The 112,958-nt window shown below is 61.5% G+C and carries 109 protein-coding genes and 1 tRNA gene (2 of these 110 only partly in view); 55 read left to right on the forward strand and 55 right to left on the reverse strand.

From position 1 onward, the window contains the following. Nucleotides 1–1,432, forward strand: the 3' portion of a protein-coding gene (locus JL2886_RS01305) for a sugar phosphorylase (protein WP_065270365.1). The gene continues 317 nt to the left of window position 1, outside the view; only the last 1,432 of its 1,749 coding nucleotides appear in the window; its start codon lies off the left edge, out of view; it ends in the stop codon at nt 1,430–1,432. A 21-nt stretch (nt 1,433–1,453) separates the two neighbouring features. On the opposite strand, the gene JL2886_RS01310 is transcribed toward JL2886_RS01305, so the two are convergent. Genes JL2886_RS01310 through JL2886_RS01320 form a run of 3 tightly spaced genes read right to left on the reverse strand, consistent with a single transcriptional unit; the run spans nt 1,454 to nt 4,450 of the window. After that, the gene (locus JL2886_RS01310) at nt 1,454–2,674 is read right to left on the reverse strand and encodes a glycosyl transferase (protein WP_065270366.1); all 1,221 of its coding nucleotides are present in this window, start codon (nt 2,672–2,674) and stop codon (nt 1,454–1,456) included. Nucleotides 2,675–2,688: 14 nt separating this feature from the next. After that, nucleotides 2,689–3,462: an HAD-IIB family hydrolase gene (locus JL2886_RS01315; RefSeq protein ID WP_065270367.1), complete on the reverse strand. Its 774-nt coding sequence runs from the start codon at nt 3,460–3,462 to the stop codon at nt 2,689–2,691. Nucleotides 3,463–3,475: 13 nt separating this feature from the next. Beyond that, nucleotides 3,476–4,450, reverse strand: coding sequence for a DUF808 domain-containing protein (locus JL2886_RS01320; RefSeq protein WP_065270368.1), 975 nt, complete (start codon nt 4,448–4,450; stop codon nt 3,476–3,478). 262 nt (nt 4,451–4,712) lie between these two features. On the opposite strand from JL2886_RS01320, the gene gap (JL2886_RS01325) reads away from it, so the two are divergent. Both gap (JL2886_RS01325) and JL2886_RS19540 read left to right on the forward strand, forming a co-directional pair. Continuing rightward, complete coding sequence (gene gap / locus JL2886_RS01325) at nt 4,713–5,714, forward strand: type I glyceraldehyde-3-phosphate dehydrogenase (RefSeq protein ID WP_065270369.1); 1,002 nt, start codon at nt 4,713–4,715, stop codon at nt 5,712–5,714. A gap of 73 nt (nt 5,715–5,787) precedes the next feature. After that, nucleotides 5,788–5,931 (forward strand): hypothetical protein, encoded by a 144-nt coding sequence (locus tag JL2886_RS19540; RefSeq protein ID WP_165832660.1) that lies wholly within the window; start codon nt 5,788–5,790, stop codon nt 5,929–5,931. A 127-nt stretch (nt 5,932–6,058) separates the two neighbouring features. On the opposite strand, the gene coaD is transcribed toward JL2886_RS19540, so the two are convergent. The 3 genes from coaD to JL2886_RS01340 all read right to left on the reverse strand — a co-directional run bounded on the left by coaD (nt 6,059) and on the right by JL2886_RS01340 (nt 8,146). After that, nucleotides 6,059–6,553: a pantetheine-phosphate adenylyltransferase gene (gene coaD, locus JL2886_RS01330; protein ID WP_065270370.1), complete on the reverse strand. Its 495-nt coding sequence runs from the start codon at nt 6,551–6,553 to the stop codon at nt 6,059–6,061. A 127-nt stretch (nt 6,554–6,680) separates the two neighbouring features. Continuing rightward, nucleotides 6,681–7,115, reverse strand: a complete 435-nt coding sequence (locus JL2886_RS01335) for a CBS domain-containing protein (RefSeq protein ID WP_065270371.1) — start codon at nt 7,113–7,115, stop codon at nt 6,681–6,683. Nucleotides 7,116–7,249: 134 nt separating this feature from the next. After that, nucleotides 7,250–8,146, reverse strand: coding sequence for a LysR family transcriptional regulator (locus tag JL2886_RS01340; protein WP_065270372.1), 897 nt, complete (start codon nt 8,144–8,146; stop codon nt 7,250–7,252). Nucleotides 8,147–8,294: 148 nt separating this feature from the next. Here JL2886_RS01340 and JL2886_RS01345 point away from each other — a divergent pair, with 148 nt between their 5' ends. Both JL2886_RS01345 and JL2886_RS01350 read left to right on the forward strand, forming a co-directional pair. Continuing rightward, on the forward strand, nt 8,295–9,794 hold the full coding sequence (locus JL2886_RS01345) for a CoA-acylating methylmalonate-semialdehyde dehydrogenase (RefSeq protein ID WP_065270373.1): 1,500 nt from the start codon (nt 8,295–8,297) through the stop codon (nt 9,792–9,794). Nucleotides 9,795–10,049: 255 nt separating this feature from the next. Beyond that, nucleotides 10,050–10,646: a L,D-transpeptidase gene (locus JL2886_RS01350; RefSeq protein ID WP_065270374.1), complete on the forward strand. Its 597-nt coding sequence runs from the start codon at nt 10,050–10,052 to the stop codon at nt 10,644–10,646. Nucleotides 10,647–10,666: 20 nt separating this feature from the next. Here the strand turns inward: JL2886_RS01350 and JL2886_RS01355 are convergent, their stop codons facing one another. Next, a complete protein-coding gene (locus JL2886_RS01355; RefSeq protein ID WP_065270375.1) occupies nt 10,667–12,460 on the reverse strand; it encodes a hypothetical protein in 1,794 nt (597 codons plus the stop codon). A 236-nt stretch (nt 12,461–12,696) separates the two neighbouring features. Here JL2886_RS01355 and JL2886_RS01360 point away from each other — a divergent pair, with 236 nt between their 5' ends. The 5 genes from JL2886_RS01360 to JL2886_RS01380 all read left to right on the forward strand — a co-directional run bounded on the left by JL2886_RS01360 (nt 12,697) and on the right by JL2886_RS01380 (nt 16,599). Beyond that, nucleotides 12,697–13,842 carry an acyl-CoA dehydrogenase family protein gene (locus JL2886_RS01360; RefSeq protein ID WP_065270376.1) on the forward strand — a complete coding sequence of 382 codons (1,146 nt, stop codon included), beginning with the start codon at nt 12,697–12,699 and terminating at the stop codon, nt 13,840–13,842. Between the two features lie 8 nt (nt 13,843–13,850). Further along, on the forward strand, nt 13,851–14,891 hold the full coding sequence (locus JL2886_RS01365; protein ID WP_065270377.1) for an enoyl-CoA hydratase/isomerase family protein: 1,041 nt from the start codon (nt 13,851–13,853) through the stop codon (nt 14,889–14,891). Between the two features lie 3 nt (nt 14,892–14,894). Further along, nucleotides 14,895–15,767: a 3-hydroxyisobutyrate dehydrogenase gene (gene mmsB / locus JL2886_RS01370; RefSeq protein ID WP_065270378.1), complete on the forward strand. Its 873-nt coding sequence runs from the start codon at nt 14,895–14,897 to the stop codon at nt 15,765–15,767. Nucleotides 15,768–15,901: 134 nt separating this feature from the next. Then, on the forward strand, nt 15,902–16,093 hold the full coding sequence (locus JL2886_RS01375; protein ID WP_065270379.1) for a YgaP family membrane protein: 192 nt from the start codon (nt 15,902–15,904) through the stop codon (nt 16,091–16,093). Between the two features lie 191 nt (nt 16,094–16,284). Then, nucleotides 16,285–16,599 carry a hypothetical protein gene (locus JL2886_RS01380; protein ID WP_065270380.1) on the forward strand — a complete coding sequence of 105 codons (315 nt, stop codon included), beginning with the start codon at nt 16,285–16,287 and terminating at the stop codon, nt 16,597–16,599. A gap of 30 nt (nt 16,600–16,629) precedes the next feature. On the opposite strand, the gene uvrA is transcribed toward JL2886_RS01380, so the two are convergent. The 7 genes from uvrA to JL2886_RS01415 form a co-directional block, all read right to left on the reverse strand. Next, nucleotides 16,630–19,491 carry an excinuclease ABC subunit UvrA gene (gene uvrA / locus JL2886_RS01385; RefSeq protein WP_065270381.1) on the reverse strand — a complete coding sequence of 954 codons (2,862 nt, stop codon included), beginning with the start codon at nt 19,489–19,491 and terminating at the stop codon, nt 16,630–16,632. 94 nt (nt 19,492–19,585) lie between these two features. Continuing rightward, the gene (locus JL2886_RS01390; RefSeq protein ID WP_065270382.1) at nt 19,586–20,761 is read right to left on the reverse strand and encodes an MFS transporter; all 1,176 of its coding nucleotides are present in this window, start codon (nt 20,759–20,761) and stop codon (nt 19,586–19,588) included. Between the two features lie 152 nt (nt 20,762–20,913). After that, a complete protein-coding gene (gene lpdA / locus JL2886_RS01395) occupies nt 20,914–22,308 on the reverse strand; it encodes a dihydrolipoyl dehydrogenase (protein WP_065270383.1) in 1,395 nt (464 codons plus the stop codon). A 374-nt stretch (nt 22,309–22,682) separates the two neighbouring features. Continuing rightward, nucleotides 22,683–23,261 carry a DUF924 family protein gene (locus tag JL2886_RS01400; RefSeq protein ID WP_065270384.1) on the reverse strand — a complete coding sequence of 193 codons (579 nt, stop codon included), beginning with the start codon at nt 23,259–23,261 and terminating at the stop codon, nt 22,683–22,685. Between the two features lie 139 nt (nt 23,262–23,400). Further along, nucleotides 23,401–24,675: an MFS transporter gene (locus JL2886_RS01405; RefSeq protein WP_065270385.1), complete on the reverse strand. Its 1,275-nt coding sequence runs from the start codon at nt 24,673–24,675 to the stop codon at nt 23,401–23,403. A gap of 205 nt (nt 24,676–24,880) precedes the next feature. Then, complete coding sequence (gene queA / locus JL2886_RS01410) at nt 24,881–25,951, reverse strand: tRNA preQ1(34) S-adenosylmethionine ribosyltransferase-isomerase QueA (protein WP_065270386.1); 1,071 nt, start codon at nt 25,949–25,951, stop codon at nt 24,881–24,883. A 65-nt stretch (nt 25,952–26,016) separates the two neighbouring features. Further along, complete coding sequence (locus tag JL2886_RS01415) at nt 26,017–29,532, reverse strand: AsmA-like C-terminal region-containing protein (protein WP_082995960.1); 3,516 nt, start codon at nt 29,530–29,532, stop codon at nt 26,017–26,019. A 47-nt stretch (nt 29,533–29,579) separates the two neighbouring features. Between JL2886_RS01415 and JL2886_RS01420 the strand changes: the two genes are divergently transcribed. The 5 genes from JL2886_RS01420 to JL2886_RS19815 all read left to right on the forward strand — a co-directional run bounded on the left by JL2886_RS01420 (nt 29,580) and on the right by JL2886_RS19815 (nt 34,684). Further along, nucleotides 29,580–30,041, forward strand: coding sequence for a peroxiredoxin (locus JL2886_RS01420; protein WP_065270387.1), 462 nt, complete (start codon nt 29,580–29,582; stop codon nt 30,039–30,041). Nucleotides 30,042–30,231: 190 nt separating this feature from the next. Further along, nucleotides 30,232–31,086, forward strand: a complete 855-nt coding sequence (locus JL2886_RS01425) for a ferritin-like domain-containing protein (RefSeq protein WP_065270388.1) — start codon at nt 30,232–30,234, stop codon at nt 31,084–31,086. A gap of 215 nt (nt 31,087–31,301) precedes the next feature. Further along, nucleotides 31,302–32,636, forward strand: coding sequence for a M23 family metallopeptidase (locus JL2886_RS01430; RefSeq protein WP_065273469.1), 1,335 nt, complete (start codon nt 31,302–31,304; stop codon nt 32,634–32,636). Further along, the gene (locus JL2886_RS01435; protein ID WP_065270389.1) at nt 32,626–33,162 is read left to right on the forward strand and encodes a bactofilin family protein; all 537 of its coding nucleotides are present in this window, start codon (nt 32,626–32,628) and stop codon (nt 33,160–33,162) included. Before JL2886_RS01430 ends, JL2886_RS01435 begins: the two co-directional genes overlap by 11 nt. A gap of 259 nt (nt 33,163–33,421) precedes the next feature. After that, nucleotides 33,422–34,684 (forward strand): calcium-binding protein, encoded by a 1,263-nt coding sequence (locus JL2886_RS19815; RefSeq protein ID WP_065270391.1) that lies wholly within the window; start codon nt 33,422–33,424, stop codon nt 34,682–34,684. A gap of 104 nt (nt 34,685–34,788) precedes the next feature. Here JL2886_RS19815 and JL2886_RS01450 read toward each other — a convergent pair whose 3' ends face one another. Together JL2886_RS01450 and JL2886_RS01455 are read right to left on the reverse strand one after the other, a co-directional pair. Then, nucleotides 34,789–35,337 (reverse strand): peptidylprolyl isomerase, encoded by a 549-nt coding sequence (locus tag JL2886_RS01450; RefSeq protein WP_065270392.1) that lies wholly within the window; start codon nt 35,335–35,337, stop codon nt 34,789–34,791. After that, nucleotides 35,330–35,836 (reverse strand): peptidylprolyl isomerase, encoded by a 507-nt coding sequence (locus JL2886_RS01455; RefSeq protein ID WP_065270393.1) that lies wholly within the window; start codon nt 35,834–35,836, stop codon nt 35,330–35,332. The genes JL2886_RS01450 and JL2886_RS01455 overlap by 8 nt, the downstream gene beginning before the upstream one ends. Nucleotides 35,837–35,972: 136 nt before the next feature. On the opposite strand from JL2886_RS01455, the gene JL2886_RS01460 reads away from it, so the two are divergent. The 6 genes from JL2886_RS01460 (at nt 35,973) to JL2886_RS01485 (ending at nt 43,881) form a co-directional block, all read left to right on the forward strand. After that, nucleotides 35,973–37,166 (forward strand): phosphoglycerate kinase, encoded by a 1,194-nt coding sequence (locus tag JL2886_RS01460; RefSeq protein WP_065270394.1) that lies wholly within the window; start codon nt 35,973–35,975, stop codon nt 37,164–37,166. 223 nt (nt 37,167–37,389) lie between these two features. Further along, complete coding sequence (locus JL2886_RS01465) at nt 37,390–39,228, forward strand: methyl-accepting chemotaxis protein (RefSeq protein WP_082995961.1); 1,839 nt, start codon at nt 37,390–37,392, stop codon at nt 39,226–39,228. Between the two features lie 367 nt (nt 39,229–39,595). Further along, on the forward strand, nt 39,596–39,895 hold the full coding sequence (locus tag JL2886_RS01470) for an FtsB family cell division protein (RefSeq protein WP_065273470.1): 300 nt from the start codon (nt 39,596–39,598) through the stop codon (nt 39,893–39,895). A 232-nt stretch (nt 39,896–40,127) separates the two neighbouring features. Beyond that, on the forward strand, nt 40,128–41,141 hold the full coding sequence (gene pdhA / locus JL2886_RS01475) for a pyruvate dehydrogenase (acetyl-transferring) E1 component subunit alpha (RefSeq protein WP_065270396.1): 1,014 nt from the start codon (nt 40,128–40,130) through the stop codon (nt 41,139–41,141). A 16-nt stretch (nt 41,142–41,157) separates the two neighbouring features. Continuing rightward, nucleotides 41,158–42,537, forward strand: coding sequence for a pyruvate dehydrogenase complex E1 component subunit beta (locus tag JL2886_RS01480; protein WP_065270397.1), 1,380 nt, complete (start codon nt 41,158–41,160; stop codon nt 42,535–42,537). A gap of 12 nt (nt 42,538–42,549) precedes the next feature. Further along, nucleotides 42,550–43,881, forward strand: coding sequence for a pyruvate dehydrogenase complex dihydrolipoamide acetyltransferase (locus tag JL2886_RS01485; protein ID WP_065270398.1), 1,332 nt, complete (start codon nt 42,550–42,552; stop codon nt 43,879–43,881). A gap of 94 nt (nt 43,882–43,975) precedes the next feature. Here the strand turns inward: JL2886_RS01485 and JL2886_RS01490 are convergent, their stop codons facing one another. The 26 genes from JL2886_RS01490 to fabD form a co-directional block, all read right to left on the reverse strand. Then, on the reverse strand, nt 43,976–44,269 hold the full coding sequence (locus JL2886_RS01490) for a DUF1330 domain-containing protein (RefSeq protein ID WP_065270399.1): 294 nt from the start codon (nt 44,267–44,269) through the stop codon (nt 43,976–43,978). 190 nt (nt 44,270–44,459) lie between these two features. Next, nucleotides 44,460–45,269 carry a serine O-acetyltransferase gene (gene cysE / locus JL2886_RS01495; RefSeq protein WP_065270400.1) on the reverse strand — a complete coding sequence of 270 codons (810 nt, stop codon included), beginning with the start codon at nt 45,267–45,269 and terminating at the stop codon, nt 44,460–44,462. Nucleotides 45,270–45,398: 129 nt separating this feature from the next. Next, complete coding sequence (locus JL2886_RS01500) at nt 45,399–45,683, reverse strand: hypothetical protein (RefSeq protein ID WP_065270401.1); 285 nt, start codon at nt 45,681–45,683, stop codon at nt 45,399–45,401. Beyond that, complete coding sequence (locus JL2886_RS01505; RefSeq protein WP_065270402.1) at nt 45,680–49,654, reverse strand: baseplate multidomain protein megatron; 3,975 nt, start codon at nt 49,652–49,654, stop codon at nt 45,680–45,682. The genes JL2886_RS01500 and JL2886_RS01505 overlap by 4 nt, the downstream gene beginning before the upstream one ends. After that, nucleotides 49,654–50,127, reverse strand: coding sequence for an NlpC/P60 family protein (locus JL2886_RS01510; RefSeq protein ID WP_065270403.1), 474 nt, complete (start codon nt 50,125–50,127; stop codon nt 49,654–49,656). The genes JL2886_RS01505 and JL2886_RS01510 overlap by 1 nt, the downstream gene beginning before the upstream one ends. After that, nucleotides 50,124–51,011: a DUF2163 domain-containing protein gene (locus JL2886_RS01515; RefSeq protein ID WP_065270404.1), complete on the reverse strand. Its 888-nt coding sequence runs from the start codon at nt 51,009–51,011 to the stop codon at nt 50,124–50,126. The genes JL2886_RS01510 and JL2886_RS01515 overlap by 4 nt, the downstream gene beginning before the upstream one ends. Then, nucleotides 51,011–51,643, reverse strand: a complete 633-nt coding sequence (locus tag JL2886_RS01520) for a DUF2460 domain-containing protein (RefSeq protein WP_065270405.1) — start codon at nt 51,641–51,643, stop codon at nt 51,011–51,013. Before JL2886_RS01520 ends, JL2886_RS01515 begins: the two co-directional genes overlap by 1 nt. A 52-nt stretch (nt 51,644–51,695) precedes the next feature. Beyond that, nucleotides 51,696–52,352: a phage tail tape measure protein gene (locus JL2886_RS01525; protein WP_065270406.1), complete on the reverse strand. Its 657-nt coding sequence runs from the start codon at nt 52,350–52,352 to the stop codon at nt 51,696–51,698. Further along, the gene (locus JL2886_RS01530; RefSeq protein WP_065270407.1) at nt 52,339–52,554 is read right to left on the reverse strand and encodes a rcc01693 family protein; all 216 of its coding nucleotides are present in this window, start codon (nt 52,552–52,554) and stop codon (nt 52,339–52,341) included. Before JL2886_RS01530 ends, JL2886_RS01525 begins: the two co-directional genes overlap by 14 nt. After that, complete coding sequence (locus JL2886_RS01535; RefSeq protein ID WP_065270408.1) at nt 52,551–52,874, reverse strand: gene transfer agent family protein; 324 nt, start codon at nt 52,872–52,874, stop codon at nt 52,551–52,553. Before JL2886_RS01535 ends, JL2886_RS01530 begins: the two co-directional genes overlap by 4 nt. Before the next feature lie 3 nt (nt 52,875–52,877). After that, entirely contained in the window at nt 52,878–53,291 is a 414-nt protein-coding gene (locus JL2886_RS01540; protein WP_065270409.1) for a phage major tail protein, TP901-1 family, read from the reverse strand. Nucleotides 53,292–53,338: 47 nt separating this feature from the next. Beyond that, entirely contained in the window at nt 53,339–53,746 is a 408-nt protein-coding gene (locus JL2886_RS01545; RefSeq protein WP_065270410.1) for a DUF3168 domain-containing protein, read from the reverse strand. Continuing rightward, nucleotides 53,743–54,093, reverse strand: coding sequence for a head-tail adaptor protein (locus tag JL2886_RS01550; protein ID WP_065270411.1), 351 nt, complete (start codon nt 54,091–54,093; stop codon nt 53,743–53,745). The genes JL2886_RS01545 and JL2886_RS01550 overlap by 4 nt, the downstream gene beginning before the upstream one ends. Beyond that, the gene (locus JL2886_RS01555) at nt 54,090–54,689 is read right to left on the reverse strand and encodes a head-tail connector protein (protein ID WP_065270412.1); all 600 of its coding nucleotides are present in this window, start codon (nt 54,687–54,689) and stop codon (nt 54,090–54,092) included. Before JL2886_RS01555 ends, JL2886_RS01550 begins: the two co-directional genes overlap by 4 nt. Before the next feature lie 170 nt (nt 54,690–54,859). Beyond that, the gene (locus JL2886_RS01560) at nt 54,860–56,041 is read right to left on the reverse strand and encodes a phage major capsid protein (RefSeq protein WP_065270413.1); all 1,182 of its coding nucleotides are present in this window, start codon (nt 56,039–56,041) and stop codon (nt 54,860–54,862) included. Then, the gene (locus JL2886_RS01565) at nt 56,016–56,630 is read right to left on the reverse strand and encodes an HK97 family phage prohead protease (RefSeq protein WP_082995963.1); all 615 of its coding nucleotides are present in this window, start codon (nt 56,628–56,630) and stop codon (nt 56,016–56,018) included. The genes JL2886_RS01560 and JL2886_RS01565 overlap by 26 nt, the downstream gene beginning before the upstream one ends. 32 nt (nt 56,631–56,662) lie before the next feature. Beyond that, complete coding sequence (locus tag JL2886_RS01570; RefSeq protein WP_065270415.1) at nt 56,663–56,881, reverse strand: GTA head formation protein, RCAP_rcc01685 family; 219 nt, start codon at nt 56,879–56,881, stop codon at nt 56,663–56,665. Beyond that, on the reverse strand, nt 56,874–58,067 hold the full coding sequence (locus tag JL2886_RS01575; RefSeq protein ID WP_065273471.1) for a phage portal protein: 1,194 nt from the start codon (nt 58,065–58,067) through the stop codon (nt 56,874–56,876). Before JL2886_RS01575 ends, JL2886_RS01570 begins: the two co-directional genes overlap by 8 nt. Before the next feature lie 121 nt (nt 58,068–58,188). Beyond that, nucleotides 58,189–59,562 carry a DNA-packaging protein gene (locus JL2886_RS01580; RefSeq protein ID WP_116560288.1) on the reverse strand — a complete coding sequence of 458 codons (1,374 nt, stop codon included), beginning with the start codon at nt 59,560–59,562 and terminating at the stop codon, nt 58,189–58,191. Next, nucleotides 59,459–59,806, reverse strand: a complete 348-nt coding sequence (locus tag JL2886_RS01585; RefSeq protein WP_065270416.1) for a hypothetical protein — start codon at nt 59,804–59,806, stop codon at nt 59,459–59,461. The genes JL2886_RS01580 and JL2886_RS01585 overlap by 104 nt, the downstream gene beginning before the upstream one ends. 315 nt (nt 59,807–60,121) lie before the next feature. Next, nucleotides 60,122–61,276, reverse strand: a complete 1,155-nt coding sequence (gene mltG / locus JL2886_RS01590) for an endolytic transglycosylase MltG (protein ID WP_065270417.1) — start codon at nt 61,274–61,276, stop codon at nt 60,122–60,124. Beyond that, nucleotides 61,277–62,542, reverse strand: coding sequence for a beta-ketoacyl-ACP synthase II (gene fabF, locus JL2886_RS01595; protein ID WP_065270418.1), 1,266 nt, complete (start codon nt 62,540–62,542; stop codon nt 61,277–61,279). 274 nt (nt 62,543–62,816) lie between these two features. Then, nucleotides 62,817–63,560 carry a HisA/HisF-related TIM barrel protein gene (locus tag JL2886_RS01600; protein ID WP_065273473.1) on the reverse strand — a complete coding sequence of 248 codons (744 nt, stop codon included), beginning with the start codon at nt 63,558–63,560 and terminating at the stop codon, nt 62,817–62,819. Between the two features lie 170 nt (nt 63,561–63,730). Next, nucleotides 63,731–63,964, reverse strand: coding sequence for an acyl carrier protein (locus tag JL2886_RS01605; RefSeq protein ID WP_065273474.1), 234 nt, complete (start codon nt 63,962–63,964; stop codon nt 63,731–63,733). Between the two features lie 421 nt (nt 63,965–64,385). After that, the gene (gene fabG, locus JL2886_RS01610; protein ID WP_065270419.1) at nt 64,386–65,123 is read right to left on the reverse strand and encodes a 3-oxoacyl-ACP reductase FabG; all 738 of its coding nucleotides are present in this window, start codon (nt 65,121–65,123) and stop codon (nt 64,386–64,388) included. 171 nt (nt 65,124–65,294) lie between these two features. Beyond that, entirely contained in the window at nt 65,295–66,227 is a 933-nt protein-coding gene (fabD, locus tag JL2886_RS01615; RefSeq protein ID WP_065270420.1) for an ACP S-malonyltransferase, read from the reverse strand. 188 nt (nt 66,228–66,415) lie between these two features. Here fabD and JL2886_RS01620 point away from each other — a divergent pair, with 188 nt between their 5' ends. After that, nucleotides 66,416–67,684 (forward strand): cytochrome b/b6 domain-containing protein, encoded by a 1,269-nt coding sequence (locus JL2886_RS01620; protein WP_065270421.1) that lies wholly within the window; start codon nt 66,416–66,418, stop codon nt 67,682–67,684. A 375-nt stretch (nt 67,685–68,059) separates the two neighbouring features. On the opposite strand, the gene JL2886_RS01625 is transcribed toward JL2886_RS01620, so the two are convergent. Together JL2886_RS01625 and JL2886_RS01630 are read right to left on the reverse strand one after the other, a co-directional pair. Then, entirely contained in the window at nt 68,060–68,635 is a 576-nt protein-coding gene (locus tag JL2886_RS01625) for a YceI family protein (RefSeq protein ID WP_065270422.1), read from the reverse strand. Between the two features lie 193 nt (nt 68,636–68,828). After that, a complete protein-coding gene (locus JL2886_RS01630; RefSeq protein WP_237028405.1) occupies nt 68,829–69,356 on the reverse strand; it encodes a hypothetical protein in 528 nt (175 codons plus the stop codon). Nucleotides 69,357–69,677: 321 nt separating this feature from the next. Between JL2886_RS01630 and rpsF the strand changes: the two genes are divergently transcribed. From rpsF to JL2886_RS01655, 5 genes are all read left to right on the forward strand, one after another. Continuing rightward, nucleotides 69,678–70,031: a 30S ribosomal protein S6 gene (rpsF, locus tag JL2886_RS01635; RefSeq protein ID WP_065270423.1), complete on the forward strand. Its 354-nt coding sequence runs from the start codon at nt 69,678–69,680 to the stop codon at nt 70,029–70,031. Between the two features lie 28 nt (nt 70,032–70,059). Next, complete coding sequence (rpsR, locus tag JL2886_RS01640) at nt 70,060–70,287, forward strand: 30S ribosomal protein S18 (protein WP_005982441.1); 228 nt, start codon at nt 70,060–70,062, stop codon at nt 70,285–70,287. An 11-nt stretch (nt 70,288–70,298) separates the two neighbouring features. Continuing rightward, complete coding sequence (gene rplI, locus JL2886_RS01645; protein ID WP_065270424.1) at nt 70,299–70,922, forward strand: 50S ribosomal protein L9; 624 nt, start codon at nt 70,299–70,301, stop codon at nt 70,920–70,922. A 146-nt stretch (nt 70,923–71,068) separates the two neighbouring features. Further along, nucleotides 71,069–71,431, forward strand: coding sequence for a hypothetical protein (locus JL2886_RS01650; protein WP_065270425.1), 363 nt, complete (start codon nt 71,069–71,071; stop codon nt 71,429–71,431). Between the two features lie 678 nt (nt 71,432–72,109). Then, entirely contained in the window at nt 72,110–72,574 is a 465-nt protein-coding gene (locus JL2886_RS01655) for a lytic transglycosylase domain-containing protein (protein ID WP_065270426.1), read from the forward strand. Nucleotides 72,575–72,674: 100 nt separating this feature from the next. Here the strand turns inward: JL2886_RS01655 and tig are convergent, their stop codons facing one another. From tig to JL2886_RS01675, 4 genes are all read right to left on the reverse strand, one after another. After that, a complete protein-coding gene (tig, locus tag JL2886_RS01660; RefSeq protein WP_065270427.1) occupies nt 72,675–74,006 on the reverse strand; it encodes a trigger factor in 1,332 nt (443 codons plus the stop codon). 219 nt (nt 74,007–74,225) lie between these two features. After that, a complete protein-coding gene (locus tag JL2886_RS01665) occupies nt 74,226–75,344 on the reverse strand; it encodes a porin (RefSeq protein ID WP_065273476.1) in 1,119 nt (372 codons plus the stop codon). Nucleotides 75,345–75,856: 512 nt separating this feature from the next. Further along, on the reverse strand, nt 75,857–76,411 hold the full coding sequence (locus JL2886_RS01670; RefSeq protein ID WP_133245341.1) for a hypothetical protein: 555 nt from the start codon (nt 76,409–76,411) through the stop codon (nt 75,857–75,859). A 97-nt stretch (nt 76,412–76,508) separates the two neighbouring features. Further along, nucleotides 76,509–77,429: a LysR family transcriptional regulator gene (locus tag JL2886_RS01675; protein ID WP_065270429.1), complete on the reverse strand. Its 921-nt coding sequence runs from the start codon at nt 77,427–77,429 to the stop codon at nt 76,509–76,511. 123 nt (nt 77,430–77,552) lie between these two features. Between JL2886_RS01675 and JL2886_RS01680 the strand changes: the two genes are divergently transcribed. The 4 genes from JL2886_RS01680 (at nt 77,553) to JL2886_RS01695 (ending at nt 82,536) form a co-directional block, all read left to right on the forward strand. Next, a complete protein-coding gene (locus JL2886_RS01680) occupies nt 77,553–78,986 on the forward strand; it encodes a form I ribulose bisphosphate carboxylase large subunit (RefSeq protein WP_197492333.1) in 1,434 nt (477 codons plus the stop codon). Between the two features lie 39 nt (nt 78,987–79,025). After that, nucleotides 79,026–79,382: a ribulose bisphosphate carboxylase small subunit gene (locus JL2886_RS01685; protein WP_065270430.1), complete on the forward strand. Its 357-nt coding sequence runs from the start codon at nt 79,026–79,028 to the stop codon at nt 79,380–79,382. 69 nt (nt 79,383–79,451) lie between these two features. Beyond that, nucleotides 79,452–80,255 (forward strand): CbbQ/NirQ/NorQ/GpvN family protein, encoded by an 804-nt coding sequence (locus JL2886_RS01690; protein WP_065273478.1) that lies wholly within the window; start codon nt 79,452–79,454, stop codon nt 80,253–80,255. Next, entirely contained in the window at nt 80,221–82,536 is a 2,316-nt protein-coding gene (locus JL2886_RS01695) for a nitric oxide reductase activation protein NorD (RefSeq protein WP_237028406.1), read from the forward strand. Before JL2886_RS01690 ends, JL2886_RS01695 begins: the two co-directional genes overlap by 35 nt. 17 nt (nt 82,537–82,553) lie before the next feature. Here JL2886_RS01695 and JL2886_RS01700 read toward each other — a convergent pair whose 3' ends face one another. Then, entirely contained in the window at nt 82,554–83,489 is a 936-nt protein-coding gene (locus tag JL2886_RS01700) for a LysR substrate-binding domain-containing protein (protein ID WP_065270432.1), read from the reverse strand. A gap of 90 nt (nt 83,490–83,579) precedes the next feature. Between JL2886_RS01700 and JL2886_RS01705 the strand changes: the two genes are divergently transcribed. The 10 genes from JL2886_RS01705 to gph all read left to right on the forward strand — a co-directional run bounded on the left by JL2886_RS01705 (nt 83,580) and on the right by gph (nt 93,454). Next, nucleotides 83,580–84,581: a class 1 fructose-bisphosphatase gene (locus tag JL2886_RS01705; RefSeq protein ID WP_065270433.1), complete on the forward strand. Its 1,002-nt coding sequence runs from the start codon at nt 83,580–83,582 to the stop codon at nt 84,579–84,581. Between the two features lie 24 nt (nt 84,582–84,605). After that, nucleotides 84,606–85,478: a phosphoribulokinase gene (locus tag JL2886_RS01710; protein ID WP_065270434.1), complete on the forward strand. Its 873-nt coding sequence runs from the start codon at nt 84,606–84,608 to the stop codon at nt 85,476–85,478. Nucleotides 85,479–85,489: 11 nt separating this feature from the next. Further along, on the forward strand, nt 85,490–87,490 hold the full coding sequence (gene tkt, locus JL2886_RS01715; RefSeq protein ID WP_065270435.1) for a transketolase: 2,001 nt from the start codon (nt 85,490–85,492) through the stop codon (nt 87,488–87,490). Continuing rightward, the gene (gene gap, locus JL2886_RS01720) at nt 87,487–88,488 is read left to right on the forward strand and encodes a type I glyceraldehyde-3-phosphate dehydrogenase (protein WP_065270436.1); all 1,002 of its coding nucleotides are present in this window, start codon (nt 87,487–87,489) and stop codon (nt 88,486–88,488) included. The genes tkt and gap (JL2886_RS01720) overlap by 4 nt, the downstream gene beginning before the upstream one ends. Continuing rightward, a complete protein-coding gene (locus tag JL2886_RS01725) occupies nt 88,488–89,699 on the forward strand; it encodes a phosphoglycerate kinase (RefSeq protein ID WP_065270437.1) in 1,212 nt (403 codons plus the stop codon). The genes gap (JL2886_RS01720) and JL2886_RS01725 overlap by 1 nt, the downstream gene beginning before the upstream one ends. Before the next feature lie 9 nt (nt 89,700–89,708). After that, the gene (fba, locus tag JL2886_RS01730) at nt 89,709–90,764 is read left to right on the forward strand and encodes a class II fructose-bisphosphate aldolase (protein WP_065270438.1); all 1,056 of its coding nucleotides are present in this window, start codon (nt 89,709–89,711) and stop codon (nt 90,762–90,764) included. Between the two features lie 71 nt (nt 90,765–90,835). Then, nucleotides 90,836–91,519 (forward strand): ribulose-phosphate 3-epimerase, encoded by a 684-nt coding sequence (gene rpe / locus JL2886_RS01735; protein ID WP_065270439.1) that lies wholly within the window; start codon nt 90,836–90,838, stop codon nt 91,517–91,519. Then, entirely contained in the window at nt 91,509–92,213 is a 705-nt protein-coding gene (locus JL2886_RS01740; RefSeq protein ID WP_065270440.1) for an HAD family hydrolase, read from the forward strand. The genes rpe and JL2886_RS01740 overlap by 11 nt, the downstream gene beginning before the upstream one ends. Before the next feature lie 15 nt (nt 92,214–92,228). Beyond that, a complete protein-coding gene (locus JL2886_RS01745) occupies nt 92,229–92,786 on the forward strand; it encodes a thioredoxin family protein (RefSeq protein WP_065270441.1) in 558 nt (185 codons plus the stop codon). Beyond that, nucleotides 92,783–93,454, forward strand: coding sequence for a phosphoglycolate phosphatase (gene gph / locus JL2886_RS01750; protein ID WP_065270442.1), 672 nt, complete (start codon nt 92,783–92,785; stop codon nt 93,452–93,454). The genes JL2886_RS01745 and gph overlap by 4 nt, the downstream gene beginning before the upstream one ends. 30 nt (nt 93,455–93,484) lie before the next feature. Here gph and JL2886_RS01755 read toward each other — a convergent pair whose 3' ends face one another. After that, entirely contained in the window at nt 93,485–94,369 is an 885-nt protein-coding gene (locus tag JL2886_RS01755; protein WP_065270443.1) for a LysR family transcriptional regulator, read from the reverse strand. Between the two features lie 144 nt (nt 94,370–94,513). On the opposite strand from JL2886_RS01755, the gene JL2886_RS01760 reads away from it, so the two are divergent. Then, nucleotides 94,514–95,134, forward strand: coding sequence for a glutathione S-transferase family protein (locus tag JL2886_RS01760; protein WP_065270444.1), 621 nt, complete (start codon nt 94,514–94,516; stop codon nt 95,132–95,134). 241 nt (nt 95,135–95,375) lie between these two features. Then, nucleotides 95,376–95,999, forward strand: coding sequence for a hypothetical protein (locus tag JL2886_RS01765; RefSeq protein WP_065270445.1), 624 nt, complete (start codon nt 95,376–95,378; stop codon nt 95,997–95,999). A gap of 229 nt (nt 96,000–96,228) precedes the next feature. Here JL2886_RS01765 and JL2886_RS19305 read toward each other — a convergent pair whose 3' ends face one another. Both JL2886_RS19305 and JL2886_RS01775 read right to left on the reverse strand, forming a co-directional pair. Next, nucleotides 96,229–96,969, reverse strand: a complete 741-nt coding sequence (locus JL2886_RS19305) for a hypothetical protein (protein WP_156767912.1) — start codon at nt 96,967–96,969, stop codon at nt 96,229–96,231. 12 nt (nt 96,970–96,981) lie between these two features. Continuing rightward, nucleotides 96,982–97,066 (reverse strand) — tRNA-Leu (locus JL2886_RS01775). Nucleotides 97,067–97,292: 226 nt separating this feature from the next. On the opposite strand from JL2886_RS01775, the gene JL2886_RS01780 reads away from it, so the two are divergent. Then, on the forward strand, nt 97,293–97,826 hold the full coding sequence (locus JL2886_RS01780; protein WP_065270446.1) for a Hint domain-containing protein: 534 nt from the start codon (nt 97,293–97,295) through the stop codon (nt 97,824–97,826). Here the strand turns inward: JL2886_RS01780 and JL2886_RS01785 are convergent. Beyond that, entirely contained in the window at nt 97,823–99,550 is a 1,728-nt protein-coding gene (locus JL2886_RS01785) for a bifunctional ADP-dependent NAD(P)H-hydrate dehydratase/NAD(P)H-hydrate epimerase (protein ID WP_065270447.1), read from the reverse strand. The genes JL2886_RS01780 and JL2886_RS01785 overlap by 4 nt on opposite strands. Nucleotides 99,551–99,722: 172 nt before the next feature. On the opposite strand from JL2886_RS01785, the gene JL2886_RS01790 reads away from it, so the two are divergent. The 6 genes from JL2886_RS01790 to JL2886_RS01815 all read left to right on the forward strand — a co-directional run bounded on the left by JL2886_RS01790 (nt 99,723) and on the right by JL2886_RS01815 (nt 106,563). Further along, nucleotides 99,723–100,061 (forward strand): P-II family nitrogen regulator, encoded by a 339-nt coding sequence (locus JL2886_RS01790; protein ID WP_065270448.1) that lies wholly within the window; start codon nt 99,723–99,725, stop codon nt 100,059–100,061. A 93-nt stretch (nt 100,062–100,154) separates the two neighbouring features. Beyond that, the gene (gene glnA / locus JL2886_RS01795) at nt 100,155–101,561 is read left to right on the forward strand and encodes a type I glutamate--ammonia ligase (RefSeq protein WP_065270449.1); all 1,407 of its coding nucleotides are present in this window, start codon (nt 100,155–100,157) and stop codon (nt 101,559–101,561) included. A 193-nt stretch (nt 101,562–101,754) separates the two neighbouring features. Beyond that, complete coding sequence (locus JL2886_RS01800; protein ID WP_065270450.1) at nt 101,755–102,936, forward strand: ATP-binding protein; 1,182 nt, start codon at nt 101,755–101,757, stop codon at nt 102,934–102,936. Between the two features lie 124 nt (nt 102,937–103,060). Continuing rightward, complete coding sequence (locus JL2886_RS01805; protein ID WP_065270451.1) at nt 103,061–104,311, forward strand: Hsp70 family protein; 1,251 nt, start codon at nt 103,061–103,063, stop codon at nt 104,309–104,311. A 99-nt stretch (nt 104,312–104,410) separates the two neighbouring features. After that, nucleotides 104,411–105,208 carry a lytic murein transglycosylase gene (locus JL2886_RS01810; protein ID WP_065270452.1) on the forward strand — a complete coding sequence of 266 codons (798 nt, stop codon included), beginning with the start codon at nt 104,411–104,413 and terminating at the stop codon, nt 105,206–105,208. Between the two features lie 329 nt (nt 105,209–105,537). Then, nucleotides 105,538–106,563, forward strand: a complete 1,026-nt coding sequence (locus JL2886_RS01815; protein WP_065270453.1) for a hypothetical protein — start codon at nt 105,538–105,540, stop codon at nt 106,561–106,563. Nucleotides 106,564–106,606: 43 nt separating this feature from the next. Here JL2886_RS01815 and JL2886_RS01820 read toward each other — a convergent pair whose 3' ends face one another. Continuing rightward, nucleotides 106,607–107,377, reverse strand: a complete 771-nt coding sequence (locus JL2886_RS01820) for a heme-dependent oxidative N-demethylase family protein (protein WP_065270454.1) — start codon at nt 107,375–107,377, stop codon at nt 106,607–106,609. Between the two features lie 117 nt (nt 107,378–107,494). Then, nucleotides 107,495–108,043 carry an NUDIX hydrolase gene (locus JL2886_RS01825; protein WP_065270455.1) on the reverse strand — a complete coding sequence of 183 codons (549 nt, stop codon included), beginning with the start codon at nt 108,041–108,043 and terminating at the stop codon, nt 107,495–107,497. 102 nt (nt 108,044–108,145) lie between these two features. Here JL2886_RS01825 and JL2886_RS01830 point away from each other — a divergent pair, with 102 nt between their 5' ends. The 5 genes from JL2886_RS01830 to JL2886_RS01850 form a co-directional block, all read left to right on the forward strand. Further along, nucleotides 108,146–109,366 carry a bifunctional alpha/beta hydrolase/OsmC family protein gene (locus JL2886_RS01830; RefSeq protein WP_065270456.1) on the forward strand — a complete coding sequence of 407 codons (1,221 nt, stop codon included), beginning with the start codon at nt 108,146–108,148 and terminating at the stop codon, nt 109,364–109,366. A gap of 169 nt (nt 109,367–109,535) precedes the next feature. Next, a complete protein-coding gene (locus JL2886_RS01835; protein ID WP_065270457.1) occupies nt 109,536–109,793 on the forward strand; it encodes a DUF6455 family protein in 258 nt (85 codons plus the stop codon). Between the two features lie 129 nt (nt 109,794–109,922). Beyond that, complete coding sequence (purB, locus tag JL2886_RS01840) at nt 109,923–111,227, forward strand: adenylosuccinate lyase (RefSeq protein ID WP_065270458.1); 1,305 nt, start codon at nt 109,923–109,925, stop codon at nt 111,225–111,227. Between the two features lie 185 nt (nt 111,228–111,412). Continuing rightward, on the forward strand, nt 111,413–111,961 hold the full coding sequence (locus JL2886_RS01845; protein WP_065270459.1) for a tetratricopeptide repeat protein: 549 nt from the start codon (nt 111,413–111,415) through the stop codon (nt 111,959–111,961). A 77-nt stretch (nt 111,962–112,038) separates the two neighbouring features. Then, a protein-coding gene (locus JL2886_RS01850) for a flagellar motor switch protein FliG (RefSeq protein ID WP_065270460.1) crosses the window boundary here: on the forward strand, nt 112,039–112,958 show its 5' portion. It continues 226 nt past the right edge of the window; the window shows 920 of its 1,146 coding nt (coding positions 1–920); its start codon is at nt 112,039–112,041; the stop codon falls past the right edge of the window.

Raw genomic sequence — 112,958 nt, forward strand, 5'->3', positions numbered from 1 at the left:
CGACGGATTTGCGGTGTCGGATTTCTGCAGCGTCAATCCGCAGCTAGGCGATTGGAGCGATATCAACCGGATCGCAGATGAGTTCACTCTGATGTCGGATCTGGTGCTCAACCATGTCTCCAGCCAGGGCGCGTGGTTCAACGCCTACCGGCAAGGACAGGCGCCCTATGACAAATTCTTTTTCGAGGCCAGTCCAGAGGATGATCTGAGCGCCGTAGTCCGCCCACGCACCACGCCGCTGCTGCAGGAGGTCGAAACAAGCAACGGCACGCGCCATGTCTGGTGCACCTTCTCGCACGACCAGATCGATCTGGACTTCCGCAACCCGGAGGTTCTGCTGGAATTCCTGCGTATCATTCGCCTGCATCTGGACAATGGCGTGCGGATGATCCGGCTCGACGCAGTGGCCTTCCTGTGGAAGGAGGTCGGCACCCCCTCGATCCACCTGCCCCAGACCCATGAGATCATCAAACTGATCCGGCTTTTGTGCGACAACACCGCGGAAAAAGTGGTTCTGATCACCGAAACCAACGTGCCCAAGGCAGAGAACCTCAGCTATTTCGGCGCCCGTGATGAGGCGCATATGATCTACAACTTCCCGCTACCGCCGCTGATCCTGCATGCGATGATGGCCGGGGATGCCACCCATCTGGTGCAGTGGCAAAAGGCGATGCCACCAGCGCCGCTGGGCTGTGCCTATTTCAACTTTACCGCTAGCCACGATGGCATCGGCATGCGCCCCGCCGAAGGATTGCTGAGCCACGAGGAACAGGAGCGGATGATCGAAACGGTCCGCCATGCAGGGGGCCTTGTGTCGATGCGGGCGCTGCCTTGCGGTGGTGAGTCCCCTTATGAGCTGAACACCACATTCTACGAGGCGCTTACAGAAACCTTTGACGGGCCGGATGCCTTTCATTTTGAACGGTTTATCTGCTCTCAGACCATCGTGATGTCGCTGGAGGGTATTCCCGCCTTCTATATTCACTCCCTGCTGGCGACGCCAAACGATCACGAGGCGGTGGAGAAACGGGGCATGAACCGGGCGATCAATCGGCACCGCTGGGATTACACCGAGCTGCGCGGCCTTCTGGACGATGAAACCAGCCTGCAGGCCCGCGTGATGCGTGAATTGCGCGCGCGGCTGGAACTGCGCAAGATGCAGTCCGCCTTTCATCCCAATGCCACGCAATTCACGCTCAATTCGGGGGATGACCGGGTCTTTACCCTGTGGCGGCAGAGCCTGGATCGCGGGCAGTCCATGTTTGCCTTGCACAACGTCAGCAAGGATGAAATCGCACTGCCATCCCACCATCTGAACCTGATCGAGGATGACACCTGGGTCGACATTCTGACAGGCGAGCATCTGGCGATGATGGATGGCACCATCACCCTCGCGCCCTATCAGTGCCGCTGGATTACAAACGTCAACTAACGCCCTGCAACCACGGTAATATCACTGAAATTCCGCCGTGTCCTGCGCCGCTGCGGCATGCATGTCCCGCAGGAAGGCCGGGTCTGCGGCGTGCACGCGGCTCCATGTCGGGATAAAGGGCGTCTCATGCGGATTATCGAGAAAGAACTGCCCGGCCCGCATGATGTTCTCGGCAAAGAGCTCGATCGAGCGTTCCTCGCTGTGCCGGTCGATGCTGAGACCGTTCATCTTGGCATCGGCGTAATAAGCCTCCAGCAGGTCCAGCGCGCTGCGATAATAGGTGGCTTTCAGGGTGCGGAAGACATTTGTGGTAAAGACCGTGCCATCCGCCGCCAGTTTGCGGAAGATAGATTTGCAGATATCGACGGACATACGGTTCAGCCCGGCCTCGGCATCCTCAGGGCTCAGTTCCTGATGCTTGTGATCATAGGAATCGGCGATTTCCACCTGACAGACGGCCTTGGGCGCCAGGTTGCGCCAGGCCTCGGAGAGCACTCCAATCTCCAGCCCCCAGTCCGAAGGGATCCGCAGATCCGGCAGAATGCTGGTGCGCATCGCGAATTCACCGGACAAGGGATAGCGGAAGCTGCGCAGGTAATCGATGTAGTCGCGGTCCCCGATCACCCGTTTAAGCGCGATCAGCAGCGGGCTGACCAGAAGGCGTGTCACCCGCCCGTTCAGCCGGTCCTGCCCGACGCGGGCATAAAACCCTTTGGCCACCTGATAGGGAAAGTTGGGGTTCGCCACCGGGTAAACCAGCCGCGCCAAAAGCTCGTTCGTGTAGGTCAGGATATCGCAGTCGTGAATTGCCATGACCGAGCTGTCTTCGCAGCTCATCAGATAGCCAAGCGACGACCAGACGTTCTTGCCCTTACCCTGCTCGGTCGGGGCTAGACCCATCGCCTCCAGCCGCGCGCCAAGCGCCTTCATCCGAGGGCTGTCGTTCCAGATCACCACGTGGTTCTGGTTCAGATCCTTGAAGAACTTCTGGGCATGGCGAAACTGCGCCTCATCGGCCCGGTCCAGCCCCACCACGATGCGGTGTAGGTAACGGACCTTGGACAGCTCGGCCACGATATTGGGCATCGCCTCAGTTTCCAGCTCGGAATAGAGACAGGGCAGGATTAGGGAAATTTTGCGTGATTGGGCAAAGGTTTCCAACTCATAGTTCATTTCCTCCAGCGATCGGGTCCGCAGATTGTGCAGCGTCGTGATATTCCCGTTCTGATGAAAATCTACCATGCGGATGTCCGTTCCTATGCCTTGGTTTCTAGCCGGTCCAACAGGTCCATCATGGCCCTGTTCCAGCCCGAAGGCCCAGCCTCTTTTGTACGAATTATGCGGCCTGTGCGCTCTGTGGCCAAGGGCGGCAATGCCGCACGATGCGGATTGGCGATGATGACGCCGAATTCTGCGGCTTCCAGCATCTCGACGTCGTTTGGCGCATCCCCCAGCGCCACTGTGTGCCGGGCAGGATAGCGTGACAGGACCTCGGCCATCTGGTCCGCCTTGGTGCCGCCAAAGGACAGGGTCAGGAACCGCCCGCCATATCGCGCATAAACACCGAGATCCGCCAATGCTGTTTCAAACTGCGCCCGCTCCGCCTCGGTGCCGCTCCAGATCCCCGGTTCGGAAAACAGCCGCTCGGCAGCACGGGCAGCATCTGCCTGCGGCAGGCCGGTGATCTTTGCAATCTCCGCCACGGACATATCGCCAAACCCCCGGAACTTCTGGCGCAGGTCATCTGGAACCCGATCCAGCGCCGCGCGCAGATCACCATAGGTCGGCAGGTCGTTCTGCCCCAGCAAACCAGCGCCGTTTTCAACGATCGCGGGCCAGTTTGAAAGACCCATTTTCTGTTGTAAAACAGTTATTTCCGATGCGGTCTTACTGCTGGCCAGAACCACAGCCGCGCCCATTTCTGCCAGCCGATCAAGCGCCGACACAGCGGCCTGCCAGGAATAGCTGTCATGATCCAGCAGGGTTCCATCCAGATCGGAAAAGACAACCAAAGGCAGCGGCTCTTGCATCGGCTCCAACGTCTCAGTGCGCAGCGGGCGATTTGCCCGTGACCGCAGCCACAAGCGGGGCAATCACCTTGGTCGCCACAGGGATCAGCACCATGCCCAGAGCCACGCCAAAGACCCCATCCATCGCCGCCTTTGCCGACCATTCCACTGCCCCGCTCCAGCCTGCAGGCACCGCGTGACCAATGGCATAGGCCCAGTCGTGGATCAGATGCCCCAACCCGCCAAAGCCAAGCTCCTCCAGCCCGTGAATAACGATGGAGCCGCCCACCCAGAGCATTGCAGCGGTCCCCACTATGGTCAGCAGCTTCATGAAGCCGGGCATAGCGTGGACCAGACCGCGCCCCAGCGCCTGCGTCAGGCCCAGACGCCCATTCTGCGCCATGAAAAGCCCCACATCGTCGGCCTTCACGATCAGCGCGACCGAGCCATAGACGGCCACGGTAATACCAAGACCCACCAGCGCCAGCGTCGCCGCCTCCATCCAGATCGTTCCCTCCGGAATGGCCGAAAGGGCGATGGTCATGATCTCAGCCGAGAGGATAAAATCGGTCTTGATTGCACCAGCGGCCTTTTCTTCTTCGAGATGCGCCGGATCCCCCGGCTTATCCTCGGGGAAGACATGGGTTTCATCATGGGGCACAAGGGCATGGTAGATCTTCTCGGCGCCTTCAAAACAAAGGTAAGCACCGCCCAGCATCAACAGCGGCGAAATTAGCCAAGGCGCCAGATTGGCCAGCAGCAGGCCGATGGGCAACAGGATCACCAGCTTGTTCTTGACCGAGCCCTTGGCGATCCTCCAGATGATCGGCAATTCGCGTTCGGCGGCAAAGCCATGCACGTATTTCGGAGTCACCGCAGCATCGTCGATCACCGCCCCGGCTGCCTTGGCGCCCGCCTTGGCTGCTTGCGCCGCAACATCGTCGACCGAGGCAGCCGCCACCTTGGCAATGCCTGCCACATCATCCAGCAGCGCCAGCAAACCGCTCATCGAACATCCCCTCGTAAACCTGCCTTTATTTGCACCCTATCCGATCCACCAGCACAGGCAAGCCGAAGCCCGGGCACGACAGCCCGGGGATTCCCGGCGCATGGCGGCCTGCCCAAATCGTTATCGCCACCGGTCGAAAACCGTTAACGCCACCGGTCTAGTTTTGCGCTAACATGCTGTCATTTCGGCCTTTTTGCCTCTTTAGGGATTTACATAACGGGTCTATATCCGGCGCAAGTTTTGCTCGCCAGGAGACACAGGAATGACCATCAAAGTCGGGATCAACGGTTTTGGCCGCATCGGCCGCTGCACCCTGTCACATATCGCAGCCTCGGGCCGTGACGACATCGAAGTGATCAAGGTCAACGCGACCGGTCCACTGGAAACCGCAGCGCATCTGATCAAATACGACTCCGTGCATGGCCGTTTCCCCGGCGAAGTCAGCATCGGCGACGGCACCATGAACCTTGGCCGCGGCGACATGCAGATGTTCTCGACCTACGACATGAATGAACTGGACTGGGACGGCTGCGATGTCGTTCTGGAATGCACCGGTAAATTCAACGACGGTGAAAAAGCCAAGGCGCACCTGGAGCGCGGCGCAGGCAAGGTGCTACTCTCCGCCCCCGGCAAAAACGTTGACAAGACCATTGTCTATGGCGTCAACAGCGACCAGCTGACCGGCGAGGACCGCATGGTGTCGAACGGTTCCTGCACCACCAACTGCCTGGCCCCGATCGCCAAGGTTCTGGACGAAGGTGTCGGCATCGAAAGCGGCATCATGACCACGATCCACGCCTATACAGGCGACCAGCCGACGCTGGACCGCCGCCACAAGGATCTGTACCGCGCCCGCGCGGCAGCCATGTCGATGATCCCTACCTCCACCGGCGCAGCAAAGGCTCTGGGTGAGGTTCTTCCCAACCTCAAAGGCCGCCTGGACGGTTCCGCCATCCGCGTGCCCACGCCGAATGTTTCCGCCGTGGACCTGACCTTCCGCGCTGCCAAGGAAGTGACCGCCGAGGAAATCAACGCGTTGGTCGCCGAAGCCGCCAAGGGTGCGATGGCCGGTGTTCTGGGCTATGAGCCCGCGCCGCTGGTCTCCACCGACTTCAACCACTCCAGTGAAAGCTCAATCTTTGCACCGGATCAGACCCGCGTGGTCGAAGGCCGCATGGTGCGCGTCCTGTGCTGGTACGACAACGAATGGGGCTTCTCGGTACGTATGGCTGACGTGGCAACCGCGATGGGCCGCCTTAGCTAAGCCCCGTCACGGACTTGAGATTTAGCGCCCGGTCAGGCATATCTGACCGGGCGTTTCTTTTTGGCGGACAGCTATGACCAATCAAATTGCTATTGTCATGGGGATTATCCTGACAGCCGCCATCGCCATCGACGTGGCGCTGTTCGGCAGCGAGCATATGGTGTTTCTCGGCAAGAAGCTGTTCGAACTGATCGACTGGGTTGCGTTCTGGCGCTAAGGCGTGCGTCGCCCGCTGCACAGCATTTGACCCATTGACCCAGTAGAAAAAGCCGGGCGAGGCGCCCGGCTTTGTCATTTCGCGGCGAAGCAATGCCCCGTGCCCTATCTGGAAACTTCAGACCGGCCTATTTCGAAAGCCGCTTACGAAGTTCGTCGTTGACCTGGGGCGTGACGAATTTCGACACATCGCCATCCAGCCGCGCGATTTCCTTCACCAGTTTCGAGGCAATCGCCTGATGACGCGCCTCGGCCATCAGAAAGACCGTTTCAATCGAGCTGTCCAGGGCCCGGTTCATGCCAACCATCTGGAATTCATACTCAAAGTCCGCAACCGCCCGCAGTCCCCGCACGATGATCTGCGCGCCAACATCGCGGGCGCAGTGGATCAGCAGGTTCTCGAACGGGTGCGCGACGATCTCGGTGCCGGTTTCCTCTGACAGGGAGGCACATTCGGCCTCGATCATGGCAACACGCTCTTCCAGATCGAAAAGCGGTCCCTTGTCCCGGTTGATCGCCACACCGATCACCAGTTTGTCCACCAATGCGCTGGCGCGGCGGATGATGTCGATATGGCCCAAAGTGATCGGATCAAATGTGCCGGGGTACAAGCCTATACGCATTGGGGGCCCTCCTGCCTCCTCAGAACTCGCGCGCACGCAAACATATTTGCGCCTGTCCTGACAAGAGGGGGAAAATACGGAAACACCTGTTCCGGCACGTCATCTGGCAAGAAAATTTCGCCGAGGCTTAATGCCCCATGATCATGCCTTCCAGCGCGTCCTTTTCCATCGCGACTTCGGCCAGCTTGGCCTTCACCACATCGCCCAGCGAAATCAGCCCGACCATCTTGCCGCTTTCGACCACAGGCATGTGGCGGAACCGGCCCTCGGTCATCTGCTGCAGGATATCTTCGACGTTGGATTCGCTGGTGCAGGTCACCAGCTTGCTGGTCATGTAGTCCTTGACTTTGCAGGTCAGGCAGCCAGACCCACTTTTGCCCAGCTCACGCACGATATCGCGCTCGGACAGGATCCCCTCAGCCGTCTCATTGTCGGAAGACACCACCACGGTCCCGATGCCTTTCTCCGCCAACAGCTTGGCCGCGTCAGAAACCGGAGCCTCAGGAGAAATCGTTACCACCCCGGCGCTTGCCTTGGATTTCAAAATCGATTGAACCAGCATGAACTCTCCTCCACTCGTAATTTTCTTGCGTAAATACAAGCGTTGCCGCAATGCAGATCCAAGTCAAGAACATGTCCAGTCAGTTTTGGAAATAGCTGCGACAATTTGGTAGGAAAGCCGCAGCAGATCCAGCGTCAGGTCAGTGCCTCCAGCCGCGCCACCTCGTCGCGGATCCCCTTGGACAGCGCCTGCGCAAACCGGTTCAGACGCTCGCTGCGCTGATCACCCTGATGGCGCACCAGATAGAAACTGCGCGACAGGCTGATCTTGTCGGTCAGCACCTTGCGCAAGACCCTATGCGCGGGCAGTGAAAAATCATGCGCCACACAAAGCGCAGTGCCCTCGGCCGCCAGTTTGATTTGTACCGAGACCGAGTTGGAGGCCAGCGCCACCCGCTCCACCCCCAGATCGCTGAGGTAGTCCAGTTCCCGGTCAAAGATCATGTCCGGGATATAGCCGATCATCCGGTGCCCCTTCAGATCCTCAAGTTTTTCCAGCGGCGGGTGCTCACGCAGATAGTGGCGCGACCCCACAAGATGAAGTTTGTAATCAGTGATCTTCTGAACCAGCAGCTGCCCGGCGGTGGGCGCGCTGACGGTCACGGCCATATCCGCCTCGCGGCGCGACAGGTTGATGACCCGCGGCAAGGCAACGATCTGGATATCGAGATCGGGGTTTTCGGCGCCAATCGCGGCGCAGACCTGCGGCAGGATATAATTGGCGCTGCCATCCGGCGCCCCGATGCGGATCTGCCCCGACAGCGTGTCGCTGGGACCGCTCAGCGCCTCCTGCCCGGCCCGCATCGCCTGTTCGGCAGTCTCTGCATGGGTCAGTAACCGGTCCCCAGCCGCACTCAGCGCATAACCCTGCGGGGATTTGACGAACAATGGGGTGTCCAATGCAGCCTCGAACCGGGCGATACGCCGCCCGACGGTCGCGGGGTCCATCTTGAGCACCCGCCCGGCACCGGACAGGCTGGCCTCGCGCGCGACCGCGAGAAACACTTTCATATCATCCCATTGTGGGTCCATGCCGGGATCCTCCTCGACGTTCCTGTACCTTATGTTATTGCCCTGCGATCGACACTTGCGTTCTTGCAAAGCCTTTTTGAAATCTTTCCCCTTTTCCGGTGTTTTTTGCAAGTCTATGTTGCCGCCAAAGCGTATAGGGAGGAATCCGATGCAAGAACTCACCCATTATATCAACGGCGAACACGTCAAAGGCACGTCCGGCCGTTTTGCAGATGTCTTCAACCCGGCAACCGGTGAAGTGCAAGCCAAAGTGCCGCTGGCCTCTAAGGACGAGATGGAACAGGCAGTGGCCATCGCAGCCGCCGCACAGCCCGCATGGGCCGCCGTCAACCCGCAGCGCCGCGCTCGCGTCATGATGAAATTCGTCGACCTGCTGAACCGCGACATGGACAAGCTGGCCGAAGCGCTGAGCCGCGAGCACGGTAAGACCCTGCCCGATGCGGCTGGCGACGTGCAGCGTGGTCTGGAAGTGGTCGAATACTGCATCGGCGCGCCGGAACTGCTGAAAGGTGACTACACCGACAGCGCCGGTCCCGGCATCGACATGTATTCCATGCGTCAGGCCCTGGGCGTGACCGCAGGTATCACCCCGTTTAACTTCCCGGCGATGATCCCGATGTGGATGTTTGCCCCGGCCATCGCCTGCGGCAACGCCTTCATCTTGAAACCGTCCGAGCGTGACCCGTCGGTTCCGCTGATGCTGGCAGAACTGATGGAAGAAGCCGGTCTGCCCAAAGGTATCCTGCAGGTCGTCAACGGCGACAAGGAAGCCGTGGACGCGATCCTTTACAACGACACCATCCAGTCGGTTGGCTTCGTGGGTTCCACCCCGATTGCCGAATACATCTACGGCACCGGCTGTGCGCAAGGTAAGCGCGTACAGTGCTTTGGCGGCGCCAAAAACCACATGATCATTATGCCCGATGCAGACATGGATCAGGCCGCAGACGCGCTGATCGGCGCAGGCTACGGTGCTGCTGGTGAACGCTGCATGGCAATCTCGGTTGCGGTTCCTGTCGGTGAAGAAACCGCCGACCGCCTGATCGACAAGCTGGTGCCGCGCATCGAAAAGCTGAAAGTCGGCCCCTACACGGCAGGCAACGATGTGGACTATGGTCCCGTTGTCACCGCCGCCGCCAAGGAAAACATCCTGCGGCTGGTAGAATCCGGTGTCGAGCAAGGCGCAAAGCTGGTGGTCGATGGCCGTGACTTCAACCTGCAGGGTTATGAAGACGGCTTCTTTGTCGGCCCGCACCTGTTCGACAACGTCACCACCGACATGGATATCTACAAGAAAGAGATCTTTGGCCCGGTTCTGTCCACCGTGCGCGCCAAGACCTACGAAGAAGCGCTTGGCTATGCCATGGACCACGAGTACGGCAACGGCACCGCGATCTTTACCCGCGACGGCGACACCGCGCGCGATTTTGCCAACCGGATCAACATCGGCATGGTCGGCATCAACGTGCCGATCCCGGTTCCGCTGGCCTATCACACCTTTGGTGGCTGGAAGAAATCCGCATTCGGCGACCTGAACCAGCACGGCCCGGACGCCTTCAAGTTCTACACCCGGACCAAGACCATCACCTCGCGCTGGCCCTCGGGTATTCGCGAAGGCGGCGAGTTCAACTTCAAGCCGATGGACTGATCTAGGATCTCATACCGACATGCAAAGCCCTGGCCGAAACGCCGGGGCTTTGTTTTTTGCTTTCCTCCACGGGAGTGCCGCGATATCGGGCAGCGGCAGGCAATTGTTGCGCCAGGCCCCGGACCGCATGAACACAAATTCGTGAGGCCACCAAAACCCTCCGGAAACCACTGGCCAAATTCGCTGAAGTGAATATGTTCCCGGACAGACCCCGAACGAAACCGAGCAGTTTCGACACAGAATACAGGAGGCACCATGACACAACGGATCACCCGCCGGAGCACAATCCTTGGGCTAGCAGGGGCTTTGGCGACCCCGACACTCCTACGCGCGCAATCCACTGATGCCTTCCCCGCCGATGAGGCACCGATCCGCGATCAGACGGCGGTAAAAAGGAACATCTCGGCCTTTACGCAGCAAAACTGGCAGGATCATTTCGACGAGCTAGGTGTGGGCTGCCTGCTGGCGGATGTTGCCTCGCGTGCGGTGCATTACTGGGGCGGCGACGGCGAAAGTTACCGTCTTTTCCCCTCTTCCGTGCCGATGAGCGACGAGCTGACCAAGCGCGGCTATACCAAGGTCGTGCGCAAGGCAAAGAATCCCGGCTGGACCCCGACCGCCAATATGCGCGAACGCGACCCCACTCTGCCCCGATATATGGAAGGCGGCCCGGGCAACCCGCTGGGCACCCGCGCCATGTATCTGACCTGGCCGGCCTATCTGGTGCATGGCACCCATGACACCCGCAAGATCGGGCGACAAAGCTCATCCGGCTGTATCGGTCTTTACAACCAGCACGTCGAGGAACTCTACGAACTGGTTGAGATCGGAACGCAGGTGCGGATCCTTTAGGATCCGCACAGTGGCCTCTGTCAGTTCAGGGACAGGTGCTTGGGCTTGTATCCTTCCTCATAGCGCAGGATTGCCTTTTCCATCAGGTTCTCGAAGTCGCGAACATACTGCTCCGAGTCATACAGCGGAGTGGTCCAGAGATTGTCCTTGAGACGCTGTTTAATCTCGTTCAGAGCATCACGATCCGTCGCTAGTTTGTACGCTAGGTCGTAATATTCCTCTTTTGTCTCGGTCACCAGATCCGGGCACCCTATTGCGGTGACGATGCTGGCTGCGACACGTGCAGCGAACTGTTTGCCAGCCTTGGTCACGATTGGCAGCCCGGACCAGACCGCCTCACTTGCGGTGGTATGGGCGTTACAGTTGAACGCATCCAGGAACAGATCTGCCCGCCCCATCCGGCTCACGTGTTCTACCATGGAAACCCTTGCCGCGAACACAAGCCGTTCGGGTCCGATCCCGCGTGCTTTCGCCTCCCGTAGCAGGTTCTCCTGAATGGTGATGGTCGGCGCAAAAAGCCAAAGCACACTGTCCGGCACATTGTGGAGAAGCTTCGTCCAGACATCGAACTCGGCCGGTGTGACCTTGTTCGGGTTGTTAAGGCTGCAAAACACAAACGCATCTTCCGGAAGCCCCAGTTCAGCGCGAGTAGGCATATCCGGCGAATGCTCCCTTGTGTTGTCATTCACCTGATAACAGTTGGGCATATAGAGGATTTTTTCACTGAAGTGCTGACGCAGCGATGGCGGCACCGTAATTTCATCACCAATGAAATAGTCCATCGTCGGCAAGCCGCTCGTTCCCGGATAGCCGAGGAAAGCAACCTGAACCGGCGCCACCCGCTCTGCAAATGCAGCCAGCCTCGCGCCTTTCGTATAGGTTTTCATGTCGATTGCGATGTCGACGCCATCCTTGCGCGCCAATTCAGCCATTTCATGATCACTGATATCGCGCACGTTGTGATAGATATCCGCGCTCTCTTCCACTTGCAGTCGCACGGCACTATTTCCCGAACTGCCATAGTCATAGATGATAACCTCAAAGCGCTCACGATCTATTAGATCAAAGAACCGTCCCATCAGGAGCATTGTGGCGTGATCCCTGAAGTCGTCGGAAAAGAAACCGATCCGGATTTTCCGTCCGTGAACGCTGGTCCGGGAGAAACGCTTGTTTTCCTTAATCCTTTTCATCAAATCTCTACACCGCGCTTTGACGCGCACCTTGTGCAACGCCGGATCGTCCGTCAGACCCAAAAGCGTAAATGGCTGCACATCCAGGGGACACCTATCGCCCAAGCGCAAAATCTGCGGCAGCCGGTCAAAGAAACTCCAGTCGCTGTCCTTCATACTGTTATGAGCCCAGTTATAACCAGAATAGGCATCACTCGGATCGGTATTATGTGCTGCCTGGAAAAAACCTTTGGCATCGTGGGAGTTCCCCATGAGGCCCAGCAGGCTTCCGATCGAGTTCAACACTTGAGTGTCCAGAGGGTTGACACCCATTGCAGTCATGTAGGTTAAAAGCGCGTTATCCTTATCATCCTGCTGCAGGTAAACATCGCCTGAAAGCCGAAGAAGGACGATGTCTTCGGGATAGATCGACAGAGCCTCGTCAAGCATGGCACGTGCGGCGTTGTAGTCGAGCGAGACCACCAGATCCATCGCGTCGTCAATGTACTTCCGCGCAGTTTTTACCGTGCCAGCCTGACTGCCTTGCTGAATTCCAGCCTTCTTTTGCGTTTCGAACATCGCCAACCCTGCTGTTACCGACTGATTCGACGCGTTTTTCTGAAATTGGAAATCGAATTTTGACATGGATCTCTTCCGAAGTTCTGACAGTTCTATGATACCGTTCGCCGGCACATGGGCTTGGCTGCACTCTATGGCCGCGGTTCCTAAGAATTGGTTTCCGAAATCAAAATTCGCCTTAAAGGTGTGCCGCAGCCATTCCTGCAGCACGGCTTTGCAATTGCACAGCTTGCTCTGAGAGGCGCCTGCGGATAAGTAAATAAACAACCGTTCAATTCACACCGCGCCAGGGAGGACACGACGTGGATTTCGCTTTGACAGAAGAACAGACCGCCATTTTTGACATGGCTCATGCCTTTGGTCAGGACAACATCGCCCCCTTTGCCCGCCAGTGGGAAGCCGAAGGCACCATTCCCAAGGATCTGTGGCCCAAGGTCGGTGAGTTGGGCTTTGGTGGGCTTTACGTCAGCGAAGAAGGCGGCGGATCCGCTCTGACGCGTCTTGACGCCACGCTGGTGTTTGAGGCGCTGTCGATGGCCTGCCCCTCGGTCGCGGCCTTCCTGTCGATCCACAACATGTGCGCCAAGATGCTGGACACCTTTGCCAGCGACGAGATGAAGGCCCGCGTGATGCCCGACGTTCTGACCCTCAACACGGTGCTCTCCTACTGCCTGACGGAACCCGGTTCGGGGTCCGACGCGGCGGCGCTGAAAACCCGCGCTGAAAAGACCAACGAAGGCTACACCCTGAATGGCACCAAGGCGTTCATCTCGGGCGGCGGATATTCCGACGCCTATGTCTGCATGGTGCGCACCGGCGAGGATGGTCCCAAGGGGATTTCCACCGTCTATGTCGAAGACGGCACCCCCGGCCTGTCCTTTGGTGGGCTTGAGGACAAGATGGGCTGGAAGAGCCAGCCAACCGCGCAGGTTCAGTTCGACGATTGCAAGATCCCCGCGAACAAGCTTGTAGGCGAAGAAGGCAAGGGCTTCAAATACGCCATGATGGGCCTTGATGGCGGACGCCTGAACATTGCGTCTTGCTCGCTCGGTGCTGCGCAGACCGCGCTCAACATGACCCTGCAATACATGAGCGAGCGCAAAGCCTTTGGCCAGTCGATCGACCAGTTCCAGGGGCTTCAGTTCCGCCTTGCGGATATGGAGATTGAACTGCAGGCCGCGCGTACTTTCCTGCGTCAGGCGGCGTGGAAGCTGGACCAGGGCGCACCGGATGCGACCAAGTTCTGCGCCATGGCCAAGAAATTCGTCACCGAAGCGGGATCTAAGATCGTCGATCAGTGCCTGCAGCTGCACGGTGGTTATGGCTATCTGGCGGATTACGGCATCGAGAAACTGGTGCGCGATCTGCGGGTGCACCAGATCCTTGAGGGCACCAATGAGATCATGCGCGTGATCGTGGCCCGCCACATGCTGTCTGAAAACCGCTGAGGTCTGGGATGAGCGATATCGACATTCGCGTGACCGGCTCAGCGGGCCGGATCACCCTCACCCGCGAAAAGGCCCTGAACGCCCTGTCCTATGACATGTGCATGGCCATTGATGCGGCATTGAAGGACTGGGCAACCAATGATGCGGTCAAAATCGTCGTCATCGATGCAAGCGGCGAAAAGGCCTTTTGCGCTGGTGGTGACATTGCCGAGCTTTATGCCACCGGCACCAAGGGCAATTACGGCTATGGGCGCACCTTCTGGCGCGACGAATACCGCCTGAACGCGCGGATCTTTGAATACCCGAAACCTGTGGTCAGCTTCCTGCAAGGCTTCACCATGGGCGGCGGCGTCGGCATCGGCTGCCACGGCACTCATCGGATCGTCTGCGAGAGCAGCCAGATCTCCATGCCCGAGACTGGCATCGGCCTGATCCCCGACGTGGGCGGCACGCTGATCCTGGCGCTGGCGCCCGGGCGCTTAGGCGAATACCTCGGTCTGACTGCGGGCCGGATGAAGGCCGCCGACGCGATCTACGCCGGTTTTGCCGACCACTATATCCCGCAGGAGAAATGGCCCGGGCTAATCACCGCGCTGGAGCAGGACGGCAACCCTGATATTCTGGCAAACGCCGCCGAGGCCGCGCCCGATGGCACACTGGAGGCCATGCAGGGTGATATCGACCAGCTGTTTGCCGGGGAAACCCTGAATGACATCCTGACCGTCCTCGAACAGGACGGCTCGGAGTTCGCCACCACCGCGCAAAAGCCGCTGATGCGCAATTCGCCGCTGTCCATGGCCGCGACCGTGGAAATCCTGCACCGGCTGCGGGGCGCGACCCTGACCATCCGCAAGGCGCTGGATCTGGAGTATCGCTTTACCTACCGGTCGATGGAAAAAGGCGACTTTCTGGAAGGCATCCGGGCCCAGATCATTGACAAGGACCGCCAGCCCAAGTGGCAATACGCGGACCGCTCCGTGCCAGCCGTTGCCGTCAGCCAGATGCTGATGCCGCTGGGCGCAGACGCACTGACATTTGAGGAGGAGTAACCCATGAAGATCGGATTTATCGGCCTTGGCAATATGGGCGGCCCGATGGCGGCCAACCTTGCCGCTGCAGGCCATGATGTCACCGGCTTTGACATGGCAGAGGTCAAGGTCGAGGGCGTCACCATGGCCCCATCCGGGGCCGAAGCCGCCAAGGACGCCGACGTGGTCATCACCATGCTGCCCAACGGCCAGATCCTGCGCAGCGTTGCGGATGAGATCATCCCGGCGATGAAAGCGGGCGCGGCCTTCGTGGACTGCTCTACCGTAGACGTGGATTCCGCCCGCGCCGTAGCAGAGCAAGCCGCCGTGGCAGGCCTGTTGCCCGTGGATGCGCCGGTTTCGGGCGGCATCGGCGGCGCCGCGGGCGGTACGCTGACCTTCATGGCCGGCGGCTCGGCTGAGGCCTTCGAGAAGGCAAAGCCGCTGTTTGACATCATGGGGCAGAAGGCCGTGCATTGCGGCGATGCGGGCGCCGGTCAGGCAGCCAAGATCTGCAACAACATGATCCTAGGCGTCACCATGATCGCCACCTGCGAAGCCTTTGCACTCGCCGACAAGCTGGGGCTGGACCGGCAGAAAATGTTCGATGTGGTCTCCACCTCCTCGGGCTACAGCTGGACCATGAACGCCTATTGCCCGGCGCCGGGCGTCGGCCCGCAATCGCCCGCCGACAACGATTACAAGCCCGGTTTCGCGGCCGAGCTGATGCTGAAGGACCTGCGCTTGTCACAGCAAGCAGCAGACAGCGCCGATGCGGATACACCGATGGGCCAGCTCGCACAGGCGCTTTATGCGCAATTCGTCGAGAACGAGGACGGCATGGGCATGGATTTCTCGGCCATGCTGCCCCGGTTCGAAAAACGCAGCCGCGACTAAGGCACAGCAACAGATCAGTTGCCGATCAAATACAGGGGCGGACCGGATGGTGCCGCCCCTTTTCATTGACCCACATCATGTTCGACCGTCCTGACGCCGGGTATTCTCTGCCCATAACGAGGAAAGGACATGCCATGTTTGCAAACAACGTTGGGGGTCTGGACAAGATCCTGCGCATTGTCATCGGCGCATTGCTGATCGTAGGCGCGCTGATGGGCTATGGCTGGTGGATGTGGATCGGCGTGGTGCCGCTGGTGACGGGTCTGCTCGGGACCTGCCCTCTGTATTCCATCCTTGGCGTCAATACCTGCCCGATGAAGAAATAGCTACCGCTGGGGATTTGGTCGACTGGTCACCCGGATTTGGCTGCAATCTGCCGCTTTGATCCGGCCAATCGGCAAGATCAGGCTGAACAGCTGCGCCTAGATGGTTTCGCAGGGAAGGCACCGGCTTGGCGCGCTATCCTTTGCGCTGACCGCCAATCAACGATTGGCACAAAGCACAGGAAAGGAGCGTCATGCGTTTCATCATCACTGCTGTCATTCTCGGCCTCAGCCTCCCCGCCGCCAGTTTCGGCGCGCCAAAGGGCTGTCCGCCGGGCCTGGCCAAGAAATCCGTGCCCTGCGTGCCCCCCGGTCAGGTGGGCAAGCACCGCGGTCCTCATGCCGTGGGGGACAGGCTGATGAACTACATCATTCTGCGCGACCCCAAGCGGTACAGGCTGGACCCGAGGTACACCTATTACCGCAGCGACGGCTATCTCTATCGGGTCGATCCTGAAACCCGCAAGGTTCTGAACCTGATCGGTGCGGTTGCAGACATCTTGGAATAGTCTGAGCCGCGCCCACAGGGAGAGGCTGCCTTACTCGGCAGCCACCCTGCCCGCTTGCTCCAGCATCGGTTTCAGATAACGCCCGGTATGGCTGCGCGGTTCTGCGGCCACCTGTTCCGGCGTGCCGGTGGCGACGATTTCCCCGCCACCGTCACCGCCTTCTGGACCGATATCGATGATATGGTCAGCGGTCTTGATGACGTCGAGGTTGTGTTCGATCACCACCACCGAATTCCCCTGATCCACCAACTCATGCAGCACTTCGAGCAGTTTTTTCACGTCTTCGAAATGCAGACCGGTGGTGGGTTCGTCCAAGATATAGAGCGTCCGGCCAGTGGAGCGTTTCGACAGCTCCTTGGACAGTTTCACCCGCTGCGCCTCACCGCCTGACAGTGTGGTCGCTTGCTGGCCTACCTTGATATAACCAAGACCAACCCGCATCAGCGCGTCCATCTTGTCGCGGATCGAGGGCACGGCGGCAAAGAACTGCTGAGCCTCTTCCACGGTCATATCCAGCACATCGGCGATACTTTTGCCCTTGAAGGTGACTTCAAGCGTTTCGCGGTTATAGCGTTTGCCCTTGCAGGTTTCGCATTCCACGTAGACGTCCGGCAGGAAGTGCATCTCGATCTTGATGACCCCATCGCCCTGGCAGGCCTCGCAGCGCCCGCCCTTGACGTTGAAGGAGAACCGCCCCGGTTTATAGCCGCGCGTCTTGGCCTCGGGCAGGCCCGCGAACCAGTCGCGGATCGGGGTAAAGGCACCGGTATAGGTCGCCGGGTTCGAACGCGGTGTGCGCCCGATGGGGCGCTGATCGATGTCGATCACCTTGTCCAGGTGCTCCAGCCCCTTGATGGTCTCACACGGCGCCGGGGTCTGCCGCGCCCCGTTGAGGCGCATCGAGGCGGTCTTGAACAGGGTTTCAATCGTCAGGGTGGATTTACCGCCCCCGGATACGCCGGATACGCAGACAAATTTGCCAAGCGGGAATTCGGCAGTCACCTCTTTCAGGTTGTTGCCGGTCGCCTTGACCACTTTGATTTTCTTCTTGTTGCCCTTGCGCCGTTTGGCGGGGATTTCGATTTCCCGCACGCCTGACAAATACTGCCCGGTGACCGAAGCCGCATCTGCAGCGATCTGCTGCGGCGTCCCGTGGCTCACCACCTGCCCGCCATGCACCCCGGCACCGGGGCCGATATCGAACACATAGTCGGCCTGACGGATCATATCCTCGTCATGCTCCACCACGATCACCGTATTGCCCTGATCACGCAGGTTTTTCAGGGTCGTTATCAGCCGGTCGTTGTCGCGCTGATGCAGGCCAATGGACGGCTCATCCAGAACATAGAGGACTCCGGTCAGGCCTGAACCAATCTGGCTGGCCAGTCGGATCCGCTGGCTCTCGCCGCCCGAGAGCGTGCCGGAATTCCGGCTGAGCGTTAGATATTCAAGGCCGACGTTGTTGAGGAAACCCAGACGTTCGCGGATTTCCTTGACGATGGCGCGGGCGATTTCCTGTTTCTGGGTGCTGAGGTGATTTGGCACCTCCTCAATCCAGGCGAGTGCCTCGCGGATGGATTTCTGCACCACCTGACCGACGTGAATATCGGCAATCCGCACCGCCAGCGCCTCTTCTCGCAGGCGGTAGCCGCCGCAGGCACCACAGGGGCGGTTGTTCTGGTAGCGTTCGAATTCCTCGCGGATCCAATTGCTGTCCGTCTCGCGATAGCGGCGTTCCATATTGGGAATGACGCCTTCGAAAACACGGGTCACGTTGTAAACCCGGCCGCCTTCGTCATAGCGGAACGGGATTTCCTCATCGCCCGAGCCATAAAGGAACACCTGTTTCACATGGGCAGGCAAATCCTTCCACGGCGTGTTCTTGTCGAACTCATAGTGCTTGGCAATCGCCTCAATGGTCTGCAGGAAATAGGGAGATTTTCCCTTGCGCCAGGGCGCCAGCGCGCCGTCATAGACCTTGAGGCTCTGATCCGGCACCACCAGACGTTCGTCAAAGAACAGCTCCATTCCCAGCCCGTCACATTCCGGACAGGCACCGAATGGCGCATTGAACGAGAACAGGCGCGGCTCGATCTCGGGGATGGTAAAGCCACTGACCGGGCAGGCAAAGTTTTCCGAGAAGGTGATGCGCTCGGGATCGCCTTCACGCGGAGCCGTTTCCAGAATGGCGATGCCATCCGCCAGATCCAGCGCGGTGCGCAAGCTGTCCGCCAGCCGAGTTTCCAGCCCTTCGCGCACAACGATCCGATCAACGACAACGTCGATGTCATGTCGGAACTTCTTGTCCAGAGTCGGCGGTTCGTCCAGCTCATAGAATTCGCCGTCCACCTTGACCCGCTGGAAGCCCTGCTTCCGAAGTTCAAGGAATTCCTTTTTGTACTCGCCCTTGCGATCCCGCACGATGGGCGCCAGCAGGTAGCCGCGCGTGCCCTCCTCCAGCGTCATGACACGGTCGACCATATCCTGCACCTGCTGCGCCTCGATCGGCAAGCCGGTCGCGGGGCTATAGGGCGTCCCTGCCCGCGCGAACAACAGGCGCAGGTAGTCGTAGATTTCGGTCACGGTGCCTACGGTAGACCGCGGGTTTTTCGAGGTGGTCTTCTGCTCGATGGAGATCGCCGGAGATAGGCCGCTGATGTGATCCACATCGGGCTTTTCCATCATGTCGAGGAACTGGCGCGCATAGGCCGAGAGCGATTCCACATAGCGGCGCTGCCCTTCGGCATAGATGGTATCAAAGGCGAGCGACGACTTGCCCGAGCCGCTAAGGCCGGTGATCACCACCAATTCGTCGCGCGGAATGTCCACGTCGATGTTTTTCAGGTTGTGTTCGCGCGCGCCGCGCACCTCGATGGACTTCAGCTCAGCCATGGAACCCCCGTTATCCGCGCCCCGGCCTGCACCGGTCGCCCGACCCTACAGATAGGCAAAGCTTTCCGAGTCTCCAACCCAAAATCGAGAACGTTCAGCGAACATTTAATTTTCTGCGCAGTGCCGCCAGCCAGCCATGCACCAAACATCCGCAGATGAACACAATGACGCCGGTCACGATCATGCCATTATAGCCCGCCAGCCCCAGCACCCAGACCATCAGCGGCGTGCCGATGGTATTGCCAAGATTACCGGCCATGGCGAGGGCGCCATTGGAGCTGGCCTGATCAACCGCCCCGGAATTCAGCTGCGCCACCGAGGCAAAACTCGGTCCCTGCACCAGCCCCAGCGCCCCGGCCAGTGCCAGACAGGCCAGCGGCGCACCGGGATCGGCCCACATCCAAACCAGCGCCAGCGCGCTGAGTGCAAAGCCCGCCTGGATCAGTGGCACTGCATGGATCCGCCGCAGCAGGAACACCCCCAGCGTCATCGACACTGCGATGCTGGTCAGCGGCATCGCGCCCATCACAAAACCCCGCACCTCCGGCGCCAGATAGGGCGGCAGGACGGTCAGGATCGCGACGAAACAGATGGTGTAGAACAGCCAGCCAGCCGCAGGTGCCGCCAGCCAGGGAGAGCGGAAAATCTCCAGATGCAGACGCGGTAGATCGGCGAACCGGGGTAGCGGCTGGCGCGGCGGCACCGGCACATCGCGCAGCACCCGCAGCAGCAACAAAGCCAGCGCTGCCATGATCACGGCGTGGGTGGCAAACAGCGCCTGAACCCCAGCCATCCGTGCCAGCGGAACGCCAAACCACGAAAGGAACGCAAAGGCTACCGCGAAAAACGTGCTCCACAGCGTCAGCGCCGCGCCCCGGTGCCGATTGGAACTGATCTGGGCAATCAGGGTCGGTGCCGCCACCACCACGCCCAGATGCGACAGGCCTTCGATCACGCGGGTGGCCAGAAACAGCGAGAAAGGAAGATCTAGGCTTTGCAGGGCGGACATCGCAGCGCCGCTGGCCAGGGCCGCCACAAGCGTGCGGCGGAAGCCGAAAGAGGCCACCACCATGCCCGCAATGACACCCAGCCCGATCCCGAGGAACCCAACCAGCGAGACCGTGAATCCGATGGCGCTGCCCGCATCCGGAAACAGCTCGGCCATCTGATCAAAGACCACGCTCACCTTGCCATATTGCGCTGCAGCGCCAAGGCCAGCGCCCCAGATCAGAAGGATCACACTCCAGCGCGTGTCTTGGCTCGCCGTCATACTATGGTCCCGTCGGAAAAGATCATGAGAAATACAATCGAAGATCCTTCGCCCATACCCGGAAACAACCGCAGCGACCAGACGAACCATAAAAAAAACCGCCCAAGGCCTGGCATGGCTTTGGGCGGTTTCGGTGTCAGCCGTCGCAGCGTCTAAAAATGGATGGTTCGGTCAAAGGCGTTCAGGACGCTTTCATGCATCATCTCGCTCAGCGTCGGATGCGGGAAGACGGTGTTCATCAGGTCTTCCTCGGTGGTTTCCAGCTGGCGGCCCACCACATAGCCCTGAATGAGTTCCGTCACCTCGGCGCCGATCATATGCGCGCCCAGCAGTTCACCCGTCTTGGCGTCAAAGATAGTTTTGACCAGCCCTTCGGGTTCCCCAAGCGCGATGGCCTTGCCGTTGCCGACAAAGGGGAAGCGACCGACCTTGATGTCGTATCCCAGCTCCTTGGCCTTCGCCTCGCTGTAGCCAACGCTGGCCACCTGCGGATGGCAATAGGTGCAGCCTGCAATGTTTTCGGGTTTGACCGGATGGGCGTGTTTGCCTGCGATCAGCTCTGCCACCATAACGCCTTCGTGGCTGGCCTTGTGCGCCAGCCAGGGCGCCCCGGCGATATCCCCGATAGCGTAAAGCCCCTCGACACCGGTGCGGCAGAATTCATCGGTCACCACATGGGTGCGGTCAACGTTGATGCCAAGCGCCTCCAGACCCAGACCTTCGGTATTGCCGACGATGCCAACGGCCGAGATCACCGTGTCGAATTCCATCTTCTGGACCTTGCCGCCAGCCTCAATATGAGCGGTGACCTTGCCTTTTGCCCGATCCAACTGCTTGACCATGGATTTCTCCATGATCTTCATGCCTTGCTTCTCGAAGGCCTTCTTGGCCATGCCGGAAATCTCGGCATCCTCGACCGGCAGCACCCGGTCCATCACCTCGACCACGGTGGTGTCGGCGCCCAGGGTGTTGAAGAAGCTGGCAAATTCGATGCCGATGGCGCCCGATCCGATGACCAGCAGCTTTTTCGGCATCCGCGGTGCGGTCAGCGCGTGGCGGTAGGTCCAGACCAGATCACCGTCTGCCTCCAGCCCCGGCAGCTCCCGCGCGCGGGCGCCGGTCGCGAGGATGATGTTCTTGGCCGCCAGATCCTCGGTGCCCTTGTCGGTCTTGACCGAGACCTTGCCCTTGGCGGGGATCGTCGCCTCGCCCATGATCACGGTGACCTTGTTTTTCTTCAGTAGATGCGCGACGCCCGAGGACAGCTGTTTCGCCACCCCGCGCGAGCGTTTCACCACCGCGTCCAGATCGTAGCCGATGCCATCGGCGCTGAGCCCGAATTCCTTGGCCCGGTGCATCAGGTGGAACACTTCGGAGGAACGCAGCATCGCCTTGGTCGGGATGCAACCCCAGTTGAGGCAGATGCCGCCCAGGTTCTCACGCTCGATGACCGCGGTCTTGAGCCCCAGCTGGGCTGCGCGGATGGCAGCCACATAGCCGCCGGGGCCTGCGCCGATTACGATCACGTCATAGGTTTGTGCGGCCATGATATCCCTCGCCAAACTGGATCTGAAACTAGTTTACCGTTAAACCAATTTTTTGCACGCCGCAATCTCGCAGTGACAAAAGCCTTTGGGAACGTGGTGGGCATTTTCACCGACCGGTATCCACCGCGAGACCTGCGCGCCGGAACAACCATATGCACAGTCACTGCTACAGGCCACAAAAAATCCCGCTCCAGCGCAGTCATCCCGCGACGACCGTTTCAAGAAGATGTGATCACGGCTGGCCGCATAGAGGGATGGTAAAGGGATTGTCTGGCGCCGAAAGCCCGGCACAGAAAAGGCGCTGTCCGACCGGCCAGACAGCGCCTTTAGAATGTCAGCGTCAGGGATACCCCCTGATAGTCGTTCCCCTCGGTTCAGCTGGCTTGCTGAAAGGTCCGGATCGTGGCGCCATACCCCCCGGCTTCGACGTAGTCGCGCTCCGGTTCGGTGCTGTGGCGCAGCAATGCATCGTTGCGGTAGGGAAAGCGACCGAACTTGCGGATCACGTCGCGATGGGCCCGCGCGTGCAGCAGATTGGACGCACCATATTCGGGCATCCGTTCCTTCAGCAGGCGCACGCAGCGCTCCTGATCGCACAGGTTTTCCGAATGCATCAGCGGCAGATAAAAGAACTGCCGCGCAGGTTCATCGATCTTCAGATCCCATTTCTTATTCAGCGCGTTCTTGGCCACTGCCAGCGCAATCTCATCCGAGGCAAAGGCCTGACCTTCACCGCGGAACATGTTGCGCGGGAACTGGTCCATCAGGATGATATAGGCAAGGGTTCCACTGGGATAGGTGAGCCAGAGCGAGAACTTGCCCTCGCAGGCCTCCTCCCAGGCCTTTCCGAACCGTTTGCGGATGGTCGCGTCCAGATCATCATCCTGCACATACCAGCCCTTTTCTCCGACCTCATCCAGCCAGAATTCAAGGATTTCTTCGGGGCCAACCATCCCATTTACTCCACATGTGTTGCCTACCCCCAATTTCAGAGGATTTTACCCCCTCATGGCAAGTCATAGAACCGTCACAAATTGCAACAGGAGCGGCAATTGGTGAAATATTGCTCACGTTTCCTGCAGGTTAGCGCAATCACCCGGCCTCATGCGCGGCTTCCTGCTCTTCCATCTCGGTTTCGATGACGTATTCCTGTGCAAATTCGACCGCCACGGGCGAGCCTGTCGGAGCCATCGGCGCGAAGGTGCCCGAATCTTCGGCTGCGATCGAGGCGCGCTGCGTCGTCCGGTAAAGCGCGTATGCCGCCAGCGCAAAGGTCAGCACCGCCATGATCAGGAAAAATCCCGGCGGGCCAAAGACGCTTTCGCCCATCAGCCAACCGGTGATCAGTGGCCCGGTAATGGCGCCAAGGCCGTTGATGAAGACCAGCCCGCCCGAGGCCGCCGCCATATCGTCGTAATCCAGATAGTCGTTGGTGTGGGCGATCAGCAGCGAGTAAAGCGGGTTGGTCATCCCGCCGATAAAAAAGGCCGCCAGCAGCAGCATCCAGAAATTCGCGCCCATCGCCATACCCAGAACCGCCGCCGCGCCACTGAAGGCCGCCGCGAACAGGATCACCACGCGCCGGTCCATGCGGTCGGAAATCCATCCCAGCGGATATTGCAGCACCAGCGCGCCGACATAGAAGGTCGCGACGAACAGCGAAATCTGCGGCAAGGTCAGCCCGGCCGAAGCCGCGTAGACTGCGCTCATCCCGAACTGGGCCGAGAAGACGCCGCCCAGCAGGAACATACCCACGCAGCCCAGAGGCGATGCATCCATCAGCTGGCGCAGGGTCATCGGTTTCGTGGTGTCAAAGGCAGGCGTCGGCGAAATCGACAGCAAAATTGGCGCAAAGGACACCGAAATCACAACCGAGGCAATGACGAAGGTTTCATAGCCCGACGGGTTACCAAGCAGCATCAGCGCCTGCGCCGAGACGATGCCCAGCATCTGCACCAGCATGTAAAGCGACAGCGCCTTGCCGCGGTTGGCATTGTCTGCCGCATTGTTCAGCCAGCTTTCAGCGGTGACATACACGCCGGAAAAGCAAAACCCGATCAGCACCCGCCCGGCCATCCAGGCAAAGGGATTGGTGATCGCGGGATAGAGAATCATCACGGCAGAAATCAGCGAGGCCAGCGCCGCAAAGACGCGGACATGGCCGACCCGCCGGATCATCTCCGGCGCCATCCGCGAGCCGCCCAGAAAGCCAACAAAATAGGCGGACATGACAAAGGACATCTGCAACGTCGAGAACCCTTCAAGGTCGCCGCGCACCCCAAGAATGGTGCCCTGAAGACCGTTCCCGATCATCAGCATTCCCATCCCCAGAAGCAGCGCCCATGCGCTTGAGAGTACCTGCAGCATTGCCCGTATCCTTTTGCATCCGCCGCCTGCCCCCGGTTTTGGATCCGGCAGGCGGTGTTTCATTTCGCATCTTCCGCCCTTATCTGCGGATGCGGTGTGTGGAAAGAACTATCGCAGATCGCAGAGACGATTTCATCCCGCCGTCACGTTTACAGCGGAATTCTCTGCATTTTCTGAAGGTCTGGTGCTGGCGATCTGGCGGGGCTCAGCTCTGCCGCGATCCCGCCCCAGAGGGGATCAGAAGCGACGCATCGCCATAGGAGAAAAACCGGTAACCGCTGTCGACCGCGTGGGCATAGATCTGCCGCACGGTCTCCTGCCCCATCAGCGCAGAAACCAGCATCATCAGGGTGGAGCGCGGCAGGTGGAAATTCGTCATCAGCGCATCGGCAACATGGAAGGTAAAGCCCGGGTAGATGAAAATATCAGTCTCCCCTTCCCATGGCGCGATCGCGCCGCTGCGCGCGGCGCTTTCGATCAGACGCAGCGCTGTGGTGCCCACCGGGATGATGCGCCCGCCTGCAGCCTTAGTCGCCGCGATCTCGGCGGCAGCTTCGGGGCTGACCCGCCCCCATTCGGCGTGCATCTTGTGTGTGGTCACATCCTCGACCTTGACTGGCAAGAAGGTGCCTGCGCCCACGTGCAGGGTGACATAGCTGAACGTGATCCCGCGATCCTTAAGCGCCTGCAGCAGCGGTGCATCAAAATGCAGCGAGGCGGTCGGCGCCGCTACGGCGCCGGTGTGGCGCGCCCAGACCGTCTGGTAATCGGTCTTGTCCTGCGCATCCGCCGGGCGTTTGGCAGCAATATAGGGTGGCAGCGGCATGGCGCCCGCCTCGGCCAGGGCCGCCTCGAATTCGTCGCCTTCCAGATTGAACCGCAGGGCGCCCTGCCCGTCGGCAACACCCTCCAGCACGGCGCTGAAACCATCGGCAAAACGGATCGTCTCGCCCGGTTTTACCTTTTTCAGAGGTTTCAGCAGGGCATTCCAGGTACCGTCTGCGCCCGGCTCCAGCAAGGTGACTTCGATGCGGGCGGAGGTATCGCCTTGCGCACTGCTGCGATGGCGCTGCCCCGACAGGCGCGCTGGAATGACCTTGGTGTCGTTCAATACCAGACGATCGCCGGGCTGGAACCACTCCGGCAGGTCTGAAACCCGCGCATCGGTAATCCGGTCTCCTTCGGCCACCAGAAGACGGGCCGCGCTGCGCGGAGAGGCAGGGCGGGTTGCAATCAGATCCTCGGGGAGATCAAAGTCAAAATCGCTCAGTTTCATGCGGCGGCATATAGGAGCTTTGTGATGCCTTGGCTATGGCAATCTGCGCCAGATTGCCTGTGTACTCAGCGTTCGCCGGCCTGAGGAGCGGTCGGGGCGGCTGGCACCTCTTCGGGCGCCAATGGCCCGCTGGTGGGCGGCGGCGCGGCGGGGGTCTGCCCCGGCACCTCCGGCGCCCGGCCCCGGAACAGCTCCCGGAAGATACCCGGCGCCAGGCCGGACAAAGGATTGACTTGCACCTTGGGATCATCCGCCGTGCCCCGCAGCCGGTAGGAAAAGCCGATCAGCCCTTCGCCCTTGCGGGTCAGGACGCTGCCGATGGCGTTCAGCACATAGATCGGGGAAATCACCCCCCGCATATCCAGTGCCGTGGTCTCAAGATTGTAATTCCCGTCCATCGACAGACCGATCGACGGACCCACTGCACTGCTTTCGTGAACGATCAGATGGGTGGCGCCAAGGCGGAACTTTGCTTCGACTTCCGAAAACTGAATCCCCTGCCCGGCGAGTTCATTGACCAACCCCACGAGGCTGATCGCGTTGACCAGCGCTGCCATGGAGGGCGCGTCCTTCACCCGCGTGTTGCGCACAGTCATGCGGCCATCGTATTCGCCCGGCGTGGCTGCAGGCACCAGCGTCATGTCAAAACTGCCGCCCTGACCGTGCCGCAGCACCCCGGCCGAGCGGAAGATTCCGCCGGCATCCTCGGACTTGATCCGCGTCGCCGTGCCGCCCTTGTCCGGGACCACAATACCGCTCAGCAGGGTCTGACCATTCAGCCGGGCGGTGAACTTGCCATTGAAGCCGCCCGCCGTGGAAAACCGCCCCTGAAAGCCATTGAGGGCGATACTGTCAGTTACCTGCAGCCGATCAAGGCTCAAGAGGATCGGTCCGGTGCCGCCCGATCCGGAGCCACTGCTGCCGCTGGAACTGGTAAAAGGCACCCGGCGCATATCGATGACGCCGCCGCCGATACGGATTTCCGGTACCGCCGCCCCGCGCCCGACAAATGTCACCGGTCCGCGCAGCCAGCCATCCAGCGACACCGCGCTAAAGGCGGCTCGGTCCAGCCCGCCATCTTCCCGCGTGGTCACGGTGCCCTCGGCCTTCAACCCCGCTGCTTCGACCCGAAGCCGGTCCACCGAAGGCTGCGCCCGCAGCGTTACCACAAGATCCAGAAGACCCGTGTCCGCCTCCGCCTTGCGCCAGCTCAGCACCGGAATACGCAGACCGATCCCTTCGAGCGCCGAGCGCAGGTTCAACTCGGGTGGCACCCCAGGCGCAAGGCGCAGCACGAATTCGCCCTGACCGGTCCCAAAGACGGACCCCGTCGGCAAGCCGATATTGAACCTCTCCACCACCGTGTTCGAAAGCGTCACCTTACCGGTGACATAGCTGGTCGGATCGGAACCGGGGCCAACCGGCTGGCGCCATGTTGCCGTCAGCGGCACATCCGACAGGGTCGCAGCACCAGAGAGCTGCACGTGGCTTTGATCCCCCGACAGCTCCAGCCGCTCTGCGGCGACCGGATGTCCCGGCACCAGAACCCCGCTACTGACGCCGGTCACGCTGCCGGTGTAGTGATAAAGGATCTCTTCTGGCGGCACGCCCGCGCGCAGGGGCAGCGACAAGGTTCCGCTGACCTGCACCTGCCCCTCTGCCAGCTTCACCGGCAGCCCTGCCTTGGACATGATATTGAGCGGCGGACGTTCGAGCAGCGACAGCCCCGCCGTTACCGCACCCGAGGCCTTGACCCGGACGATCCCCGGCGCGCCGCCTTTGATCGAAGTGTCGGGAATGATGAAAGACGTGCCCGTCACATCCACAGCGCCACCGTCATCGGCGGTCACCGTGCCCCGGCTGGCGATCACCACCAGACGCGTGCCGTGGATGCTGAAATGGCCATCAGCGCCCCGCACCGGCGGCAGATGTTTCTGAAAGCGCGCATCGACCCCGGAAAAGGTGGTATCCAGATGCAGAAACGGCTTTTCCAGCCCGGCGCCACGCAACGCCACATAGGCATCGCGGGCAGTACCTTGATAAAGGTTATCCCGCACCCACTCGCGCGGTTTCGGCGGCGCCGCTGCTGGCCACAATTCCTTGATCCGATCCACCGACATCTGATCCACATGACCATTCAGCGCATAGGTCCATCCTGCTTCTTCGGCGGAGACCTTGCCGTCGAGCAGGATGTTGGAATCCCCGTCCTGGATCAAAACCTCGCCCAGGGTCAGGCTAAAGGGTTCCGGCTCCAACCGAAAATCCACCCCAACGCCCGCCAGTTCCAGCGGCTGATCGTACAGGTCGCGCGGGTTGAGGCTGAGGTCGGAAAACTGCAACTGCCCGACCAGTTCTGTGAGCCGCCCGTTCTCGATCCCGCTCAGATGCGCGCGCCCCTCCATCGTACCTGAGACCCAGCCGCTTTCGACTTTCAGCTCATCGAACTGCAGGGCCTGCTGATCAGGGTAGTAGGTGAAATAGCTATGCGCGCTTTGGATCGGCACGGGGCGGGTTTCTTCCGACGGCTGGATCACGCCACGCCCGATTTGCAAGCCAGCGGAAAGGGTCAGCAGCTCGCCTTCGCTGCCCAGGCCACCGCGGAGCGAGCCGGAAATCGGTGCCCGCAGCGCCTGAAGCCAGCCAAGCGCCGGCGCCTGAACCGCGATATCCTCGCTCGCGATCTCTTCGATCAGGAACCCGAATTCGGCTGAGGCATCGCCGATGTCGGATTTGTAGTTGGCCTCAATGGTGCCAACATACTGCCGCCCGCTCAGCACAGAAAAGCCGCCAGACAAGGCCAGCGATCTGTCCTCACGCGCCAGCCGCACGGTGCCGCCGTCCAGTGTCCAGACCCGGTTCAGTCGGCCGTCTTCATAGCGCAGCGTCAAACCTTCGGTCTCAACCTCGGACAGTGCGGCAAGGACCGGGCGTTCAAATTGGGTATCCCAGTGTTCGATCAATTGCGGCAGGTCGGATGCTTCGCGGAACGGCGATCCCGCCTCGGAAAGGCTGAGTTCGAATTTCCCATCCGCGCCGCGCCGCAAAGAGGCAAAAAGCCCGCTGAGCCAGATCTTGCGGGGCTGAAACTTCCCACTCAGCAAGGGTCGCATCGCCAGCGACACCTGCGCATCCGCCAGCCGCGCTACCGGCGTTCCATCCGCCTGCGCCAGAGACACATCGCGCAGCCCGAGCCGTGGGCGCCAGCCCTTGTTCACAACAAGGTGGATTTCCCCAAACTCGATCTGAAGACCACCAAGGCTTTGTTCCAGGCGCGTTTCGACCTTCTGGCGCAGCCATTGCGGCGCATCGATGCGGGTGCCGATCCCGAAATAAACCGCGCCAGCCCCAAGAAAGCATAGGACGGCCACAACGCGCACCACGGTTTTCAGCCGCTGCCAGCGCCGCCGGTCTTTGGGGCGCGCCGCAAGCCCTTCCGCGGCCTCCGCATCAGCGGGACCAGCGACCTGCTCGGCCCGCGCAGCCTCCTGCCCGGACACCGCCTGATCGGCAGCCTCGGGTGCCGCGACTTCCTCCGGCTGATCCGCTGACCTCGCGATCTGTGCTTTTCCTTTGCTCGCCATAGCCTATTTATGGCACCCAATGATGCAAAACCAAGCGGAGACCCCATATGCTCGAACCATCCGATCTCGCCCCGATGTTCACCCTGCCCCGTGACGGCGGCGGTGAAATCTCGCTTGCCGACCTCAAGGGAAGAGCCGTCGTCCTGTTTTTCTATCCGCGAGATGATACCCCGGGCTGCACCAAGGAATCCATTGGATTTTCAGGCGCTTTGCAGGCTTTTGCCGATGCCGGGGTCGAGGTTTATGGGATTTCCAAGGACACCGTCGCCAAACACGACAAATTTGTTGCCAAACATGAGCTGACCACGCCGCTCCTCTCCGATGCCGAAGGCACCACCTGCGAGGATTACGGCGTGTGGAAGGAGAAGAACATGTACGGCAAAAAACACTGGGGCATCGAACGCTCCACCTTCCTGATCGACGCCGAGGGCCGCATCGCGCAGGTTTGGCGCAAGGTCAAGGTGGACGGACATGTTGAGGAGGTTCTGGAGGCCGCCAAAGCCCTGTAACCCGAAACGGATTGCCGCCACACCACCCGGCGCTGCGCAACGCGCAGCGCCGGGCCCAACGGGAGGCGGTCACGTCACAAGTGATCGACGACGGGCGGGAGCGCCCCAGCCATCCCCCAGACAAATCCGTTGCCATGGCGCGCGCCACAGGGCAGGAACGCGGCGCAGCACGAAACCCGACGGAGGCGAGATGACCGACACCCCCAGTTCTGAGGCCGAACTTTCCCTCGCCGAAATGGCGACAGAGGTTCTGACCACCGCCGACGGCCGCCAAAAAACCGCCCTTTCCCGCCAGCACGCGGCCCGCTGGTTTGCCTATCGTCGCGGTGAGGCACCCGAGATCCCGGTCGGCACCGCCAGCCCGCCACTGCGCCCGGCCCGGCCCGAAAAGCCGGAACTTCTCGATCCCCGCGACGTGCCAAAACGCAAACCCGGCTCCGAGGCGGGCCGTATCGCGCTGCTCCATGCGGTGGCCCATATCGAACTCAACGCGGTCGATCTGCATTGGGATATCATCGCGCGGTTTTCCCATGTGCCGATGCCCATTGGTTTCTTTGACGACTGGGTCAAGGCGGCGGATGAGGAATCCAAGCATTTCAACCTGATGTGCGATTGCCTTGAAGGCCTTGGCAGCCACTACGGCGCCCTTCCGGCCCATGCTGGCATGTGGCGCGCTGCCGAAGACACCGCCGAGGACCTGATGGGCCGTCTTGCTGTGGTGCCGATGGTGCTGGAGGCCCGGGGTCTTGATGTCACCCCCGGCATGATCAAGATTTTCCGCCAGGCAAAGCTGACCCAGGCAGTGGAGGCCTTGGAGGTGATCTACAAGGAAGAAGTTGGCCATGTCGCCTATGGCTCCAAATGGTTCCATTTCCTTTGCGGGCGCGAGAACCTCGATCCCAAGGATGTCTTTCACGATCTGGTCCGAACCTATTTCCACAGCACGCTGAAACCGCCCTTCAACGAGGAAAAACGCGCCGAGGCCGGACTGCCGCCGGATTTCTACTGGCCGCTGACCGACACCGGCGCACAGCCCGCAGGCTGACAAAGCGGCAGGGCGGCGCGTGACCGCCGGCGCCCTGCCGCTACCCGGCAAATTTCCGCCAATATCCTGCCTTGCAGGCACAAATTCCTTACTGATTGGTCAACAGACTTGCCCAATGAAGCCCGGCTGGCTATTCAAATGGGCCATGGCGCCTGGGCTCACAGGGATGTGAGTGGCCCTGCGCCATGCAATTGGGATGGGACAAGGATCAGCGCGTGCGCACACGTCTGACTATTAAAATTCACGCGTTTCTCGAACGGCGCTTCCCCGAACGGCGCGTTTTCCTCAAATCGGATGACGACACCAGATTCATTCGGCTCAGGCCGGAAACACAGCTTATTGCCGTTGCCGGTATCGTTCTGTTTGTCGCCTGGTCGATCATGGCAACAGCCATTGTGCTGATGGACGGGATCGGCGCCGGAAACTTCCGCGAGCAAGCCAAACGCGATCAGATGAACTACCGCGCCCGGCTCAACGCCCTATCACTGGAGCGGGACAACCGCGCCGAAGAGGCGCTGGCAGCGCAGCAGCGGTTCAACGCCGCTCTGGCGCAGATTTCCGACATGCAGTCCGAATTGCTCGCCTCCGAAACTCGGCGCCGGGAGCTTGAAACCGGCATCGAAGTCATTCAGGCCACGCTGCGCGACACCATGACCCAGCGGGACAAGGCGCGCGATGCTCTTGCCGAATTGCGCAAGGAAACCGAGGAAGACAGCCCAGTCCAGATGATGGCCGCTGTTGCCCCGGTGCAGATGGAGTTCCTCGCCGACGCGCTGGCAGAGACCGCCGCCGAGCGGGATCAGGTCATGGCAGACGCACAATCGGCGCTCGAGCAGCGGGATTCGCTTGAGATGGAAATCAAGCTGATGGATGAGCGCAACAACCAGATCTTCCGGCAGTTGGAAGAGGCGGTTACCGTTTCCGTAGCGCCGCTGGACAAGATGTTCCGCAGCGCCGGTATGCCGCCGGATCGGATCCTGGAGCAGGTGCGCCGCGGCTATAATGGACAGGGGGGTGGTCCCCTCACCCCTTTAGCCCTGTCGACCCGCGGTGAAGAACCCACTGCGGAAGAGCGTCGGGCCAACAGCATTCTCAATGAGTTGGACCAGCTGAACCTTTATCGCATGGCCGCGCAGCAGGCGCCTTTTGCGACACCGGTGAACCTTGGCCTCGTGCGGCAAAGCTCGGGCTTTGGCTATCGCCGCGACCCTAAAACTGGCGGCCGCCGGCTTCACAAAGGATCGGATTTCGCCGGCCGCACCGGCACAGATATCTACGCCACTGCTGATGGCGTTGTGACCCATGCGGGCTGGCAATCCGGCTATGGCAGGCTGGTCACGATCCGCCATGCCTTTGGTATTGAGACGAAATATGCCCATAACTCAAAACTCCGCGTGAAGGTCGGTCAAAGGGTCTCGCGCGGGGATCACATTGCTGATATGGGTAACACCGGACGGTCCACCGGGACCCACCTTCATTACGAGGTTCGGGTCAACGGAAAACCCGTAAACCCTATGATCTACATCAAGGCTGCGAGAAATGTTTTCTAAGAGCAAAATCAATGAGCCCGGGCCGAAGCAGGCCGAAGCAACTCCGGCGGCTGCAACGCCGAGCGCCCCGCCCTCTGCGCCCGCGAGCGATTACAAGGCCACGCCGCCCAAGGCAAAACCGCCGGCATCCGTGCTCAGCTCCGATCTGCATATCACCGGGAACCTGAAAACCACCGGCGACATCCAGGTTGAAGGCACCGTCGAAGGCGACATTCGCGCCCACCTGCTGACCATCGGCGAAACCGCGACGATCAAGGGTGAAGTCACGGCTGATGACGTGGTGATCAATGGCCGTATCGTGGGTCGCGTGCGCGGCCTGAAGGTCCGCCTGACCTCCACCGCCCGTGTCGAAGGCGATATCATCCACAAGACCATCGCCATCGAGAGCGGCGCCCATTTCGAAGGCTCCGTGCAGCGTCAGGACGATCCGCTGAATCCCGGCGGCAAGAAAGCCGCTCCGGCTGCCGCCGCTCCGGCGCGCCCTGCTGCCGCACCGGCAGGCTCGGCCCCCAGCTCCGACAGCTAAAAGTCACAGGGACCTCTCGGTCGCTGAACTGAATAGAAGACCGTAAACGCCGCAGAGCCCTGCGGCGTTTCGCATTTCAGGGCAAGGTTCAGGTTGTACTCCTTCCCCTTCCTTCCTAGCTCGCCAAAACGTAACCCACTGGGATACTGCTCCTTTACCTTCCACCATTCTACCGCCATGGTTGATCCTATTATCCGTTCCGAGGCCGCACCTTTCAAACGCAGCCTGGGGCGGACCTGGTTCATAGGGAATTTTGAAATTGGCAAATGTACGCATCCAGGACTCCAACGGCACCTGGTCCATCAATGATTTGAACTCGGCGGATTTTGGGGATCCGGTTATTACCCAGCAATCCGCCACGTCGATCAGTATGAGCGGAACTAACGGGCTGTCGCTCCGGTTTGACGGCGATTTTTCAAACGCCTCCCCCTATGTGTGGGAACTCACAGATCTCTACCTCTACAGCTACGGCAACGAGGTCTTCTCGATGACTGGATTCAGCGAGAGCTTTTACGATCTGGCTACGATGAGCGGCGCCGCGCTGGAACGCAGTATTCTGGCGGGAACCGATACCATCACCTCAAACAGCGCTGTCGGCAACCTGTGGTACACCTATGGCGGCGATGACACCATTGCACTTGGGAGCGGCGATGACACCATTGACGCCGGAACCGGGACCGACACGCTGGTTCTGAATACGCATTCAAGCCAGGCCACGCTACGGGGGCTGGACGATCTGTTCTCATCCTACTCTTCAGTTCAGGTCAGCAGCGCCATGGGAACCGACCGGATTAGCAATATCGAAATTCTGAAGTTCATAGACCGCAGCGTGGCACTGTCCCTTGGCAACGCTGGCAACGACCGGCTTCGCGGCGACGCACAGTCCGTGACCAATAGTGATGTCATGGCCGGCGGCTTTGGTAATGACACGCTTGATGGCGGCCTGCAGGACGACCTGCTCTACGGCAACGCAAACGATGACCATCTGAGCGGCGGCAGCGGGCGCGACACGCTGTTCGGTGGAACCGGTGATGACCATCTGACCGGGAATACCGGCTCCGACCGGCTGGTGGGCGCCGCAGGCGACGATGTGATCGAGGGCGGCAGCGGCCGGGATCGGGCCCTTGGCGGCACGGGCGCGGATGAAATCACTGGCGGCAATCACCGCGACATACTGAACGGCGGTGGCGGCAATGACACCCTAACCGGCGGCGCAGGCGGGGATCGCCTGATTGGTGGCAATGGCCGGGACCGGTTGATCGGTCACAAGGGCGACGACAAACTGACCGGCGGTGGCCGGGCCGATATCTTTGTCTTCAAAAAGGGCCACGGCGACGACACCATTTCGGACTTCACTGTCGGTACCGACAGGATCGAAATCGGTCGCGGAGCTTCCCGTTTTGGACAACTGGACATCGAGCAACAGCAAGACGATGTGCTGGTCTCCTTCGCCAATGTCACCATCCTGATCGACGACGCGGAGGTGCAGGACATCGCACAGGCGGACAATTTCCTGTTCTAAGGCATTTGCACGCCAACCCGACGCACGAGAACAGCAAAGCCCGCGCGGATTGGCGCGGGCTTTGACGTATTTGAAAGATCGGCAGGGCCGCAGCCCCGGTCGGCTTACTCGGTCACGGTGACCTTGGTCATGACATCGGGCTGGCCCTTGACCGAACCGCTCTGCCCCGAGCCGCGCTTGATCGCGTCGACCACATCCATGCCTTCGGTAACCTTGCCAACGACGGTATACTGGCCATTGAGGAAATGCCCCGGCGCGAACATGATGAAGAACTGCGAATTGGCGCTGTTCGGGTTCTGCGAACGGGCCATGCCGACGACACCGCGGTCATAGGCAATGTCCGAGAACTCCGCCGGAAGGTCCGGACGTTCAGAGCCGCCCATACCGGCCCGGCGCATGTCTTCGCCAAGCTTGCCGAACTGGACGTCACCGGTTTGCGCCATGAAGCCTTCGATCACGCGGTGAAACACCACGCCATCATATTTGCCTTCGGCGGCCAGCGCGGTGATCTGCTCCACGTGCTTCGGCGCGACGTCCTCGAAGAGGTCGATCTTGACGGTACCATTGGCGCCCTCGCCTTCGATCTGGATTTCAAGGCCAGAGGCAAAGGCCGAGCCCGCGATCAGGGAAAATGCAGCAGCCAGCTTAAGCATCTGCGGCCACCTTGACGCTGATCATACGGTCAGGGTTCGCAGGCGGCTCACCACGGGTGATCGCATCAACGTGCTCCATGCCTTCGATGACCCGGCCATAAACGGTGTACTGGCCGTTCAGGAAGTGGTTGTCCTTGAAGTTGATGAAGAACTGCGAGTTTGCCGAATCCGGGTTGGCAGAGCGCGCAGCGCCCAGGGTGCCACGGTCATGCGGCAGTTTGGAAAATTCCGCCGGAACGTTCGGCAGATCAGAGCCGCCAGTACCCGCCATGCGCAGGTTGAAACCGTCTTCCATGTCTCCGTGCTGCACGTCGCCGGTCTGCGCCATGAAACCGTCGATGACACGGTGGAAGGCCACGTTGTCATATTCACCGGCACGGGCCAGTTCCTTCATCCGCTCGCTGTGCTTGGGCGCCACATCGGGCAGCAGCTCGATCACCACATTGCCGTCTTTCAGCTCGACAATGATGGTGTTTTCCGGGTCCTTGATCTCGGCCATCTGGCTCTCCTGTCGTGTTTGCTTTGCCAGATACCTAAGGGCAGCGGTCGCAATTGCCAAGGGAGCATTGACTGGGCGCACAAAAGCCCCGAAACAGCACCAAACACATTCGCCAATGACCGGAAGGAGCCTGAGGATGGGCTGGAATACCCTTGATGACATGGATCTCAGCGGCAAACGCGTTCTGGTGCGCGTGGATATCAACGTGCCGATCGTGGATGGCGTCGTGACCGACTCCACCCGGATCCGCCGCATCGCCCCCACCGTGCGCGATATTCTGGCGGCAGGTGGCAAACCGATCCTGCTGGCGCATTTCGGCCGCCCGGGCGGGGAGCGCCGCGAGAACCTGTCGCTGAACCAGCTGATCCCGACGCTGGAGCGTGCCTTTGAAACCAAGGTGCTGTTTGCCGCCGATTGCGTTGGCCCCGGTGCCGAGGCTGCCGCCGCCGCCCTGCAACCGGGCGAAGTGCTGCTGCTGGAAAACACCCGGTTCCACGCCGAGGAAACCAAGAACGACCCCGATCTGGCCGCAGGCATGGCACGGCTGGGCGATGTCTACTGCAACGACGCCTTCTCCGCCGCACACCGCGCGCACAGCTCGACCGAGGGCATTGCCCGCCTCCTGCCCGCCTGCGCGGGCCGGTTGATGCAGGCAGAGCTGTCTGCACTGGAAAGCGCCCTTGGCGCGCCGAAACGTCCGGTGACCGCCGTTGTCGGCGGCGCCAAGGTTTCAACCAAGCTGGAATTGCTCGGCAACCTGATCAAGAAGGTCGATTACCTGATCATCGGCGGCGGCATGGCCAATACATTCCTGGTCGCCAAGGGGATCGATGTCGGCAAATCCCTGGCCGAACGGATCATGAAAGACACCGCAGCCGAAATCCTGGCCGAGGCTGAAAGCGCAGGCTGCAAGATCATCCTGCCGAGCGACGTTGTGGTGGCCGAGGCCTTTGCCTCCCATGCGCCGCATCAGGTGCTGCCCGCCGACCAATGCCCCGCAGAGGGCATGATCCTGGATGCCGGTCCTGACAGCATCGCCACGATCAACGAGATCTTCGAGCAGAGCCAGACCCTGATCTGGAACGGGCCGCTGGGCGCCTTTGAACTGGAGCCCTTTGACGCGGCGACCAATGCGGCCGCGCTGAAGGCGGCGGCCCTGACCCGCGCTGGAAAACTGATCTCGGTTGCCGGTGGCGGCGATACCGTTGCGGCACTCAACGCCTCGGGCGCAGCGCGGGATTTCACCTATATCTCCACCGCAGGAGGCGCCTTCCTTGAATGGATGGAAGGCAAGACCCTGCCCGGCGTCGCCGCGCTGGATCAGGATTGAAATCATACGTCCCGGCAGGGGCTTCTGAACACATGAAATCAACAAGGCCGGGCGCATCATCGCTCGGCCTTTTTCGTGCTCTTCCAATTGATTACTCACATTAATTTGTGTTTTCTTGAGCGCCCTTTCGGACCCCCGTTAAGACTTCATAGACCCCTGCCTTCCTAGGGCTGGCCGCGCGTATTAACGCCACGGAACACACCCTCAGGAGCACCACTCAGCCATGAGCCGTTTTTCACTCCGCAGCCAAGTGCTGCTATTCGCAACCGCCTTCATAGTCATGCTGCTTGCCAGCACCACTGTCGCCTGGCTCACCAGCCTGAAACTCACCGGGGCCATCTCTCAGGCCAGCTACGTCAACGCTCAGGTCAAAAGCCTTGATGACATGAAAGAAGATATCGAGCAGGGGATCGGAGACCTGCTTGCCTATGCTCTGGGTCGCGGCGCCAGTATCGGCGACCTGCGCGGAAATATCGAAGAGGTCGAGACCGAAGTCGCCATGGCGAAAGCCCGGTTTCTCGACATTCCTCTGCCCATCGCCCGTCAGCCGGAGGTCTATGAGACCATCATGACGCTGCCCGACATATTGACCACACTGCACGGCCAGGTACAGCAACTGGAAGCGGCGAGCCTTGAGATGCGCCAGCGCATGGCCTTTGCTACAGTCCTGCCAACCGTTCAGAAACTCCGCGACACGGTGAACGACATGCAGGACATGCTGAGCGCCACCCATGACGAGGTCAGCACCCGCATCGACGACCTTGCGGCCTTTGCCGAGCTGCCACAGCTGATCGTCGGCCTGGTGGCCGTTCTGATCTCCACCGGCATCGCCTTTGCCTTTGGCCGCCAGCTCAGCGGGCCAGTTACCGGCGCCGCCCAGGCGGTTCAGCAGATTATGGACAAAGACTATGATCAGGAGATCCAGGGCCTCACCCGAAAGGACGAAGTCGGCAGCATCGCCCGCAACCTGCAAGAGCTGAAGGAAATCCTGCGCTCGGCAGAGGAAACCGACGCACGAAACCGCGCCGAAAACGACCGTCGCGTGGCGTTGTTCCAGACCATGGGCGCAGCCATGAGCGGCCTGACGCGCGGAGATCTGGGACAACAGATTGAAGCCGAAGACTGGGCCGACCTGGGCGACACCTACGTCACCCTATGCGAGGATTTCAACGCACTCTCAAGCAGCCTGTCCGGACTGGTGGAGGAACTCAAACAAAGCTCCGCCGCAGTCGAGCGCAATGCCCGCGAAATGGAGCAGATGTCAGACCAGATGTCGCAGCGCGCCGAAACCCAGGCCGCGACGCTGGAACAATCCGCTGCGGCGCTGGAAGAAATGTCAGCCAGCGTCCAATCCAGCGCAGCCCAGGCGCAGGATGCCGACCGCGAGGTCAAGGAAGGCCGCCAGCACGCGGAACAGGGCGGCAAGGTCATGGATCGCGCCCGCGAAGCGATGAGCGCCATCGCGCACTCGTCCGAGCAGATCAGCCAGATCATCACCGCTATCGACGACATCGCGTTCCAGACCAGCCTGCTGGCCCTCAACGCCGGGGTCGAAGCAGCCCGCGCAGGCGAGGCAGGCCGTGGCTTTGCCGTCGTTGCCTCCGAAGTCCGCAGCCTCGCGTTGAAGTCCGCGCAATCGGCAAACGAAATCAAGGAGCTGGTCACGGAAGCCGCGCAACAGGTGAGCGCAGGTGAGCGTCTGGTGCAGGACACTGGCGACACCCTCAGCCTGATTGCCAGCAGCGTTACCCGGGTCTCCGGCATGGTCTCGTCGATCGCCAATTCCTCCAGCGAGCAGGCCCAGGGCATCAAGGAGATCAATTCCGGCGTTGCTCAGTTGGACCGGGTCACTCAGGACAATGCGGCGATGGTACAGGAAAGCTATGGCGCCAGCCGCCAGATGCGCGCCGAGGCAAGCCGCCTGAGCGAGCTGCTGCTCAGCTTTACCGGGCAGGCGCAAGAGGGAACAACCGTGGCTGGTGCGCTTGATGAGGCGGGAGAATTCGCTGAAACCGCTTGGCTTGATGAGGCCGATGACGACGAGCTGCTTTCCGCCGCCTGAACGCGGAAACACCTGATTGCGGCCGGTCCCGCGCTGCGCTGCGTCAGTCAAATCAAAGAGACCATACAAACCGGCCCGGACAACAGTCCCGGCCGGTTTTTCATTGCGCAGCACCGCCCGCAGTCTGTCGACGGGTCTCTCACTGGAACACGGTCTGTCCTGCGCTGCAGTCCTGGTCACAGCACTCCCCACAAGCCCTGGCTGCCGTTGCGATCATGACACAGGCGCGGACTGCGAAACAGAAACTGCCCGCGTTAATCATTTTTGGGATTCACAGAGTGATTCGGTTGTGGCATACAGGATGCAGACATCGAAACAATCGGTGCAAAAACAATACTTTGAGCAGTATCATACAGGCAAACTCAACGTGACCCGAAGCAATAAGCCGTCTCTCGGCGCATTCGCCTTCTTCTCCATCGCATTCGCGCTGAGCGCGTATTTTACCTTTGCGGCGGTGCAGGGCGATTTCGGGTTGTTCAGAAGGGTCGAGATCCAGGCAGAAGCCGAAGAGCTTCGTCAGGATCTCGATCTCCTTCAGGCTGACATCGATCGGATGGAAAACCGCACCCGGCGCCTGTCTGATGATTACCTTGATCTGGATCTTCTCGATCAGCAGGCCCGTTCCGTTCTGGGCATGCTGCGCGCCGACGAAATCGTCATTCGCTGATCCAGCACCTGCCTCACAAGGCTTACCCTCCCTTTACCAGTGCATGAAACCGGTTGTTGCTGCAGGCTCTTTGCCGTGCAACCATGGCGTCACGAAGATATGACCGCCCGGAATATGGGATTTTTATGCATTGTTGTGACCCCGCGTCATAAAAGCACTCGCCAGTCACAGCAAAATCGAATATGGATTAGTTTAACACTAAACTATCTGGCTTTGAGGGGAGTCCGCCATCATGGCTGCTAGGAAAAGCACCAAGAAACCAAATGTTTCCGCCGAAGACCTGACCCGCCACTATCGCGAAATGCTTCTGATCCGCCGATTCGAGGAAAAGGCCGGTCAGCTTTATGGCATGGGTCTGATCGGGGGCTTCTGTCACCTCTACATCGGCCAGGAAGCCGTCGTGGTCGGTCTGGAGGCCGCCGCGGAGGAAGGCGACAAGCGCATCACATCCTACCGCGACCACGGCCATATGCTGGCCTGTGGCATGGACCCGGATGGCGTCATGGCCGAGCTGACCGGTCGCGAGGGCGGCTATTCCAAGGGCAAAGGCGGCTCTATGCACATGTTCTCGAAAGAGAAGCATTTCTATGGTGGCCACGGTATCGTCGGTGCGCAGGTACCTCTGGGTGCCGGGCTTGCCTTTGCCGATAAATACAAGGGCAACGGCCGCGTAACCTTTGCCTATTTCGGCGATGGTGCCGCCAACCAGGGCCAGATCTACGAGACCTTCAATATGGCCGCCCTTTGGCAGCTGCCGGTGGTCTTTGTCATCGAGAACAACCAATACGCCATGGGCACCGCCCAGGCCCGGTCGACCTCCACACCCGAGTTGTTCACCCGCGGCGAGGCCTTTGGTATTCCCGGTGAGGCAGTGGATGGCATGAACGTGCTGACCGTCAAGGACGCAGGCGAGCGCGCCGTGGCCCACTGCCGCGCGGGCAAAGGTCCCTATATCCTTGAGGTGAAGACCTATCGTTATCGCGGCCACTCGATGTCGGACCCGGCCAAGTACCGGACCCGCGAAGAAGTCCAAAAGATGCGCAGCGAACGCGACCCGATCGAACAGGTCCGCGAAATGCTGCTGACCGGCAAGCACGCCAGCGAAGACGATCTCAAGGCGATCGACAAAGAGATCAAGGACATCGTCAACAAGTCTGCCGATTTCTCCAAGGAAAGCCCTGAGCCCGCCCTGGATGAGCTGTGGACCGATATCTACGCCGACGAAATTCCGCAGAAGAGCGCCTGAGGGAGAGATCAAGACTATGGCAACTGAAATTCTGATGCCCGCCCTGTCGCCGACCATGGAGGAAGGCACGCTGGCCAAATGGCTGGTCAAGGAAGGCGATACCGTGAATTCCGGCGATATCCTCGCCGAGATTGAAACCGACAAGGCGACGATGGAGTTCGAAGCCGTCGACGAAGGCGTGATCGGCAAGATCCTGATCGCCGAAGGCAGCGAAGGTGTGAAGGTCAACACCGCCATCGCCGTGCTGCTGGCCGAGGGCGAAAGCGCCGATGACATCGCCGATGCCGCACCTGCTGCCAAGGTGGAAGCACCGACCGCAGAGGCACCTTCGGCGCCCGCTCCGGCGGCCGCTGCTGCCGCGCCCCAAGAGGCCCCGCAGGTGGACGAAACACCGGATTGGCCCGAAGGCACCACGCTTAAGCAGCAGACCGTGCGCGAGGCGCTGCGCGATGCCATGGCCGAGGAAATGCGCGGCACCGAAGAAGTCTACCTGATGGGTGAGGAAGTCGCCGAATACCAAGGCGCTTACAAGATTTCGCAGGGTCTGCTGGATGAATTCGGCGCCAAGCGCGTCATCGACACGCCGATCACCGAACACGGCTTTGCCGGGATCGCCGTGGGGTCGGCCTTTGGCGGGCTGAAGCCGATCGTCGAATTCATGACCTTCAACTTTGCCATGCAGGCGATCGACCAGATCATCAACTCGGCCGCCAAGACGCTGTATATGTCCGGCGGTCAGATGGGCTGCCCCATCGTGTTCCGCGGTCCCAACGGCGCCGCCGCCCGCGTGGGCGCCCAGCACAGCCAGGACTATGCCGCCTGGTACATGCAGATCCCGGGCCTGAAGGTCGCCATGCCCTATTCCGCCTCTGATGCGAAGGGCCTGCTGAAATCCGCGATCCGCGATCCCAACCCGGTTATCTTCCTTGAGAACGAGATCCTCTATGGCCGCTCCTTCGATGTGCCGGACATGGATGATTACACCGTACCCTTCGGAAAGGCGCGCATCTGGCGGACCGGCGACGATGTCACCATCGTCTCCTTCGGAATCGGCATGCAATACGCGCTCGAAGCGGCGGACAAGCTGGCCGAAGAGGGCATCAATGCCGAGGTGATCGATCTGCGCACCCTGCGTCCGATGGATCTGCCCACGGTGATCAAATCGGTAATGAAGACCAACCGCCTTGTCACCGTCGAAGAGGGCTGGCCACAAGGTTCGGTCGGCAGCTACATCGCCTCCGAAGTGATGCAGCAGGCCTTTGATTACCTTGATGCGCCCATCGTGACCTGCACCGGCAAGGACGTGCCGATGCCCTATGCCGCGAACCTCGAAAAACACGCGCTGGTCACTACGGATGAGGTGATCGCCGCCGTGAAACAAGTGACCTACCGGTAAGGAGAGACAGCGATGCCCACAGAAATCCTGATGCCCGCCCTCTCTCCCACCATGGAGGAAGGCACGCTGGCGAAATGGCTGGTCAAGGAAGGCGACACCGTCGCCTCTGGCGATCTTCTGGCCGAGATTGAAACCGACAAGGCCACGATGGAATTCGAAGCCGTCGACGAAGGCGTCATCGGCAAAATCCTGGTGCCTGAAGGCAGCGAAGGGGTGAAGGTCAATACCGCCATCGCCGTTCTGCTCGCCGATGGTGAAAGCGCTGATGACGTGGACGCAGCGCCTGCCGCGAAGCCGGAAGTTTCCGCGCCAGAAACCGGCGTTGGAAACGATAATGGCGGCCCCAAGGAAGCCCCGGCCCCCACGACGGCGCCCGCTTCCCCTGCCCCGGCTGCGCCTGCCGCCGCCGACGGCAGCCGCATCTTTGCTTCGCCTCTGGCGCGGCGCATTGCGGCAGACAAAGGGCTGGATCTGGCTGCGATCAGCGGCTCCGGCCCGCGCGGTCGCATCGTCAAAGCCGACGTCGAAGGCGCTACAGCAGCACCAAAGGCCGAGGCCCAGCCTGCCGCTGCCCCCGCAACCGCCGCTCCGGCTGCGCCTGCCGCGCCTGCTGGTCCTTCTGCGGATGCCGTGGCCAAAATGTACGAAGGCCGCGATTACGAAGAGGTCAAGCTCGACGGTATGCGCAAGACCATCGCCGCGCGCCTCAGCGAAGCGAAACAAACCATCCCGCATTTCTACCTGCGCCGGGATATCCAGCTGGATGCGCTGCTGAAATTCCGCGGTGAGCTGAACAAGCAGTTGGAAGGACGCGGCGTGAAGCTGTCGGTCAACGACTTCATCATCAAGGCGGTGGCCTTGGCGCTGCAATCGGTGCCCGAAGCGAATGCCGTCTGGGCCGGTGACCGCGTACTGCAGATGAAAGCCTCGGACGTGGCGGTTGCCGTCGCCATCGAAGGCGGTCTGTTCACGCCCGTGCTGCAAGACGCCGACATAAAGTCGCTCTCCAGCCTGTCGACCGAGATGAAGGACCTGGCCACCCGCGCCCGCGACCGCAAACTGGCGCCCCATGAATACCAGGGCGGCTCCTTTGCGATCTCCAACCTCGGCATGTTCGGCATCGACAATTTCGACGCCATCGTGAACCCGCCCCATGCAGGCATCCTCGCGGTTGGCTCTGGCGTGAAAAAACCGGTTGTCGGTGCCGATGGCGAGCTGAAGGTCGCCACGGTGATGAGCGTCACCATGTCCGTCGATCACCGCGTTATCGATGGCGCGCTTGGGGCAAACCTCCTGACCGCCATCGTCGAGAACCTGGAAAACCCGATGGTCATGCTGGCCTGATCCAGGCAGCTGTTCCTATCACACCAAACAGGGGCCGGGCGGAAACGTCCGGCCCTTTTGCATCCTCCAGCCCGGTGCTGGCGCCCAAAACAGCCTAGGCGAGCTTGTCGACCAGAATGGCGTTCAGCGTTGATCCGGACCTGCGCAGGATCGCAAGCCTTTGAAACTCATCCGAGTTCCAGAACCTTTGCGCATGCGCACGGTCGGGAAACTCAAGGATGAAAGCCGCATCGGGCAACGGGTCGCTGCCTTCCATCATCTCCGGCTCGCCGCCCCGGACCAGAAACTCACCGCTATGCGCCTCAACCACTTTGGGGATTTTGGCAAAATACTCCTCCATCCAGTCGCGGCTGTGGATTTGCATCTGCCCGATAATAAACGCTGTCATGCTGTAACCTCCCAGACCAGCAACACTGGACGAAAAGGCTAATGGCAAATTACCTCTGCACCAAACCTTCCCGACAAACAGGCGGAGGAAATACCCTGCCAAAACACAGGGCGTTGCAGACCATGAAAACAAAAACGGGGCGGCTTCCATTTGGAAGGTGCCCCGCTCCGTGCCCCATACGGAGCCTGAATTACTCGCCGCTGGCCAGAACCTGGTTCATGCTGACCGAGGGCTGATCGCAGCCAGCCTCACCAACGATCTTGGCCGGCACGCCTGCCACCGTCTTGCACGGGGGGACATCGTTCAGAACGACAGAACCGGCCGCAATGCGGCTGCAATGGCCGATGCGGATATTGCCGAGCACCTTGGCTCCGGCGCCGATCAGCACGCCATCCTCGATCTTGGGGTGGCGGTCCTCTTCTTCCTTGCCGGTGCCGCCCAGAGTCACCGAATGCAGCATCGACACGTTGTCGCCAACCACGGCGGTTTCGCCGATCACGATGGAATGAGCGTGGTCGATCATGATGCCCTGGCCGATCTTTGCAGCCGGGTGAATGTCGACGCCGAAGATTTCTGAAATCCGCATCTGGAAGAAATAGGCCAGATCGTAATCGCCCTGTTTCCACAACCAGTGCCCAACCCGATAGGCCTGAACGGCCTGGTAGCCCTTGAAGTACAGGATCGGCTGCAAAAGCCGGTGGCAGGCCGGATCGCGTTCATAGACCGCCATCAGATCGGCCCGCGCCGCTGCAATCAGCGACGGGTCGGACGCGTAGGCTGCATCGACGATCTCGCGCAGAATCACCATCGACATCTCGTTCGAGCACAGCTTGGCCGCCACGCGATAAGAGAGCGCCTTTTCGATGGTTGGATGGTGCAGGATGCAGGCGTGAATCAGACCGCCCATCAGGGGCTGTTTATCAACGGCCTCCTGCGCTTCGGTTGCGATGCGGTCCCAGACAGGGTCCAGCGGAGTAACGGCTTTGCGTGTCTTGATCATGGTGAGGCATCCTTTTCTCACATCAGACTACGTATCTAACGCAAGTTTGGCCAAACGCAAATTTGTGAAGAGAAGTATTTTCATTATGAATGGATCGCGGGGCAGACGTCCCATGCGTGGCGCACAGGCTTACCCTATTCGCCCATGCACGGCGCGCAGGACCCGGATCGTGCAAGCAAGGTATTCGGCATCATCGAGCGGTGGCTCATCCGCCAGCGGAAACAGCCGTGCTGCCGCGCTGAGCGTGCCATCGCCCCACCTGGGGTGCAGCCCCATGCCCTGCTCCATATGGGCACAAGCCCGCGCGGCACCCGCAAACAGGCAGGCACAAAGGCGGGCGCGCTTTGCCTCGGGGACATGCAACAGCGCGCGGGCGGCGGAGGAGATATCACCCGGCAAGACGGGCCGCCTCATGTCAGCACCGCCCGGGCAGCAGGCCCGGCGCCGAACCGGTCTGAAACCTGCGCCACCTCAATCCGGTCCCCCGGCAATGCCCCATCCGCCACCTGCATCACCGCCGAGTAACTCCAGCCCGGCGCTGATAGTGTCACTTCCCGCAGAACCACGGGCCCGCGCAGGACACGCAGCAGATATTCCTCACGCGCCTCGCCCAGCGGTACCTCCTGCAGATCCCAGCTGTCACCCTCGATCCGGGTGCGGCGGATCCAGCTGACCTGTATCGCCCCGCCCAGCGCGCCCTCTAGGCGCAGATGCACCGGCGCATAGGGGCGCAGGCCGTTGCCATCAAAGGCCTCGATCCGGTGCACATAGCTTGGGTCGTCATAACCCCGCCGCGCCGGACCGATCCGGTAGTGACGCGCCCTGCGCCGCTGCGCCAGCGGCAGATCGAGCTGGCGCAGGGTATCATCCAGCAGCACCACGAATGAACCTTCAGGCCAGATATCAGGCATCAGCCCGTCGCTGCCCAGCTGGCCGCGCAAACGCCCGCGCAGCAGATAGGTCTCGGGGGCCAACAGTTCGGCACTGCGGAACTGGAAAATCTCCCAATTGCCATTGCTGCCATCGCCGATTGCAGCCGCATTGGCCCCGTTCAGCACCGCCAGCATATCTCGGCTTTGCAACTGTCCAAAGATCAGCTTGACCTGCAGATCGGCCCCCAAATCCCAGCGCCCGACCGGCCCGCGCAGCAAGGGTGACTGGGTGATCCCGATGACGGATCGGGCTGCGATCACCTCTTCCAGTTCCAGCGTGTAGCCTTCGTCGGCCTGCGCGCCGTAGACCGCGACACTGCCGGGCCAGGGCTGGGCGGTAATGGCCAGGTGCGGCGCATGCGGGGTTTCCTCGCCCGTCAGCAAGGGTAGGTCCATGAAGAGCGGCAGCACAGGCACGGGCGCTGCGAATTCATTTACACCGGGCAGCTCCTCGGCGCTGGGGGATGGGAGATAGACGCCGGGATCGATCCGCACCGCCTCGACCAATTGCGCCTCGGCCATTTCGATACGATCCACCCGGTAAAGGGTGGGCGTCTCCTCGGCGCTCTCACTGCCCTGCCCCGAGGTCTCCTCCTCAGCACCGGGGTCAGCAATCGGCAGGGCGATCACATCCCCCACCGCAATATCCAGCCGCGAAGGCGGCAGCACAAAGCGCGCGCTGTCGCGGGCGATGCGGGCCTCGATCAGCCAGCGTTCGGCGATCTGGCGGGCCTCTGCCCCAGTCAGAACCATCGGCAGGTCGTGTTGACCTGCCGCATGGGTCGCCTGATCGGGCAGGACGGCCTCTTGCGCGGCGAGATCGTAATTGGCGCCCCATTCCGCATAGCGCAACCGTACCCTGCCCGTCAGCTCGGCCTCGGCGGCGCGCTGATGGGCAATGTCTCCTTCCACCTCGGGGCTGTCGACCAATTGCTGTGGCTCCAGCGGGCGAGCACCGGTGCCCTTGCGCGGCAGGAAGCGCAGCAGCCCGTCCTGTTCGATCACATCAAACCCGTGCCGCAGCATCAGCGGCTGCAGCGCGGCGCGGGCAGTCTCTGTTCCTTCAAGGCTATAGCCATGCACGATCCCGTAAAGCGAGCTGACATCGGTCTCGCTCACGCCGGAGCGGGTGCAGATCTCAGTCACCGCCGAGGACAGCGTGCGCTGACCAATGCGGCCATTCAGCCAGTGCCCCCGCAGGTAGTTCTCCCCGTCGCTCCAGACCTCGCTCGCGGCTGGAAAGGCCGGAAAGGGCCGCGCGTCCCAGGCCCAGACATAGGCGTTGTCCATATCCAGCATCGGCGCGTCATATTCCGGCGAAATGGGGTTGTTGGCCGGATCACTCCAATAGCCAAGCATCGCACGCAGGTATTGCAGCTGGATCAGATCATCGCGCTGGCCATTGGAATACTTCGGCAATCTCGATTCCGAGCTTTTGGGATCCAGGAACTTGTTTGGCTGATTGGTACCCCTGTCGATGGCGGCGCAGCCGAGTTCCGTGAACCAGATCGGTTTGCTCTGCGGCTCCCATGCCGTGGGCAGCGGCTGACGCACGCCGCCGATCCGTTCGTGATGGGTGTTGCCCCACCAGTTGCGCAGATCCTTGTAGCGCCAGATCCAGGGTTCCTGATGGGCGCCATCCGTGATTGGGGTGCGGATCTGGGCGGCTTCGGCCTCGGGCGAGTGGTAATACCAATCGTAACCTTCGCCCCCCTCGATATTGCCACGTAGGTAATCCAGATCATAAATCGCAGGCACTCCGGCTTCGGCGTCCAGATGGTCCGTGCCCTGCCGCCAATCGGACAGCGGCATGTAATTGTCGATCCCAATGAAATCCACCTCCGCATCGGCCCAGAGAGGATCCAGGTGGAAATAGCGGTCGCCTTCCGGGCTTTGGTAGCCCCAGTATTCCGACCAATCCGCCGCATAGCCGATCTTGACCTCTGGCCCCAGGATCTGGCGTACCTCGGCGGCCAACGCCCGCAGGGCCGTCACAGCCGGAAATCCGCTGACGCCCCGGATCTGGGTCAGCCCCCGCATTTCCGAACTGATGCAAAAAGCCGCCACCCCGCCCGCTGCGGCGCAAAGCGCGGCATTGTGCAGAATGAAGCGTCTCAGCCCCCAGTCCTCAGGTCCACTATAGGTGACCGTGCCATCGCCAATGGTGAAATCACCGGCCGAGGCCTGCCCCATGAAGGCGGCGACTTCTGCATCCGCAGCGGCGCTTTGATCCGGGCTACCTGCGCGCCCCGGCGCCACCGACAGTGTGATGCGGCCCCGCCAGGGCAGATGCGGCTGGTCCGGGTTATCGCTCCATGGATCCGGCAGACCATTGCCCTCGGCCTGATCCATCAGGATGAAGGGATAGAACATCACCCGCTGCCCGGCAGCGTTCAGCGCCTTGATCGCCTCCACCACCGCCGCATCGGCCGGGGTGCCGCCATAAAGGGGATTGTCGTCTTCGTCCTTCGGCACCTCCTCGGCGCTGCTACGATCCTGTCCTGAGACTTGCCAGGGCATTCCGACGCCCTCGGCCAATTTCTGCTCCACCTTGGGTTTGATCCGGCACTCCCCGCAGCGCAGGTCATCGCCAAACCAGGACACGATCAGCGAGGTCGCCTTGCAGGTTGGCAACTCCTCCTCCAGCGCCGCAAGCGAGGTCAGAAGGTCTGTCTGCCCAGATGGCGAGTGAGTATTGGCGGCGCGCATATCACCGGGCCCACCGGAGTAGTTCACCGCGCGGCTGGCCAGCGCGTATTCGCCTGTCCCCGGCATCAGCGCCACGCCCCGCACCAACTGCGCTGGATCAAGGTCGAACTCGGCACCGCCAGGCTGCGCGCCACGTATCACCTCAAACGAGAACTGCGGCACCCGGTTGCCAAAGCCATCCAGCGCGATGTCTTCCAGCACCACATAGGCGGTGCCGCGATAGGCAGGCACCTTGCCTGCGCCCTCGATGGCCTCCATCACTGGATCGGGCGCTTGATCCGGGGTGCCGCGATAGACCGTCATGTTGAGATCCAGCGGCGAGACTTCCTCCCCATCGGCCCAGACCCGCGGCACCGAGGCGATCTCCCCTTCACACAGGGCAATCGCCAGCGAGACCGAATAGCTGTAGCGCGTGACGCTGGGCTGCCTTGGCCCGCCCTTGCCGCCACCCGTGGTGGTGGTACTTTCCTGAAAATCAGAGGCCCAGATCACCTGACCGCCAATGCGGGTGCGGCCCAGAACCTGCGCGATGGGTTGGCCTTCGCTGGCCTGCGTCAGGCGGAACTGGCTGACCTTGCCGGTTTCCACCGGGTCCGACCCGGCGCCGAGCAACCGTTCGTCAATGGCCCGCCCCAGCGTCGCGCCCACCGCCCGGCCAATCGCCACCGAGGACAGCCCCGCCACCGTGCCCCCCACGGCCCCGCCAATTGCGGCGCCCGCCGCAGAAAGAAGAATGGTCGCCATCAACTCACCTCATCGGGAAATGCAAAACGCGCCACAATACGGCGCTGCCAGGGGCCGGTCAGCGCGCTCTCAACGACGCCGCGCGCGCTATAGGCATGAATGAAACGGGGCTGCCCCTGTAGCACCTCTGGCGCGCCCGTTGCGGATTGAATGCCAAGGTGTTTGGCCACGGCCCCGGCGCGCATGCGAAACAACAAGACATCGCCGACCTCGCAGGCGGAGAGCGGTTTTGCCCGCAGATAACGCTGGGCCGCCTGCCATAGGCGTTCCTCGGCCTGCGGTTCGGACCAGTCCATCGTATAGGGCGGCAGCGGCGCCGGTTCCTGCGCGCAGTGTGCCCGCCAGATCCCCCGGATCAGCCCCAGGCAATCGCAGCCCGCACCCCGGCAACTGGCCTGATGCACATAGGGCGTACCGATCCAGTCCCGGGCGGTCTTGGCAATATCCGCGCCTGTCACCCTTCCGCCCGTCATCGGCGGCTGCCGCCGGTATTGGCGCCAGTCGAGCGCGGCACCGACATCACCCAGTCCTCTCCGGGGATATCTGGAAAGCCCTGAAAGTTGATGAGGTTGTTGAATTTGAGGCGGCAGGTCTCCATCCGCTTGTCACAGCCCGCATCGAGCTGCAGCAGGTCGCCGGGCGCCACCGGCGCGCGCAACGGCTCCCACAGTTCGATCAGGCGGCCCGTGGCATCGCTGCGGTCCTGTTTGATCGCGCTCCACAGCCCCTCAGCCGCGCCCGTCAGCACCGTCAGGCGCCCACGGGTAAACCAATCGGGTTCAAAGCCTGCCAGATCACCCCAATAGAACAGACGGCCGTCCTCGCTGCGCTCGACCGCGCGGGTCTCGCTATAGCCGGGCAAGTTCAGATCGAAGCGGCAGGTGTCATCGCCCAGAACCGCAGTACAGGGTTTCTGGTAGACCCGGCCCAGCGGCTGGCTCAGTGCCTCGCTCAACCCGCGCAGCTCGGCCTCAAAGGCACTGCCCGCGCGGCGCAGCTCTCCGATCGATCCGCGAAACTGCAGCCAGCGCAGCGACAGGTCCTGCCAGTTCACCAGCCAGCAGCGCACATCCGCCGCATCAAACCGTCCCGCCTCGATATCCTCGGCCCGCAGCGTGGTATCGGACAGCGCCCCCAGCGCCTCGGTATTGTCCACCGACAGGCCCGTCGCCTGTTGCAGCGCTCGTGCGGTCAGCCCGCTGCCCGCCTTGAACGTCATCCCGTCAAATGCCAGATCGCGGTCGTGGTCGGTAAAGCCAAAGAAGGCGCCATCCCGGCAGGTTAGTCCCCAGGCCCGGCACAGTGTTGTCACCCCAGTGGCGAGGTGCTTCAGAAAAGGTTGCGACGGCCCGGCCATCAGATCCGCACCTCCACAATCGGGACATCCGGCACATCGCCCGCCTGAAAGGAGGCGACGCTGGTCAGGATCTGATCGGTGTCAAACCGCACCGGCACATCGAATTCAAAGCCCGCGACGACCTCCAGCCCGGCCTCGGGCGGATAGGCCAGCGTGATTTCACCCGTCGCGGTGTCGAGTTCGTAATCGACGCTCTCGCGCAATTCCTCCTGCTTCAGGCCCACGCGCACCGTTCCCGCCACCGGTTTGGCAATCGGGCGATGGTAGAGCGAGGTGCCGGAGCGATAGGACTTCACCAGTTGGAAGCGCGTAGTCTGCCCATCGCCGGTGCCGATCACCTCGTCCCGGAAATCGACCTCTGCGCTGGCGCGGGCCGATTTGTAATCCGACCAGTCCTTCCAGCGAAAGCCGTACATCTGCCCCTGACGGGCCTCGAAAAAGGCAATCAGAACCTCGATATCCTCAAGCGAGCGCAGACCAAGCCCGGCATCATAGCGGCGCCGCGAATGCGCCCAGGGGGTGTTGCGCTCCTCATGGCCATTGGCGAGCGAGACGATATCAGTGCGCCGCTGCGGACCGCCGACCGAGCCGAAGCTGAGCGAGGCGGGAAATCGGACATCGTGGAAATTCATCGGAATACCCCCTTTTGGGATCTGTCGTTGGGTAGATCAGGCGGCGCGCAGATCAGCGATTGCGGTTGCCACGCGACAGGGCGCGGGACAGGCGCGCGGCGATCTGCCCTTCGCTGCGGCGGAACCCGGCCACATCCGGGGTGGTAATGTTCATCACCACCTGCGTTGCACCGCTGCCGGAACTGGTGACGCCAAGCGATCCGTCGGCGGTGCGGCGCAGTGGCAGGATCGCCTCTGGCCCCGCTTCGCCCATCAGCCCGGTACCGCCGCGCATGGGAAACATCGTGGCGCCGCTAACCACGCCGCCCCGGGCAAAGGGCATTACCCGCCCCTGCGAAAAGGCTGCGCCATCGGCAAAGGGCAGGATGTCGCTGACCAGATTGCCAACACCGCTGGCCAGCAGCCCGCCCACGTGATCGGTGACCGGGCGGATAGCGGCGTTATAGCTGGTTCGGATCATCGAGCGCGCAACGGTATCCAGCGCGTCCGACAAACTCTTTCCATCAAACACCACCCCTTCAAAGGCGCGGCGCAACCCGCGTGACATGCCGCGTTCAAGGCTTTGCACATCCTTGCCCGTCGCGGCAAAGGCCTGGCGCACCCGGCGCAATTCCGTGTCGAAACTGGCCGCCATGCCGGCGGCATCCCCCAGCGCATCCCCCAATGCCTCGCTGCGCAGTTCCAGTTCGGCGATTTCACTCTCCGCCATGGTCAGGGTCCTTTGCTTTCGGAGTGTCTGGAAAGGCGGCCATCAGATCCTCAAGCCCTGCACGGTCCAGCGCCCCGCCAGCGCCCACGGGGGCCAGCATCAACCGCAACTCGGCCGGGGTCAGGCGCCAGAAGGTATCGGGGCTGAGGCGCAGACCAACCAGGCCGACACGCATCAACGCGGGCCAGTCAAAGCTGCTCATGCATCTGGCCTGGGAAGAGAGAAACTGCGCGCCAGCAGCTGCGCCGCCACCCGCGCTGCGCCCAGAGGTCCCGCCGCGATATCCGCCTGGGCCAGTTCCTCGGCGCTTAAGGAATGGCCGCCGCCCTCAAGACCCGCCGCCAGCAGGGCAAGGATATCGCGGGCGGAAAACCGCCCCGCCTCGAACCGTTGCACCAGATCAACGAGACTTCCCTCTGCAAGGCTTTGCTCCAGCCCGGCCAGGGCGCCAAGGGTCAGCTTCAACGCGTAAGGCTTTCCATCGATGGTGATTTCCACCTCGCCACTGTAGGGATTTGCCATGGATCACACCGCAGTAAAGCTGAGCATCCCGGCGCTGGCCAGCGCCAGCTCGTAGGTGGCCTCGCCATTGTGGGTGCCCGCATAATCCAGCGAGGTCACCTGAAACGGGCCTTCGATGATACCGAAATCGGGGATCACCACCTGAAAATCCGGGGTGATCCCGTCAAAGAACAGCTGCCGTGCCCGCTCATCCGTTCCCGCATCGCGAAACACCCCAGAACCCGAGATATTGGCCGAGCGCACCCCGGCGCCAGAAAGAAGCTCCCGCCAGCCGCCCTGGCTTTCAAGGCTGGTCACATCGACGCTTTCGGCGTTGAAACTGATCCGGGTGGCGCGCAGCCCCGCGATGGAATCGAATTGCCCATCGCCGGTCATATCCACCTTGATCAATAGATCCTTGCCATTCTGTGCACCCATTAGGTCACTCCACTATTGTCTGAATTAAAGAACCGGCAGAGCAGCGTTCAGCTGTCTTCGACCCGGGCGGAAAACCGCAATACGATGCTACGCCCGCCGCCACTGAGCCGCTGTGCCGCGGCACGGTCGAACCAGAGGCCCACCAGCCGCCCCCGGCTCAGCAGCAGCGGCGCATCGCTCAATGCATCACAAACCGCCGCCGCCACGGATTTTGCATGGGCAAATCCGGCGGTGTCAGAAAACACACTAACCGTGAACCGATGCCGCGCCCCGGCCCCTGTAGCATCCGAGCGATCCTCGACCTCCTCTGGCCCCAGAGCCACGTAGGTCTGTGGCAGGGTACCCGACGGCAGTGCGTCGAACAGATCACTGCCGATGAGCGCACTCAGAGCCGGATCCGCCAAGAGGTGCTGATAGACCGCGGCCTGCAGCGCGGCGGAAATAGCATAGCTCATGCGCCCAGCTCCTCGACCACGAAACAGGTCAGATAGCGCGCGCCGGGGTCCGCTTCGCTCACCGCGTCTATGCGAAACCGGCGGGTACCTTCGCGAAGCCGCTGATCAGGACGCGGCCGCGCCGTCTCCCCCACGGGGGCGGCCCGCACAGTGATGCGATAGCGTTGCAGCGACAGGCTGCCGCCCTGCTGGTCTGCGTTACGCCCGCTGAGCGCCGTGACCTCGGCCCAGAGGGTGCCAAGCGCGCTCCAGCTTTCGACATATCCACCGGCGCCATCGGGCAGACGCCGCGGGTCCTCCAGCACCAACTGCCGGGACAGATGCGGACGGCGCGACGCCGCGGTCATTGCACCGCACCCACGGACAGGCGTATGGCGCGATAGCGTTCGATCAGGCTGGTGACGCCAAATGGCATGCAACCGCCGTGCAGGCCAGTATCCTCGCGGTATTCGTAGTAATGCGCCGCCAGCATCAGCACCGCCTGCGCCAGATCGGCAGGCAAGCTGCCCCAATCCGGCGCCAGCCCAGCCGCGAAACTGACCCGCACCGAACCGCCCTTGGCCACGATGGGCAGGAACCCGCGCTGCGAGCAGAGTTTGGGATGATGGGTGTCGCGCTCCAGCCGGTAGAGGGCTGGGTCCACGATCACTTCGCCGCCCTCAGCATCCCGCATCACGATCTCGGTCACCGAGGTCACCGGCGCGACCGGCAGAACCTCTGCCTCTGCGTTGCGCCAGCGCGTCTGCTCCCAGGTGAAACTGCGTGTTATCAGTATCTTTCCGCACCGCGCTTCGATGGCAGAGAGAGCCGCACGCAAGAACCCGTTCAGAACACCATCCTGAAGGCTGTCTTCGGGAAACCCGGTGCCCAGTCGCAGGTGCGCCTTAAAGGCCTCCAGCGGCAAGGCGCTGTCCGGCAGCGGCGCCACATCGGTCAATATCATCACATTTCTCCGCACTTCCCGGCGTCCTCATGGCTTTGTCTCATCGGCTGCAGCGGGCGCACGTCCTCCCTGCCGCTCGGACGGAGGGGGAGCAGCTGGACGACAGGGAGTATCTGACATGCGCCCGCCGACGGGTCCGGGCTGCCGGTCCCGTCATCGGTCCCGGGCGGTTAGCTCAGGCCGAATTTCATCAGTTTGATGGCCGCAAAATCGCTGACATCACCGCCGATGCGTTTGGTGGCGTAAAACAGCACATGCGGTTTGGCGCTGAAGGGATCGCGCAGCACCCTGAGGTCGGGCCGTTCGGCAATTGTGTAGCCGGCCGCAAAATCGCCAAAGGCCACCGCGTAGCTGTCTGAGGCCACATCGGGCATGTCCTCGGCCACCAGCACCGGATAGCCCATTAGCCGCGCCGGTTCGCCCGCAGCCAGACCGTCGGACCACAGAAAGCGGCCGTCAGCGTCCTTCAGCTTGCGGATCACCCCGGCGGTCTTGGAATTCATCACAAAACTCGCATTGGCCCGGTAGCGCGCCCCCAGCGCATAGACCAGATCGACAATCGCATCGCCCGTGCCGATGCCCCCATCGGTGCCCGTCGCCACATAACCAAGGCTGCCCCAGCTCCAGCTGCTATTGTCGACCGCCGGGTGGGCCAGAATCCCGGTGGGTTTGTCGATCCCGTCACCGCTCAGAAAGGCCGCCGCCTCGGAGCGGGCGAATTTGTCGGCGATACGTCCGGCCAGCCAGCCTTCGATGTCAAAGGCGCTGTCGTCCAGCAGCCGTTGCGAGGCCTTAGGCAAGGCGCTGAGTTCATGCAGCGGGATGGTGATCCGGTCAATGGAGGGCGTGCTGGTTTCGACCGTGGGATCGGTTTCTCTGGCCCAGCCTGCCTCCACATCCGTATGATCGATCAGCACATCGAACGAGGTCGCTTCGACATTCACGACCGAGGCCACGGCCCGGATCGAGGCTGTCGATTGCAGCACCGATTTCACCGTGTCCGCCGTTTGCGGATCCGCCAGGTAGCCGCCATCGCTGTTGACCACGGTGGACAGGGATTTACCGTCGAGATCCAGCCCGCGCAACGCGCTCTCATCCCCTGATCGCAGATAGCTGCCAAAGGCCTTATTATGCGGGGCGCCAATGTCTTCGCCTGCCGCCAGTTGCGGTCGGTTCACCACCAGAGATTTTCGATCCAGCATTGTCATTCGCGCGTCCACCTGTTTCAGTTTTTCCTGCACTTCACCCCGGAACCCCCTGAAGTCTTTGACAAAGCCGGAAACCGCCTGCCGGACTTCCTGCGCCAGAGGCGCCGTATCTCCGGTGTCAGCCGGACTGTTGTGATTGCTCATCTGCCTGTCCTGTGTTGTGAAGGTTTTGCGCGCCCGGGATCCCCTCGGCATCCGCGCAGGCATCGCGCAGCTCAGCCGCGAGGGTCCGCAGAGCCTCATCTGCGCCACGCCGCGATTTTGCCGACACCCGGGCCGTCGCCAGCATCGGGAAGGTCACCAGCGAAACCTCCCAGAGATCCAACTCGGTCAGTTGCCGTCCGCCGCCGGCCCGCCGGGTCGCCTTGACCGTGCGATAGCCAATCGACAGCCCGTCAATGGCCCCGGCCGTGATCAGGGACACCGCTTCGGCGCCGCGGCGGGTATCGGTCAGGACCCGGCCGCTGACCCAAAGGCCACGCGCATCTTCGCGTACCTCGTCCCAGACCCCAATGGGCTGCGCAGGATCGTGCTGCCACAGCATCTTGACCTTGCAGTCCCGCGAAGCCAGTGCCTGCAACGAGGCACCATAGGCCCCGGGCATCACCACATCGCCGCCCTGATCGACCTCGCCAAACAGGCTGGCGTAGCCCCGCACGACATTGTCCGCCGCAAGGGCAATCCCGCCGCCGCCTTTGGCAAACTTATGCTCCAATTCCATTTCAGGTGGCATGCAATACTCCCGATAACACTCTGAATTTGTGATCAAAGACCGACCAGAAAGGATTGAAACGCCTGCGCCAGGATCACCGCGGCGACGCCGTAAACAGTCAGCCACAGGCGTTTTTCCAACCGTTCCATCATCTGCTCCATCCGCTCCAGCCTGCGGTTCATCGCCTGGTTCTGAATCTCGGTGACGCGTTCATGTGCAGACAGCCGCAATCCCGGAGAACAATCAAACGGAGGCAAGGGTATCTCAGACATCCGTCTCTCCCTCTGCCAGCGGCGGCAGGCCCAGCAGGCGGCGTTTTTCATCCCGGCTCAGGAAATCGGCGCTGGAGATCCGGCGCCACTGCGCCTCGCGCTCGGCCGCAAGGGCCGTCACCTGATCAAGGTCTGGTTTCAACTCCAGCGCCTCACCCGTAAATCCCGACAGCCAATCCGAAAGCGCCGTTGCCACACGGCCCGCCAGCGGCAGCACGGTCAGCCGGTAAAACGCGCGGTTTGCCTCTTGATAATTGGCGTAGGCAGCATCGCCGGGCAGGCCCAGCAGCATCGGCGGCACCCCGAATGCCAGGGCGATTTCCCGCGCAGCGGCTTCCTTGGTTTGCTGAAATTCCATGTCCGAGGGCGAAAACCCCATCGGTTTCCAGTCAAGGCCGCCTTCCAGAACCATCGGGCGGCCAGCATTGCGTGCACCCTGAAAATTCGTTTCAATTTCATCGCTTAACCGGCGAAACTGATCCTCGGGCATCATGCCCTGCCCATCGCTGCCGGACCAGACCAGCGCCCCGGATGGACGGGCAGCATTATCCAGCAGCGCCTTGGACCAGCGCGAGGCAGCGTTGTGAACGTCCACAGCCGTCGCAGCCGCCTGCAAGGGTGCAAGCCCGTAGTGGTCGTCCTGCGGGTGGAAACTGCGGATGTGGCAGATCGGGCTGCGGGTGCCAGTGGCGGCAAACCGGTGCTTGCGCCCACCCACCGCATAATCATAGGCCACCGGCCAGCCATCGCCCCCCGGCACGACGCTGATCCGGTCTGGGCGCAGCACGTGCAGTTCTGCCGGTAGTCCCTCCTCCCCGGCTACCGCCTCGACGTAGGCATTGCCAGACAACAGGGTATACCCGATCAGCGCCTCGATCAGGTCCGAGCGGGATTGCGCCGGATTTGGCCGTGCGAGCAGGGTCAGCAGCGGATGGTTGTCATAGCGTTGCGTCGCATCCTGCAGGATCAGCGGCAAAGAGGCAGCCGCCTCGGAGATCAATTTGACGGCGCGAAATCCCACTGGATTGCCTGCAAAACCGCTGCGGGTCAGCGAGACGGCGTCGCGCGGACTCCAGCTGACACCGCCCAGCCCGTGCCAGTTCACCACGCGGGCCGCCGCGCTTGCTTTCTGCTGCACCGGGGGTTCGGCTGCCCGTGTCTTGCGCCGCAGGAGGTCAAAGACCATGCTGCACTCCTCATGCTTGATCGGGCCAATCCGCCCTTTGCTGAGAAACAGTTGTGCCTGAGAGGAATGAAGATCCACGAAGTGCCGCGCCCGCCGGGGGCGCAACACCCCGGCCCCCGGATCAGAGCAGACGCGCCCGTGGCAGGCGCAGAGAGGCGGCAGGACGGATCATCAATTCGTGCAGGGCCCAGACCAACGCATCCAGCCGATCCGGCGATCCCTGGCCCAGATATCCCCGTGCCGTCATCTGGCACATCTGATCTTCGAGCGCAGCGAGCCCCGGCAGATGCGCCACCCGTCCCTGTTCATAAAGCGCCGCGACCGGTTCCGCCCGCGCCGCCTTGCCGCGCGCTGCGTGCAGGGCGCGAAAGGGCACCATTGGATCCACCTGCCGCAATACGCTTTCGACCAGCGCGCCGCCCTGATTGACCTCGGCCACCAGCCGGTCGGCGTCGAATTCGTCGCGCGCGCGGATCGCCGCCTGGGCCCAGGCCAGCGGTTGGGCGCCCTCCTGGGTGCGGTCGGCCAGCACGAAAGCCCGCCAATCCTGTGGCGGCCCGTCGGTGATGGCACCGGCCACCACGATACCGCAAGCGTCCGAGGATTTTCCGGCGCTGACCGCAGGGTCCACCGCCACCACCACCCGGCTCAGCCGCGGGGCAGTCTCGACCCGGCCCCTCTCCAACTGTTCCGCCGACCAAAGCGCCCCCTCCACATCCGAGAGCAGCACCCCGTCCAGTTCCTGCCGCCCCAGCCGCGATCCGGCATAGCGCGTGCGGACCTCTGCCAGGAAGGAGGGCGCCAGATGCGCCCGGTTTGCCTCGGTCGCGGCGTGGCTTTGTACCGTGCTGTCCCGCGCCAGCAACTCCCGCAGCAGCCGCGTGTTGCGGGGCGTTGTGGTGACGCAGACCTGCGGGTGCGTGCCAAGCCGCAAGGCAAATTGCAGCATATCCCAGCAATCCCTACCCTTTTTCCACTTGGCCAGTTCGTCCGCCCAGGCCGCATCGAACTGCGGGCCGCGCAGGGCCTCGGGATCATGGGCGGAAAAGGCCTGCGCCATCGCGCCATTGGCCCAGATCAACTTGCGCTCGCTCGGCTTCCACGTCGGACGGCGATCCGAGGGAGAGCAAGCCAGCAGCCCACTGTCGCCGTGGATCATCACATCACGCACCTGATCGTATGTCTCAGCAATCAGTGCAACGCGCCGGGCCTTTCCTACGGCCATGGGCGTCGCCCCCTCGACCTGCGCCCGCAGCCATTCTGCGCCGGCCCGCGTCTTGCCCGCCCCGCGCCCCCCAAGGATCACCCAGCAACGCCAATCACCCTCTGGCGGCAGCTGATGGGGATGCGCCCAGACCTCAAACAGATAGGGCAACGCCCGCGTGGCCTGATCACTCAAGCTCTCCAGTAGGCGGTTCTGCAACTGCAGCGGCACGGAGGCAATCCAGGCGGCGGCAGATTTCAGCCCGGGCCTCTTCAAGGTCGAGTTCAGCATCCCCTGCGGCGGTGTCATGGGTTCGCTCTGCAATCAACTTCTCCACTTTCTGGCTGTCCCGGATCAGGCTTTCGAGCTTCGCCACCTGCTGCCGCTCTCCCTGTGTCAGCGCAACTGCACCGTTCTGCATCAGGGAGTCGTGCAAGCCCTCCGCCTCGTTGCGCAGCCGCAGCAGCGAGGCCTGCAAAGACCGCAACAGATCGCGGACAGGCCGATGGTCATCGGCGGGGTCTGGTGTTGTCATGGGAATAATCGGGCCTCATACGGAAATGCTCCGGATGAGAGAAAGAAAGGACGGCCGCCGACATGCGCTGCGGGGCCGCCAAGTTTCCTTCCAACTGCAACTCAACTTATACGGGTTTCTGCCCATCATGTCAAGCGCTGCAGCAGGTTGGCAGAACGGCGGCGCCAATCCTTGTTAGGCTTTGCGGCCCGTCGGATGCAAAGCGACCGGGTGTCCCGCGGTCAGCACGCAAAGAAAAAGGGCGCCGAGGCGCCCTTTTGTATCACTGTGAATTTGTCGTCCGCCGCTGGGTGCCAGCGTCAGATAAAGGACACCTCAATCGCTGCTACGCTCTGCCTCGATCTGGCGCCACTTGACCACGTTGCGGTTGTGTTCGGCCAGGGTTTCGGCAAAGGCATGGCCACCCGTGCCATCAGCGACGAAGAACAGGTAATCCGTTTCATCCGGATTGACCGCGGCCTCCAGGCTGGCAAAGCCAGGGTTGGCAATTGGGGTCGGCGGCAACCCTTCGATGACATACGTATTCCAAGGCGTTACCCGGCGCAGCTCGCTTTGACGCAGACCACGTCCCAGCACGCCCTCGCCTTGAGTGACACCGTAGATCACCGTCGGGTCTGTCTGCAAACGCATGCCGCGTTTCAGACGGTTGGTAAAGACGCTGGCCACTTGCCCACGTTCCTCGGCAACACCGGTTTCCTTTTCGATGATCGAGGCGAGGATCAGCATCTCTTCGGGCGTTTCCACAGCAGCATCCGCAGAGCGACCTTCCCAGGCGGCATTGATGCGCAGGACTTGACGTTCCTGCATTTCTGCAAGGATCGCTGCCCGCTCATCACCGGGCGTGACCTCATAGCTGTCCGGCGCCAGCATGCCCTCGGGCGGGCGCTCACCGGGATCGCCTTCAAGGATATCCATGGACTTCAGCGCCTCGGTCACCTGCCAGCTGGTCACACCTTCGGCCAGTGCGATGCGGAACCGGGTGTCGGCTTCGGCCTTTTTCTCAAGGTATTCGGCGGGCGCTTCGTCCTCGGCGGGGTTGAACTCTGCCCGCTCCACGAACCGGTTGCTGGCCGGATCCAATTCGCGCACCTCAGCCAGAACCCGGGTGACGCCGACGCGATAGACGATCTCGGTGCCGCAGGTGCTGGCGCCGCCACGGGTGATCTGATCGACGATCTCCTCCATCGAGGCGCCGGGTTGTACCAGGTAGCTACCTGCCTTCAGCAGCGATGCCTTGTCGCTGTATTTCACACCAACCCGGAACAGGGCCCCGGAGGTCACCGCGCCCTGATCCTCCAGCGTGCGGGACACGCGGGTCATGTTGGAGCCGCTTTTGACGCGCAGGCAGATGGCCTGCTCCAGCGGTCCCTCAGAGGTGTATTGCGACTGGCCCCACATGATGACGCCGCCCAAGAGGAACAACGCCACGATGAGGACCGTCAGCATGTTGGAGGCCAGTGCGCGCCACATTTATTTCGGCTTTCCGAAGATCACCGAAGCATTGGTGCCGCCAAAACCGAAGGAGTTGGACAGGGCCACGTCGATCTTGCGTTCGCGTTTGGCGTTGGGCGCCAGATCGACCCGGCTTTCGATGGCGGGGTTGTCCAGGTTGATGGTCGGCGGTGCCACCTGATCGCGGATCGCCAGGATCGAGAAGATCGCCTCGATCGCGCCGGCCGCACCCAGAAGGTGACCGGTCGACGATTTGGTGGAGGACATGGTGACATTGCCCGCGTGATCGCCCAGCATCCGCTCAACCGCGCCCAGCTCGATGGTGTCGGCCATGGTCGAGGTGCCATGTGCGTTGATGTAATCCACGTCTGTCGGCTTCAGGCCCGCATTGGACAGCGCGGCCCGCATGGCGCGCTCGCCACCCTCACCCGATTCCGACGGGGCGGTGATGTGATAGGCGTCGCCCGACATGCCGTAACCCAGGACCTCGGCATAGATCTTGGCGCCGCGCGCCTTGGCGTGTTCGTATTCTTCCAGCACCACCACGCCGGCGCCCTCGCCCATGACGAAACCATCGCGGTCCTCATCATAGGGGCGGCTCGCGGATTGCGGATCGTTGCCGTATTTGGTGCTGAGCGCCTTGCAGGCGTTGAAGCCCGCGATGCCGATCTCGCAGATTGCCGCCTCGGCGCCGCCGGCGACCATTACATCGGCGTCGCCTGCCCGGATGATACGGCTGGCATCACCGATGGCGTGCGCGCCGGTGGAACAGGCGGTGACGACCGAGTGGTTCGGGCCGCGGAAGCCATAACGGATCGACACCTGACCGGAGGCAAGGTTGATCAGCGAGCCAGGAATGAAGAAGGGAGAGACACGGCGCGGACCGCGTTCCTTGATCAGAACCGCGGTGTCTGCGATCGAGCTGAGCCCGCCGATGCCGGAGCCAATCATCACGCCGGTGCGCAGCAGGCTTTCCTCATCGCTTGGGGTCCAGTTGGCATCCTTGACGGCCATATCCGCAGCCGCCATGCCATAGAGGATGAAATCATCCACCTTGCGCTGTTCCTTGGGGGCAAGGAACTCATCGGGGTTGAAGGTACCATCGGTGCCATCACCGCGCGGGACTTCGCAGGCATAGGTGGTGGCGACGCCGCTTTCATGGGCATCGAACAGGGTGATCGGCCCGGCGCCGGATTTACCTTCCAGCAGACGCGACCATGTTTCTTCTACCCCGCTGGCCAAAGGGGTAACCAGGCCAAGTCCGGTGACAACTACTCGACGCATTCCATGCTCTCCTCTGCCTCGGCATTTTTCGCCCATCCAGATACCTTGGATTTACCAAAAGGTGCAAGAGCGCCGACGCAGGTCCGCGCAGATGGGCCGGTCGGACTGTATTGTCGGAGAGCCACCAAAGAAAGACACCCTACGGCCTGCTGCGCCGAAGGGTGTTTTCATTTCTTTTCAGCAGACTAGGCGACTGACCTATCACCTTGGTAGCCCGGAGCATCCGCCGCCGGAGCCCGCAGAGCGCCGAAATAACGACCGCGTCATCGGTGCTTTAGCGAAATTCCGCGACGGGTTCGGGTTGCGGACGGGCGGTTTCCAGCGCTTCCTCAAGCGTCAGCGTCTTGCGGAACAGCGCCCGCCCGACCAAGGCACCGGCAATATTGGGGATGTATTTCAACCGCGAAATGTCATCCACGTTGCGCACCACGCCGCTGGCGATGACCGGCGCTTTCGCCTCGGCTGCTAGGCCGGAAATCAGACCCAGCTGCGCCTCGACCTCGGACATGTCGCTGTCGATATCGGTGACCAGGATTGCCGCGAAAGGCGCGTTTTCAAAGGCGGCGATATAGGCTTCGGGAGAGAACGCACCGGATTGACGCCAGCCTTCGGTCATCACCTGCCCCTGCCAGACATCCACCGCGAGCACGATCTGATCGGGGTGTTGCTTGGCCAATTCGCTGACCAGCGCCGGATCCCGCGCGGCCAGGGTGCTGACGGTGACCCGCCCGGCACCAAGGTCGATCCAGTGCTCGACCTGCTCGCGGCTGCGCAGGCCACCCCCCAGTTGCACCGGAATGCCGACGCTGCGGATGATTTCCTCGACCAGCGCAGCATTGGAATCATCGCCCTGCACCGCATTGAAGTCGGTCAGATGCATCCATTCCGCTCCGGCGGCCGCAAAATCCTTGGCCGTCTTGACCGGATCCACATGCCAAAGAACCGGTTCCTCCAGGCGCCCCTTGTCCAGCGTTACGCAACCGCCGTTCATCAGCTCCATCGTGGGGTAGATCATCATGGCATAGGTCCTCCTAGCGGGTTGGATCAGGATATCGTCCCCAGCATACCACAGACTGGGAACGTCCATGATCACCTCGCCACAAAACCGTCCACCCTCCATGACGCAAAACGGCGCTTCCCGGTAGGAAAGCGCCGCCTTGGCATTCACAGATATGTGAATGACGTATCTTAGGAAGCTTCAGTGATGAATTTCACTGCGTCGCCGAAGGTCTGGATGGTTTCGGCTGCATCGTCCGGAATTTCGATTCCGAACTCTTCTTCAAAGGCCATAACCAGCTCGACCGTGTCCAGGCTGTCTGCGCCCAGGTCGTCGATGAACGAGGCATTCTCGGTCACTTTGGCTTCTTCAACACCCAGGTGCTCTACAACGATCTTTTTCACGCGGTCTGCGACGTCGCTCATATCCATTCCTCGTTTTTTCTTCAGGGCAATCTGCCCGGTTTTGCCCTTACCCGCTCGGGCTGGCGTGGTTTTGCCCGATCCGGGCGGTTGTGCCCCCGCCGGGCGGGGGCTGACCGAGACAGGGGTCAAACCCCTTCGTCAGCGGAAATATGGGCCGCCTATAGCACAGACGCGCCCAGAGGCAAACGTTTTCGCGCCGTTCCGGGTGATCCAGAGAACGGGTTAAAACGCGTGCTGCACTGGCAAATGGAGGTTGTGGGGAACGCCCACAAGCCCCGCGCCGCGGATTTCACCATAAAGTTTTTGTTAACAGATGCTTGTGAAGGAGATCACCTCTGACAGACGCAAAAAAGGAGCCCGAGAGGGCCCCTTTTTCATCATTCTGCAACGCCGCAATCCGGCGCGGCAAGGCTATTGCTAATCACAGCATCGCCATACCGCCATTCACGTGCAGAGTGCTGCCGGTCACATATGCGGCCTCGGCGCTGGCAAGATACAGAACCGCGGCAGCGATCTCTTTCGAATCTCCCATGCGGCCTGCTGGGATCTGGGTCAGGATCGCATCCTTTTGGTTGTCGTTCAGCTTGTCGGTCATCGCCGTGGCAATGAAACCGGGGGCAACCGCATTGACGGTGATGCCCCGGTTGGCCACTTCATAGGCGAGGGATTTGGACATGCCGACCATACCGGCCTTGGAGGCTGCGTAGTTGGCCTGCCCCGGGTTGCCGGTTGCACCGACCACTGAGGAAATATTGATGATCCGGCCCCAGCGCGCCTTCATCATGCCGCGCAGCACGCCCCGGCACAGGCGCATGGTGGACGTGAGGTTCACGTCCAGAACGCTCTGCCATTCCTCATCCTTCATGCGCATGAACAGGTTGTCTTTGGTGATGCCTGCGTTGTTCACGAGGATATCAACGGAGCCCATTGCCTCGGCCGCCTGTTTCGGCAGCGCTTCGACGGCGTCCGCGTCGCTAAGATTGCAAGGCAGCACAAAGGCGCGCTCGCCCAATTCCTCGGCTAGGGCCTTCAACGGCTCTTCGCGGGTGCCGGAAAGGGCAACAGTGGCGCCAGCAGCATGCAGCGCGCGGGCGATATCGCCGCCAATACCGCCGGATGCGCCGGTGATGAGGGCAGTCTTGCCAGTCAGATCAAACATGTTCTTTTCCTCAAGTCTTTGAACGGCCTCATGCAGAGACGCTATTTATGGTCTTCTCCCGGCGCGCAAGCGTCGGGACGCGTCCGCCCGCCCCATGGCGGGCGCGTTTGCGCCCACCCGGGCGACCACGTCCCGCCGGGCAACCGGCAGACATATCGCTCAGGCCGCGCGTCAGCCTTCAACCGCTGCTTTGACGCCCTCGGCGGTGCCGAACTGACGGCAAGTCAGGCTGCGATCGATCTTGCGGATCATACCGGACAGGGCCTTGCCCGCGCCGATTTCCCAGAACTCGGTCACACCTTTGGCGGCCATCGCCTGCACGCTTTCGCGCCAGCGCACCGAACCGGTGACCTGCTCGACCAGCAGCTGGCGGATGGTATCGGGATCGGTCACCTCATCAGCGCGCACATTGGCGATCAGCGGCACGGCAGGGGCTTTGATCTCAACACCAGCCAAGGCCTCGGCCATCACATCGGCGGCAGGCTGCATCAGCGCGCAGTGGAACGGGGCACTGACCGGCAGCATCACGGCGCGCTTGGCGCCCTTTTCCTTGGCAATCACGGCGGCGCGCTCAACAGCGGCCTTGGATCCAGAGACCACAACCTGCGTCGGGTCGTTATCATTGGCAGCCTGGCAAACCTCACCCTGAGCGGCCTCTTCGGCAACGGCCCGCACTGCGTCAAGATCCAGCCCCAGGATCGCGGCCATGGCGCCCTCGCCCACCGGCACGGCGTCCTGCATGGCAGCGCCGCGGGTGCGCAGCAGACGCGCGGTATCGGCAACCGAGATCGCCCCAGCGGCAGCCAGCGCGGAATATTCCCCCAGCGAATGCCCGGCGACAAAAGCGGCCTTGTTGATGGTGACACCTTCGGCCTCAAGTGCGCGCATCGCGGCCATGGAGGTCGCCATTAGCGCCGGCTGGGCATTGCGAGTCAGGGTCAGGGTCTCGATATCGCCCTCCCAGATCAGGTTGCTAAGGGATTCCCCCAGCGCCGCGTCGACCTCGTCAAACACCACTTTTGCGGCGGGATAGGCCTCGGCCAACTCCTTGCCCATACCGATTGTCTGGGCACCCTGCCCGGGAAACACGAATGCGACAGTCATCAAAGACCCCATCATTTTTTGCCATTTCAGCCGGTTTAGACGCAGCTGACCCTGCGTACAAGGGATCTGCGCTCGATGCCGCGTCAGCGCACCTCCCATGTGCACCGGTTGACAGCTGCCCGCATTGCATGCGCGCCCCCGCACGGTAGGCTGTCGTCGTATCCCGTACCCAAGGAGGGTTTGTCCCCGTGTCCCGCCGCAATTCATTCTCCAGCTATGGCAGTGTCGCCAAGACGTTTCACTGGCTGACAGCCTTGCTGATCCTTGCCGCCTTCCCGCTTGGCTATTTTGCCAACGAGCTGGCACACACCATCCAAAGCCCCGGCTTTGACGGCGCGCAGGAAACCATTTCCCGCGCCACGCTGTTGTTTTCCCTGCACAAGACGGTCGGCGTTGCCGTCTTCTTTGTGGCCCTGGCCCGGATTCTCTGGGCGGTGACGCAGGAGAAGCCGGGGCTGCTGCACCCGGACAACAAGCCCGAAGCACTGGCGGCTGAAATCGTGCACTGGATGCTCTATATCTCTCTGGTGGCGGTGCCGCTGACCGGCTGGATCCACCACGCCGCGACAACGGGCTTCGCACCGATCCTCTGGCCCTTTGGACAATCCCTGCCCTTTGTCGCCAAATCCGAAAGCGTTGCCAGCCTATTTGGCGCGGCACATGGTATTCTGGTCTGGACCCTGCTGGCCGCGCTGGCCCTGCACGTGGCGGGTGCGCTGAAGCATCATGTGATCGACAAGGATTCGACCCTGCGCCGGATGCTGCCCGGATCCAGTGATATGCCCGTGCCCCCGGCGCAAAACCACAGCGCCCTGCCCGCCGTTGCCGCCCTTGTCGTGTTTGCGGTGGTCCTTGGTACCGGCGCGTTCCTTGGTCTCAAACACGACCACGATCATGACCACACCGCCACAGCGACGCAGACCGAGGCCTCTGCACCGCAGCCAACCGCAACCACGGAAACCGAGACGACAGACACCACCGGCTGGCGCGTCGACAGCGGCACCCTTGCGATCTCGGTTGTGCAGATGGGCAGCAGCGTCACCGGTCAGTTCGCCGACTGGAACGCCGACATCAACTTCGAAGAACCCGTTGCGCCGGGACCGGCAGGCGATGTCTCGGTGACAATTTCGATTGGCTCCCTGACCCTTGGATCGGTCACCGATCAGGCAATGGGTCCGGATTACTTCGATCAGGCGACCTACCCAACCGCCACCTTCGAAGGTCAGATCGAAAAAACCGCGGACGGCTACCAGGCGGTTGGTCCACTCACCATCCGCGACCAGAGCGTGCCGATCACCCTGCCGTTCGAGCTGACCCTGGACGGTGACAAAGCCAGCATGCGCGGAGGCACAACCGTCAACCGGCTGGATTTCAATATCGGTCAGGGCACCCAGGACGAAGGCACGCTTGCCTTTGCGGTGGAGATTTCAGTGGAGCTGGAGGCAACCCGCAACTAACGCGATATTCCGCAGCCCCAAGCGTTTCCTTGCGCGGGCCACTCCGGTGGCCCGCGTTTTTGTTTGGGCCATCGACAACCGTATGCGGGTACAAAAGGACGGCAGAGCCTCCGCATGGGGGCGGCCGCGACAGGTACAGCCTCCACGGTGCAATGAGGCCAAGGGAATGAAAACCCGTACCTGATGTCCTCCACGCCATAATCGGGGACGCAGCAGGGATCCTAAGGCTCTCGCTGAGATGCCTCCCTGCCCGCGTCTCCTCCGGCCATCGCTATAGCCTATTGAGCCCCCTAGAGCTCATCACACCTGCGGACATAAAAAAGCCGCCGGTCCCATACTGGAACCGGCGGCGGATCTTACGATCGTGTCAGTAGCTTATTCAGCTTTCATCGCTTCGATGGAGATCTGAACCTGAACTTCATCGCTGACGTAAGGAGCGAATTTTTCCAGACCGTAGTCGCTGCGCAGCAGCGAGGTGGTGGCGTTGAAACCAGCCCAAGGCTTGCCCGCCATCGGGTGATCACCCGACTGGTTCAGTTTGGCATCCAGAACCACGGATTTGGTCACACCGTTCAGCGTCAGGTCGCCAGTGATGTTTGCAGTGTTCTCGCCGGTCACTTCGATCCCGGTGGAGGTGAAGGTCACCATCTCGTCTTCGGTTGCCGCAAAGAAGTCGTTGGACATGAAGTGATCAAAACGGGCTTCCCAGCCGGTCAGCATCGACATCACCGGCATCGACACGGAAACGCTGGAGGCTGCCGGATCTTCCTTGTCGAACATGATCTCGCCTTCGAAGCCCGAGAACATGCCCCAAGTGGTCGAGAAGCCGAGGTGGTTGTAGTTGAACACCACTTGGCTGTGGCTGGAATCCAGCACGTATTTTTCAGGCGCGGCGACAGCGGCGGTGGCGGCGGCGCCGGTCAGGGCGGCGGCAAGCAGAAGGTTTTTCATAGTCAGAGGACTCCGTTGGAACGAATTTTGTATGCCCAACACCTGTGCCACCGGGCGACGAAATGAAACTGGCAATTTTCCACATTGTCTGTTCCTAACCGAACAGTTACCCGTGCCTCGGAAAGTTGTCTGTTTGATTGCAAGACCTTACCGAGCAACCGCGAAAATCCTGCGCCCATTTTTCAAGCGGTTTTCAGGTCAGCAGCGGCACAGATCCGCTGAGCTGATCGCGCAACAGGCTGCGGGACTGCACAGTACTCAGCGGCACCTCGAACAACAGGCTGCCATCCGCCTCGAACAACTGAACCGTGGCCGAGGTCAGCCGTGCTGCCCCAAGGCTGTCGTAGCGGCGGCGCAGAATAGTCCGGACCGCGCCTTGGCTATTGGTTCTCAGGACCCGCAATTCCCGCCGCACCGGATCGAAACACACTTCTGTGCCGGGCCGCAGGGGCCGTATGGTCAGCAGAACCATCCCCAGAAAGAAAAAGACCACGCAAACGCCCACCCGGATCACTTTGTCCCCCGGGTGCATCATTTCCGCGTTCATCATCCACAGCCCTGCCGCGCAGAGCAATAAAGCCACGCCCAGCATCTGCAGCAGCATCCTCCGCATCGGCCAATTCGCTTTGAACCCCAGCACAAGCGACCCGCCCCTCATGGCGCCAGGGGCTGTGGCAAAGGATCCGGGAATGAAGGGGTGCGGGATCTGGGCTAGGCGCATGGGGTCCTCACTGTAGCTGGCCGGGCAAACCGACGCTCGTTAATGCTTGATTAACCACGTTGAAGCCGATGAATGCGGCAGTATTTTGACCAAACCAAGGGGGTTTCCCGGACGCCACAGTGGCCTTAAGCATCACCTTAGGCCGGGCCCCGAGTGATTGCAGGCGTAGCGCTGCGTTTAACCCTTGCTCTTATCGGCAAAGCCTGTATATCGGGGCTTCCTTCCGCACGACATTCGATCCGCGCAGACTCTCGTGACAGGGCCGCGGAAGGCTACATCGCCCCGTCTATGAAATGCGCCTAGACACAAACAGGAGTTCGCATGCCCCTCTATGAGCATGTAATGATTGCGCGTCAGGACCTGTCCAACTCGCAAGCTGAAGGCCTCATCGAACACTTCGGTGCTGTTCTGTCCGACAACGGCGGTAAGCTGGTCGACCAGGAGTACTGGGGCGTCAAGACGATGGCCTACAAGATCAACAAGAACCGTAAAGGCCACTATGCCTTCCTGAAGACCGACGCACCGTCTGCGGCGATCCAGGAAATGGAACGCCTGATGCGCCTGCATGACGACGTCATGCGTGTTCTGACCATCAAGGTCGACGAACACGACGAAGGCCCCTCGGTCCAGATGCAGAAGCGTGACGACCGTGAAGGTCGCCGTGAACGCCGCTGATCAACGCTTGAGAAAAGGACGCTAAACCATGGCAGCCAAACCGTTTTTCCGCCGCCGCAAAGTGTGCCCCTTCTCGGGCGACAATGCGCCGAAGATCGATTACAAAGACACCCGTCTTCTGCAGCGCTACATCTCTGAGCGCGGCAAAATCGTTCCCTCCCGTATCACCGCCGTTTCGGCGAAGAAGCAGCGTGAACTGGCCCGCGCCATCAAGCGCGCCCGCTTCCTCGCCCTGCTGCCCTACGCCGTGAAGTAAGGAGACCTGACATGCAAGTTATCCTTCTTGAACGTGTGGCCAAGCTGGGTCAGATGGGCGACGTCGTAGACGTCAAACCCGGTTACGCCCGTAACTACCTGCTGCCGCAGAGCAAGGCCAAAGTTGCTTCCGAAGCCAACATCGCCTCTTTCGAAGCCCAGAAAGCGCAGCTGGAAGCGCGTAACCTGGAGACCAAGAAAGAAGCCGAAGCCCTGGGCGAAAAGTTCGACGGACAGCAGTTCATCGTGATTCGCTCCGCTTCCGATGGCGGCAACCTCTACGGCTCGGTCACCCCGCGTGACGCAGCCGACGTTGCCACCGAGGAAGGCTTCTCGGTCGACCGCAAGCAGGTCATCATCCGCGAGCCGATCAAGACCCTTGGTCTGCACGTGGCCGAAGTGCACCTGCACCCGGAAGTCATGGTCACCATCAAGCTGAACGTGGCCCGTTCGCCGGAAGAAGCCGAACTGCAAGCCTCGGGTAAATCGATCCAGGAGCTGGCCGCCGAAGAGGAAGCCGCTGCTGAATTCGAAATCTCCGAGCTGTTCGACGACATCGGTTCCGCTGCCTCCGACGATGAGGACGAAGGCGAAGCCGCTCCGGCCGCGACCGGCGACGAAGAGACCAACGCCTGATCCCAGCGGATCACAGCGAGAGAACACGAAGGCCGCGCCCCATATGGGCGCGGCCTTTTCCTTTGCCAGACAGCACACTGGCCATGATGGACCTTCCTGCCTACAGTAAATGGGCAAGAGATGCATTTGGACAAAGGAGAAACCCGATGATGCTGAAAACCATCGCGATTGCAGGGCTATGCGCCGCGACCCTTTCCGGATGCGACACGCCATCGGTTGACGCGCCCTTGTCGCTGGCCGGAACTCCGGGCCCGAACTATCAAACGGATCTGGCACAATGTCAGGCCTCGGCCCGTCAGATCGGACAAGGCCACATCGGAACAAGCGCCGCACTTGGAGGTGCAGGCGGTGCCTTGGTGGGGGCGACCGAAAACAGCGACAAGGCGCTTGTTGGCGCGATTGCCGGCGCCATGGCTGGTGCCGCCGTAGGCGACATCCAGGTCAAACAGGCCCAGCGTGACTACGTGATCCGCTGCATGCAGAACCGCGGCCATCCGGTGACCGGCTGATCGCGGATTTCCGCCACATGGGCTCATGAGGTCGGCGGGAACCAGCTGGGTCCCGCCCCCGGCAAGCACGCCTGCTGCGCTGCGCGGGGGCCTTGCACGCCCTTTCAGTTCTCGGGCGGCGTCTGCTCTGGCGGGTTTGGCTTTGTTTCAGCCGGTGCTTCAGCCAATGATGCGAAACTCATTTGCGCTGTTATTATGGACCGCTCAGCTTATTGGGACCGCGGAAAGTGGGAAACGGCCGCGGCCCCTTTTTACTGCTCGTTTACGGGCACCGCTACAGGCGAAAGCAGGGCACCCTTCCTGAGGTATTATTTTTGCCTCAATGCGCATGGGTATTTTGGCGTTTCCAGCGAAAATTAACAAAGCCTTATAAATTAGAATTGTTCGCACTTTTCCGGATATCGGCGGAGGCCCGCCAAAGCTGCCGACTGTACGTGCCAATGGCTCCATAACGGGACTTTTGCGCGCCTGAAACGGGCACTCACACCGTTTTCAGCAGCCTTGCCCCCCTCATAGATCGGTGAAGATTTGCCGATGAAACAGCGCTGCGCTTCCGCCCGATTGTGGCCATTCCCAAGCATGACTAGTCTGCCGTGACGGGTCCGCTCTTGCCTATTGCCTCCCTAGACGGAGCGCACTTCACGGATCCATTCTGTTCCTGTTGCCCGGAGTTCCCCGATGCACCGACGTCATGTCTTCTCTCTGCTGGCCTTGCCGCTGCTTGCCGCGGGCTGCGGCGCTGCCCCTCAGGCCGTCAGCCGCAACGAGCCGCCACTGTTTCCCAATGAAACCCCGGACCTGCGCAAGAAGATCAATTACTGGTCCGACCATTACGAGGTGCCGCGCTCTCTGGTGCACCGGCTGGCGGTACGGGAAAGCACCCATCGCCCAACAGCCGTCAACCGGCCCTACTACGGCCTGTTGCAGATTCTGCCCGCCACCGCGCGTTCGATGGGCTTCAAAGGCAAGCCACAGGACCTGTTGGACGCCGACACCAACCTTGAATTCTCGGTGAAATACCTGCGCGGCGCCTGGCTGCTTGCCGATGGTAGCGAGGATACCGCAGTCAAACATTACTCACGTGGCTACTACTACGAAGCCAAGCGCCGCGGCATGCTGAAGGAAACCGGCCTGAGGACCTGAACCGGCTTGCGGTGTCCATGTGGCCCGCATTCCCTGTACCAGAATGAAAAAGGGCCGCCCCTGACGGGCGGCCCTTTCAATAACCACTGGAAGGAGAGGATTACTCCTCGTCCAGCTCTTCAACAGCTTTCTGCAGATCGTCTTTCGAGACTTCTTTCTCGGTCACGGTCGCCTGATCAAACACGTGGTCGATGACCTTGTCTTCGAAGATCGGCGCACGCAGCTGCTGCTGCATCTGAGCGTTCTGCTGAATGAATTCAAAGAACTGGCGCTCCTGACCCGGGTACTGACGCGCCTGCGCCATGATCGCCTGGGTCATTTCCGCGTCGGTTACTTCAACCTCTGCCTTCTGGCCCAGCTCGGCCAGCAGCAGGCCAAGGCGCACGCGGCGTTCGGCCAGTTTGGTGTGCTCTTCGGTCGCTTCGATCTCACCGTGGTTGTGGTCGTGGACGTCCGGGTTGTCCTCGTGCCACAGCTGGTGCGCGATCTGCTGTGCTTCGGCCTCGACCAGCGACGGCGGCAGGTCAAAGGAGACCAACTCGTCCAGCTTGTCCAGGGTGGCGCGCTTCATCACGGCGCGGGCTGCACCTGCGTATTCCGCTTCCAGACGCTCACGGATCTGAGCCTTCAGGCCTTCCAGATCTTCGGCACCGAATTTCTTCGCCAGCTCATCGTCGATTTCGGCGGCCTTCGGCGCCTTGACCTCTTTGATGGTGCAGGAGAACACGGCTTCCTTACCCGCCAGGTGATCGGCCTGGTAGTCTTCGGGGAAGGTGACGGTAACGTCTTTTTCCTCACCGGCCTTCACGCCGACCAGCTGCTCTTCGAAGCCGGGGATGAAGGAGTTGGAGCCAAGCGCCAGCGGGTAATCTTCGGCGGAACCGCCTTCGAAGGCTTCGCCGTCAACCTTGCCGACGAAATCGATCACGACCTGATCGCCATCTTCCGACGCAGCGCCCTCTTCGCGGGCTTCGAAATCCTTGGCGGTGTCGGCCAGGTTCTGCAGCGCTTCCTCGACGGCTTCGTCTTCGGCTTTGACAACCATTTTCTCAACCGAGATGACGGAGAGGTCGACTTCGGGAATCTCAGGCAGTGCCTCGTAGGACATCTCGACGTTGACGTCGTCGCCTTCTTTCCAGTCTTCGTTGGTCATCTTGACCTCGGGCTGCATCGCCGGACGATCACCGCTGTCTTCGAAGTGCTTGTTCATGGCGCCATCGACGGCTTCCTGCATCACTTCGCCCAGCATACGCTGACCAAACTGCTTGCGCAGCAGGGCCATCGGCACCTTGCCCTTGCGGAAGCCTTTCAGCTCCACTTCGGGCTGCGCTTCTGCCAGCTTCTCGTTGACCTTCTCGTCCAGCTCGGCGGCTGTGACAGTGATGGCGTAGCCGCGTTTCAGACCTTCGTTCAGCGTCTCGGTGACCTGCATCCTATACCTCATAGAGATTCGGGGCGCGCGCGCAGGCTCCGCCCCCAGACAATTTGAGGCCTTCTATGTGTCTGGGGCCTTCGGTGCAAGAGGCATTGCCCGCTTCGGTGCGACATTGGGCAGGTTTATGAGGGTTTCGTTGTGTGAAACCGACCCCGAAATGAAAAACACGCCCCGCAGGGCGTGTTCTCGTCTTTTGGCAGTCCGGATACCCGGGACTTAGAATTTCCAGCGCGCACCCGCCAGGATCACGTTGCTGTCCTGGTAGTTGGTCGCGGAAGTGTCCGCATAGGAGTAATCGCGGTAGGCCAGATAAGCTTCGACGTTGTACTTGTCGACTTTCTGAACGGCTGCGATGCCCCAGGATTCAGCAGAATCGCCCGAAGTAACCATGTCCGAACCATCGTAATAGTCGACGGAGACGGAGGTCGAACCAGCCGAAATCAGGTTCGCGCTGTAGCCCAGTTTGGCGTAGGCGTAGCTGCCAGCAATGTCACGCTCGCCTGCAGCAACGGTCAGCGACAGGCCGGTCGGCTTGTGCTCGACGCCGAAGGAGCCCGCGACGTCACGGATGTCTGCCTTGCCGGTTTCCTCGGTCCAGGCTGCGCCCAGAGCTGCGTCAAACCCGAAATCACCCAGCTCGTCGTTGCTGTAGCGCACAGCGACGTCATAGGTTTCGCGGTCGTTGTTGGTTTTCAGGATGTCGGTACCGTAGGACGCCGAGAAGGTGAAACCGTTGAAGTTCACGGAGTCATAGCGCACACGGCCAAGACGGCTGCCGTCGTAGTCCTTGAAGGCGTCGCCGACGGACACAGAGCTCAGAGCACCACCTGCGGTGCGGAACGCATAACCGCCAGCCGGGTCGGCAACCGCTGTGCCAGCAGCCAGACCGGTGCCGGAAGCATCGGCGAACGCAATGCCGTCAGACGCCATTGAGCCCTGACCAGCCGAGAAACGGCCGTAACGCGCGGTGTCGAATTGGAAGTCCACGTGGCGCAGGTTGGTGCGGGACCAGCTGACGTTGTCACCCTTGGACGTCTGGTTGACGCTGTAGGAAGAGCGCAGACCAAATGCGGTTTCGAAGGCGAAGGTCAGCGTGTTCTCGCCATAGGCCTGCTTCAGGCGGAAACCGATGCGGGAGTTGGAACCGGAGTTGTCCACGAGGCGGCTGTAGGTTTCAGCGCCATCGTCGTAGTACTGGAACGCCGGGTCGAACTGGCCGTACCAGGTGAACGACCCGCCGGTGCTGTTTTCATAAGTCGGGCCTGCAAATGCAGGAGCGGCAAGCATCGCAGCCACAGTGGCAGCAATGGCTCTGGTTGTGAGTGTGGTGGTCATAAAGATGTCTCCTGACGTTTCGACGCGGCACGGCAGCCCCATCCCCGGCGGCTGCACCTCATACGTTGATTACCAAGGGCGTCTTCGCCGCAGCATCCTTGAAATTCCGGATGGACTGACGGCTGGAAACCCACGGCATGAACTGCGCGGAATGTTGCCAATCGCGCCCAGTGCCCGGCACCTTTAGGCCGATATCGCGTCTGTTTATGTGAGGAAGATCACACATCGCATGCGCTCAGCGCATTCCTGCCTTGATAGAAAAGCAGAGCTCCTCGCGACACATCAACTGTGCGTTATCACACTGAAAAATATCACGAAAAAGTAATCTCCTCCAAGGCCCGATTCAGCCCCGCCTCACCCCGCCAGACCGTCTAAGGGGGCTGCCATGAGACGTGCCCCCAGGTCGGCCCCATGCAAACCCTGACCGCAAATAAAAAGGGGGCGGAGGCCATTTCCATAGCCCCCGCCCCCGGCATGTCATCTGACCCGATCGGGCCCGGTTAAGTCCAGCGCTAGATCCGGTCTGCCTGCGACAACACAAGCGTGCCGAGATCGCCCCCCCGGACCAGAGCGATCGGCGCGCGTGGCGGTGCCGCCTGCTCCGCAGCGATATCCTCTATGTCGTCAAGAAAGCTTTCCAGAGCTTGGGTCGGCTGGCCAAAGGCCTTGGACATCTTCAGCTGGTCGCGGGTCACCTCAATCAGGTCCATATTTGCGTTGCTGTTTCCACGGGAAACCTCATATCCGGACTGCGCGAAGTCCTCTTGTAGATGGGCCTGGAAGGCCGCGCCTTTGGTCGTCAGCATCATAATAAACTTCATGTCATCAAAACCTGCCGCCACCAATTCATCGGCCATCTGGTCAATTTCCTGCGGGGAGATATCGCTCAGGTCGTAGTTAGCAAAGATTGCATCAATCGCCTCAGCGTCAGGCGACTGCGGTGCAACATGGCTGGCAAAATCTTCTGTTTTCGCCTCTTTCACCCCCCTTTGCCCCACCAGGACATTGACAGACCTTGTGCTCGCCGGTGCATGGGTGGCAATCGTTGAAACCTGTGCGTAGCTCATATTGAAAACCTTCTGCCATTCAATGAACCGCACACTCAGCCGATATGGTAAAAACCCCCTAAAGCGCGCGGGTATAATCGGCGGTTTTCCAAGAAAATTATTGTCCCGCCGCAGAGGAACCCACGCCAGCCGCCCCAGTTCCCTCCCTCAGCTGCTGCAGAAACGCCTCGGCCGCCATCGTGGGCTGCTTTCCCTTTGGCCAAGCCACGTACCAATGACGCATGATCGGAAAGGACTTCACGTCAAGCTCCGTCAGATAGCCGTGGCGCAGCTCCAGCGCGACGGTAGCCCGGCTGAGCACAGACCAACCAAGGCCCGCAATCACCCCTTGTTTGACGGCCTCATTGGCGCCCAACTCCAACCGCACGGCGGGGGATTTCCCTGCCTCTTCGAAACAGCGCTCGGCCGCCAGCCGGGTGCCTGATCCGCTTTCCCGGGTCAGGAATGGATAAACGGACAGGTCCGCCACGCTCAGCCCCTTCCGGGTGGCCAGAGGATGATCCGGCGGCGCAATGACGATCAGTGGGTTTTCGGCAAAGCGTTCCACTTCGGCAGCCATATTCTGCGGCGGCGTGCCCAGAATATAAAGGTCATCGGCATTCTGAGCGAAACGGCTTAGGATTTCCTCGCGGTTGCAGACGGTCAGGGCAACCTCGATCCCGGGATAGTCGCTGTTATAGGCCCCGATGCGGGCGGGGATGTCGTATTTCGCGGTCGACACCACCGCCAGCCGTAACCGTCCCCGCGCCATACCGCGCAGCTCCGCCAGGCGCATATCCAGATCCTCGGCCTCGCCCAGCATCCGCTGCGCCGCATGAAGCACCACCTCACCGGCTTCGGTCAGGAACAAGGTCTTACCCATCCGCTCGATCAGCTTGTGACCGGTCTGTTCTTCCAGTTGACGCACCTGCGCAAACACGGCCGGCTGCGTCAGATGCAGCGCCTCGGCAGCGCGAGTGTAAGAGAGGTGCTGCGCAACCTCTTGAAATATCTGCAATTGTCGAAGGGAATACCGCATATATACAGAATACCTTATTCTGAAACTAAAAACTATTCATTTCACTATATTTACCCTTTGTGGCCTTCTGATCCCAATGAAGTGGCCCGCCCCCGTTGGCGGCCAGGAGGAGGAAACAAGCCCATGAACATGCAAGCCCCAGCCAAGAAATACGATGCCGGCGTCAAGGACTACCGGTCCACCTATTGGGAACCCGCATACACGCCCAAGGACACCGATGTCCTGGCCGTCTTCAAGGTGATCCCGCAGGACGGTGTGCCGCGCGAAGAGGCCGCCGCAGCCGTGGCCGCCGAAAGCTCCACCGGCACCTGGACCACGGTCTGGACCGACCTTTTGACCGATCTTGACCATTACAAAGGCCGCGCCTACCGGATCGAAGACGTGCCCGGCCAGGACGAAGCCTTTTATGCCTTCATCGCCTATCCGGCGGATCTGTTCGAGGAAGGTTCGGTCGTCAACGTCTTTACCTCCATCGTCGGCAATGTCTTTGGCTTCAAGGCCGTGCGCTCCTTGCGCCTCGAGGACGTGCGCTTCCCGATCTGGTTCGTAAAAACCTGCTTTGGGCCACCGCACGGCATCCAGGTCGAGCGCGACAAGATGGACAAATACGGTCGTCCGCTCCTGGGCTGCACCATCAAGCCGAAACTGGGGCTGTCGGCCAAGAACTATGGCCGTGCCGTCTACGAGGTGCTGCGCGGCGGTCTGGACTTCTCGAAAGACGACGAGAACGTCAACTCCCAGCCCTTCATGCGCTGGCGCGACCGCTTCCTGTTCTGCCAGGAGGCCATCGACAAGGCGCAGGCCGAAACCGGTGAGCGCAAGGGCCACTATATGAATGTCACCGCCCCCACGGTGGAAGAGATGTTCCAGCGCGCCGAATTTGCCAAGGAGATCGGCACGCCCATCATCATGTCCGACTATCTGACCGTCGGCTGGGCCGCCCATAATTCGCTGTCGAAATGGTGCCGCGACAATGGCATGCTGCTGCACGTCCACCGCGCCATGCATGCGGTGATCGACCGCAACCCCAACCACGGCATCAACTTTCGCGTTCTGACCAAGCTTCTGCGCCTTCTGGGCGGGGATCACCTGCATTCGGGCACCGTCGTCGGTAAGCTGGAAGGCGACCGCAACGCGACCTTGGGCTGGATCAACCTGATGCGCGACAAATTCGTCAAGGAAGACCGCGAGATGGGCGTCTTCTTCGCTCAGGACTGGGGCAGCATGCCGGGCGTCTTCCCGGTGGCCTCGGGCGGGATCCATGTCTGGCACATGCCCGCGCTGGTCTCGATCTTCGGCAATGATAGCGTTCTGCAATTCGGCGGCGGCACCCTGGGCCACCCCTGGGGCAATGCGGCGGGTGCTGCGGCCAACCGCGTGGCGCTGGAGGCCTGCGTTCAGGCCCGCAACGAAGGCCGCGAGCTGGAGAAGGAAGGCAAGGACATCCTGATGGCGGCGGCCAAACATTCGCCCGAGCTGAAATCCGCGATGGAGACCTGGAAGGAAATCAAGTTCGAGTTCGACACCGTCGACAAGCTGGACGTGCAGCACCGCTGATCGCGCCCCCTCGAACACATATAAAAAGGACCAAGACCAATGAGTACCATTCAGGACTACCCCTCCCGCCTGTCGGATCCCGCCTCGCGCAAGATGGAGACCTTCTCTTACCTTCCGGAAATGACCAAGGATCAGATCCGCAAACAGGTGGAATGGATCGTCTCCAACGGCTGGAACCCGGCGATCGAACACACCGAACCCAGCAACGCCACCGGCTATTACTGGTACATGTGGAAGCTGCCGATGTTCGGTGAAACCGACGTGGACGCGATCCTGGCCGAGCTGGACGAATGCCACACCGCCAACCCCAAGCACCACGTGCGCCTTCTGGGATATGACAACTTCACCCAAAGCCAGGGCGCCAACATGGTCGTCTACCGCGGCGAGATGGTCTGATGCCCCTATGCTGCCCGGCGCTCCCTCGTGCCGGGCAGCACGTCCCAAGCCCAGCAGGAGGAGCCCGCCATGAAAGACATGCTTGACGAATTTCGCGTCACCGATGCGCCGTTCTGGCGGCAGACCAGCGACGAGGTGGAGCTGTTCACCGCCGCCTGGGATGCCCGTATCCCAGTGATGCTGAAGGGCCCGACCGGCTGCGGCAAGACGCGGTTCGTGGAACATATGGCCTGGAGGCTGGGCCGCCCGCTGGTCACCGTGGCCTGCAACGAGGATATGACCGCCTCCGATCTGGTGGGGCGCTATCTCTTGGATGCCGACGGTACCCGCTGGCAGGATGGCCCACTGACCTTTGCCGCCCGCCACGGCGCGATCTGTTACCTCGACGAGGTGGTGGAGGCCCGCCAGGACACCACCGTCGCCATTCACCCGCTGACCGATGACCGCCGTGTTCTGCCCCTGGAAAAGAAAGGGGAGCTTCTGCAGGCGCATCCCGACTTCCTGATCGTGATCAGCTACAACCCCGGCTACCAGTCCCTGATGAAGGACCTAAAACAGTCGACAAAACAACGCTTTGCGGCGATGAACTTCACCTGGCCCGAAGGGGAGACCGAGGCCGAGATCCTGGCCCATGAGGCAGGCATCGACAGTGAGACCGCCGGCAAGCTGGTCGAGATCGGCGCGCGCTCCCGCAACCTCAAAGGGCACGGGCTGGACGAAGGGGTGTCCACCCGGATGCTGATCCACGCCGGTCGCCTGATCAAGGGCGGCATTGCGCCGCGCGCCGCCTGTTCGATGGCGCTGGTCAACTCCATCACCGATGATCCGGATATGCGCGATGCTCTCGATGCCGCTGTCGCAACCTGGTTCTGAGACCCTGCCGGAAGACCGTGCAGAGCTGCTGAACAGCCTGCCGGCTGAGGTTGCCGAAGTCCTGCTGACCGCCCTGCCCGATGCGCGGCGTAAACTGTCGCCCCGCGCGCTCGATACATGGCTGCGCGGCTGTGACGCGCTGATGCAACTGGGCCGGGGCGCGGATCCGGTCGTGGCCTGGATCGAAGCTGCGCCCGCCCTAGCCCGCGATCTCGGCGAGGATGTCTTGGGCGATCTCTTGCCGCTGCTGCTGGGCTTTGCCTCGCGCACCTCGGGCGCGGTGATTGCCCGGCTGCTGGAGACATCTCCGCAGGCGGCGATGCGGCTCGGCGATGCCACGCTTTTCATGGCTTACCTTCGCTTTCTGGAGCATCTTCTGGCCCGCGCGCCGCGTGCCGTGCGCCCCATGCTAGATCACCTTGGCGATCTTCTGGAGGTTCTGACCCTTGGGGGCTTGCGCCGCTGGGCCGACTGGGGGGTGGAGGCGCATCGCACCAACTTCAAGGAACTGCTCGCCTATTTCTCGCTGGAGACCGAGGAAAGCCGCGCCGTCATTCAGCGTGAGCGCAAAGGCACCCTGCTGGTCGATGTGCAGCGGCGGCTGATGATGTACCTGCGCGCCCTTTGGGGGCGGGATTTCATGCTGACGCCCACCGCAGGTGATTTCGAGGATCGCACGGGCCTGCGCCCCTATTATGAGACCTACAGCCTGCATCTGCCCGATGCGCTGGATGACTGGCAGGATCAGGCCGCGCTGGATCTTTATCGTGCTCAGGCTGCCCATCTGGCCGCGCATCTGGCCTGCCTCAGAAAACCCATTCAGGGCGAGGGGCTGAACGCCTTGCAATCGGCCATGATCGGCCTGATCGAAGATGCCCGCGCAGAGGCCCTTGCCATCGCCCGCCTGCCCCGGCTGCGTGATCTTTGGGCGCCGTTTCATCAGGACACCGACCCCGGCATCGCCGGAGAGTTCGACCGTATTTCCCGCGCGCTCTTGCTGCCGGATCAACCCGCCGAAAGCGATTTGGCGTCTTGGGTACAGGGCGAATTCGCCAGTCTTGACCTGACGGATGCGGAAGCTGCCCGCGATCTGGGCCTGCGCCTTGCCGAACGCCTGCGCGGCCAGCCCTATTCTGCTTATACCGATCATCCCTCCTGTCCCTATCGCTGCGACAACCGGCTCTTGTGGGAGTTCGAGGAGCTGGAGTTCGACACGGAATTCGCCCCGCCCCCGCAGGTGCGCAAATACGTCTCGGTCAGCGAAATGGTGAACGAGGTGGAGGTCGAAACCGCAGGCGAGGACGCGCAGGAGATCTGGGTGCAATCGGCGGAGTTCTTTGATGACGACGGTCAAAGCTTCAACGAGAAGGAAGGGCGCGAACCGCTGGCGCCGCCGGTGATGTATGATGAGTTCGACCACACGATCCAGATGATGCGCCCCGCCTGGGCCACGGTGCTGGAACGGCGCCCGCGTCTGGGCGACCCGACCGGTGCGGAGGCGATCCTCGCCGAACATCGCCCGGTGATGGAACGGCTGAAGCACCGGCTGGACGCGATGCGCCCGCAAGGCATGCAGCGCATACGCAAGCTGGAGGATGGCGATGTGATCGACATCGGCGCCGCCATCACCGCCGCCATCGACATACGCTTGGGCCGCCAGCCCGACCCGCGTGTGATGATGCGCCAGGTGCACAAGACGCGCGACACGGCCGTGATGGTGCTGCTGGATCTGTCGGAATCGACGAATGACCCCGTGGGCGATGGCTCCACCGTGATGGATCTGACCAAATCGGCCTGTGTGCTGTTGTCAGAGGCGATCAACCGGGTCGGTGATGCCTTTGCCATCCATGGCTTTTGCTCGGACGGGCGCGCGCAGGTTTATTATGAACGGTTCAAGGATTTCGACCAGCCGTGGGAGGATCTGGCCACCGCCCGCCTGATGGGGGCAAAGGGGCGGCTCTCGACCCGGATGGGAACGGCGATCCGCCACGCCACGGCCCAGATGAAGCGGGTGAAGGCCACACGCAAGCTGATGCTGGTGCTGACCGATGGCGCGCCCGCAGATATCGACGTGCGCGATCCGCAACACCTGCGCGCCGACACCCGCCGCGCGGTTGAGGAAGCCACGCAAAGCGGCATCACCCCCTTTTGCCTGACTCTGGATCCCGGCGCCGATGCCTATGTGCAGCGGATCTTTGGCCCGCGTGGCGCGATGATCCTGGACCGGGTCGAACGCTTGCCGGAACGCCTACCGCAGCTTTATGCGGCGCTGACCCGCTGAGATCACGGCACCGAACGTTACAAGTCGAACTTTGGCAGGTAAACACCTGACAAAGCGTCGATTTCCTGCGCACACATCTCCGTCGCCGGAGACACGTGATCCGCCTCTGCGGCGCCGGTGATCAGATACCAATGCCGCATCACCGGCAGATCCCGCCCGCGCAAGAGCGCCAGCCGCCCCGATGTGACCTCGTCATGCACGGTGTGCAGCGACAGGAACGCAATTCCCAGCCCTGCCAGAACCGCCTGCTTGATCGTCTCGTTCGAGGGCATCACCACCTTGTTGGGACTATGCCCCTCCGCCAGCCGTTCAATGAACCGCTCCATCAAGATCCGGGTGCCTGACCCTTCCTCGCGGCTGAGGAAGGTTTCCTGCAGCAGCCGGTCCGGATCATATCCGTCTTCCTGCGCCAGTGGATGATCCGGCGGCAGCACGATGCCATGCGGGTGCGGCCCCAGCGGGATCGCCCGATGGATCACCCCGCGCGGTGGCCGCCCCATGATTGCCAGGTCATAGTCCCCCCGGTTCAGCGCCTGCATCACATCGGATCGGTTGGCCACCCGCAGCGAGATTTCCACGTCAGGGATTCGGTCCTGCAACAGCCGCACCAGACGGGGCACGAAATACTTCGCCGTAGATACCGTTCCCAGCACCACATGGCCGCGCCGCCCCTGGGTCAGAGCGGTGATCTGCCGCTCTGCATGCGACAAATTCGCTTCGATCCGTTGTGCGGCGGCCAGCATCTCCTGCCCGGCAAGGGTGGGTTGAAACCCCGAACCATCGCTAGCCTTCTGTAGCAATGCCTCTCCAACTGCGCCTTCCAGGTTCTTGATTTGGCTGTGAATTGTCGGTGGCGTTTGATGCAAAAGATCGGCCGCCATGGTCAGGGAGCCTGTGTCCGCCACCGCCAGCAGCGCGCGCAATTGTTTGAGAGTGATGGCGTCGAACCGCAAATTCGAAAACTCCTAATCGTTCTTTCTATTTTTTAAATTCCTTAAAAATTCATTTTTTGCAAGCTTTGTCGCGTCAGGGAGGACAACCACATGAAAACTCTTGATCAGGTGCCCCAGGGGGCCGAGCCTGCGCTTGTTGCAGAACTGGACCGGCTGGCCGGTGTCGCTGCCGAGCTTGCCCAGCGCATTGCGCGCGGCGGCATCGACGAAAACCTTGCTGGAGCGGCGGGCACCAACACCGATGGCGATGCGCAAAAAGCGCTGGATGTGATCGCCGATGAGGCCTTCATGGCCGCCCTGCGCGAAGGCGATGTCCGCCACTACGCCTCGGAAGAGCAGGACACGGTCGTCACCATGAACCCCGAGGGGCAATTTGCCGTGGCCATCGATCCGCTGGATGGCTCCTCCAACATCGACACAAATGTGTCCATCGGAACCATCTTTGGCATCTATCCGGCTGCGGACACGCCCGACGCGTCGTTTCTGCGGCCCGGCCGGGATCTTCTGGCCTCAGGATATGCGATCTTCGGGCCGCAATGCGCGCTGATTGTCACCCTGGGCGACGGAGTGCTCAAATACGTGCTGGATCCGCAGAGCGGTACATTCCGTCTGCTGGGACAGGTCGCCGAGATCGCGCCGGATTCCAACGAATACGCCATCAATACCTCGAATTACCGGCACTGGAGCAAACCGATCCGCGCCTATATCGATGATCGCGTGGCAGGGACCGAAGGGCCGAGCGGCGCCGATTCCAACATGCGCTGGATTGCCTCCTTGGTGGCCGAGACCCACCGTATCCTGACACGAGGGGGGATCTTTCTGTATCCCGCTGATGGTCGGCAGGGCTATGGCCGGGGGCGGCTGCGCTATGTCTACGAATGCGCGCCCATCGCCTTTTTGATCGAACAGGCGGGCGGACGGGCCACCGACGGGCAGGACCCGATCCTGGATGCGGTCCCCGATACGCTGCATATGCGCACCCCCTTTGTCTTCGGCTCGTCCAACAAGGTGGCACGGGTCGCCACCTATCACGATCTGCCGGACGAGGAGACATCCGCTCTCTTTGGCTTGCGCGGACTGTTCCGCGCCTGATCCCCACACCTTCAGGACATCGACATGAGCACCAAACACCCGATCATCAGTGTCACGGGGTCTTCCGGCGCGGGCACCTCGACCGTGAAAAAGACCTTCGACCAGATCTTCCGCCGCGAAGGCATTACCTCCGTTTCGATCGAAGGCGACGCCTTTCATCGCTACAACCGCGCCGATATGCGGGCCGAGCTGGAACGCAGACAGGCCGACGGCGATCACACGTTTTCGCATTTCTCCTATGACGCCAATGAGCTCGGAGAGCTGGAGCGGGTCTTTCGCGAATACAGCCAGACCGGCAAGGGGCGCACCCGCACCTATGTGCACGACGCCGAGGAAGCCAAGCGGACCGGCGTCCCCCCGGGGGAATTCACCGCCTGGGCTCCCTTCCCCGATGATTCCGACCTCCTGTTCTACGAAGGGCTGCACGGATCGGTGGTGAACGACGATGTGAACCTCGCCGCGCTGGCTGATCTCAAGATCGGAGTAGTGCCGGTGATCAATCTCGAATGGATCCAGAAGATCCACCGCGACCGCGAATCCCGCGGTTATTCCACCGAGGCGGTGACCGAGACCATCCTGCGCCGGATGCAGGCCTATGTGCATTGCATCTGCCCGCAATTCTCCGAAACCGACATCAATTTCCAGCGCGTGCCGGTGGTGGATACCTCCAACCCCTTTGTGGCGCGCTGGATCCCCACTCCGGACGAAAGCCTGGTGGTGATCCGGTTCAAGAACCCGCGCGGTATCGATTTCCCCTATCTGATGTCGATGATCGAGGGCAGCTGGATGACCCGCGCCAACAGCCTGGTGATCCCCGGCGGCAAAATGGATCTGGCGATGCAGCTGATCTTTACGCCGATGGTGATCCGCCTGGTCCGCGAAGCCAAACGTGCCTGAGGAGACCTCTCATGAATGTTCAAACCCCGGTGAAAGCGGATGAAACCCTGATGGCCAATGCCATCCGCGCTCTGACCATGGATGCGGTGCAGGCTGCAAACTCCGGTCATCCCGGTGCGCCGATGGGTCTGGCGGATGTGGCAACGGTGCTGTTCAACCGCTTCATCAGGATCGACCCGTCCCGCCCCGACTGGCCCGACCGCGACCGTTTCGTGATGAGCGCGGGACATGGCTCCATGCTGGTCTATGCGATCCACCACCTGCTCGGCTACACGGATATGGACGCCGCTCAGCTGCGCAACTTCCGCCAGATGGGCGCGCGCACGGCGGGACACCCCGAATACGGCCATGCCGCAGGGATCGAGACCACGACCGGCCCCCTGGGCCAGGGGATCTCGACCGCCGTCGGTATGGCCTTGGCAGAACGCATGATGCAGGCGCGGTTTGGCGACGACCTGGTCGATCACTACACCTATGTGATGGCCGGGGACGGCTGCCTGATGGAGGGGATCAGCCACGAGGCCATCGATCTGGCCGGGCACCTTGGCCTGTCGCGGCTGATCGTCTTCTGGGACGACAACCGGATCACCATCGACGGGCCCACGGATTTGTCGACCTCCATGAACCAGAAACAGCGGTTCGAGGCGGCAGGCTGGCACGTGCAGGCCGTGGATGGCCACGCACCCGAGGCGATCGCCGCCGCGATTGCTGCCGCCCGCGCCGATGACCGCCCGTCGATGATTGCCTGCCGCACGGTTATCGGCAAAGGCGCGCCCAATATGGGTGGCAGCCACAAGGTGCACGGCGCCCCCTTGGGCGCCGAGGAGATCGCAGCCACCCGTGACGCCCTTGATTGGCCGCATGCGCCGTTTGTTATCCCCGATGGTGTGCGCAACGCCTGGGAAGACGTGGCAAAACGCGGCGCCAAGACCCGGAAAGACTGGCAGGCACGCAAGGAAAACTCACCAAAGGCAGCGGAGTTCGACGCGGCCATGGCCCCGCCGGATGCAGAGGCGCTACACGCCGCGATCACCGCCTACAAGGCCCGCCTCAGCGCCGATGCGCAAAAGGTCGCGACCCGCAAGGCCTCCGAAATGGCGCTGGAGGTGGTCAATGCCACCCTGCCCAACAGCGTGGGCGGCTCGGCGGACCTCACGGGATCGAACAACACCCGCAGCAGCGCCATGCGCCCGGTGACGGCACAAGATTTCAGCGGCGATTACATCCATTACGGCATCCGCGAACACGCCATGGCCGCCGCGATGAACGGCATCGCCCTGCACGGCGGGTTCAGAACCTATGGCGGTACTTTCCTCGCCTTTGCCGATTACTGCCGCCCCGCCATGCGGCTCTCGGCCCTGATGGGGGTGCCCGTCACATACGTGATGACCCATGATTCCATCGGCCTTGGCGAGGATGGCCCCACGCATCAGCCGGTGGAAACCATCGCCTCGCTGCGTGCAATGCCGAACATGAATGTGATCCGCCCCGCCGATGCGGTGGAAACCGCCGAAGCCTGGGAAATGGCGGCCACTTCGGACACCACCCCCACGGTCTTATGCCTGTCGCGCCAAGGCCTGCCCACCCTGCGCCGCAACCACAGCGCCGAAAACCTGACTGCACGCGGCGCCTATCTACTGCGCGGCGGCGGCGCGCGGGACGTGACCCTGATCGCCACCGGATCGGAAGTGGAAATCGCCATGGAAGCCGCCGACCTGTTGGAAGCAGGCGGTATCCGGGCCGCCGTTGTCTCTGCCCCCTGTTTCGAGGCCTTCGCCGCCCAATCCCCGGACTACCGCGCCGCCGTGCGTGGCAGCGCGCCCCGGGTCGGCGTCGAGGCCGCCATACGCCAGGGCTGGGAGCTGTTCCTGGAACGTAGCGACGGCTTCATCGGGATGAGTGGCTTTGGCGCCTCCGCCCCCGCCGAGGAGCTTTACCGCCACTTCAACATAACGGCTGAGGCCATTGCCGCCTCGGCCCGCCGACAGATCGAGAAAAGGACGAAGGCATGACCACGAAAGTCGCCATCAACGGCTTTGGCCGCATCGGACGCTGCACCCTGGCCCATATCATCGAAAGCGGTCGCAACGACATCGAGGTGGTGAAGATAAACGCCACCGGCCCGATTGAAACCAACGCGCATCTTCTGCGCTATGACAGCGTACACGGGCGATTTCCGCATCCGGTTGCGGTCAATGACGACACGCTGGATCTGGGCCGTGGCCCGATCAAGGTCTTCTCCACCTACAATCCCGAGGAACTCGACTGGGATGGTGTCGATGTGGTGCTGGAATGTTCCGGTGTCTTCAATTCCAAGGAGCAATCCTCGGTCCACCTGAAACAGGGCGCGCGCAAGGTGCTGATCTCGGCCCCCGCCAAGAACGCCGACCGCACCGTGGTTTACGGCGTCAATCACCGCGATCTGCGCAGCGATGAGTTGGTGGTTTCCAACGGCTCCTGCACCACCAACTGCCTTGCACCGCTGGCCAAGGTTCTGAATGACGCCATCGGCATCGACAGCGGCATTGTCACCACGGTGCATTCCTATACAGGCGATCAGCCCACGCTGGATCGGCGCCACAAGGATCTCTATCGCGCCCGTGCGGCCTCGATGTCGATGATCCCCACCTCCACAGGTGCGGCCAAGGCCATTGGGGAGGTTCTGCCGGAACTCTCGGGCCGTCTGGATGGATCCGCCATTCGGGTGCCCACCCCGAATGTATCAGCCGTCGATCTCACTTTCATGGCGGGTCGCGATGTGACCGAGGACGAGGTGAACGCAATCATGGCCGAGGCCGCGGCAGGCAACATGCAGCAGATCATCAGCTACGAGACCGAGCCGAAGGTCTCGATCGATTACAACCACGACAGCCATTCCTGCAATTTCGCCGCCGACCAGACCAAGGTTCTGGGCGCGCGTCTGGTGCGGGTGATGGCCTGGTATGACAACGAATGGGGCTTTTCCTGCCGCATGGCGGATACGGCCAATGCCATGGGGAGACTTCAGTGATGGACCTGCCGCAGATTGACACATCCTCGGTCAAGGGCCGCCGCATCCTTGTGCGCGCCGACCTCAACGTGCCGATGAATGAGGACGGCACGGTCAGCGATGACACCCGCATTCGCCGCTTTGCCGATGGGATGAAGCCCCTGCTGGCCGCAGGCGCGCGGCTGGTGATCCTGACCCACTTTGGCCGCCCCGAGCCGGGCGCCGAGGCCGGGCCGCATTCCGTCGAACCGCTGATACCAGCACTGGCACAGGCGCTGGGCCGCCCGGTCCGCTTCTGCCCGCACCTAATCGGAGAAGAGCCAGTCGCCCGCAGCCGGGGTCTGACGGATGGCACGGTCATGCTCTGCGAGAACCTGCGCCTGCATGCCGGGGAAACCGCCAATGACCTTGCCTTTGCCGCGCAGGTGGCCAAGCTTGGCGATATCTACATGAACGATGCCTTCTCCTGCGCCCATCGTGCCCATGCTTCGACCGAAGCCTTGGCGCATCTGCTGCCCGCCGTGGCAGGCCCGCTGATGATCGAAGAGATCGCCGCACTGTCCGCAGCGCTGGAATGCCCCAAGCGCCCGGCTGTGGCGGTGGTGGGCGGCGCTAAGGTCTCCAGCAAGATCGCAGTGCTGAAGAACCTGGTTCAGAAGGTCGATCACATCATCATCGGCGGCGGCATGGCGAACACGTTTCTTTTCGCCGATGGCGCGCCCATGGGGCGCTCGCTGCACGAGGCCGACCAGATCGACACGGTGCGGGAAATCCACGCGCTGGCCAAAAAGGCAGGCTGCACCCTGCATCTGCCCGAGGATGTGGTGGCCGCCTATGATTTTGCCGCCGGTGCAGCCCATGACATCACCCCGGCAGATGCCTGCCCCGAGAACGCGATGATCCTCGATGCGGGACCGCGCGCGCTGAAACGGTTCCAGTCGGTACTCACCTCCTGTAAGACGATCCTGTGGAACGGGCCCTTGGGGGCGTTTGAACTCTCTCCCTTTGACCTTGCGACCCGGCACCTGGCACAGACCGCAGCCGATCTGACCCGGCAAGGGCTGGCTGTTTCTGTCGCAGGTGGCGGGGATACGGTTGCGGCCCTGAACATGGCCGGTGTATCTGGCGATTTCACATATGTCTCCTCCGCCGGGGGGGCTTTTCTGGAATGGCTGGAGGGTAAGACGCTCCCCGGCATTGCGGCGCTGCAAGGCGCGGCAGAAGCGGCCTAAGAGGTTTTCATGGCACTTATCACTCTTCGTCAACTGCTCGACCATGCCGCCGAACACGGCTATGGCGTGCCCGCCTTCAACATCAACAACATGGAGCAGGGTCTGGCGATCCTGAAGGCCGCCGCGAAATGCGACAGCCCGGTGATCCTGCAGGCCAGCCGCGGCGCGCGCTCTTATGCGGGCGACATCATGCTGCGCCACATGATCCAGGCGCTGGTGGAAATGTACCCCCATATCCCGATCTGCATGCATCAGGACCATGGCAACAACGAACAGACCTGCCTGTCGGCGATCCGCCACGGCTTTACCAGCGTGATGATGGATGGCTCGCTTGAGGCGGACATGAAGACGCCGGCATCTTACGACTACAACGTCGAGATCACCGAGCGCGTCTCGCGCATGGCCCATTGGGTTGGCGCCTCGGTCGAAGGCGAGCTGGGCGTGCTTGGCTCGCTGGAAACCGGAGAAGCGGGCGAAGAGGACGGTTCGGGCGCGGTGGGCAAGCTCTCTCAGGAACAGCTTCTGACCGATCCCGATCAGGCCAAGGATTTCGTGGCGAAATCCCAGGTCGATGCGCTTGCCATCGCCTGCGGCACCAGCCACGGCGCCTATAAGTTCAGCCGCAAGCCCACCGGCGATATCCTGGCGATCAGCCAGATCGAGGCGATCCACGCCAAGATCCCCAATGTGCATCTGGTGATGCACGGCTCCTCCTCCGTGCCGCAGTACCTTCAGGACCTGATCAACGAATACGGCGGCGAGATGCCCCAAACCTATGGCGTGCCGGTCGAAGAGATCGAGCGCGGCATCAAGTCGGGCGTGCGCAAGGTCAATATCGACACGGATAACCGCATGGCGATCACCGGCCAGTTCCGCAAGGTCGCGCAGGAAAAACCGACCGAGTTCGACCCGCGCAAGTTCACCATCCCCGCGATGGAAGAGATGGAAAAACTCTGCCTTGACCGTTTTGAACGCTTCGGCACCGCGGGCAATGCCGCGAAGATCACGCCGATCGATCTGGATGAGATGGCAAAACGCTACGGCAGCGGTGCGCTGGCGGTCTGATCTCTCCCGCGCGAAGCGAATCCGGGGGGCGTTCGCGCCCCCTGCCCCTCCCCGATATGACGAGGCTCCCGATGTCCTTTGACCGCAGCGTGAAGATCGCGCCCTCCATCCTCTCTGCCGATTTCGCCAACTTCGGCCAGGAGATTCAGGCAATCGAGGCCGAAGGCGCAGACTGGGTGCATGTTGACGTGATGGATGGTCACTTCGTCCCCAACCTCACCTTTGGCCCGATGGCCGTCAAAGCCTTCCGCCCGCATGTGAAAACCGTGATGGACGTACACCTGATGATCGCGCCCGTCGATCCCTATATCGAGGCCTACGCCGATGCGGGCGCTGACGTTCTGACCGCCCATATCGAAGCAGGTCCGCATATTCACCGCACCCTGCAGGCCATTCGCGCATCGGGCATGAAGGCGGGCGTTGCCCTCAATCCCGGCACCCCGGCCGAGGCGGTGGCGCATCTTCTGGACCTCACCGATCTGATCTGCGTGATGACGGTGAACCCCGGTTTTGGCGGGCAGAAGTTCATCGACATGACGGGCAAGATCATCGCCCTGCGCCAGATGATCGGCGACCGCCCCGTGCATATCGAGATCGATGGCGGCGTTGATCCCACCACCGCCCCCAAGGTGCGCGCGGCAGGTGCCGATGTGCTGGTGGCGGGATCGGCGGTCTTCAAGGGCGGCTCGGTCGACAACACGGGCGTCTATGGCAACAATATCCGCGCCATCCGCGCGGCGGCCAATGCCGCTTGAGGCGCTGATCTTTGATGTGGACGGCACCCTTGCGGAAACCGAGGAGCTGCACCGGCGCGCCTTCAACGAGACATTCGCCAAAGAAGGCCTCGACTGGAATTGGAGCCGGAACGACTACCGCCGCCTGCTCCAGACCACCGGCGGCAAGAAACGTATCGCCCACCATATGCGTGACCTGAGTCTTGCGTCCGACGCTATCGACATTCCCGCGCTGCACAGGGCCAAAACGGATCGCTATGTGCGCCTGATGGGCGACGGCGGATTGCAGCTGCGCCCCGGCATTGCGGGTTTAATCGCAACGGCATGCTCTGCCGGGCTGACGGTAGCCATTGCCACCACCACCAGCCGCCCCAATGTCGACGCCCTTTGCTATGCCTGTTTCGGCGCGCCTGCCGACAGTCTTTTCCCGGTCATTGCCTGCGGCGATGAGGTCGCTGCCAAGAAACCCGCCCCGGATGTCTATGAGCTGGCCTTGAAACGTCTGCACATCGCCCCGGAAAACGCCCTTGCGTTTGAGGACAGCAGCAACGGGTTACGCAGCGCCGACGCCGCCGGACTGGCCTGTATCGTCACCCCGTCGGTCTACACAGGCGACGATGATTTCACCGGCGCCGAATGCGTGGTCCCGGATGTCACTCACCTCGGCGGCATTGAGGCGCTCGCACCCCTTCTGCCCACGCCGCGAACCGACTGACAAAAGGAACCGATCATGGCTGTCTCCCCTCCTGTTTGCGATTTCGGCTGGCGCGCGCCAGATTTCCGCCTGACCGGCACCAATGGCAAGATCTACAGCCTTGCGGATATCGCTGGTCCCAAGGGCACGCTGGTGATGTTCATCTGCAATCACTGCCCCTATGTGATCGCGGTTCTGGACCGGATTGAGCGTGACGCGCGCGATCTCCAAGAGCTGGGCATCGGTGTCGCGGCGATCTGCGCCAACGACCCGGTCGCCTATCCCCAGGACAGTTTTGAAAACATGGCGGCGCTGGCCCGTGACCGTGGATTCACCTTTCCCTATTTGCATGACGTGGACCAAACCGTCGCTCGCAGCTGGAATGCCGCCTGCACACCGGATTTCTTTGGCTTCAACGCCGCAGGCGCGCTGCAGTACCGGGGCCGCCTCGATGCATCGGGGCGCAATCCGGCGCCGGAAGGCGCCCGGCGCGAATTGTTTGAGGCCATGCGACAGGTCGCAGACACCGGCCAGGGCCCGGCGGATCAAGTGCCGTCGATGGGCTGTTCGATCAAATGGAAGGATCCCGCATGAGCCGCGCAATCGTTTTCGACCTTGACGGAACGCTGGTGGACAGCGCCGCCGACATCCACGCCGCCGTGACCCAGATGCTGACAGAGTTTGGCAAGCCGCCGCTGACACTTGCGCGGGTGACCAGCTTTATCGGCAATGGCATACCGAACCTTGTCCGGCTGGTCATGCGCGACGGCGGCATCCCCGAAGCAGATGAGAACCTCGCCATCACCCGGATGATGGCGTATTACGCAGCGCATCCCGCCGACCTGTCGCAGCCCTACCCGGGCGTGACCGACTGCCTTACGCGCCTGCAGGAGGCTGGCATTCGCCTTGGCGTATGTACCAACAAATTCCGGGCCCCGGCGCTGCAGATCCTCGAAGCACTGGATCTGATGCAATATTTCGAGGTCGTCGTAGGCGGTGATACTCTGCCCGTCCGAAAACCCGACCCGGCCCCCTTGCACCACGCCTTTGAAGCCCTGGGCGGGACCTCGCGCATGTATGCGGGCGACAGCGAGGTCGATGCAGAGACAGCGCAGCGGGCGAGCATCGACTTTGCCCTTTTCACGCAGGGATACCGGAAAACCCCGGTGGATCAGCTGGTCACGGCCTGCACCTTCGACGCCTTCCGGAATCTGCCCGCTATCGCAGACCGCGTCATGACGGTCAAAGCCGGGTCGGTCTGACCTGCCCCCCAGCCGCGCCCGGCAGGTGCTTCACCCGCCAAATGCCCCGGCCAGATGATCGATCAGCGCCCTGATGCGCGTGGTCAGATGCCTGTTGGGCGGGTAGACCGCATAAAGCGGCATATTCACCGTGCCCCGATCCGCAAAAAGCTGCTTCAGCTCGCCGCTCTCCAGAAATGGGCGTGCCGCGTATTCCGGCACCCGGCCAATGCCCCGCCCCAGCGCTGCCATATTGACCACCGCGCGGGGGGAATTCGCCCTGAAATCCCCAGTGACCGTGACCGCGATCTGACGACGCCCCTGGCTGAAGGTCCAGACCTCTGGCTGCGACGAGGCCGTCATCAGCAGGCAATTATGTGTCGACAGCGCGTGGGGTTCCTTTGGCTCGCCATGGGCCGCGAGATAGTTGGGCGATGCGGCCACGACCACCGGCATGTCGGTCAGCTTGCGCGCAACCAGCGAGGAATCCTTCAGCGTGCCGAACCGCACCGCAAGATCGACGCCTTCCTCAAGGATCGAAATATGCTGGTCAGAGAGCACAAGTTCGATCCGCACATCCGGATGCGCAGTTTGGAACGGCTGTAGCGCCTGCACCAATTCGCGGCTACCAAGCCCGGTCGGGGCCGTGATGCGGATCGGACCGACAAGCTGCTGCTGGCGCTGCTGCACCACGTCCTCCAGCTCTTCGAACTGATCAAGCAGGGCGATGCAGCGTTCCAGATAGGCCTGTCCGGTGTCGGTCAGAGTGACGCTGCGCGTGGTCCGGTGCAGCAATTGCGCGTCCAGTCTTTCCTCAAGCCGGGCCACATATTTGCTGGCCAGTTTGGTGCTGATCCCCACCTGCCGGGCACCCGCGGTAAAAGAGCGTTGCGCCGCCACGGCAGCAAAGGTGCGCATACAATCCAGCGTGTCCATTCTACGGAGTTCCTTGCATATTCTTTGCCGTCAATTCGTACATTATACTTCGTCAATTTCACCGGTTATCCTCACAATATGGCGAGTTTACCTTTGCCTTGTCCATAAGCCGCACAGGCATCAGACCAAGGAAGGAAACCCCAAATGTCCAATTCAATCCGTATTCACGGCTTCCCGCTCTCCGGCCACTCCCACCGAGTAGAGCTGCTTGCGAACCTCGCCGGCATCGCACATGAGGTCATCACCGTTGACCTCGCCGCAGGCGCCCACAAGGAAGAGCCGTTCCTGTCGCTGAATCCCGCCGGTCAGGTCCCGGTGATCGAAGACGGTGACACCGTGATCGCTGACTCCAACGCCATCCTGGTCTACCTGGCGCGCAAATACGCACCGTCCTTCCTGCCCACCGATCCGGTGCTGGAAGCCGAGGTGCAGAAATTCCTCAGCCTGGCAGCTGGCGAAATTGCTTTTGGCCCGGCAGCAGCCCGTCTGATCAACGTCTTCAACGCACCCTTTGACGCAGAATTCTGCGCGGCAACCGCCGCCACCGTCTTTGGCAAGATCGAGGCGCATATGGAAGGCCGTGAATTCCTGGTGGGCACCGAGCCGACCATCGCCGACATCGCCATCTATTCCTATAGCGCGCATGCGCCCGAAGGTGGCATCTCGCTGGAAGCCTACCCGAACCTGCGTCGCCTGCTGGCCAATATCGAAGGTCTGAAAGGCTTCAAAGCCATGCCCGTGACCAAGGTCGGCCTCGCAGCCTGATTGGGGTGGCCGTGGCGTCTATATCGGCGTGGCGCCACGGCCCCCTCCATATGCCCGCCCCACTATCGGGGCATATCCTGCAGGCAAACCGACATCTACGTCACCCAAATTGCCTGCTCCGTAGTGGTCCATTGGCCGATATCCAGACGCAAGAGTACCGCTCAACAACTCAGTTACCGCGCATTTCCGAACCGGTCGAAGGTCGCTTGAAGGTCCGGCAACCTTCCCTATAACGCGCGGCATGTCAGCAAAGATCTTTTCAATGGAGCCGCGGGAGGACGGCGGCGCCCGGTTTGTGCTCAACTACAAACACATAGGTCGCAGCGGCATTCAGCGAATTTCCTGTGATCTGACACAGACTGACCTTCTGCAAATGGTGCTATTCGCCGAAGCGCTCAACCTGCGCAATCGCCTCGGCCCCTCGGCTGCATCGGATGTAGCAATCGATGGATTGCAGGTCTCCTTTGTCCCGGCGCAGCGGGAGCTCATTCTTGAGCGGCAAGCTGGCTACTCCCAAAAGACCGCCCGCATGCCGGTTGACGTCTTTCTCTCCGAAATGGCGGGCATGACCGACATTTGCCTTGCCCGCGCCGAGACGTCAAAGAATGGACCTGCCCTGAAGAGCATGCTGGCGGAGTGCAGACCGCCAGCAGAGTTCGAAAGGCTGTTGGGGCTAGACCTAGCTGATCTGGCTATGCACCAGCTGCGGGAGATTGCGCTGCTGATCCTTGCGCAGGACGCCGCCATCCGCGGCTCTGTGCTCGCCCGCAAGCTGCGCGGAAAGAAATCACAGGATCAAGCGCGTGAGGCGGTCATCAGCCTTGTATTGACGCTCGCCGCTGAATGTATGCCCGGCTCGACCTAGATAAGCCACCCCAAGGCGAGCAGCCCGCTCTCGGCTCAGGCGCCGCTCAGCGTTTCTCTGCTCTGCGGTGCCATAACCCCAACGAGTAATACCGCCGCAAACGACCGCCGTATGCCGCGGTCAGGGTGAAAGGTCGATGCACCGCCGGGGTGTCCGTCGCGGTGCACAATTGAAACGCCGACATATCCAGACTTGAGGAATTTCAAAAGGTATGGCAGCCCGGAACCTCCTACTGAGCGACCATCGGAAGTCGATAACAACAATGCCGCACACAGACCGTCTCCAAACCGATTGCTCGAAATGTGCAGCCCTTTGCTGTGTTGTACTGGCTTTCGACAAGGGCGAAGACTTTGCTTTCGACAAGAACCCTGGCGAACCTTGCAGGAATCTCTCGGGGCATCGCTGCAGCATCCACGAAAAGCTGACGCAGGAAGGCCTGAAGGGGTGCGTTGCCTATGATTGTCTGGGTGCCGGTAACCGCGTGATCCAAGACGTATTCGGGGGGCAGACTTGGCGAACCGAGCCGCGCCTGATGCGTGTGATGATGGAGGCTTTTCATGGTATGTGCGAGGTTCATAAGCGTATCGACCTGCTGCGTGCCGCTGGGACCCTCCCCCTGAAGCCACAGGACGAGCAGATCCGTTGCAGCTTCCTTGACCGCCTCGAGGATGACCACTGGAGCGGCCCCGACCTCCACGATTTCGAGGTCGGCCTGGCGCTTGAAATCGACATTTTCATGCACGGGGTTCAGCGAGAGTTTCCAACCTTTTTGCCCGATTCCCCTTAAACCTGGAACCTGCAACGTTTTCAGGAACTGTTTCGGCCGCGTGGGCCTTCGTAGGTCAGGTGCGTTAGTCGGGACCTGGACGATAAAACAGGACGTCGACCAGCCACCGCTACTGCCGCACAAAAAGGGGCAGCCTTCAAGTCCCCCAGCGGAATCCTGACAAAAGCGACTTGGATTTTTCATTTGAAATCAAAATGGTGCGGGTGAAGGGACTTGAACCCCCACGCCTTGCGGCGCCAGAACCTAAATCTGGTGCGTCTACCAATTCCGCCACACCCGCACTGACGCAGCACCTTCCGGCGCTGCGTGAGCCGCTGAATAGCAAAGCCCGCCGCAGGATGCGAGAGGAAATCGCACCGGAGCCACACTATTCGATTGCGGCACCAAAGACACATCTCAGCCACAGCTTCCCCCATAAGCGAAAAATTGCGCAGACGCGGGCGCGCCAAATGGCTAGTGTCTGAAAAAAACAAATAAAATGCTACTGAGGCAGAGCGAGAGACCCCATGAAACCGCACGCGAATCCGCCTGCGCAGCATATCGTTGCGCGCATCCTGCAAAGCCGCCGCGAGCAGACCGGCAGCCACGCGGCCCAAAGTTCGGTTACGCTGATTACCGGCACTCCGATCCAGACCCAAGACGGCGCTTTGGCCGTTGAGACTCTGACAGCCGGGGATCAGTTGATTACACGGACGCAGGGCCTCACTCCGCTGAGCAAGATCCGCAAATCCCGCGCCATGATGCATGCGGTCCGCTTCACAGCCGGATCGCTTGGGCACACTCAGCCGGGCGGAGATTTGCTGCTGCCGCTGAACCAGCAGGTTCTGATCCGAGACTGGCGCGCCAAGGCGATGTTCGGACAGCCCCAGGCCGTTGTGCCTGCGTTCGAACTGATCGATGAGGAGTTCATCCGCGACGAAGGCATGCAGATGTTGGAACTCTGCACCCTGACCTTTGATCGCCCCCATGTGATCTACGCGGGCGGCATGGAGATCGCCACCTCCCGCGCGGCAGGCGACAACCTGCGCCCGGCGGCTTAAAACCTTAGCTTGCGAAATACGGCTGGGATCTGCTCTGGCAGGTCCTCGGCGATCAGTCCGGGGCCGAATTCCAGCGCGCATTCTACATGCAGCCAGGCGGCGCTTTCCGCCGCTTGCATCGGGCTAAGGCCCCGCGCCAGCAAACCGGTGATAAATCCCGCCAGCACATCCCCCGACCCAGCCGTCGCCAGCCAGGGAGCGGCGCGATCATAATGGGCGGAGTTGACCGAGCAGCGCCCATTCGGCGCGGCGATGACCGTATCGGCGCCCTTGAACAGCACCACACAGCCTGCCCGCACGGCGGCCTCCCGCGTGGCGTCCACCTTGGAATAGGCCGGACCTTTGGTGGCGGGTACCTTCAGTTTTGCTGCTATATCCGGGAACAGCCGCGCAAATTCGCCGCCATGGGGCGTCAGCACGCATTTTTCATGCAGCATGGAAAAGAGCTCTTCCGGCGCATCGCCAAAGGCTGAGAGCGCATCGGCATCCAGCACCGTGGCCCGTTTGGCCACCAGAGCCGCAGGGACAAGATCCCGCGCGCGATCAAGGCCCATTCCGGGGCCAAGGCAGAGCGCATTGAGGCGGCTATCCACCAGCGCCTGAGCCAGAGCCTCAGCATCTGCCACCCGTTGCAGCATCAAAGCGGTGATCTGGCAGGCGACCTCCTGCTGGGCGCTTGGCGGCACGCCCAGCGTCACCAGCCCCGCCCCGATCCGAAGCGCGCCCCGCGCCGACAGCCGCGCGGCACCTGTTTTACCGGAACCACCCGAAAGGATCAGGGCGTGACCGTGGGAGAATTTGTGGCCTGATCGCTTGGCCATCCAGCGGGAAGTGTCTTTGAAAGATATCTTACTGCGAACGTCATCAACGATTGGCGCTTGCCCTGTGAGGCGAACACCGGCTGGACGCAATATGCCAACCGGGCCATTTTCGGTCACAACAAAAGGCGGCTGCCCTTCTTTTCGAGGTTTGAAAGACCGCCAGTTCGCCAAACCGATATCCTTGACTACCACACGCCCACAGTGCGTGGGGCCAGCGGCGATGAAGTGACCGACTTTGGGGGAGTCAAACGCGACCGTCAGTCTGGCTTGGGGCCGAGGGTCAGGCTCCTTGGGCAGTGCTGACGTTCGGATCTTCGCCCCCGCAGGAAGCTTGCCAAACAGCTCTTTGAGCGATGGCGGCTGCGGCACCAACCATCGACCGCTATCCAGACAAATCCCGGAAGGTGCGTCGATGGCCACGGTACAATCGTCATAACGGTCACCATTTCTGCCCGTCATATGGCTGATAACATCCAACGCCGTCCCCTCGAGCGGGCGTGACAGACCGGTTCCGATAAGAGCATCGATGTAAATCGTATAGGGCTCTTTCCGAAACCCTCTTTCAGAAAGCTCCTCTACCTGATTGTCAGCCAACCAGATTTCGTAGTTCGTGCGCGCGTCGGGGGGGAGCTTGTCCGGATCACCATATAGGAAAACCTTAACGAGCCATCCTTTCCCAGCCAATAGGCGTGCGACGACGAAACCATCTCCGCCGTTGTTTCCCGGTCCACATAGAACTGCTGCGCTTTGCGGAGCACTTTCATACTCGGGCCATTCCTCGAAAATCGCCTCTACCACGCCCTGCCCGGCCCGCTCCATCAGCTCCAGGCCGGTCACCTCACCTGACTCGATGGCGGCCTGTTCAATGGCGCGCATCTGGGCAGCTGTCAGCAGTTCGGTCATTCTACAGGCTCCCGCGATTCAATTCTGATTATTTTTTGTGCGCAGTGACTATTTTTTAAACACACGCGCTCATTTTGCAGGCTGATTTTCCGGCATCTTTGGCGGCATCCATTGTCGCCAGCATTTAGAAATGATCTGACCAGCTTCGACAAGGTTGTGAGGAGCCCACGAGATGAAAAAGATCGAAGCCATCATCAAACCGTTCAAACTGGACGAGGTGAAAGAGGCGCTGCAGGACGTCGGTGTACAGGGCCTGTCCGTGATCGAGGTCAAGGGCTTTGGTCGCCAGAAGGGGCACACGGAACTTTATCGCGGCGCCGAATACGTCGTCGATTTTCTGCCCAAGGTGAAAATCGAGGTGGTTCTTGACGACGATCAGGTGGACGGCGCGATCGAATCCATCGTGAACGCGGCAAAGACAGACAAGATCGGCGACGGCAAGATCTTCGTCAGCCCGGTCGAGCAGGCCATCCGCATCCGGACCGGCGAAACCGGCCCCGACGCACTCTAATACCAGATATCGCCAGCGCGCTGAGATTGCCAAAGGCAGCGCAGCGGGTTGGCGCAGCAACACACGAATTTTCTTACGGAGAGGAAAGCACCAATGAGCAAGGACGCAGTTCTGAAGCTGATCAAGGACGAGGAAGTCGCCTATGTCGACATCCGGTTCACCGACGTACGTGGTAAACTGCAGCACGTCACCGTAGACGTGGACATGGTCGACGAGGATTTCCTCGAAGAAGGCTTCATGTTCGATGGCTCCTCCATCGCGGGCTGGAAATCGATCGAAGCTTCGGACATGAAGCTGATCCCCGACACCGAGAGCGCCTATATCGACCCGTTCTACGCGGAAAAAACCATCTGCATCCACTGCTCGGTTGTTGAGCCCGACACCGGCGAAGCCTACGAGCGTGACCCGCGCGGCACCGCACAGAAGGCCGAAGCTTACCTGAAGTCCAGCGGCATCGGCGATGCGGCGTTCATGGGCCCGGAAGCGGAATTCTTCCTGTTCGACGACGTGCGCTTCTCCAACTCGATCAACAAGGTGTCCTATGAAGTCGACGCGACCGACGCGTCCTGGAACACCGATGCCGAGTATGAAGTTGGCAATATGGGCCACCGTCCCGGCGTCAAGGGCGGCTACTTCCCGGTCAACCCCGTCGACGAAGCACAGGACCTGCGTTCGGAAATGCTGTCGACCATGAAGCGTCTGGGCATGAAGGTGGACAAGCACCACCACGAGGTTGCCTCCTGCCAGCACGAACTGGGCCTGATCTTCGACAGCCTGACCAAACAGGCAGACGAGCTGCAGAAATATAAATACGTGATCCACAACGTCGCGCACGCCTACGGCAAATCGGCAACCTTCATGCCGAAGCCCATCGCAGGCGACAACGGCACCGGCATGCACGTGAACATGTCCATCTGGAAAGACGGCAAGCCGCTCTTTGCTGGTGACAAATATGCGGACCTGTCCGACGAAGCCCTGTGGTTCATTGGCGGCATCCTGAAGCACGCGAAAACGCTGAACGCCTTCACCAACCCGTCCACCAACTCCTACAAGCGTCTGATCCCCGGCTTCGAAGCTCCGGTTCTGCGCGCCTACTCCGCCCGTAACCGTTCCGGCTGCGTGCGTATTCCGTGGACCGAAAGCCCGAAAGCCAAGCGTGTCGAGGCCCGCTTCCCCGATCCGGCCGCAAACCCCTACCTGGCGTTTGCAGCCCTGCTGATGGCTGGCCTGGACGGCATCAAGAACAAGATCGATCCCGGCGAAGCCATGGACAAGAACCTCTATGATCTGCCCGCCGAAGAGCTGGCCGACATCCCGACCGTCTGCGGCTCCCTGCGTGAAGCGCTGGAATGCCTGGCGGCCGATCACGAGTTCCTGCTCCAGGGCGATGTGTTCACCAAAGACCAGATTGAGGGCTACATTGCGCTCAAGATGGAAGAGGTCGAAACCTACGAGCACACCCCGCACCCGGTTGAGTACGGCATGTACTACAGCTGCTAATAGCTGCGGCAGTCGAAACCAAGAAAGAGCGCCCAACGGGCGCTCTTTTTCATTCACAGGCCCGGTCTTCACTGGACCAACCAGTGGCAGTCTTCAGATCTGGAGCGATGCGGGCGCTTCAGAAAAGGTTAAGCTCTGCCACCATAATGTCGTAGGGTGCGACATGAGTTTCTCAGAATAGCGAGCGTTCATAATGCAGAAATTCAGCCTCAGGGATCTTGAGCTGATCGACGGCCCGCCCCACCCGGAATTCGACAACCTGACCCGGTTGGCACAACGCACCATTGGCGCCCCGGTGGCTCTGCTCTCCACCATCGACAGCGACGCAAAACGTCAATTCTTCACCAGTCAGACCGGGCTTGGCGGCCCGGCGGCAGAGGATCGGCACGCGCCTCTGTCTCATTCCTTTTGCCAGCACGTGATCCAAAAGGATGCCCCCGTGGCTGTTGAAGATGCCCCAAACCCTCCCCCGGATCTGGGCACGGGTATTGCCCCGGGGCTTGGCATTGGTTCCTATCTTGGCGTGCCGGTTTATCGACCCGGCGGTGTACCCGCTGCGGTGCTGGCGGTAATTGATGACAAACCGCGCGCCTGGACTGAGGCGGACATATCCCTGCTGCGGCAACTGGCCTTTTGCGCCACCGATGCGATCCGGACGCGGGCAACAATGCTTGAAATGGCACATATCAACCGGGAGAGGCGCGAGTTCACTTATGCGGTTTCGCATGATCTGAAATCGCCAGCCAATACGCTCAACCTGCTGCTGCAGGAGCTGGATGCCGAACGCGACCGGCTTAGCGAGGACGGAATTTTCCTGCTGGAGCAAAGCCAGAAGACCGCAGCCCGCATGATGCGGCAGATGAATGACATTCTGGAATACTCCCGCGTGGTTGGCGCCCGCATCCAAAAGCGGGACATCGATCTCAACACGCTGGCGGGCGAGCTGGTGCAGGATCTGCAAGGCGAGATCCAGCATGCCGGGGCCACCGTCGACATTGGCCCCCTGCCGGTGGTGACTGGCAACCGAATGCAATTGCGCTGCCTATTTCAGAACCTGATCACCAATGGCATTACCTTCCGCTCAGGTGCGCGCAAACCCATCGTCTCCATTACGTCCGTTTCCGGGGCCAACAAGGGGCAGGAACGCATCGACGTCACCGACAATGGCGCTGGGATCTCAACCTCAGATCAGCAGCAGATTTTTCAGCTATTCAAGAAGCTGCACAACCCGAATGAATACGATGGCACCGGCATCGGACTGACACTCAGCCGCCGGATCTGTTCCAACCACAATGGCCTGCTGGAGGTGTCATCTGAGGTCGGACAAGGCTCCACCTTTCGGGTTACCCTACCAAGCGGATCCTCTGCGACCTGAACCGATCAACCGCGTTCCCCCATCGCTGCGGATGACAAAGGCAAATGGGCGGGGCAGTCATTCTTGAACCCCGCCCGTTCTGCCTGTAAAGCCGTCGCTCCCCGGACCCGCAGGAGACAGGCCAATGACCGCCCCCATGACTTTAGGCATCGATTTTGGCACCTCCAATTCGGCAGCAGGTGTGGCGGCGGGCGGACGCCCCTGGCTGATTGAACTGGAACCAGGCGAACAGACCCTTCCCACTGCGGTTTTCTTTGATCCCGACAGCGGCAAGATGCGCATCGGACGCAGCGCCACCCGGGCGCTGATTTCCGGCGACGAGGGCCGCTTCATGCGCGCCCTCAAAAGCCTCCTTGGAACGCCCCTACTGCACGAGGAACGTCGCCTTGGCGGGCAGCGAATGACCCTTTCGGCGGTAGTCACCCAGTTTCTGGCCGAGATCAAAGCCCGCGCCGAGGCGCAGACCCACATGACATTCACCCATGCCCTGTCGGGCCGTCCGGTGCGGTTTCACAGCCGCGATGAGGCCCGCAATGCCCAGGCCGAAGACGACCTCCGTGCCTGCTACCTGGCTGCCGGATTTCAGGACGTGCGCTTCATGCTGGAGCCCGAAGCGGCGCTGCGCGCAACCGAGGCCCGCTCGGGGCTGGGGCTGATTGTCGATATCGGTGGGGGCACTTCGGACTTTACCGCCTTCCGGCAGGACGCTGACGGCACCACTGATATTCTGGCCTCCTACGGGATCCGTCTGGGCGGCACCGATTTCGACCAGAAGATCAGCCTGGCGCGGGTCATGCCGCTTCTGGGGCGTGGAAGCAGCATCCGCAACAGTTTCGGCAGCGGCACCCTGCCCGCGCCGAACCGGATCTACAACGATCTGTCCAGCTGGCAGATGATTCCGTTTCTTTATACGCCCGAGCACCGCCGCGCCGCACGTGACCTCCAGCAACAGGCGAGCGAGCCGGACAGGCTGGCGCGCCTCGTCAGCACGCTGGAGGATGAACTGGGTCACGACATCGCCTTTGCGGTGGAGCGCGGCAAGATCGCAGCCAACCACCCGCAGGACGCCGACGCACAGATCGATCTCAAGGTTCTGGAGCGCGGCCTGCAGGCCTCTCTTTCTGGCGATGACATCTCGGCCCTACTGGAGGCACAGATGCAGGAACTGGCCGAGGCCGCCGCAGAGACACTGAAACTGGCAGGCACTGCCCCGGAAGAGGTTAATCGCATCGTTCTGGTTGGGGGCTCGGCGCTGCTGGGCTGTCTGCAGCAGGAAATTCAGCGGCTTTGCCCCGGCGCGACGGTGGAAAACCGTCATGCGCTGACGGCCGTGGCTGACGGATTAGCCATCGCCGCCGCCGAGGCCTTTGCCTGAGAGCAACACCAGCGCTGAAACGCGCCACATCACGCTATATTTCCTGCGCGGGAGCGGTAGGCTAGAGACATCCAGTTCCAGTTTCCGAAAGCTCCCACCATGCGTGTTTTACCAGTTCTGTGCCTTTCCCTGACTTCTTTGCTGCCGGTCGCCTCTGTGGCCGCCTCCTGTGGCAATAACTCTTCGGGCTTTGCCAGCTGGAAGGCAGAGTTTGCGGCCGAGGCCAAGCGCGCAGGCGTCAAGGGCAAGGGACTAAAGGCACTGGCACAGGCACAATACGCCAGCCGCACCATCGCCGCCGACCGCAATCAGAAAAGCTTTCGCTACAGCCTTGAGAAATTCATGCAGCTGCGCGGCTCAGCCACGATTGTTGCGCAGGGGCGCAAACGCAAAGCCCGCAACCCACAATTCTACGCGGCGCTGGAAAAGAAATACGGCGTGCCCGCAGGTGTCCTGATCGCCATTCACGGCATGGAAACCGCCTTTGGCCACTTCATGGGGGACAGTCAGGTGGTTTCGGCCATCGTGACCCTGACCTACGATTGCCGCCGCTCTGATTTCTTCCGGTCCCATGCTATCGGCGCGCTGAAGCTGGTGGATCAGGGCGCGATCACTCCCGCGACACTCGGCGCCAAACATGGCGAGCTTGGCCATACGCAATTCCTGCCCGGAAATGCGCTGACCTATGGCGTGGACTGGACCCGCGACGGGCGCGTCGACTTCTATGATCAACAGGATGCGTTGGCTTCGACCGCGAATTACCTGCGCAAGAAAGGCTGGAAACGCGGCAAGGGCTACCAGCCGGGGCAGCCGAATTACAAAGTCCTAAAACAATGGAACGCGGCAACGGTCTATCAACAATCGCTGGCCATCATGGGACAGCAGATCGACGGCTGAACCTCGGGCTTGGCCCGCGGCCACGGATTGCTGGCACGGGCGCCAACTGAGTCCCTTGCCCCATACTGCGAACAGTCCGTCCATTTGCCGTGCATTGTAATCACTATGGCATCAACATGGCCGCAGGGCGCCCGGTTTCAGCCACATTCGGCTGGGGCTTGCGCCAAACACGACTGACATCACATTGTTTTTATTTGAATAAAAATTTACAGACCTGCCCTGGCGGGATTTTTTACCCCGCCCCTCAGAACCTGTTCTGATGCCTCACTTTGTGCCTTTTCCCTTTGTAATCTTGGGTTAACGGCACCCCGAACGAAGGAGGCTTGAGAATGACACAGGTAGAACAGTTCAAAGGCAGGCTCGGTTTCAAGACCCGCAGCAACCGGCTCCTCAACAAGGGGCTGATCCAGGCGGTCGATATGCTTGAGGAATACGGCCACCCGATGGCGCAGATCAACACTCGGGCGGCAAACCGGATCGAGATGGAAGGCGATCAGTACCGGGTTATCCTGCGGCTGCGGCGCCTACCGCTGCGGCTTGGCATGCATGTTCCGGCCGGCCTTTCTGCTCCGGCAATCTTCCTTGAGGTCACCATGGAGCGCCTCTACCCCAGCGGCAGTGATAGCGAGATCACCGAGATCCTGCTCGCGGTTCTCCTGCGCCGTCTGGCCGAAACGCTATCGCCCACGGTGGTGTTCTGGCAGGACGCGCCCAAGGCGATGACCTGCGACGCTTTTCTCGGCGTCTTCAACCTGCATCACGCGGAAGACATGGCAGATACGGCAGAGGCGCAGGCCACGGCCGAAAGGACGCCGGGCTCCCTGCTCAGCCGCCCGGCGTCCGACAATATCCCCCCACGTAGTGCCTTACCGCGGCGCCGCTCCGCCCGGGCTGCCCTGCCCGCGCCCTCCCCGTTCAAACCGACCGGCAAATCGCGGACCTCGGCAAAACTGTTTGCCGCCCGCAGTGGCGCAAACCCGGCGCCCGTGGCCGGGAAGCCGCGCGGACGTTCCTGTTTCGCGCCGGTAGAGGCGATGGCAGATGATCTGGACCAGCAATGCGCCCGCCACGTGCGCACCGATCCAGCACACGCCGATCAGGTCGTGGATCTGTCGGGCCTAAAACCCGCTCAAGGCGGTGCGCGGGCGCAAGGCATCGTGACATGGGCTGCAACCGGACTGGTTGCGATGCTGTCGGCGCCCGCTGCCCTGCTGCTTTTGCTGGTTGAATTGCTCAGAGGCTCCCAGCTGACCCCGCGCAGGCAAGCCCTGAGCCTTGGTGTCTTTCTGGCCCTGTTGCAAAGTACGGAAATGGTTCAAGCCGCAGCAAAGGTCCTGAAGCTGCCAACCCCCTGAACTCCGAAGCCCCCGGACCGGAGGGCGCCTTGCCGGATGCAGCCTATACGGTCTCGATATCCTGCTCGTCCTGCTGCCATTGGCGCAGGACGTCGGCGCGGCTCAGCACGAAGGTGTGGATCGAAAAGACAACCGCGCGGGTGCGAGGCAGACGCAGAATGCTCTGCGTTTCGCTGCGCATGAACCCGGCTTCTTCGCTGCGCGGCTGTTCGCGCGGCGCATCGGCGCTGCGGGGCTGGTGCAGCATCGGATCGTGATACCACAGCGCATTGAACCGCCACAGCGGGCGATCCACCTGCACGCCGTCAAACAGCCGCTGCACCCGCGCCGCAATATTGGCGTCATAGCTGTCGACCGGCACGTGAATGGCAATCAACGGACGCATGAATTTTTCAGACAATGTCCAGCTGGCCGGGAAACACAGAACCGCGCCGGTTAGCACGTGCTCCGCCGCGCCTTCGGGTTTCTCCAGAATGCAAAAATCCTGCTGGGTGATCCGGCCAAGGGTTCCCAGGGGATCCTGCCAATCGATCCGCACCGTCACCCCATCGGGGCGCTGCACTTGATCCTCAGCACCGGGGTACAGATGGGCCAGTACCCGTTCCAGCAATTCTTCGGCAGCGGGACGGCCGCCCTCATCCAGCATCAGGACCTTGTCCCGGGCCGTGTCCAGCAAGCGCTCACGCTCCGCCATCTGGTCGCCAAAGGCATCATCCGAACGCAGCCAATCGGCCACCGGCAAAGGTTTGATCCCCGGCAGACGTTGCGAGGCAAGCGGGTTGTACGGAATCTGGGTCTGTAGAATCGCTGTCATGTTATGGTGCTAGCATAAATTTGATCAAAAGGAGGAGGCCCTGTGTCCCGTTCAGCCAAAAACCACTAAAAAATCACGCGACCCGCTGTCGCAGAGGCAGGTTTAGGCGCACTGCCGTCAGCAGGCACTGGCCCCGCGCAAAAACCCCGGCAGTTTCTCACGCAACACAAGAACGCTTGGCGCTGTTGTTCGCTCTTCCAGCCGGACCAGCGGGACCCACTCCAGCGCGTGGGATTCGTGGCTGACCTGAATTTCCCCCGCCGCAGCGCGAAACAGGAAACGCACGTCATAGTGCAGATGTGCGCATTCTTTGGGCGATGCCGGAATTTCATGAATATCGACGTCAAACACCTGCGGCGACAACACCTCAATCCGGGAAAGGCCACTTTCCTCATAGGCTTCCTTTTGGGCCACAAAGGGCGCATCGGAAATCCCGTCGCAATGGCCTCCGAGCTGCAGCCAGCGGTCCAGTTTTGCGTGGTGGGTCAACAGGACAGAGGACATATCCGCAGAGAGAACAAAGGCCGAAGCGGTAACATGCCCGGTGGCCGGATCGCGATCAAAGGCGCGGGGTTCTGACGCGCAGAACCGGCCAAGACGGGACCACATGTCATGGTCGCGTGCTGTTTCAGGGCTGTACCCTCCGATGCCGATGATGTGCTCCATGGTCTCGCCCCTTCACCTTCACGTGTTATTTTCGGCCCGCGCCTTGCCGAACCCCGCCTGCTGCCGCACCTTAGGATCGAGAAAACCAAAGGCCAATCTTCCATGCCCACAGAACGCATCACGTTTCCCGGACACGCCGGGACCGCGCTAGCTGCGCGCCTCGACCTGCCCGAGGGGCCTGTCCTTGCCACCGCCCTGTTCGCACATTGCTTTACCTGCTCCAAGGACATCCCGGCCGCCCGGCGCATCGCGGGGCGTCTGGCCTCGATGGGTATTGCGGTTCTGCGCTTTGACTTTACCGGTCTTGGACATTCGGATGGGGAGTTCGAGAACACCAGCTTCTCCTCCAATGTCTCGGACCTGATTGCAGCCGCGCAGTATCTGGCGGGGCGCGATATGGCGCCGCAGTTGCTGATCGGGCATTCGCTGGGCGGCGCCGCGGTTCTGCGCGCCCGCGCGGGCATTCCTTCGGTGCGCGGTGTGGTGACCCTCGGCGCGCCTTATGATCCCGAACATGTGGCCCACAACTTTGGCTCCCAACTGACCGAGATCGAAGCGGTCGGCGCCGCCGAAGTCTGCCTTGGCGGGCGTCCCTTCACCATTCGCCGCCAGTTTCTTGACGATATCCGCGCCAGCGCCTTGGGCCCCTGCATTGCAGGTCTGGATGCGGCCCTTCTGGTGATGCATGCCCCGCGCGATGAAACCGTCGGGATCGACAACGCGGCCGAGATCTTTGCCGCCGCCAAACACCCCAAGAGCTTTGTCACGCTGGATGACGCGGACCATCTGATTTCCCGCGCGCAAGATGCCGAATACGCCGCCGAGGTGATTGCCGCCTGGGCCGGGCGCTATGTGGAGATGACACCGCCCGCCCCGCCCCCCGGCGCACCCGAGGGGATCGTGCGGGTTGCCGAAGCCGATCCCGAAGGCTTCCTGCAGGACATTCAGTCCGGCCCCCATCACCACGCGCTGGCCGATGAACCGCTGGCCTATGGCGGCACCAATCGGGGGATGTCCCCCTATGGTTTCGTCGCAGCGGGGCTTGGCGCCTGCACCTCGATGACCATCCGGATGTATGCCCGGCGCAAGGAATGGCCGCTTGACAGCGTTTCGGTTGATGTATGCCACGACAAGGTGCACGCGCAGGATGCTGCCCCGGCGGGTCCGGCCAAGATCGATCAATTCACCCGGAAAATCAGCCTCTGCGGCACCCTGACACCGGATCAGCGCGCAAGGCTGCTGGAGATTGCCGACAAATGCCCGGTGCATCGCACATTGGAAAGCGGTGCCCGGGTGATCACGGTAGACATTTCGCCTCACTAAGTTCAGCGCTGCTGAGCGTAGTCCAAATACGATACGGACAGGCGGCTTTTTCTCCGCCCGTCCGCGCAATTCCTGCGCCGATTGATCGATATCAAGGCCCGCCCTTCGTTCTTAGCCATGATCGCCTGCAATGCATTCGCACCCTTATTGGCACGACAGGAGACGCAACATGGGACTGGTGAAGAAACTGGAGCAAAGCTCGGACCTCGTGAACGGCATGGCCGACCGCCTTGGTATCGACATGGGCGAGATCATCGCTCGTGACCCGGAGCACGAAGGCCCCAAGCTGATGCGCGCTATCATGCGCTGCAGCCAATGCGACGATCAGGCAGGCTGCACCCAGTTGCAAGCGGATCAGGACCATCTGGACGCGGCCCCGACCTATTGCCGCAACAAGGACGTCTTTGACCGTATCAGCCAGGGCTGACCCGGTCAGCTCGGCTCCGCGGCGGGCGGACAATACGTCCCGCCCCCGCCGTGGCGGCTTGTCCCTTTGAGCAGAGCGGTCTATGACGCGGCGCAAGTGTTCCCGCAATTGCGAAAGGTGTTTCCGCCGATGATCCCCCGTTATGCCCGCCCCGACATGGTCGCCATCTGGTCCCCCGAGACCAAATTCCGCATCTGGTACGAGATCGAGGCGCACGCCTGTGACGCGATGGCCGATCTGGGCGTGATCCCGCGCGAAAACGCCGACGCCGTCTGGAAGGCCAAGGACGTGGAATTCGACGTCGCCCGCATCGACGAGATCGAAGCCGTCACCAAACACGACGTCATCGCCTTCCTGACCCATCTTGCAGAACACGTGGGCAGCGAAGAAGCGCGTTTCGTGCACCAGGGCATGACCTCCTCCGACGTGCTCGACACCTGCCTCAACGTGCAACTGGTGCGCGCTGCCGACATCCTGCTGGCCGATATGGACAACCTGCTGGCCGCGCTGAAGAAACGCGCGATGGAGCACAAGAACACCGTGCGCGTCGGCCGTAGCCACGGCATCCACGCCGAACCCACCACCATGGGGCTGACCTTTGCCCGTTTCTATGCCGAGATGGACCGCAACAAGGCGCGCCTGCAGCAGGCCCGCGAAGAGATCGCCACCGGCGCGATTTCCGGCGCTGTCGGCACCTTTGCCAATATCGACCCCGCGGTGGAAGAGCACGTCTGCGAGAAACTGGGCCTCAAGCCCGAACCGATTTCGACCCAGGTCATCCCGCGCGACCGTCACGCGATGTTCTTTGCCACGCTGGGCGTCATCGCCTCCTCGATCGAGAATGTCGCCATCGAGATCCGCCACATGCAGCGGACCGAAGTGTTGGAAGGCGCGGAATTCTTCTCGATGGGCCAGAAAGGCTCCTCGGCGATGCCGCACAAGAAGAACCCGGTGCTGACCGAGAACCTGACAGGTCTGGCCCGTCTTGTGCGCATGACCGTGATCCCGGCGATGGAGAACGTGGCGCTGTGGCACGAGCGCGACATCTCGCACTCCTCGGTCGAACGCGGCATTGGCCCGGACGCCACCGTGACTCTGGACTTTGCCCTGAACCGTCTGACCGGCGTCATCGACAAGATGCTGATCTTCCCCGAGAACATGCTGGAAAACATGAACAAGTTCCCGGGCCTGGTGATGTCGCAGCGGGTTCTGCTGGCGCTGACGCAAGCGGGCGTGTCCCGCGAAGACGCCTATTCCATGGTGCAGCGCAACGCGCTGAAGGTCTGGGAAGAGCGCCTTGATTTCCAGGAATTGCTGCTTGCAGACCCCGAGGTTGTTGCTGCCCTCGGCGAAGATGGCATCAAGGAAAAATTCGACATGGGTTATCACACCAAACATGTCGACACGATCTTCAAACGGGTGTTCGGCGCCTAAACGGTAGCCCCATCTAACATGTGACAGCGCCCCGCCAAAATGGCGGGGCGTTTTTCATTTACGCACCCGCCACTGGGCAAATATTCGCCAGAGAGTACCGCAAGCTCCCTTATCCTGGGAATTCCCCTCCCCTGAGCTGGCAAATCAGGCTAGATTCCCACCATAACCCGTAATGAGGATCCCCAATGCGTGCCATCGTTCTTGCAACCGTGATGTCCCTGCCCGCGATGTCACTTTCCGGGGCAGCCTTTGCCGCTGGCGACAATACCTTCACGGCTCCGACCACCACGCAAACCACCAAGGAATGCACCGGAGCGCAGGTCTGGGACGAAAAAAAAGGCAAATGCGTAGACGCCAAGGATTCGGCGCTGGATGCCGATACGCTGTATGACGCGGTGCGTGAACTGGCCTATGCGGGCCGACTGAAAGACGCGCAAATGGTTCTGGCCGCGATGCCGGATCAAAGCGAAGGTCGGGTCCTGACCTACTGGGGCTTCACCGCCCGTAAGCTCGGCCAGCCAGATGAGGCCAACGCCTATTACCAGCGCGCCATTGCTACCGATCCCGACAACCTTCTGGCCCGCTCCTATATGGGACAAGGCTTTGTCGAGGAAGGAAAACTGGGGCTGGCCCTGGCACAGTGGAAGGAAATCCGTGCGCGTGGCGGCACTGGCAGCTGGCCTGAGGTCTCGCTCTACAAGGCGCTGCAGAGCGGACAAACCTCAAGCTATTGAGCTTTAGTCTTTCTTTACCGCTAATGGCCTATCTTGATCCCAACAGAAAGAGAATCTTTTTGGCAAGGGTCCTATAGATGCAAGACGACCAGATGTTGGCGCTCCCCATGGCGACAGGCGGTGATGGATTGGGAGATTTTTCGGCTCCGGCTCCGCTTGGTGGAATGGGGGGAGGAATGGATAACCCCATGGGTGGATCGCTCGGCGGCTCCGCTTCCCATCTGAGCGGCAAAGCAAAGGCGGCGATCGTCGTGCGCCTGCTGCTGAACGAAGGCGCCGACATCCCGATTGAAGAACTGCCCGATGAACTGCAGATGGAACTGACCCAGCAGATGGGGAAGATGCGCATCGTCGACCGCGAAACGCTCTATGCCGTTGCCAGCGAGTTTGCCGAAATGCTCGACAACGTTGGCCTGACCTTCCCCAACGGGCTGGCTGGCGCGCTGACCGCCATGGATGGCAAGATCAGCCGCCATACCGCCAGCCGCCTACGCAAAGAGGCCGGCGTGCGTCAGTTCGGCAATCCATGGGACCGTCTGAAACAGCTTGCACCCGAAGATCTCGCCTCGCTCGCCGAAGCAGAAAGCACCGAAGTTGCGGCTGTGCTGCTGTCGAAACTCGACACCGCCAAGGCCGCACAGATGCTGGCTGCCCTGCCCGGTCCCGTGGCCCGGAAAATCGCCTATGCCGTCAGCCATACCAAAAACGTGACCCCGGACACCGTCGACCGGATCGGCCTGTCCCTGGCAGCGCAGGTGGAAGCCCGCCCGGATCTGGCCTTTGACACCACCCCGGGCCAGCGCGTCGGTGCCATCCTGACCGAAGCCGCCGCAGCCAAACGGGACGAGGTTCTGACCGCACTGGAAGAAGAAGACGAGGAATTCGCCGGCGACGTGCGAAAGGCGATCTTCACCTACGGCCTGATCGCTGAGCGCATGCACCCGCTGGATGTACCCAAGCTGATGCGCGTGCTGTCCCAGCCCGATGTGGTCACCGC

It is taken from the genome of Phaeobacter gallaeciensis, assembly GCF_001678945.1.
Taxonomy (GTDB): Bacteria; Pseudomonadota; Alphaproteobacteria; order Rhodobacterales; family Rhodobacteraceae; genus Phycobacter; species Phycobacter gallaeciensis_A.

Excerpts from the sequence above, each read along its gene's own strand:
- JL2886_RS01570 (WP_065270415.1), bottom strand. The coding sequence starts at position 56,881 with ATGTCTGAGATACCCTTGCCTCCGTTTGATTGTTCTCCGGGATTGCGG.
- JL2886_RS01650 (WP_065270425.1), top strand. The coding sequence starts at position 71,069 with ATGATGCTGAAAACCATCGCGATTGCAGGGCTATGCGCCGCGACCCTT.
- tig (WP_065270427.1), bottom strand. The coding sequence starts at position 74,006 with ATGCAGGTCACCGAGACGCTGAACGAAGGTCTGAAACGCGGCTACGCC.
- JL2886_RS01550 (WP_065270411.1), bottom strand. The coding sequence starts at position 54,093 with ATGACCGCGGCGTCGCGCCGTCCGCATCTGTCCCGGCAGTTGGTGCTG.
- JL2886_RS01785 (WP_065270447.1), bottom strand. The coding sequence starts at position 99,550 with ATGACCGAACTGCTGACAGCTGCCCAGATGCGCGCCATTGAACAGGCC.
- fba (WP_065270438.1), top strand. The coding sequence starts at position 89,709 with ATGGCACTTATCACTCTTCGTCAACTGCTCGACCATGCCGCCGAACAC.
- JL2886_RS01765 (WP_065270445.1), top strand. The coding sequence starts at position 95,376 with ATGTCAGCAAAGATCTTTTCAATGGAGCCGCGGGAGGACGGCGGCGCC.
- JL2886_RS19540 (WP_165832660.1), top strand. The coding sequence starts at position 5,788 with ATGACCAATCAAATTGCTATTGTCATGGGGATTATCCTGACAGCCGCC.
- glnA (WP_065270449.1), top strand. The coding sequence starts at position 100,155 with ATGAGCAAGGACGCAGTTCTGAAGCTGATCAAGGACGAGGAAGTCGCC.
- coaD (WP_065270370.1), bottom strand. The coding sequence starts at position 6,553 with ATGCGTATAGGCTTGTACCCCGGCACATTTGATCCGATCACTTTGGGC.
- JL2886_RS01580 (WP_116560288.1), bottom strand. The coding sequence starts at position 59,562 with ATGCTGAACTCGACCTTGAAGAGGCCCGGGCTGAAATCTGCCGCCGCC.
- rpsF (WP_065270423.1), top strand. The coding sequence starts at position 69,678 with ATGCCCCTCTATGAGCATGTAATGATTGCGCGTCAGGACCTGTCCAAC.
- JL2886_RS01485 (WP_065270398.1), top strand. The coding sequence starts at position 42,550 with ATGCCCACAGAAATCCTGATGCCCGCCCTCTCTCCCACCATGGAGGAA.
- JL2886_RS01670 (WP_133245341.1), bottom strand. The coding sequence starts at position 76,411 with ATGAGCTACGCACAGGTTTCAACGATTGCCACCCATGCACCGGCGAGC.
- JL2886_RS01515 (WP_065270404.1), bottom strand. The coding sequence starts at position 51,011 with ATGGCCGGGCCGTCGCAACCTTTTCTGAAGCACCTCGCCACTGGGGTG.
- JL2886_RS01625 (WP_065270422.1), bottom strand. The coding sequence starts at position 68,635 with ATGAAAAACCTTCTGCTTGCCGCCGCCCTGACCGGCGCCGCCGCCACC.
- JL2886_RS01425 (WP_065270388.1), top strand. The coding sequence starts at position 30,232 with ATGACCGACACCCCCAGTTCTGAGGCCGAACTTTCCCTCGCCGAAATG.
- JL2886_RS01390 (WP_065270382.1), bottom strand. The coding sequence starts at position 20,761 with ATGACGGCGAGCCAAGACACGCGCTGGAGTGTGATCCTTCTGATCTGG.
- JL2886_RS01480 (WP_065270397.1), top strand. The coding sequence starts at position 41,158 with ATGGCAACTGAAATTCTGATGCCCGCCCTGTCGCCGACCATGGAGGAA.
- JL2886_RS01690 (WP_065273478.1), top strand. The coding sequence starts at position 79,452 with ATGAAAGACATGCTTGACGAATTTCGCGTCACCGATGCGCCGTTCTGG.
- JL2886_RS01545 (WP_065270410.1), bottom strand. The coding sequence starts at position 53,746 with ATGAGCTATGCTATTTCCGCCGCGCTGCAGGCCGCGGTCTATCAGCAC.
- JL2886_RS01790 (WP_065270448.1), top strand. The coding sequence starts at position 99,723 with ATGAAAAAGATCGAAGCCATCATCAAACCGTTCAAACTGGACGAGGTG.
- fabD (WP_065270420.1), bottom strand. The coding sequence starts at position 66,227 with ATGACTGTCGCATTCGTGTTTCCCGGGCAGGGTGCCCAGACAATCGGT.
- JL2886_RS01805 (WP_065270451.1), top strand. The coding sequence starts at position 103,061 with ATGACCGCCCCCATGACTTTAGGCATCGATTTTGGCACCTCCAATTCG.
- queA (WP_065270386.1), bottom strand. The coding sequence starts at position 25,951 with ATGAAACTGAGCGATTTTGACTTTGATCTCCCCGAGGATCTGATTGCA.
- JL2886_RS01350 (WP_065270374.1), top strand. The coding sequence starts at position 10,050 with ATGACACAACGGATCACCCGCCGGAGCACAATCCTTGGGCTAGCAGGG.
- JL2886_RS01695 (WP_237028406.1), top strand. The coding sequence starts at position 80,221 with ATGCTCTCGATGCCGCTGTCGCAACCTGGTTCTGAGACCCTGCCGGAA.
- gap (WP_065270369.1), top strand. The coding sequence starts at position 4,713 with ATGACCATCAAAGTCGGGATCAACGGTTTTGGCCGCATCGGCCGCTGC.
- JL2886_RS01435 (WP_065270389.1), top strand. The coding sequence starts at position 32,626 with ATGTTTTCTAAGAGCAAAATCAATGAGCCCGGGCCGAAGCAGGCCGAA.
- JL2886_RS01780 (WP_065270446.1), top strand. The coding sequence starts at position 97,293 with ATGAAACCGCACGCGAATCCGCCTGCGCAGCATATCGTTGCGCGCATC.
- rpe (WP_065270439.1), top strand. The coding sequence starts at position 90,836 with ATGTCCTTTGACCGCAGCGTGAAGATCGCGCCCTCCATCCTCTCTGCC.
- JL2886_RS01565 (WP_082995963.1), bottom strand. The coding sequence starts at position 56,630 with ATGCCACCTGAAATGGAATTGGAGCATAAGTTTGCCAAAGGCGGCGGC.
- lpdA (WP_065270383.1), bottom strand. The coding sequence starts at position 22,308 with ATGGCCGCACAAACCTATGACGTGATCGTAATCGGCGCAGGCCCCGGC.
- JL2886_RS01460 (WP_065270394.1), top strand. The coding sequence starts at position 35,973 with ATGGGCTGGAATACCCTTGATGACATGGATCTCAGCGGCAAACGCGTT.
- mltG (WP_065270417.1), bottom strand. The coding sequence starts at position 61,276 with ATGTGGCGCGCACTGGCCTCCAACATGCTGACGGTCCTCATCGTGGCG.
- JL2886_RS01525 (WP_065270406.1), bottom strand. The coding sequence starts at position 52,352 with ATGGCGGAGAGTGAAATCGCCGAACTGGAACTGCGCAGCGAGGCATTG.
- JL2886_RS01500 (WP_065270401.1), bottom strand. The coding sequence starts at position 45,683 with ATGAGGCGGCCCGTCTTGCCGGGTGATATCTCCTCCGCCGCCCGCGCG.
- JL2886_RS01745 (WP_065270441.1), top strand. The coding sequence starts at position 92,229 with ATGGCTGTCTCCCCTCCTGTTTGCGATTTCGGCTGGCGCGCGCCAGAT.
- JL2886_RS01380 (WP_065270380.1), top strand. The coding sequence starts at position 16,285 with ATGCGTTTCATCATCACTGCTGTCATTCTCGGCCTCAGCCTCCCCGCC.
- JL2886_RS01465 (WP_082995961.1), top strand. The coding sequence starts at position 37,390 with ATGAGCCGTTTTTCACTCCGCAGCCAAGTGCTGCTATTCGCAACCGCC.
- JL2886_RS01600 (WP_065273473.1), bottom strand. The coding sequence starts at position 63,560 with ATGATGATCTACCCCACGATGGAGCTGATGAACGGCGGTTGCGTAACG.
- JL2886_RS01310 (WP_065270366.1), bottom strand. The coding sequence starts at position 2,674 with ATGGTAGATTTTCATCAGAACGGGAATATCACGACGCTGCACAATCTG.
- JL2886_RS01680 (WP_197492333.1), top strand. The coding sequence starts at position 77,553 with ATGAACATGCAAGCCCCAGCCAAGAAATACGATGCCGGCGTCAAGGAC.
- JL2886_RS01320 (WP_065270368.1), bottom strand. The coding sequence starts at position 4,450 with ATGAGCGGTTTGCTGGCGCTGCTGGATGATGTGGCAGGCATTGCCAAG.
- JL2886_RS01685 (WP_065270430.1), top strand. The coding sequence starts at position 79,026 with ATGAGTACCATTCAGGACTACCCCTCCCGCCTGTCGGATCCCGCCTCG.
- JL2886_RS01800 (WP_065270450.1), top strand. The coding sequence starts at position 101,755 with ATGCAGAAATTCAGCCTCAGGGATCTTGAGCTGATCGACGGCCCGCCC.
- JL2886_RS01665 (WP_065273476.1), bottom strand. The coding sequence starts at position 75,344 with ATGACCACCACACTCACAACCAGAGCCATTGCTGCCACTGTGGCTGCG.
- purB (WP_065270458.1), top strand. The coding sequence starts at position 109,923 with ATGATCCCCCGTTATGCCCGCCCCGACATGGTCGCCATCTGGTCCCCC.
- JL2886_RS01455 (WP_065270393.1), bottom strand. The coding sequence starts at position 35,836 with ATGGCCGAGATCAAGGACCCGGAAAACACCATCATTGTCGAGCTGAAA.
- JL2886_RS01830 (WP_065270456.1), top strand. The coding sequence starts at position 108,146 with ATGCCCACAGAACGCATCACGTTTCCCGGACACGCCGGGACCGCGCTA.
- JL2886_RS01345 (WP_065270373.1), top strand. The coding sequence starts at position 8,295 with ATGCAAGAACTCACCCATTATATCAACGGCGAACACGTCAAAGGCACG.
- uvrA (WP_065270381.1), bottom strand. The coding sequence starts at position 19,491 with ATGGCTGAGCTGAAGTCCATCGAGGTGCGCGGCGCGCGCGAACACAAC.
- JL2886_RS01490 (WP_065270399.1), bottom strand. The coding sequence starts at position 44,269 with ATGACAGCGTTTATTATCGGGCAGATGCAAATCCACAGCCGCGACTGG.
- JL2886_RS01820 (WP_065270454.1), bottom strand. The coding sequence starts at position 107,377 with ATGACAGCGATTCTACAGACCCAGATTCCGTACAACCCGCTTGCCTCG.
- JL2886_RS01760 (WP_065270444.1), top strand. The coding sequence starts at position 94,514 with ATGTCCAATTCAATCCGTATTCACGGCTTCCCGCTCTCCGGCCACTCC.
- mmsB (WP_065270378.1), top strand. The coding sequence starts at position 14,895 with ATGAAGATCGGATTTATCGGCCTTGGCAATATGGGCGGCCCGATGGCG.
- pdhA (WP_065270396.1), top strand. The coding sequence starts at position 40,128 with ATGGCTGCTAGGAAAAGCACCAAGAAACCAAATGTTTCCGCCGAAGAC.
- JL2886_RS01845 (WP_065270459.1), top strand. The coding sequence starts at position 111,413 with ATGCGTGCCATCGTTCTTGCAACCGTGATGTCCCTGCCCGCGATGTCA.
- gap (WP_065270436.1), top strand. The coding sequence starts at position 87,487 with ATGACCACGAAAGTCGCCATCAACGGCTTTGGCCGCATCGGACGCTGC.
- JL2886_RS01535 (WP_065270408.1), bottom strand. The coding sequence starts at position 52,874 with ATGGCAAATCCCTACAGTGGCGAGGTGGAAATCACCATCGATGGAAAG.
- JL2886_RS01315 (WP_065270367.1), bottom strand. The coding sequence starts at position 3,462 with ATGCAAGAGCCGCTGCCTTTGGTTGTCTTTTCCGATCTGGATGGAACC.
- JL2886_RS19305 (WP_156767912.1), bottom strand. The coding sequence starts at position 96,969 with ATGAAAAATCCAAGTCGCTTTTGTCAGGATTCCGCTGGGGGACTTGAA.
- JL2886_RS01825 (WP_065270455.1), bottom strand. The coding sequence starts at position 108,043 with ATGGAGCACATCATCGGCATCGGAGGGTACAGCCCTGAAACAGCACGC.
- JL2886_RS01560 (WP_065270413.1), bottom strand. The coding sequence starts at position 56,041 with ATGAGCAATCACAACAGTCCGGCTGACACCGGAGATACGGCGCCTCTG.
- JL2886_RS01520 (WP_065270405.1), bottom strand. The coding sequence starts at position 51,643 with ATGAATTTCCACGATGTCCGATTTCCCGCCTCGCTCAGCTTCGGCTCG.
- JL2886_RS01335 (WP_065270371.1), bottom strand. The coding sequence starts at position 7,115 with ATGCTGGTTCAATCGATTTTGAAATCCAAGGCAAGCGCCGGGGTGGTA.
- JL2886_RS01530 (WP_065270407.1), bottom strand. The coding sequence starts at position 52,554 with ATGAGCAGCTTTGACTGGCCCGCGTTGATGCGTGTCGGCCTGGTTGGT.
- gph (WP_065270442.1), top strand. The coding sequence starts at position 92,783 with ATGAGCCGCGCAATCGTTTTCGACCTTGACGGAACGCTGGTGGACAGC.
- JL2886_RS01575 (WP_065273471.1), bottom strand. The coding sequence starts at position 58,067 with ATGGTCTTTGACCTCCTGCGGCGCAAGACACGGGCAGCCGAACCCCCG.
- JL2886_RS01655 (WP_065270426.1), top strand. The coding sequence starts at position 72,110 with ATGCACCGACGTCATGTCTTCTCTCTGCTGGCCTTGCCGCTGCTTGCC.
- rpsR (WP_005982441.1), top strand. The coding sequence starts at position 70,060 with ATGGCAGCCAAACCGTTTTTCCGCCGCCGCAAAGTGTGCCCCTTCTCG.
- JL2886_RS01810 (WP_065270452.1), top strand. The coding sequence starts at position 104,411 with ATGCGTGTTTTACCAGTTCTGTGCCTTTCCCTGACTTCTTTGCTGCCG.
- JL2886_RS01675 (WP_065270429.1), bottom strand. The coding sequence starts at position 77,429 with ATGCGGTATTCCCTTCGACAATTGCAGATATTTCAAGAGGTTGCGCAG.
- JL2886_RS01400 (WP_065270384.1), bottom strand. The coding sequence starts at position 23,261 with ATGGTTGGCCCCGAAGAAATCCTTGAATTCTGGCTGGATGAGGTCGGA.
- JL2886_RS01420 (WP_065270387.1), top strand. The coding sequence starts at position 29,580 with ATGCTCGAACCATCCGATCTCGCCCCGATGTTCACCCTGCCCCGTGAC.
- JL2886_RS01605 (WP_065273474.1), bottom strand. The coding sequence starts at position 63,964 with ATGAGCGACGTCGCAGACCGCGTGAAAAAGATCGTTGTAGAGCACCTG.
- tkt (WP_065270435.1), top strand. The coding sequence starts at position 85,490 with ATGAATGTTCAAACCCCGGTGAAAGCGGATGAAACCCTGATGGCCAAT.
- JL2886_RS01415 (WP_082995960.1), bottom strand. The coding sequence starts at position 29,532 with ATGGCGAGCAAAGGAAAAGCACAGATCGCGAGGTCAGCGGATCAGCCG.
- JL2886_RS01585 (WP_065270416.1), bottom strand. The coding sequence starts at position 59,806 with ATGACAACACCAGACCCCGCCGATGACCATCGGCCTGTCCGCGATCTG.
- JL2886_RS01705 (WP_065270433.1), top strand. The coding sequence starts at position 83,580 with ATGAAAACTCTTGATCAGGTGCCCCAGGGGGCCGAGCCTGCGCTTGTT.
- JL2886_RS01815 (WP_065270453.1), top strand. The coding sequence starts at position 105,538 with ATGACACAGGTAGAACAGTTCAAAGGCAGGCTCGGTTTCAAGACCCGC.
- JL2886_RS01510 (WP_065270403.1), bottom strand. The coding sequence starts at position 50,127 with ATGACGGGCGGAAGGGTGACAGGCGCGGATATTGCCAAGACCGCCCGG.
- JL2886_RS01405 (WP_065270385.1), bottom strand. The coding sequence starts at position 24,675 with ATGCTGCAGGTACTCTCAAGCGCATGGGCGCTGCTTCTGGGGATGGGA.
- fabF (WP_065270418.1), bottom strand. The coding sequence starts at position 62,542 with ATGCGTCGAGTAGTTGTCACCGGACTTGGCCTGGTTACCCCTTTGGCC.
- JL2886_RS01450 (WP_065270392.1), bottom strand. The coding sequence starts at position 35,337 with ATGCTTAAGCTGGCTGCTGCATTTTCCCTGATCGCGGGCTCGGCCTTT.
- JL2886_RS01630 (WP_237028405.1), bottom strand. The coding sequence starts at position 69,356 with ATGCGCCTAGCCCAGATCCCGCACCCCTTCATTCCCGGATCCTTTGCC.
- JL2886_RS01340 (WP_065270372.1), bottom strand. The coding sequence starts at position 8,146 with ATGGACCCACAATGGGATGATATGAAAGTGTTTCTCGCGGTCGCGCGC.
- JL2886_RS01355 (WP_065270375.1), bottom strand. The coding sequence starts at position 12,460 with ATGTCAAAATTCGATTTCCAATTTCAGAAAAACGCGTCGAATCAGTCG.
- fabG (WP_065270419.1), bottom strand. The coding sequence starts at position 65,123 with ATGTTTGATCTGACTGGCAAGACTGCCCTCATCACCGGCGCATCCGGC.
- JL2886_RS01710 (WP_065270434.1), top strand. The coding sequence starts at position 84,606 with ATGAGCACCAAACACCCGATCATCAGTGTCACGGGGTCTTCCGGCGCG.
- rplI (WP_065270424.1), top strand. The coding sequence starts at position 70,299 with ATGCAAGTTATCCTTCTTGAACGTGTGGCCAAGCTGGGTCAGATGGGC.
- JL2886_RS01505 (WP_065270402.1), bottom strand. The coding sequence starts at position 49,654 with ATGGCGACCATTCTTCTTTCTGCGGCGGGCGCCGCAATTGGCGGGGCC.
- JL2886_RS01365 (WP_065270377.1), top strand. The coding sequence starts at position 13,851 with ATGAGCGATATCGACATTCGCGTGACCGGCTCAGCGGGCCGGATCACC.
- JL2886_RS01755 (WP_065270443.1), bottom strand. The coding sequence starts at position 94,369 with ATGGACACGCTGGATTGTATGCGCACCTTTGCTGCCGTGGCGGCGCAA.
- JL2886_RS01375 (WP_065270379.1), top strand. The coding sequence starts at position 15,902 with ATGTTTGCAAACAACGTTGGGGGTCTGGACAAGATCCTGCGCATTGTC.
- JL2886_RS01540 (WP_065270409.1), bottom strand. The coding sequence starts at position 53,291 with ATGGGTGCACAGAATGGCAAGGATCTATTGATCAAGGTGGATATGACC.
- JL2886_RS01740 (WP_065270440.1), top strand. The coding sequence starts at position 91,509 with ATGCCGCTTGAGGCGCTGATCTTTGATGTGGACGGCACCCTTGCGGAA.
- JL2886_RS01835 (WP_065270457.1), top strand. The coding sequence starts at position 109,536 with ATGGGACTGGTGAAGAAACTGGAGCAAAGCTCGGACCTCGTGAACGGC.
- cysE (WP_065270400.1), bottom strand. The coding sequence starts at position 45,269 with ATGATCAAGACACGCAAAGCCGTTACTCCGCTGGACCCTGTCTGGGAC.
- JL2886_RS01555 (WP_065270412.1), bottom strand. The coding sequence starts at position 54,689 with ATGATATTGACCGATGTGGCGCCGCTGCCGGACAGCGCCTTGCCGCTG.
- JL2886_RS01725 (WP_065270437.1), top strand. The coding sequence starts at position 88,488 with ATGGACCTGCCGCAGATTGACACATCCTCGGTCAAGGGCCGCCGCATC.